This window comes from Streptomyces sp. NPDC044984 (assembly GCF_040646935.1).
GTDB lineage: Bacteria > Actinomycetota > Actinomycetes > Streptomycetales > Streptomycetaceae > Streptomyces.
The window spans coordinates 1-114,060 of record NZ_JBEZBE010000029.1 but is presented as its reverse complement, the minus strand read 5'-3'; the positions used below and the strand labels follow the sequence as shown (position 1 = coordinate 114,060).

Here is a 114,060-nt window from a genome sequence, read left to right as displayed (position 1 = left end):
ACCCGGACTTCGGCGAGGAGATACGCGAGGCCCGCGGGGTCCGGTCCGCCGGCGCCACCCGCACCGCGCCGCTGACCGCGGCCGGGACGACGGACGAGGGCGCCGCCGACTACCTGAGCACCGCCGAGGCCGCGCGGACGCGGGCCGCCTCCGCGCGGACACCCGGCAGCGAGCCGCTCGAGGCCGACCAGTGGGACCTGCGGGCGATAGGCGCCGACCGGGCCGCGAAGATCAACGACGGCAGCCGCGAGGTGACCGTCGCCGTCATCGACACCGGCGTCGACGACACCCACCCGGACCTCGCCCCCAACTTCTCCGCCGCCCAGTCGGCCAACTGCGTCGGCGGCAAGGCGGACACCAGCGAGGGCGCCTGGCGGCCGTACACGGCCGACGACTACCACGGCACCCATGTGGCCGGTGAGATCGCCGCGGCCCGCAACGGAGTCGGCGTCGCCGGTGTCGCGCCCGGCGTGAAGGTGGCCGGCATCAAGGTCAGCGACCCGGACAACGGCCTGTTCTACCCGGAGAACGTCGTCTGCGCCTTCGTGTTCGCCGCCGACCACGGCGTGGAGATCACGAACAATAGCTACTACGTGGACCCGTGGCTGTACAACTGCACGGACGACCCGGACCAGAAGGCGATCGTCGACGCGGTCAACCGGGCCCAGCTGTACGCGCAGAAGAAGGGCACGCTGCACCTCGCCTCGGCCGGCAACTCCAACCACGACCTGGACTCCGACGCGATCGTCGACGACTCCAGCCCCGACGACTCCACGCCGGTGACGCGCACCATCGACCCGCACGAGTGCTTCGACGTGCCGACCCAGCTGCCGGGCGTCGTCACGGTCAGCGCGACGGGCGTGCAGAACCTCAAGTCGTACTACTCCACCTACGGCAAGGGCGTCGTCGACGTCGCCGCGCCGGGCGGCGACCGCCGCTACCAGCTGCCGGACACGCCGTCGAAGGACGGCCGCATCCTGTCGACCATGCCGAACGGCGAGTACGCCTTCCTGCAGGGCACCTCGATGGCCTCGCCGCACGCCGCCGGTGTCGCCGCGCTGCTGAAGTCCGAGCACCCGCGGGCCACGCCCGCCCAGTTGCAGGCGCTGCTGAAGGCCCAGGCGAACAACCCGGGCTGCCCCGACTCCTACGACCAGGACGGCGACGGCGCGCAGGACGCGACCTGTGAGGGCGGCGACCGGGTCAACGGCTTCTACGGCTCCGGCATCGTCGACGCGCTGCGCGCCGTCGAGTGAGCGCCGCCGCCTCCCCCTCCCCGCCCTTCCGAACGCACTCCTGAACGAACTGGAGACTCCATGACCGCGTCTCACCCGCGTCACCGCCGCGCGCTCGTCGTCCCGGCCGGGATGGCCATGGCGACCGCGCTCGCCTTCCTGCCGAACACCGCGGCCACGGCCGCCCCGGCCCCCGAGCAGCCGGCCGCGGCCTCCGAGCGGCCCGCCGCGGCCTCCGCCGACGCGACCCCGCTCAGCTACGTGGTCAACGTCAAGGGCGGGCACGGCACGGCGGCGCACGTGAAGAAGGCGATCGGCGAGGCCGGCGGGACGATCGTGACGTCGTACGACAAGATCGGCGTCATCGTCGTCCACTCGTCGAACGCCGACTTCGCGAAGACCGTCCGCACGGTGCGCGGAGTGCAGTCGGCCGGTGCCACCCGTACCGCGCCGCTGCCGTCGGCGGCCACCACCGACACGGTCACCCCGAAGGTGCTCAGCGACTCCGAGATCGCCCGGGCCGGGTCCGCGGCGGCCGAGGGGCAGGACCCGCTCCAGGGCCTGCAGTGGGACCTGCCCGCCATCAAGGCGGACCGGGCGCACGAGAAGTCGCTGGGCAGCCCGAAGGTGACCGTCGCCGTCATCGACACCGGTGTGGACGACACCCACCCGGACATCGCGCCCAACTTCGACCGGGCCGCGTCGGTCGACTGCGTGTCGGGCAAGCCGGACACGAGCGAGGGCGCCTGGCGTCCCGGCCCGTCGGAGAGCGCGCACGGCACGCACGTCGCCGGTGAGATCGCCGCCGCCAAGAACGGCGTCGGCATGACCGGTGTCGCGCCCGGCGTGAAGGTCTCGGGCATCAAGGTGTCCAACCCGGACGGCTTCTTCTACACCGAGGCCGTGGTCTGCGGCTTCGTGTGGGCGGCCGAGCACGGGGTCGACGTCACCAACAACAGCTATTACACCGACCCCTGGTACTTCAACTGCACCGACGACCCGGACCAGAAGGCGCTCGTCGAGGCCGTCACCCGGGCGTCGAAGTACGCGGAGCGCAAGGGCGCGGTGAACGTGGCCGCGGCCGGCAACGAGAACTACGACCTCGCGGCCGACGAGATCACCGACCCGGTCTCCCCGAACGACTCCACCCCGTCGGACCGGGTGATCGACCCGTCCGAGTGCTACGACATACCGACCCAGCTGCCGGGTGTGGTGACGGTCGCGGCGACCGGTGCGAAGGGCCTGAAGTCGTCGTTCTCCAACTACGGCCGGGGTGTCGTCGACATCGCCGCGCCCGGTGGTGACTCGACGGCGTACCAGACGCCGGAGCCGCCCGCCACCAGCGGTCTGATCCTGGGCACGCTGCCCGGCGGCAAGTGGGGCTACATGGCGGGTACGTCGATGGCGTCCCCGCACGTCGCGGGCGTCGCCGCGCTGATCAGGTCGACGCACCCGCACGCCTCGCCGGCGCTGGTGAAGGCCCTGCTGTACGCGGAGGCCGACGCCACCGCGTGCACGGACCCGTACGACATCGACGGTGACGGCAAGGTCGACGCGGTGTGCGAGGGCCCGAAGAACCGCAACGGCTTCTACGGCTGGGGCACGGCCGACGCACTGGACGCGGTGACGCGGTGACGCGGTGACGCGGTAGTCGCGCGGGAGGTGTGAGCGGCGGGGGCCGGGCGATCGCGCCCGGCCCCTTTCGCGTCGCGGTACGGCATAGTGCGGTCATGACCGATCTCGCGGCCGTGTGGTCCGCCCTGGGCGGCGATCCCGCCCTCCTCGCGCGCGTGTCAACCGTCGAACGGCCCGGTGTGCTCCCCTCCCGGCTGCCGGTACGGGAGTCGGCGCGCGCCTGGGTGGGCGCGTGCGCGCTGGCCGCCGCCGAGCTGGGGGCACGGCGGACGGGCGGCGAGGTGCCGGCGGTGCGGGTGGACGACGGGGCGGTGGCCACGGCGTTCGTCAGCGAGCGGCACCTGCTGGTCGGCGGGCGGGCCCCGGAGACCTTCGCGCCGCTGTCGCGGTTCTGGCGCACGGCCGACGGGTGGGTGCGCACCCACGCCAACTATCCGCACCACCGGGCCCGGCTGCTGTCCGTGCTGGGCGTGCCGGAGGACCCGGAGGCGGTGGCGGCGGCGCTCGCGGAGCGCTCCGCGCGTGAGGTCGAGGAGGCGGTGTGCGCGGCCGGGGGTCTCGCCGTCGCCCTGCGCACGCCCGAGGAGTGGGCGGCGCACGAGCAGGGCGTGGAGGTGGCGAAGCGGCCCCTCGTGGAGCGCGAGCGGCTGGACGCGGCCCCCGCGCGGGTGCTCACTCCGGTGGGCCGGGACCCGCTGCTGCCCGCGGCGGGGCTGCGGGTGCTGGACCTCACCCGGGTGATCGCGGGCCCGGTCGCCACCCGCACGCTCGCCCTGCTCGGCGCGGACGTGTTGCGCGTGGACGCGCCGGGACTGCCCGAACTCGTCGACCAGCACGCCGACACGGGCTTCGGGAAGCGGTCGGCGTTGCTGGACCTCTCGGCCGGCCGGGAGGTGTTCGAGGAACTGCTCGCGACGGCGGACGTGGTGGTGACGGGGTACCGTCCGGGCGCCCTGGACCGCTTCGGGCTGACGCCCGGTGCGCTGGCCGAGCGGCGGCCCGGGGTGGTGGTGGCCCAGTTGTCGGCGTGGGGCGCGTACGGGCCGTGGGGCGGGCGGCGCGGGTTCGACAGCCTGGTGCAGGTGGCCACGGGGATCGCGGCGGTCGAGGGCGGTGCTTCGGCGGGGCGGCCGGGGGCGCTGCCCGCGCAGGCGCTCGATCACGGTACGGGGTACCTGCTGGCGGCGGGGGTGTTGCGGGCGCTCGGTGAGCAGGTGGAGGTGGGTGGGAGCAGGGTGGTGCGGGTGGCGTTGGCACGGACGGCGGGGTGGTTGCTGGAGGGGCGCGCCAGTGGCGGCGGTTCCGGTGACGTGCCCGTCGGGCGGTGGCTCGCGGAGCGGGACAGTGCGCTGGGGAGGCTGCGGTACGCCTTGTCACCGGTGGTGTTCGAGGGCGGACCGCGTGACTGGGGGCGGGCGCCGGGGTGTTGGGGAGCCGATTCGGCCCGGTGGGTCTGAGGGACCGCGCGGGGGTGTCACTTGCCGGCGTCGGCGGGGTGCCTCCCCCACTCTCGGCTGCGCTCGGGCGGGGGACCCCCGTCGCCCTGGGGGCACCTCCCAGGCCTTCAAGGCACTGGGGGAGGCGCGACTGCCCGCAGTTGGGCTCGCGGACTTGCCCGCTTCTGTGGGGCCTTGTGAAGATCCTGGGGTGAGTTTGACGAGGACCAGGGGCAAGGCGGACGGTGTCGACAGGGGTGGGCGGGGGCGGGCCGTCGCCGTGCTCGTGCTGGTGGCGCTCGGGGCGGTGATACCGCTGTTCGGGCCGTCGCCCGCGTTGCACGGCACCGGGGAGGCCGACGCGCCCGGTACCGGTGGCATAGCCCTGCTGCGGGCGGTGCTGTTCGCGGCGCTGTCCATATCCGTGGGCGAGCTGCTCGTGCGGCGGCTGGCACGTTCCGTGCCCGGCGCTCCCCCCGCCGCGCCCCGCGGCTGGTCCACCGCGGCGAACTCCGTCGGCTTCGTGGCCGCCCTCGGACTCGCCTCCGTCGTGGCCACCGGCAACCTGGTGCCCGACAGCCTCGCCGACATCGACGTCGGCGGCCTCTACGGCTCCAGGGACGGCAAACTCGCCCTCCTGGAGGTCAACGCCTTCCTCGCGGCGGCCCTGTGCGCGGCGTCCGGCCGCCCCGGCACCCAGGTGTGGCCGCTGGCCGCGGTGATCGTCGCGGAGGCGCTGCGCGCGCATCCGACGACCGAGTACAGCCCGCTCGTCGGCTCCGGGCTGACCCTGGCGCACCTGGTCTGCGCGTCGCTCTGGGTGGGCGGTCTGCTGCACGTGCTACGCACCCTGCGGCGGTGGCGGCGCGCGGAGGCGGGCGCCGCGCTGCTGGGACGCTACGCGCGCCTGGCGGCCGTGCTGCTCGTCGTCATCACCGCGACGGGCGTGTGCAGTTCGCTGCGCCGGATGCCGCCGGAGACGGTCCTGGAGCAGTTGACGGACACGGCGTACGGGCGTGTCCTGCTCGCCAAGGTGGTCCTGACGGCCGGGGTCGCCGTCCTCGCCCTGTGGGCCCGGATCCGGCTGGCCCGCGCACGGGACCCGCTGACCGCCTGTTCCCCCGCGCGGGCGGAGGTGTACGCGCTCGGCGTGGTGATCGCGGTGTCGGGACTGCTGACCGCGCTGCCGGTGCCGATCCGCTGGTGAACGGGGTTTCACGGCTCGTACGCACATTCCCGGCGCCCGAAGGCGCGGGCCGTGCGCCGGGGGCCTGACGGCCGGCGGTGTCAGTCCGGGCCCGTATCCTCGTGAACCATGCTCGACGACCTCACGACCGCAGCGTCCTCCCCCACCGAGTGGCCGGCCGCGTACCCCCGGGGATACGCGGTCGTCGACGTGGAGACCACGGGGCTGGCCCGGGACGACCGCATCATCTCCGCGGCCGTCTACCGGCTGGACGCGCGCGGCGAGGTCGAGGACCACTGGTACACGGTGATCAATCCGGAGCGGGACCCGGGCCCGGTGTGGATACACGGCCTGACGAGCGACGTGCTCGAGGGCGCGCCCCTCTTCCAGGAGATCGCCGCGGAGTTCGCGACCCGGCTGGAGGGCCGGGTGCTGGTCGCGCACAACGCGGTCTTCGACTGGCAGATGATCGCCCGGGAGTACGCCCGCGCGCGGAGCGAGGCGCCGGTGAAGCAGCGGCTGTGCACCATCGCCCTCTCCAAGGAGCTGAAGCTTCCGCTGCCCAACCACAAGCTGGAGTCGCTCGCCGCGCACTTCGGTGTCGTGCAGCGGCGGGCGCACCACGCGCTGGACGACGCGCGGGTGCTGGCGGAGGCGTTCCGGCCCAGTCTGCGGGCCGCGGCGGCGGGCGGCGTACGGCTGCCGCTGCACGAGTGCCGGCCGCTGACCGAGTGGACGGACGGACCCCGTACCGGGCAGCAGGCGGGCCCCGGCGGCTACCGGCCGGCCGCCTGGCGCCCGTCCCGCAAGCGGCCCGCGTGCCCGTACCCCAACCCGGGGCGGTACGCACCGGGCGGGCGGCTCAAGCAGGGCATGCGGGTGGCGTTCTCCGGGGACACCTCGATCGAGCGGGACCTGCTGGAGGACCGCGCGACCGAGGCCGGGCTGCATGTCGCCGGCAGCCTGTCCCGGCTCACCAGCCTCCTCGTCACCAACGATCCGGACTCGGGCACGTCCAAGGTGGTCAAGGCCCGGCAGTACGGCACCCCGGTCGTCGACGAGGCCGCGTTCGGCCAGCTGCTCGGGAACGTCGAACCCGCGTCGGAGGGCTGACCGGGACGCCGGGCCCGACCGTACGGACGGGTGATTGGCGGGCGACTCGCCCGCCGCCCGCTCGCCCGCGCCGGTCCGACGGCTCACCCTGTGCCCCATGGCGACATGCGAAGTCTGCGGCAACAGTTACGGAATGACCTTCGAGGTGCACGCGCAGGGCGCGATACTACTGTTTGGCTGAATTGGCTACTCGCCTCTATCGTCCCTCGCAGCGAATCTTCACATATCGACCTGATCGCATGAGGGGGACCGATGCAGGCCAAGCCTGTCGGGGGGGGTACTGCCGCATCTCGGACGCGGACCTTGCAGACATACGCCGGGCAGTGAAGGACGGCCTCCTCACAGCCGAGGAGGCCACCGAGGAGGAGCGCAAGGGCGTCCTACGGCAGCGTGAAGACATCGAGACACTGGCCGGCGGTGCCCCGGTCAAGTGGTACGAGGACAACAACCTCAGCGCCTTCAAACGCAATGTGAAGCGTCCCGACTTCGAGCAGATGATCAAGGATCTGAAGGCCGGCCGGATCTGCGGCATCCTCGCCTACGACATCGACCGGGTATATCGGCAGCCCCGGGACCTTGAGAGGGTCATCGACATCTATGAGACCTCGAAGGAACCTCTGATCTTCAAGACCCTCTCAGGACAGAACTTCGACCTCACCACATCGGACGGCCGATTCTCAGCTCGCCTCTTCGTCAACATCGCCAACAAGAGCAGCGAGGACACCAGACGCCGTGTGATCCGGGCGAACGTGGCCAAGGCCAAGAAGGGCCAGTCTCACGCGAGGGGTCTGACCTTCGGGTGGTTGGAGGACGATCCCAGCAAGCTGGACCCTGAGACTGCCCCGATCCGCAAGAAGGCCGTGGAGAAGTACATCGCCGGTGATCGTGTAGCCACGATCATGAAGTGGCTGGCCGAAGAGCACGTGATCAACACTGCCACCGGCAAGCACTTCACTTGGGGTGGGACAAAAGCCATGATCCTTGCTCCGCGGAACTGGGGCATCCGCACATATAACGAAGAGCTGATCTACGACGACGACAATGAGATCGTCATGGGTGACTGGGAACCGATCTTTGGCACGCTCGACACCTGGTATCAGCTTCAGGCGATCAAGGGCAGGGACTCCAAGAACAACCCCGGCGAGTCGAACGTCAGCTGCCTTCTGACCGCCATCGCACGATGCGGCCGGTGCGGGGGGAGCTTGAAGGGCCACCCCAAGTGGAAGAAGGGTGAGCGGACCCCTGGCTACAACTACAACTGCAACAAGCAGCGTCCGGAGCAGTGCGGGGCTCTCGCCATCGACGGCCCCCAACTCGAAAAGATGATCCAGGATCTCGTCTGGGCGCAGGTACTCAGGGCCAGCCGGCAAAAGCAGGTTCCTGAAGCGGCGGAGCCGTGGGCACATGAGGATGAGCTGAAGGGCGTCGAAGAGGAGATTGCGGATCTTCAATCCCTCTGGAGGACCAAGAAGGTGAAGGCCGGCACATACGTCACAACTCTCGACGACCTCAACGCCCGCAAGAACGAACTGCTGGTGGACAAGGCGGACCACATGGTCCCGGCCGGCACTCGTTCCATCACTGAAGAGCTGTTGGCGAACGGTTGGGAGAACCTGTCGATCGAACGTCAGCGGATCATCGTTCGGAAGGTGCTCCGGGCAGTACTCATTCACCCGGCCAAGAGCCGGGGAGGCAGGTTCGATCCCGCGCGGGTGGAGCCGGTGTTCCACACCGCCTGAAACGAGAAGCGTCCCCTTCCGCAAGGAAGGGGACGCTTTCTATGCCGGTGATCCAACCTTGTCGACAATGCCTGCCTTTCCCTCGGCGCGGGCACAGTGGGCGCCGCAGAACCAGTGACCGTCGGCCTCGACGCCCTGGCCGATGATCTGCACCCGGCAGTGCTCGCAGATCGGGGCCATGCGATGGATCGCACAGGCGAACGAATCGAAGACGTGACGAGCACCGTCCTGGGTCTCTACGGTGAACGCTAGCGCGTAGTCATTCCCGCACACTTCGCAACGTGTCATAAGCAGCATGGTCAGCCGCCAGGAAGGCGCTCGCAAGCTGACAGCGCCACGTCAGCGAGATACGACACCTGGTCGGCGTAGGCGTCATTTCAAGTCCATCAGCTCAAGGATCTCTTCCGTCTGATCCTCAGTAAGGACCGGAGCTTCGGAAAGCCATATCTCAAGCCACTCTTCTTTTGTCACACATGCCGCCAAGCTTTGCCAGTCACCGCGTTATGCATCGCGGCCGGCGTCACTCCGAAGTCCTCGGCCAGAGCAGAGGCACCCACCTGAGGATCACCGGGTGAGTAGACGCTTCGACAGAACCGAACGATGCTCTCAGTCAGCTTGGAATTTGAATGATACTCACCGCAGGCATATTCATCCAGGCGGAAAGCAGAAATAGCCTCAGGAGACGCGTACTCCAGATTCGTCAGCCGGTTATCGGCATTGTCCTTTTTCAGATACATCACAAGCGCCTCGTCCTCGGGAGGCTCACCCACAAAGGCCAGCATCACCAGGCGGTGTACGAGCTGGCGCACGCACCTGCCCTTCTGGCGGAGTGAGACATAGCGCATTCCGTTCTTGTGCGCCTGGTCCCGGAGGACCGTAGGCTCTGCGGCACGGTGAGGCCGGCCGCGGACCTTCCAAGACCGGACGCGGCCGGCGTCGGATGCGTCGTACCAACCATCAAAGCCAGGGATAGGATTCCAAAACTCCTCTTCCATCACCGTGCCCCCATTTCCCAGAGAAGGGCACGGCGCTTGCGCCAAGCTTGAGAGCAGGTGTGGCACCGGACAGAAAAACCGTCAGGCTGAACGATGTTCCGGGGGAACTGACTGGTCGACTTCCCCTCTTCACAGTCCTTACAGATCTTCTCGGCAGGCTTCGACTCCAGCTCGTTCACGCCGACACGTCGCCCAAACAGCTCTAAGGGCTGTCCCGTATCTGCTGACCAGCCCCGAGCAGGCTGTGGGCGTCAGAAGCGTGCGGCGCGCAACACATTCGGGCTGGGCGCGTCATCCGTGGCTGGATGCTCTTTGCAGCAGGTGGTCGATGTGGCGTTGAAGGATGGCCAGCGCCATCTCCGGAGAGTGGTGGCCTGCAAGGACGTGGACCGTGAGGCCATCAGCCAAAGCGAGGAGGGTGTGGGCCTCGCGGGTGGGGTCGAGGCGCTGTGGGATTTCCTGGGTGTCCTGGCCATAGCGGATGAGCCACGCGATGAGGTCATGGAGCTTGGCATAAGTGTCGTGCAGGACGGCGCCTAGTTTCTCGCTGGCCGGTGCGTGGGCGACGAAGGCCAGCCAGACGTGCGCCTGCGTCTTCGATTCCTCATCCAGCAAGGCGAGTTCGGCCAGGGTGTGTGACAGCAGAGTGGATGCGGCCTGAGGGGCGGAGGCTGTGGCGATGCGCTGGTTGGCGCGTTCGCTGACGTGTTGGGAGACGTGCTCCAGCGCGAAGAGCAGCATGTCCTCCTTGGTGCGGAAACACCGCTGGACGGCGCCCATGGACACGTCCGCCTGAGCGGCGACGTCGCGCAGGCTGACGGCTTCCATGCCGGAACGCGCGATCAGAGTGCAGACCGCCTCGGCGATCCGGCGGCGTCGGTCCTCGTAGTCGACCTGCCTGGGCACGCTCAGCTCCTCCTGTTTTCCGATGCACTTGCATCATATCCGGCTGCACCGCACGATGTGATGCGATCGCATCGGAACGATGTGCGCACTGCGGAGAGGAAGCCTGTCATGGGGAAGCAGCTCAAGAAGTCGGACAACAGCTCAGGCGAGGGGCTGCTCTGGCTGTTCGGTGCCATCCTGGCCATCCAGGGGTTCGGCTCCGCCATCACGGAGGCCGGATGGGATACAAGCTTCGGTGTCGCCGGCCTTCTGCGGGCAGCCCACGTGCCTGAGTGGGGAACCCTCCTGGTCGGCTTTGCAGGTGCCGCCCTACTGGCGACAGCGGCGCGCCGTCACCATGCGAGGAGGCAGGCGCACCGACGTCCGTGAGCGGTCCAGAGGCCAACCACCGCCGCGTGGGAAGCTTTTGGCGTGACTGGTGTGATCACGGCGTCGGAGTCTTCCTGGACAGCCCCGTTCACCGGGCTGAGCCCACGGCTGTTCCAGAAGCTGGTGACAGGGCTGCGCCGCGAGGGCGCTGATGCGGTACGGCGCGGCCGGCCCTGGAGCCTGCCACTGGAGGACAGGGCCCTGCGCTGTTCGCCGCCTACTGGCGCACCAACCTGACCCTGCGGCAGCTCGCCCCGCTGTTCGGCGTCTCGAAGTCCGCCGCCGACCGGATCATCAACGCCCTCGGCCCGCGCTTGGCGCTGCAGCAGCGCCGCCGCTACCGCAAAGACACCGTGCTGATCGTGGACGGCACCCTGGTCCCCACCCGCGACCACACCGTCGCCGAACAGTCGGAGAACTACCGGTACTCCACCAACCACCAGGTCGTCATCGACGCGGACTCCTGCCTGGTCGTCGCGGTCGGTCGGCCCGTGACGGGCAACCGCAACGACTGCAGGGCATGGGAGGAGTCCGGCGCCAAGGCGGCGGTCGGGAAGACCACCACGATCGCCGACGGCGGCTACCGCGGCACCGGCCTGGTCATTCCCCACCGTCGCACGCGCAAGGACCAGGAACTGGTCGCCTGGAAGGAGGAACACAACCGCTCGCACAAGAGCGTCCGCGCCCGCGTCGAGCATGTCTTCGCCCGCATGAAGACCTGGAAGATCCTCCGCGACTGCCGCTTGAAAGGTGACGGCGTTCGCCACGCCATGCCCGGCATCGCCCGCCTGCACAACCTCGCCCTCGCCGGATAACCCGGCAACCACCAGGCCACCTACCAAAGAAGCACCGTAATCCAAGATCCATTACGGGACAGCCCATAGACGGGGGTAAGCCCTTTTTGTTTCACACCTCAGCGTCGAGGCGGCTTCCTCTTCGCTTGACCCTTGATGACCTTGACCGGAGGGAACTGCACGCTGATAAGGCCGTTACGACGCTTTACGACCTCCACCCGGATCGGACGCTCAGGGAGGACGTTGAAGGTGGCCGCTGCGCGGATGTCTCCACTCTCGTCCCACGCAAAGGAGCGGTCTTCGGCGTTCTTGAACAACTCGATCATGCCCTTGAACGCCAAGTCCATGACCGCGCCCTGCAAAGTCCTGGGCATGCCTTCCGCGCTGATGGGCATCAGCTCTTCCCCCCGAAGATCGGAACCTTGACGACCGTAACGTTCGTGCGGTGCTCGGCCACTAGGAACCGCTTCCTGGTCTCCGCCGCCCTCGCACTGTAGGACACCACGGAGCGGACGCGCTGCCCGTTCGACCCACTCCACCTTGCCAGTCTCTCATCAAGGTGTGACAGGCCCGCCCCGCAGGGACGGACTCCTCGGAGAGCCAGACCGTCCGAGGATGGTTCCGGTAGTAGGTGGCAGGAGAGATCCCCAGGAACTCGCAGACGCGGGCAACTGTCGGCTTCTCGCCGCTCTCCTTGGCCAGCCTCTCGCGGGCTTCCTCGATGTCTTGCCCGGCCACCCGGGTACCGGTGCGCTTCCTCGGAGTCATGTCCGCCTCGATGCGGTCGATGGTCACCGCGGCTTCCTCGGCAGCCTCGCCGGCCTGCAACTCAAGATGCTTGGCCACGCCCAGGAGGGCGACGGTTCGAGAGATGAGAGACCTCCCTTCATGGTCGACCAAGGCGGTGAACAACTGAGTGTTGGTTTCTCTCAGTTCGTCTATCTCCTCCGAAGCGGAGACGGCCTGCGAGGGAGTCTCCGCCATGTGGATCAGGTGACCGATCACGAGAGGCGGGATACAGGAGACAGTCACGGTGAGGAGAGCAGATCCCTCCATGTAGGTCTGCTCGATCAGGTGAGAGATCGACTGCGCCGACATGGCGAGGATGAGCGCCATGAGAGCGCCTATCAGAGCCGTCATCTGGCCAGGCAGCCGCATCTTCCTTCGGTACGTGGCGATGGCGCTGGCCGACAGGGCGTAGACGCTCAGGCAGACCGGCATGGCCGGCGCGTACTTGTCCGACCAGCCCGCCGTCTTGGCGAGGGAGATTTCGCCGGGGATGGACAGGTACAGGGCCGCGAGGCAGGCCGCGGGGAGGGCGATGTGAAGAACGGCCTTGATGTACCAGGGCATGGCTGAAGTAGGCATGGGAGTCCTCTCGATCGAGGGGGAGGGAAGGGGTTCTCAGCTCAGTGGGAGGGCTGAAGCTCGACGCCGAACCGCGCGGTCACACGGCTCATTTCGTCCTTGCAGTTGGCGCAGGTGCCGGACTGTTCGGGGAGACGGAACGGGGCCTCACAGACCTCGCAGACCTCCCGCTGAATGGGGGCGGAGGCAGTCTTCGGGGCGGCCTGGACGGGCCGCTCCGGGGTGAAGTTCTTCAGCCGGTAGGAGATGAGGGCCGGCACGGAGTCGACGTGCTCAGGCAGGGCAGAGGTCAGACACCGAAGGATCTCCTCCGACTGGTAGTCCTCACGCAGCCACGGCACCACCTTCGGGGCCAGGCGCGCAATCTCCTGGTCCGAGAGGGGCAGGCTCAGCCGCTCCAGGGTGCGCCGGGCTTCACGGGCCATCTCGCGGTTGATCTTGGCGAGGAAGGCGGCCTCTTCTCCCTCCCTGCTCTCCTCGTCGCCCTCGGGGGCGAGCAGAACCGCTTCCTCAGCGGTCTGGACGGGGATGGAAGTGGTGTCTTTCTCTTCTTCCGTCTTACTCCCTATGGGAGAGCCGCCGACAGCCTGACCAGTCGCCGTACCGACCGTTGGGAACCGGTCAGTCGGAGAGGTCACGGACTCCGGGGTGTCCGTGACGGTCGTGATGGTGACCCACCGGCCGGTCTTAGGGTCCTGGACCTTGGCGCGCTTGACGTAGCCGGGCTCGATCAGCTCGTTCATGGCCTTGGAGACGGAGCGCCGGCCGTTGGAGACCTGGGCGGTGATCCTCTCGACCGTTGCCCCCGAACCATCGGGGAGGGAGAGAAGACGAACGAGGAGGCCCACGGCCTCAAGGGAGAGGTTCCCGTGCCTCGCTATGGCGTTCGAGACCTGGACGTAGGCACGTTCGTGCCGCGTACGATTGACGCGCATCTGAAGCTGAATCCTTCAGGTGTGTAGGTAGCGCCCGGTGACAGCCGGGCTCTGCTGAGACCCCTCAGGGATGCCAGTCCTTGGGGGTCTGTTTCTTGGGACGGACGACGTAACTGGACAGCCGTCGTCTTCGCCTGTTGTCGTCAAGATGTGCTGGATGTCGGCCAAGTCACCCTCCGGCAGCTTTGGAGCTTGTGACAGCCAGTGGTCAAGCCACTCGCTCACGGTCATAGCCGCAGCTCACTCCCCTCCAATGAGGTATCAATTTCACAGAAGAGGAGAGTGCACGTCTTCGACTGCTTCTCCTGTGCGATCCACCGCATGGCCCCGATCTGCGAGCACTGCCGGGTGCAGATCATCGGCCAGGGCGTCGAGGCCGACGGTCACTGGTACTGCGGCGCCCACTGCGCCCGCGCGGAGGGAAAGGCGGGCATCGTCGACCGGGCCTGAAGGGACGTACCCGCCTCAAAGCACCCCGCGACCGAGTTGTACGGTCGTGGGGTGTACCGCTTTCTCTTGTCCCGCCAATGGGTGACCATCACACTGGTCGCCCTGCTCCTCATCCCCACGATGATCTGGCTGGGCTTCTGGCAGATGGACCGCTACGGGGAGCGCGACGCCCGCAACCGGCTGGTCGCCGACGCGCTGGCCGCCGATCCGGTGCCGGTGGAGCGGCTGGCCGCCCCGGGGGACGCCGTGACGCGCGCCGAGCGGTACCGCACCGTGACCGCCACGGGACGCTTCGACACCGATGACGAGGTCGTCGTCCGCCGCCGTACCAACGCCGACGACCGGGTCGGCTTCCACGTCCTCACCCCCTTCGTCCTCGACGACGGCAAGGTCCTGCTCGTCAACCGGGGCTGGATCCCCTCGGAGGCGGGCCGGACCTCGTTCCCCGAGGTCCCCGCGCCGCCGCGCGGCGAGACCACGATCAAGGGCCGGCTGATGCCCGACGAGACGACCGAGGCGAGCGGCATCAAGGACCTCGAGGGCCTGCCCGACCGGCAGATCATGCTGATCAACAGCGAGCGGGAGGCGGAGCGCCTCGGCGCCCGGGTGCTCGGCGGCTACGTGGCGCAGACGGCGCCCGAGCCCGAGGACGGCACCCCGGAGCGGCTCGGGAACCCCGGCAAGGAGAACGCGGCGCTGAACTACGCGTACGCCGTCCAGTGGTGGCTGTTCGCGGCGGCCGTGCCGGTCGGCTGGTTCGTGCTGGCCCGCCGCGAGGCCCGGGAGCGGGCCCGGGCGGCGGCCGCGGAGACGGACGCCGAGGAGACGGAACCGGCGGCGGTGTAGCACTCCCTCGGGCCCCGGTGTCGTCTTCCCCGGCGGCGGCACGGTGGCGGCCGACGGACCGTCACTCCCCCGGAACCGCCCCTGATTGCCGCCCCCTGCTGCCGGGAACCCGCACCCCGTGCACCGTATCGAGGACTACGCGCTCATCGGCGACGAACAGACCGCTGCCCTGGTGGGCGCGGACGGCTCGGTCGACTGGCTCTGCCTGCCCCGCTTCGACTCGGCGGCCTGCTTCGCGCGGCTGCTCGGGGACGAGGACAACGGGCACTGGCGCATCGCCCCGGCCGGCGCGGACCGGTGCGCCCGCCGCTCCTACCGCGAGGACACCCTGGTCCTGGACACCGAGTGGGAGACCGCCGAGGGGGCGGTGCTGGTCACCGACCTGATGCCGCAGCGCCACCGCGCGCCGGACCTGGTGCGGATCGTGCAGGGCGTACGGGGTGAGGTGACCGTGCGCAGCACCCTGCGGCTGCGCTTCGACTACGGCTCGGTCGTGCCGTGGGTGCGCAAGGAGGACGGCCACCGGGTGGCGGTGGCCGGGCCGGACTCGGCGTGGCTGCGCAGCGTCCCGGAGGTGGAGACCTGGGGCGAGGACCGGTGCACCGTCTCGGAGTTCACGGTGCGGGAGGGCGAGCGGGTCGCGTTCGTGCTCACCTGGCACCCCTCCCACGAGCCGCGGCCCCCGCTGGTCGACCCGTACTCCTCGCTGCGGCACAGCGTGAAGGACTGGCGTGCCTGGGCGTCCCGGTGCCGTTACGACGGCCCGCACCGGGACGCGGTCGTCCGGTCGCTGATCACCCTCAAGGCGCTCACCTACCGCCCCACCGGCGGCATCGTCGCCGCGCCCACCACCTCACTGCCGGAGGAGCCGGGCGGGGTGCGCAACTGGGACTACCGCTTCTGCTGGCTGCGCGACTCCACCCTGACCCTGAACGCGCTGCTGGCCGCCGGGTACCAGGACGAGGCGGAGGCCTGGCGCAACTGGCTGCTCCGCGCGGTCGCGGGCGATCCGGCGGACCTGCAGATCATGTACGGGCTCGCGGGCGAGCGGCGGCTGCCGGAGTTCGAACTGCCGTGGCTGTCCGGTTTCGGCGGCGCCGCGCCCGTACGGGTCGGCAACGACGCCGTGAACCAGCTCCAGCTGGACGTGTACGGCGAGGTCATGGACTCCCTGGCGCTGGCGCGGAGTTCGGGGCTGTCCGCGCAGCCGGACGTGTGGGCGCTGCAGTCGGTGCTGATGGACTTCCTGCGCACGGCGTGGCGGCAGCCGGACGAGGGGCTGTGGGAGGTGCGCGGCGGCCGGCGCCACTTCGTGCACTCCAAGGTGATGGTGTGGGTGGCCGCCGACCGCGCGGTGCGCACGCTGGAGGAGCATCCGGACTTCGACGGGGACCTGGACGGCTGGCGCGCACTGCGCGACGAGGTGCACCGGGAGGTGTGCGAGAAGGGGTACGACCCCGCGCGGAACACGTTCACGCAGTCGTACGGCTCCCGCGAACTCGACGCCGCGCTGCTGCTGATCCCCCGGGCGGGTTTCCTGCCGCCCGACGACCCCCGGGTGCTGGGCACCATCGACGCGGTCCGCGCGGAGCTGGGGCAGAACGGGTTCGTGCACCGCTACACGCCGGACGCGACGGCCGTCGACGGGCTGCCCGGTGGGGAGGGCACGTTCCTGGTGTGTTCGTTCTGGCTCGCGGACGCCCTGCACATGACCGGCAGGACGGAGGAGGCGCGCGAGCTGTTCGAACGGCTGCTGGGGCTCGCCAACGACGTGGGTCTGCTGGCGGAGGAGTACGACCCGGTGGGCGGGCGGCTGCTGGGCAACTTCCCGCAGGCGTTCAGCCACATCGGCCTGGTCAACACCGCCCTCGCCCTGTTCGGGGACGAGGGGGCAGGATAGGGCCATGGATCTTGGACTGAAGGACCGGGTGTACGTCGTCACCGGGGCGACCCGCGGACTGGGCAACGCCTCCGCGCGGGAGCTCGTCGCCGACGGCGCGAAGGTGGTCGTCACGGGGCGGGAGGAGGAGTCCGTCGCCCAGGCGGCGGCCGCGCTGGGGCCGGACGCGGTCGGGGTGGCCGTCGACAACGCCGACCCCGAGGCGCCGGCGCGGCTGATCGCCACCGCGCGGGAGCGGTTCGGGCGCTTCGACGGCATCCTCGTCAGCGTGGGCGGGCCGCCGCCGGGGTTCGTCGCCGACACCACCGACGAGCAGTGGCGGGCGGCGTTCGAGTCGGTGTTCCTGGGTGCGGTGCGGATGGCGCGGGCGGCCGCGGCGGAGCTGGGTGAGGGGGGTGTCATCGGGTTCGTGCTGTCGGGGTCGGTGCACGAGCCGATTCCCGGGCTGACCATCTCCAACGGGCTGCGGCCGGGGCTGGCGGGGTTCGCGAAGTCGCTGGCGGACGAGTTGGGGCCGCGGGGGGTTCGGGTGGTGGGGCTGCTGCCGGGGCGCATCGACACGGACCGGGTGCGGGAGCTGGACTCGTTGTCGGCGGATCCGGAGGCTACGCGGCAGGCGGCGGAGTCCCGGATTCCGTTGCGGCGGTACGGGAGCCCCGCGGAGTTCGGACGTACGGCGGCGTTCTTGCTGTCGCCGGCGGCGTCGTATCTGACGGGTGTGATGCTGCCGGTGGACGGGGGTTTCCGGCACGGGTTCTGACGCCCGGTCGCTTCACGGGTGCCCTGTGCTGGGGTGGGGCGGGGGTGGGTCGCGCGGCCCGGCGCTTGCGGGTGCCTCCCTCATCTTTCGGCTGCGTTCGAGCGGGAGGTGCCCCCACCGCCCACCTGTGCCGCCCCAGCCGCACGACTGCCCGCAGCTGCGGCGATGCGGCTACGGCGGGAGCGGCGGGTCAGGTCACTCGTTCCGGGGGGTGTTTTACGGCTCGCAGGCGGGTCTCCGTGGGGAGGGTGGGGAGGCCCGCGGAGTTCCGGGCGTGGGTGAGGGGGCCCCTCGTCAGGGATCGCAGGGTGGTTCCGGGGTCGACGTGGGGTCGCAGGAGGAGGAGTACGCGGGCCCTCGGGGCACGTCGGCGGCCGGTGAGGAGGACGTGGGCCCGGTCCACACCGTCCAGGTGGCTCGCCTCCTCGGCGAGGGCTTGTTCCAGGGCCCGCCCGCGCAGTGACGCGTCCTCGTCGTCGCCGGTGTCGACGAGTACCTCCGCCGGTCGCCGCCTGCGCAGCACCGCGAGCAGCCACCACAGGGAGAGCAGGACCAGGATGGCGAGAACGGCGATGACGGCCGGCCACCACCAGCCCTCGTCCCGCCACCGGGTCCGCTCGGCCTCGTCCAGCAGTACGTCGTGCCGTCCGTCGTGCAGCCACCAGGAGGGCGCCGGCGCCCCCAGCCCGATCGCCAGCACGGACCCGCCGAGGACGACCAGCACCAGTCCCACGATTCCGAGCAGCACCCGGTTGACGCCCTTGAGCACCGCTACCGCCCCTTCCTGCCGGGCCGCCGTACGCGCAGCGACAGCGAGGGCGGCCGGGCCAGGCCGAGACCTTCCACGGCGTCGTCGAGCACTGCGGTCAAGTCGGCCCGTACGTCGTCCAGTTCACGGAAGTGCGACACGGCGCGGACGTCCGCGCGGGTGCGTTTCACCCTGACCCGCACCGACCGTACGCCCGCCACCTCCAGGGCCCGGTCCCGCAGCACCAGGGCGGCGGCGTCCCGGTACAGCCCCGCGCGGACGTCGGGATCCGTGGGACGCATCGGGAGCAGGGCGCGCAGGCCGGGGGTCAGGGCGAGCAGCAGCAGCCAGAGGCCGAGGGCGGCGGCGACACCGGCGCCGGTCAGCACCCAGATGTCGTCCAGGGGCCGTTCGGCGAGTTGCCGGGCCAGTTCCCGGCGCCAGCCCGACGCGGCGCGGTGGGCCCGCACCGCGACGACGTCGTACAGGAACGCGCCCGTGATCAGCAGGATCAGCAGCGCGGCCAGGCCCGCGGGAACCCGGCGGGCCGACCAGAAGCGCCGGCGCCCGCCAAAGCCGCCGGGCTCCTTCGCGGGCGGGGGGTCCTTCTCCAGGACCGTGCCCTCGGGGTCGCTCATCGTGTCCTCCCCGGGGCCGCTTCCCGCGCGGCCGTCAGGTGCAGCCGTTCGACCAGGACGACGACCTCCGGCACGTGCATCCCCGCCAGGGAGCGCACCCGGACGACCACCTGGCGCCGCACCCGCGCGCACCGGCCGCCGATGTCACCGGGGTAGTCGAGCTCGACGTGCACCCGGATCCGGGCGGTCTCATGGCGCACCACCACCGTGGCGTGCGGCGGAGCGGCGCCCGGCGGCAGGAGGCCGACCGCCTCGCGGGCCGCCTGCGAGGCGATCTTCGCGACCACCCGGTCGGCGATCCTGGTCGCCCCGCGCTCGCCCGGCGCGACGGCGGCCGGGCCCCGGCCGGGCTCGGCGATCGTGCTCACCGCCGTCACCGCCGCCGTTCGTCACGGGGACGGAAGAAGTCGCCGAGTTCCAGGTCCCCCTCGAGGAACCGCCCGACGACGAAGCCGACGGCGCCCAACGCCGCCACCAGCAGGAAGGCCCCGAATCCGCCGAAGTATCCGGCGAATCCCAACGCCATGCCGACGATCAAGCCGACCACGGCCATGCTCATGGTGCGCTCCTCCGCTCACCGAACCTCACTGAAGACGGGGCTCCGGCTCCTCGTCCTCCTCCTCGGGCAGCTTCACGTCGCTCACCGCGATGTTGACCTCGACGACCTCCAGGCCGGTCATCCGCTCGACCGCCGCGATGACGTTCTCCCGTACGGCCCTGGCGACGTCGGCGATGGACACGCCGTAGTCGATGACGATCTCCAGGTCGAGCGCGGTCTGCAACTCGCCGACCTCGGCCTTCACGCCGCGCGTCACCGACTTCGAGCCGCCGGGCACCCGGTCGCGCACGGCGCCGAAGGTCCGTGACAGGCCGCTGCCCATGGCGTGCACGCCGAGCACGTCCCGCGCGGCCAGCCCCGCGATCTTCTCCACGACACCGTCGGCGATGGTGGTACGGCCACGGGTCGCGGGGTCACCGCCGCCGCGCCGTGCTCCCTGGCTCCTGCGGTGGGAGGTCTCCAAGAGGTTCTTCTCCGGGTCGGGGGCCCGTACCGGGCCTCCCTCGGTCATGTCGGTCATCGCCGTATATCCCTTCGATCGTCCTCTTTCGACCACCGTATGCGCGGTTGCCCGAAATTGCGCCGGAGATGCGTCAGGCTGGAGGAATGACGGCGGACCGGTGGACTCGGGCGGTGCGGCACCAGGTGGGGCTGGGCAGGATCCTGCCCCTGGGGGGACCGCGCGACGGCGCGTGGATCACGGAGCGGGCGGCGGAGGCGGTCCTGCGGCGCGCGGTGGTACGGGATGCGCCGGGTGTACGCCTGGACGGTGTGCGGATCGGGCTCGCCGATCCGGGGGCGGCGACGGGCGAGCCGGTCGTGCCGCCTCCGCCGAGCGCGCTGCCGCCGGGGCCGTTGCGGCTGGCCGTCGAGTTCGCGGCCACGGCGGCGCCGGTGCCGGTGACGGCGTCGCGGCTGCGGGCGGTGCTGGCGGAAGCGGCGGTGGAGCGGGTCGGGTTGTCCGTCACGTCGGTGGATCTGCGGGTGACGGAGTTGCTGGATGCGGAGCCGGGGCCGGTTGCCGAGCCGGTTGCGGGGCCGGGGCGGGAGGCGGTGTCCGAGCTGTCGGATCCCGGCTCCGAGGCGGGGCGTGTCGCGGTGGCGGCGCGCGCCGTGCCGGGGGTGAGCCGGTTGGCGGGTGCGCTCGGGCGGTCCGTGCACCTGGCCGAGCATCCGGGTGAGAACGCGCTGTCCCGCCGTCACGTGCGTGTGGAACTCGCGGTCGTGGCGGATGCCCGTCCGCTGGAGGTGGCTCGGGGGGTTCGTTCGGCGGTGGCGTCCGCTCTGCCGGGTGGGCCCACGGTGGCCGTGCTGATCACAGCGGTCGACTGACCGGGGCCCCGGCTGGTGAGGGGGTTTCCCGCTGCGCCGCGCCGGTGCGGGGCGGGGGTGGTCGCGCGGCCCGGCGCTTACGGGGTGCCTCCCCCGCTCTCGGCTGCGCTCGGGCGGGGGACCCCCATCGCCCTGGGGGCACCTCCCAGGCCCTTAAGGCACCGGGGGAGGCACGACTGCCCGCGGGAACGGGACTATTCGCCGAGGCCGGCCAGGTCGCGGAGGCGGCGGGACTGGGATGCCCGTTCGGCGGTGCGTTGTTCGTCGTAGGTGCGGTTCTGGGCGCCGCGGAGCAGGGACTTGGTCTCGATGACGGCGTCCCGGGGGGCGGCCAGCAGCGCCGCGGCGAGGTCCTGGACCGCCGCGTCCAGGTCGGCCGCGGGCACGGCGAGGTTGGCCAGGCCGGTGCTCACGGACTCCTCGGCCGTGACGAAGCGCCCGGTCACGCAGATCTCCAGCGCGCGGGCGTATCCGACGAGGCCGACCAGCGGATGCGTACCGGTCAGGTCGGGGACGAGACCGAGGCTGGTCTCGCGCATGGCGAACTGCACGTCGTCCGCGACGACGCGCAGGTCACAGGCGAGGGCCAGCTGGAACCCGGCCCCGATGGCGTGCCCCTGGACAGCCGCGACGGACACGATGTCGCTGCGCCGCCACCAGGTGAACGCCTCCTGGTACTCGGCGATGGTCGCGTCCAGCGTGGCGTCGTCGCGACGCGCCAGGTCGACGAACGACGGCTCGCCCTCGATACCCTCGGGCGTGAACATCTGCCGGTCGAGCCCGGCGGAGAAGGACTTGCCCTCCCCGCGCAGCACCACGACCCGGACGGAGCCGGGCAGCAGCCGACCCGCCTCGGTCAGCGCCCGCCACAGAGCGGGGCTCTGCGCGTTGCGCTTGGCCGGGTTGGTCAGCGTCACCGTGGCGATCGCGTCGTCGACGGTGAGCCGTACGCCGTCCTTGTCGAGTACGGGACCGAGGTCCTGGGCGGACGAAGCCATGGGGCGCCTCCGATGGGTGCGGTCATCCAAGTGACTGCACAGTAACCACCCGGCCGGTCAGTCGGCCGACCGGGTGGCCACCATCGGGAGAGCGGGGCGCCTGAGGTCAGGCCGTAGGAGCCTTTTTGCCCCGTGTCGCCCCGCCACGCCCTCGCAGCGTGACGCCCGATTCGCTGAGCATGCGGTGCACGAAGCCATACGAGCGGCCGGTCTCCTCGGCCAACGCCCGGATGCTCGCACCGGCGTCGTACTTCTTCTTCAGGTCTGCCGCGAGCTTGTCGCGCGCGGCGCCGGTCACCCGGCTGCCCTTCTTCAGAGTCTCGGCCACCCGTGCCTCCTCATGGGAAGTGCGCTCTGGTCTCCTCATGATCACCCCTCCCGGCCCTCATGGCCACCCATTCGGCAAGGTCCGTGAGACAAGGTTGTGACGACGGGAGCGCATCCCCACATACGGAATCAAGAATTCCGCAGTGTGCCGGTGGTACCTCCGAACGGGTCCTTCCATGAAGTGCCAGGTCAGAAAGGCGCGACGGCCGAGCCCCGGTACGCCGGGAGCTCGGCCGTGAAATCCGTGTAGGACACACCTCGGGATGAGGAGATCTCACACGAATGATGGATCACCGATGGGCCGAATGATCCATACGCAGTGGATCACCTTTTCGATCAACCCCGGCTGACTTCTCTCAGGCGAGGGCGACCAGATCCGCGTAGTCGGCGCCCCACAGGTCCTCGACGCCGTCCGGCAGCAGGATGATCCGCTCCGGCTGGAGCGCCTCGACGGCACCCTCGTCGTGCGTGACGAGGACGACCGCGCCCTTGTACGTGCGCAGCGCGCCGAGGATCTCCTCGCGGCTGGCCGGGTCGAGGTTGTTGGTCGGTTCGTCGAGCAGCAGCACGTTCGCCGAGGAGACCACGAGGGTCGCCAGCGCCAGACGGGTCTTCTCGCCGCCGGAGAGGACACCGGCCGGCTTGTCCACGTCGTCGCCGGAGAACAGGAACGAGCCGAGCACCTTGCGGACCTCGACGAGGTCCATGTCGGGCGCGGCGGAGCGCATGTTCTCCAGGACCGTGCGGTCGGGGTCGAGGGTCTCGTGCTCCTGGGCGTAGTAGCCGAGCTTGAGGCCGTGGCCGGGGACGACGGCGCCGGTGTCCGGCTGTTCGACACCGCCCAGGAGCCGCAGCAGGGTGGTCTTGCCGGCGCCGTTGAGGCCGAGGATGACGACCCGGGATCCCTTGTCGATGGCCAGGTCGACGTCGGTGAAGATCTCCAGGGAGCCGTACGACTTCGACAGGCCCTCGGCCATCAGCGGGGTCTTGCCGCAGGGCGAGGGCTCGGGGAAGCGCAGCTTGGCCACCTTGTCGGACTGGCGGACCTCCTCCAGGCCGGACAGCAGCTTCTCCGCGCGGCGGGCCATGTTCTGCGCGGCGACCGTCTTGGTGGCCTTGGCGCGCATCTTGTCGGCCTGCGCGTTGAGCGCGGCGGCCTTCTTCTCGGCGTTCTGCCGCTCGCGCCGGCGGCGCTTCTCGTCGGCCTCGCGCTGCTGCTGGTAGAGCTTCCAGCCCATGTTGTAGACGTCGATCGTGGCGCGGTTGGCGTCCAGGTAGAACACCTTGTTGACGACCGTCTCGACCAGGTCGACGTCGTGGGAGATCACGATGAAGCCGCCGCGGTAGGTCTTCAGGTAGTCGCGCAGCCAGACGATCGAGTCGGCGTCGAGGTGGTTGGTCGGCTCGTCGAGGAGCAGGGTGTCCGCGTCGGAGAACAGGATGCGGGCGAGCTCGACGCGGCGGCGCTGACCGCCGGAGAGGGTGTGCAGGGGCTGGCCGAGCACGCGGTCGGGCAGGTTGAGCGCGGCGGCGATGGTGGCGGCCTCGGCCTCGGCGGCGTATCCGCCCTTGGTGAGGAACTCGGTCTCCTGGCGCTCGTACTGCTTGAGCGCCTTCTCGCGGGTGGCGCCCTGGCCGTTGGCGATGCGCTGCTCGTTCTCGCGCATCTTGCGGATCAGCACGTCGAGGCCGCGGGCGGAGAGGATGCGGTCGCGGGCGAGGACGTCGAGGTCGCCGGTGCGGGGGTCCTGGGGCAGGTAGCCGACCTCGCCGGAGCGGGTGACGTTGCCGGCGGCGGGGATGCCCTGGCCGGCGAGGACCTTGGTGAGAGTGGTCTTGCCTGCGCCGTTGCGGCCGACGAGGCCGATGCGGTCGCCCTTGGCGACGCGGAAGGTGGCGCTTTCGATGAGGACGCGGGCACCGGCGCGCAGCTCGATGCCGGAGGCGGAGATCACGGACAGACTCCTGGGCGGGTATCGGGGTGGCGGTGGGCGGCTGAGGACGTTCCCGCCGTCTAATGCGCGAGGAGAATGGCCATGCGAGCCATTCTAACGGGGCCGTGCAACCACTTTTTCTGGGTGCGGGTGTGCCCGGCGGTCGTCAGCGGCCGGCGCACGAGGGCGGGGACGGCGCGGTGACGCCGGGCGCGGAGGGGCGCGGCAGGGTGTTCGACGCGACGGTGGAGGGCGCGGGCCCGGCCGGGGTGTGCGCCGTCGTGGACGACGCCGACGCGCACCACCGGCGCACGGTGGGCCGGGGCGCGGGGATCCCGGTGTCCCCGGCGGACCGGGGGCACGGCTCCCTCGAGACGGCGACCCGCGGACCGCGGCCCGCCGTCTCGAGGGCGGTGTCCGGGGCTCCGGCGCCGCGCCCGCGGCGGGGCCCGGAGCCCCGGTTCCGGGGCGGAGCCCGGTCAGCCGCCCCGGTGCACCTGGAAGGCGGCCCGCCGGACCGCCTTGGCCAGGGCCGGGTCGGGGTGGGCGGCGGCCAGGGCGACCAGGACCTGGACGGTGCGCGGGTGGCCGACGGCGCGTACCTCGGTGAGCAGCGCGGGGACGGTCGGCTGGACCGCGGACTCCAGATGGCGGACCAGCAGCGGGGCCTCGCCGTGGTCGGCGACGGCGGCCGCGGTGTCCACCCACAGCCAGGTGGCCTCCTCGCGGGTGAGGACCTCGTGGGCGTCCTCGGGGTCGGCGCCGTCGTGCTCGGCGAGCCACAGCAGGGCGTACGGCCGCAGCGTCGGCTCGTCGAGCACGGTGCGGACCTCGGGCTCGGCGGGGGCGCCGACCACGCGCAGCGCCTCGAAGGCGAGGCCGCGCAGCAGGGCGTCCTCGCCCCGGGCGGCGTCGATCAGCTCCGTGACGGCACTGCCGACCGGCCGGGCGGCGAGCCAGGCTCGGTATTCGGCGCGGGCCGCGTTGGGGCGCAGCTGGGCGCAGCCGCGCAGCATGTCCTCGGCGCCCTGCTCGATGTTCCCGGCGGGGCTCTGCGCGGCGACGCAGATCTGCTCCAGCTTGACCCACACCGCCCAGCTGCCGAGCGGGGTGAGCGTGGCCTGCCCGTCGCCGTAGGTGAGGGCCCCGACGGAGGCGAGGGCGCGCAGCGCCCAGTCGAGCAGCGGCTCGAGCGGGGCGTCGGCGGCGGGCGCGGCGAGCGCGGGCCGGGGCCGCTGGAGCGGCACCCTGGGTCTGGGCTCGGCCCCGGGCCCGGACCGGGCCCCGGCGGCTTGGGACGTGTCCGGTCCCGGCGCGTCGGACGACCGGGAGGCCTCGGGCGGTGGAGCGTAGTCGACCTCGCAGCGTTCCGTGCGGAGTTCGGTGACCCGCTGCTGGAGGAGGTCGAGGAGCTGGGACACGGGGACCGGGCCGGCGGAGAGCTGGAGGAAGGAGAGGACCTGCGGCATGGCCGTGACGACCTCGGCGACGGCGGCGGCCTCGTACTCCTCGGGTTCCGGATGGGCGAGCGACCAGGCGTCGCAGAGGGCGACCCAGCCGCGCAGCACGGCACTGTCGTCGCGGTCCCAGGCGCGCAGCCGCCAGCCCGGGCGGGCGCTGTCGCCGTGCACCTCGATGAGGCCGGCCAGGCGGGCGGTGTCCCAGTCGGCGCGGACCTGAGCGGGGGTCAGGTCCAGGGCGCGGGCCGCCCGTTCGGCGGTCGCGTCGGAGAGGGTGGCCTTGCCGTCGGCGGTGGCGCTGTCCCCGCCGGGGCCGAGGGCGGCGTCGGCCCAGCGGGCGACGCGGGCCGCGGCGGCCAGACCGGAGCGTGCCATTCTGGCCAGCTCCGCCGGTGCCGGCGTGCCCTCCGGGGGGCGTGGCGCGGGGCGGCGCGAGCGCCGCTGGTTCATCGCTCTGGGGGCGGCGGCCAGGGGTCGCGGGCGGACGAGTCGGAGCCTGGAGTCGCGCGGGATACGGGACGTCACGGATGCAGTCTCGCGGTTGACGGTCCGAAAACCCAAACGGAATGTCGACGGGGGTTCCGGGACGGCTCGCGCCTCGGCTCCGGACGGGGTCGCGGGAGGGATTCAGGCCACTGGTACGGCCATAAACGGAATCTCCGGCACCGGCTGTCCGGTGCTCCCTCCGGGCGGTCACATCAGCGGGGTGAGGAAGCGCCGCAGCGCCTCCTCGTAGGCCCCCGGGTCGGCGTTCCACATCGCGCCGTGCGGGGCGCCCCTGACGGTGTGCAGGGTGATGGTGTTCGGGTGGTCGGCGGCGAGGCGGCGGGAGAACCGCCACGGCGCCACCGTGTCGTCGGGGCCGTGGAAGATCTGCGTGGGGACCGCGATCCGGTCCAGGTGGACGGCGCCGGGCCTGCGGTCGCCGTACAGGCCCGTGCGGCCCTGGGCGGCGCGGACCGCGAGCGGCAGCAGCACGCCCGGGGTGTGCCGGGCCGCGGCGAGGGCGCGCAGGGTCGCCTCCCAGTTGAGCACCGGGGAGTCGAGGACGAGACCGGCGACGCGTGCGCGCACCTCGGAGCGGGCGGCGGCGCGCAGCGCCATGGCCGCTCCGGTGGACCAGCCGTACAGGACGACCTGCCGGGCGCCGGAGTCCACGGCGTGGTGGAGCACCGCGTCGAGGTCGCGCCACTCGGTCTCGCCGAGGTGGCTGAGGCCGTCCGGGGAGCGCGGCGCGCCGGGGTCGCCCCGGTGGGCGGGGGCGAGCACCGGGAAGCGGTGGCGGTGCAGGAACTCCATGAGGTTCATGGTGTGTTCCCGGGTGGTGCCGAGGCCGTGGACGGCGACCACCCAGGTGTCCCGGGCACCCGGCACGAACCATGCGGGCAGGGGGCCGAGTTCGCCGGGGACCTCGAGGTCGGTGTGGTCCAGGCCGAGGGCGCCGCCCGGGTCGCCGACGTACAGGTTCGGGGTGAGCCAGGCGCGGTCGCCGGGCTCCAGGGTGCCGTACGTGACGCGTTCGAGGCGGCGCACGACGGTGTCGGCGGAGTCCGGGGTGCCGGGCAGTACGGGTCCGACGACCGCGTGGAAACCGTCTCCGCTGAGGCCGTGGCGTCCGGGCCGCAGGGTGGCGAGGTCCCTGGTGAGGGCGATCTGACCGGCGGCGGTGGCGTGGACGGTGAGTCCGGGTTCGGTGGGCAGGGGGCCGCCCGGGGGCGTCCTGAGCGCGGCGTCGCTGGCGAACCGGCCGGCGGCCACCGCGGCGGCGCCGGCCCCTATCACGGCGGTGACGGCGGCGGCCGTCGCTCTGGCAGTGCGCACGTTCTCCAGTGTCATGGCGGAACGTGTACCCGGCCAGTGGGCACCACACGGCCGGCCGGTCGGCAGGTCCCGTCCGGCCGCGGGAGACGGGCACGCCGGCGGGGGCCGCGGGTGGGGCGTCTCGCCCCCGCCGCCCCTTCCCTCCCCCACTCTCGGCTTCGCTCGAGCGGGAGGCACCCCCGTCGTCCCCGGGGCTGCGCCCCGGACCTCCATCGGCCCCGCGGGCCTCGCCCTCAAGCGCCGGACGGGCTGGTTCGCTGCCCGTAGCCCCGCAGGCGTTCCCCCACCTCCGTCAGCTGCTCCCGGGTCAGCAGGTGCGGGGACAGGCCCGGGACGGAGGACGCGGTCAGCCAGAGGCGGCACATCCACTCCAGCTGGGCCGTGCGGTCGTAGGCCTGGGCGAGGGTCGTGCCGTGGGTGACGGTGCCGTGGTTCTGCAGGAGGCAGCCGGTGCGGCCGTCGAGGGCGCGGAGCATGTTCTCGGCCAATTCGTCCGTGCCGTACGTCGCGTAGCGGGCGACCCGGACGGGTCCGCCGAGTGCCGCGGCCATGTAGTGGATCAGCGGCAGCTCGTCGAGGAGCGTGGAGACGGCCGTCGCGTGCACGGCGTGCGTGTGCACGACGGCGTGCGCGCCGGTGGTCCGGTAGACGGCCAGGTGCATGGGCAGCTCGCTGGTGGGGACGAGCGTGCCGAGGACCTGCCGGCCGGTGAGGTCGACGCCCGTCACGTCGTCCGGCGTCAGCCGGTCGTACGGCACTCCCGACGGTGTGACCAGGACGGTCTCGCCGACCCGCACCGAGACGTTGCCGGAGGTGCCGACGACGAGCCCGTCGGCGACGGTCCGGCGCGCGGTGCCGACGAGGTCCGCCCAGGCGCGCGCCTCCTCCTCGCGCACACGTCTCCCCCGCGTCTCCCCCACGTCCCGGGCGCCGCCTCCGGCGCCCCCCGCTTCCCGCCCGTCCCGCCGCTGCTCAGCCATGCCGCGATCCTGCCAGGCGGCTCCCCGGCCCGGGGCGCCGCAGGCCGGAAGCCGACCCTCCGTAAGGGTGCGTACCGGCACGTACCCCCTCGGTTCCCCTTGGCCGGAGAGCGTCAGCCGTTCGACGATCTCCCAGCGGCGTCCGGGCCTCCCGTGCGCCACGTCGCCGTTCCGGGGGAAACACGGCCCGTGAGCACACACCGCCGCCCCGTCTCCGCGGCCGCCGCCCGCCCACCGCCCGACCGGCTGGATCCGGTCCTTCAGCGACGAGGTCCGGCGGCTCACCGGCCGCCGGCCGGCCGGCGTGGACCTTCCGGCAGTACGACAACGGCGGCGGCACCCTTCCGGGTGACCAGGATCTCCTCGACGGCTCACTCGACCGGACGGAGAGGTTCACCCGGAGCGCCTGAAGGCCCGCGCCGCGGGGCCTCCCGTACGGCACGGCGCGGCTGCGCCATCCGGCGGAGCGCCCGCCCCCTCTTACGGTCACCACGATGCCCATTCCAGTTCATCTTCCGTTCACCCTGGTTACCTACGTTCAACCAGTCAATGACCTCGAACGAATGCCTGGGTAAATGGAAAGCTTCTCGCTGATCCTCGCGATTGTGGTGGTGACCGCACTCGCGTTCGATTTCACGAACGGTTTCCACGACACCGCGAACGCGATGGCGACGACCATTTCGACCGGTGCCCTCAAGCCCAAGGTCGCGGTGGCCATGTCCGCCGTACTGAACCTTGTGGGCGCCTTCCTCTCGGTGGAGGTCGCCAACACGATCTCCAAAGGACTCGTCGACGAGTCCGGCATCCGTCCCGAGGTCATCTTCGCCGCGTTGGTCGGTGCGATCCTCTGGAACCTCCTGACCTGGCTGGTCGGTCTGCCGTCCAGCTCCTCGCACGCCCTCATGGGCGGTCTGATCGGCGCCACCGTCGCCTCCGCCGGCCTCGGCGCGGTGCACGGCGACGTCCTCGTCACCAAGGTCCTGATCCCCGCGATCGCCGCCCCGCTGGTGGCCGGAGTCGCCGCGCTGTTCGCCACCCGGCTGACCTACCGTCTGGGCCGGAAGGCCGAGGCCAACGCCTCCGCGAAGGGCTACCGCGCCGGACAGATCGCCTCCGCGGGCCTGGTCTCCCTGGCCCACGGCACCAACGACGCCCAGAAGACGATGGGCATCATCACCCTCGCCCTGGTCGCCGGCGGCACCCTCGCCCCCGACTCCGACCCGCCCCTGTGGGTCATCCTCTCCGCGGGCGTCGCCATCGCGCTCGGCACCTACCTCGGCGGCTGGCGCATCATCCGCACCATGGGCAAGGGCCTGACCGACCTCCAGCCGCAGCAGGGCTTCGCCGCCCAGACCAGCGCCGCGACGGTCATCCTGGCCTCCTCGCACCTCGGCTTCTCCCTCTCCACCACGCATTCCGTTTCCGGTTCCGTGATGGGCGCGGGCCTGGGCCGCAAGGGCGGTGTCGTCCGCTGGTCGACGGCCACCCGGATGTTCGTCGCCTGGGGCCTGACGCTGCCGGCCGCGGCCCTGGTCGCGGCGCTCGCCGAGTGGGTCTGCGGCTTCGGCGACTGGGGCACCGCCCTCGTGGCCGTCTTCCTGATCACCTCCAGCGCCGCGATCTGGAAGATCTCCCGGCGCGAGGTCGTCGACCACACCAACGTCAACGACCACGACGGCGCCGACGGGGAGCCGGCCGGTGTGGTGACCACGGCCATGGCCGCCGTCACCCCGCCCCCGGCGGGCACCGTGGCCGAGGACCTCTCGGCCACCATCCCGGCCCCGGCCCCCATCGACCCGGCGGCCCCGTCGGCCAAGACGACCGTCTGACCGCGTCCCGGTACGAAGGAAGAAGAACACCATGAAGATCGACTGGGCGGCCCTCGGTTCCGTCTTCGGCGTCAGCCTCGTGGTCACCGTGGCCCTGGTGGGTCTGTTCACCCTCGGCATCAACGGCCTGTCCCGCCGCGAGCGGGCCGCCGCGCAGGGCGAGTCCGCGGCCCTGGCGGTCAGCGCCGCCTACGCCTGCTTCGCGGCGTGCGCGGCGGCGGTGGGGTACGGGATCTACCTGATCATGGCCTGATCACGGATCGTCTCCGTCCGGCGGGCGGTGCGGGTGCCTCGGCATCCGCACCGCCCGCTCGCGTGTGTGCGCCCCCGCCCGCGCACCCCCCGCCTGCGGTTCACCCACCGGAGCCCCTCTGTGGGCCTCAGCACACTTCAGCCTCGCAGGTCAACGGCAAGTTGACGGCCCTTCCGGGGCCGTGGTGGACTGCCTCAGCCACTACGGCGGCAGGAGAGGAAGCCGGTGCGATTCCGGCGCGGTCCCGCCACTGTCACCGGGGTAGACACCCCGGGAGCCAGGAACTCTCACCGCCGGTCTCGTCGAACCAGGGCGTGGACACCCTGAGTGAGGACATAACGCCATGCGCGGCTGCCTGCCGAGGTCGATCAGCGACGCTCCGCCCCTTCCCGGGGCCCTCCCCTCCGGTTCCTCGGCCGGCTGACCCATGGGTGCCGATCGCGTGTTCGCGTACGGCGCCGCCGCCGGCCTCCTCGGCGACCTGCTGCTCGGCGACCCCCGCCGGGGGCATCCGGTCGCCGCTTTCGGGCGGGCCGCGGCTGCCGTGGAACGGGTGCTGTGGCGGGACGACCGGGGCCGGGGCGCGCTGCACACCGCCGTGTGCGTCGGCGGAACGGTCGCGCTGGGCGGCCTCGCCGCACGCCTCGTACGCTCCTCCCCCGCCGCCTCCGCCGCCCTGACCGGTGTCGCCACCTGGGCCGTCGTCGGCGGGACCTCACTGGCCCGGGAGGCCCGCACCATCGGGCGGGCGCTGGAGGCCGGGGACGTCGAGGCGGCGCGGGCGCGGCTGCCGCACCTGTGCGGCCGGGACCCGCAGGCGCTGGACGCCGACGGGATCGCCCGCGCGGTGGTCGAGTCCGTCGCCGAGAACACCTCCGACGCCGTGGTGGGCGCGCTGGTGTGGGGTGCCGTCGCCGGGGTGCCGGGCCTCCTCGGGTTCCGGGCCGTCAACACGCTGGACGCGATGGTCGGCCACAAGTCCCCCCGTCACCGCCGCTACGGCTGGGCCTCCGCCCGCCTCGACGACGTCGCCGGGTGGCCCGGGGCGCGGCTGACCGCCGTACTCGCCGCGCTCGCGGGACCGGACCCGCGCGGGGCCGTGCGGGCGTGGCGCGCGGACGCGGCGAAGCATCCCAGCCCCAACGCCGGGCCCGTCGAGGCGTCCTTCGCGGGCGCGCTCGGCGTACGGCTCGGCGGGACCCTCTCCTACGGCGGGCGGGTCGAGCACCGGCCCGTGCTGGGCGGCGGCGGGCGTGCCGTCGCCGTGTCCGACATCGACCGGGCGGTACGGCTCTCGCGGCGGGTCGCCTGGCTCGCGCTCGGGGCCTGCGTCCTCGCGCGGAGCGTCATGAAGGGACGTGCATCGTGAGCGGTGGGGGTCTGCTGGTCGCCGGGACCACCTCGGACGCCGGCAAGAGCGTCGTGACCGCCGGGATCTGCCGGTGGCTGGTGCGGCAGGGCGTCAAGGTCGCGCCGTTCAAGGCGCAGAACATGTCGCTGAACTCGTTCGTGACCCGGGAGGGCGCCGAGATCGGGCGGGCACAGGCCATGCAGGCCCAGGCCTGCCGGGTCGAGCCGACCGCGCTGATGAACCCGGTGCTGCTCAAGCCGGGCGGCGAGCAGTCCAGCCAGGTGGTGCTGCTGGGCAGGCCGGTCGGGGAGATGAGCGCACGCGGGTACCACGGCGGGCGGCAGCAGCGGCTCCTCGGCACCGTGCTGGACTGTCTGGAGCAGTTGCGGGGCACGTATGACGCGGTGATCTGCGAGGGGGCCGGCAGCCCGGCCGAGATCAATCTGCGGCGCACCGACATCGTGAACATGGGGATCGCCCGGGGTGCCGGACTGCCGGTCCTGGTGGTCGGCGACATCGACCGGGGCGGCGTCTTCGCGTCCTTCTTCGGCACCGTCGCCCTGCTCTCCCCCGAGGACCAGGAGCTCGTCGCCGGGTTCCTGGTGAACAAGTTCCGGGGCGACGTGTCGCTGCTGGAACCGGGCCTGGAGATGCTGCGCGGGCTGACCGGACGGCGCGCGTACGGCGTGCTGCCCTTCCGGCACGGCCTCGGCATCGACGAGGAGGACGGACTCAGGGTGTCGCTGCGCGGCGCCGTACGGGAGTCCGTGGTCGCCGCGCCGGTCGGCGAGGACGTGCTGCGGGTCGCCGTCTGCGCGGTGCCGCTGATGTCCAACTTCACCGACGTGGACGCGCTCGCCGCCGAACCGGGCGTCGTGGTGCGGTTCGTGGACCGCCCCGAGGAGCTGGTCGACGCCGACCTCGTGGTCGTACCGGGCACCCGCGGGACCGTACGGGCCCTGGAGTGGCTGCGGGAGCGCGGGCTGGCGGAGGCGCTGGAGCGGCGGGCGGCCGAGGGGCGGCCCGTGCTCGGGATCTGCGGGGGCTTCCAGGTCCTCGGCGAGCACATCGAGGACGACGTGGAGAGCCGCCGGGGCCACGTGGACGGCCTCGGGGTGCTGCCCGTGCGGGTGCGGTTCGCGCGGGAGAAGACCCTCACGCGTCCCTCGGGCGAAGCCCTCGGGGAGCCCGTCGAGGGGTACGAGATCCATCACGGCGTCGCCGACGTCACAGGGGGTGAACCCTTCCTGGACGGCTGCCGGGTCGGACAGACCTGGGGCACGCACTGGCACGGCTCACTGGAGTCGGACGGTTTCCGGCGGGCCTTCCTGCGCGAGGTGGCCGCCGCCGCGGGCCGCCGCTTCGTGCCGGCCCCCGACACCTCGTTCGCCGCGCTGCGCGAGGAGCAGCTCGACCGGCTCGGCGATCTGATCGAACAGCACGCGGACACGGACGCGCTGTGGCGGCTCATCGAGTCCGGCGCGCCGCAAGGACTGCCCTTCATCCCACCGGGAGCGCCCGCATGAGCACTGTGTTGTTGTTGTCGACCGCCGACACGGACCTGCTGGCGGCCCGTGCCTCCGGCGCCCCCTACCGGATCGGCAACCCGACCCGCGTGGACGTCGCGGACGAGCTGCCCGCGCTGCTCGACGGGGCGGACCTCGCCGTCGTACGGCTGCTGGGCGGCAAGCGCGCCTGGGAGGACGGGCTCGCGGCGCTGAAGGCGTCCGGCGTCCCGGCGGTGCTGCTGGGCGGGGAGTCCGTGCCGGACGCGGAACTCATGGCCGAGTCGACGGTGCCGGCCGGTGTGGTCGCGGAGGCGCTGCGGTACCTCGTCGAGGGCGGCCCGGAGAACCTGACCGAACTGGCCCGCTTCCTGTCGGACACCGTGCTGCTGACCGGCGAGGGGTTCGAACAGCCGCGCAAGATGCCGGAGTACGGGCTGCACGGGGAGCGGACCGCGGTCGAGGGCCGTCCCACCGTCGGCGTGCTCTTCTACCGCGCCCACGAACTGAGCGGCAACACCGCCTTCGTGGACACGCTGTGCGACGCGATCGAGGCGCGGGGCGCCAACGCCCTCCCCGTCTACTGCGGTTCGCTGCGCGGCGCCGACCCGGAGCTGTACGAGCTGCTGGCGAAGGCCGACACCCTGGTCGCCACCGTGCTGGCGGCCGGCGGCACGCACGCCTCGCAGGCGTCGGCGGGCGGCGACGAGGAGGCCTGGGACATCGGGGCGCTGGCCGATCTGAACGTGCCGGTGCTGCAAGGGCTGTGCCTGACGTCCTCGCGCGCCGCGTGGGAGGAGTCCGACGCCGCCCTGTCCCCCATGGACGCGGCGATGCAGGTCGCCATCCCGGAGTTCGACGGCCGGCTGATCACGGTCCCGTTCTCCTTCAAGGAGCAGGGCCCGGACGACGTCCCGGTGTACGTCGCCGACCCGGAGCGGGCCGCGCGGGTGGCCGGGATCGCCGTACGGCACGCCCGGCTGGGGCACAAGCCGAACGCGGAGAAGAAGCTCGCGCTGGTCTTCACCGCGTACCCGACGAAGCACTCGCGCGTCGGCAACGCGGTGGGGCTCGACACCCCGGCCTCGGCGGTGCGGGTGCTGGACGCGCTGCGGGAGGCGGGCTATGCCCTGACCGAATACCCCGACAACGGCGACGAGTTGATCCACCGGCTGATCGAGGCCGGCGGGCACGACGTCGAGTGGCTGACCGAGGAGCAGCTGGCCGCCGCGCCCGCGCGGGTGCCGCTGGCGGACTACCGGGCCTGGTTCGAGAAGCTGGATCCCGAGCTGCGGGACGGGATGCGTCAGGCGTGGGGCGAGCCGCCGGGGTCGCTGTACGTCGACGGGGACGACATCGTCCTCGCGTCGCTCCGGTTCGGGAACGTCGTGGTGATGATCCAGCCGCCGCGCGGTTTCGGGGAGAACCCGATCGCGATCTACCACGACCCCGACATGCCGCCGTCGCACCACTACATGGCCGCGTACCGCTGGCTGGAGAACAGTTTCGGCGCCGACGCGATCGTGCACATGGGCAAGCACGGCACGATGGAGTGGCTGCCGGGCAAGGGGCTGGGGCTGAGCGCCGGGTGCGCGCCGGACGCGGTGCTCGGCGAACTGCCGCTGATCTACCCGTTCATCGTGAACGACCCCGGCGAGGGCACCCAGGCCAAGCGGCGCGGGCACGCGACGGTGGTCGACCACCTGGTGCCGCCGATGGCACGGGCCGACACCTACGGCGATCTCGCGAAGCTGGAGCAGCTCCTCGACGAGTACGCGCTGGTCTCCGACCTGGACCCGGCGAAGGCACCGGCGGTGCGCGCGCAGATCTGGACGCTGGTGAAGGCCGCCGAGCTCCACCACGACCTGCATGTGGACGACCAGCCGGACGACGACGACTTCGACGAGTTCGTCATGCACATCGACGGCTATCTGTGCGAGATCAAGGACGTGCAGATCAGGGACGGCCTGCACGTCCTCGGCGGCGGACCGGTCGGCGAGCCGCGCGTGAACCTCGTCCTGGCGGTGCTGCGCGCCTCGCAGGTGTGGGGCGGGCAGGCGAACGCGCTGCCGGGTCTGCGGGCGGCGCTGGCCGCGCACTTCGGGCTGGTGGAGAAGGAGCTGCTGGCCGAGCCGGGGGCGCCGGTGAAGGTGCCGGTGGAGCTGACGGACCTGGTGGACGGCCCGGCGCGCACCGGCGCCGACGCGATCGACCTGCTGGAGCGGCTGTGCCGGCGGATCGCGGAGGGCATGGAGGAACGCGGCTGGGCGGCCGACGCGGTCCCCGCGCTGGTGCGGGAGGCGCTGGGCACGGAACTCCCCGACGCGGTGGCCGTGGTGCGGTTCGCGTGCGAGGAGGTCGTGCCCCGGCTGGCCCGGACGACGGACGAGATCGGGCACATCCTGCGGGCGCTGGACGGCGGTTACGTCCCGGCGGGGCCGTCGGGCTCGCCCACGCGCGGGCTGGTCAACGTCCTGCCGACCGGGCGGAACTTCTACTCCGTCGACCCCAAGGCGATCCCGTCCAGGCTGAGTTGGGAGGTCGGGCAGTCGCTCGCGGACTCGCTGGTGCAGCGGTACCTGCAGGACACGGGCGAGTACCCGAAGTCCGTGGGCCTGACGGTGTGGGGCACGTCGGCGATGCGCACCCAGGGCGACGACATCGCCGAGATCCTCGCGCTGCTGGGGTGCCGTCCGGTGTGGGACGACGCGTCGCGGCGGGTGACCGGGTTCGAGGTGGTCGGCCTGGAGGAGCTGGGCCGGCCGCGCATCGACGTCACGGTCCGCATCTCCGGGTTCTTCCGGGACGCGTTCCCGCACGTGGTGGGGCTGATCGACGACGCGGTGCGGGCGGTGGCGGAGCTGGACGAGCCCGCCGACCGGAACTTCGTTCGCGCCCACGCCGACCAGGACACCGCCGAGCACGGCGACCGGCGGCGGGCCACGGCCCGCATCTTCGGCTCGAAGCCGGGGGCGTACGGGGCGGGCCTGCTGCCGCTGATCGACGCGCGGAACTGGCGGTCGGACGCGGACCTCGCCGAGGTGTACGCGGTCTGGGGCGGCTACGCCTACGGGCGCGGGCTCGACGGGCGTGCGGCGCGCGGGGACATGGAGACGGCGTTCCGGCGGATCGCGGTGGCGGCGAAGAACGTCGACACGCGCGAACACGACCTCGTCGACGCGGACGACTACTTCCAGTACCACGGCGGCATGGTCGCCATGGTGCGGCACCTGACGGGGTCGAGTCCGGAGGCGTACGTCGGTGACTCGGCCACCCCGGACCAGGTGAAGACCCGGACGCTGGGCGAGGAGACGCACCGGGTCTTCCGGGCCCGCGTGGTCAACCCGCGGTGGATGGCGGCGATGCGGCGCCACGGCTACAAGGGTGCCTTCGAGATGGCGGCGACCGTCGACTACCTCTTCGGCTACGACGCCACGGCCGGGGTCGTGGACGACTGGATGTACGAGAAGCTCAGCGCCGAGTACGTCTTCGACGCGGAGAACCGGGACTTCATGAAGAAGTCCAACCCCTGGGCGCTGCGCGGCATCACCGAGCGGCTGCTGGAGGCCGCCGACCGCGGACTGTGGGCGGAGCCGGACGCGGACACGCTGGAGCGGCTGCGCGCCACCTACCTGGAACTCGAAGGCGATCTGGAGGGCGACGACCAGTGACCACCCCCTTTCCGTTCACGGCCGTCGTCGGCCAGGACGACCTGCGGCTCGCGCTGCTGCTGAACGCCGTGTCCCCGGCGGTCGGCGGGGTGCTGGTGCGCGGCGAGAAGGGCACGGCGAAGTCGACGGCGGTCCGCGCGCTCTCGGCGCTGCTGCCGGAGGTCGCCGTGGTGCCCGGCTGCCGCTTCTCCTGTGATCCCTCGGCTCCGGACCCGGCCTGTCCCGACGGTCCGCACGAAACCGGCGGCGGTGCCGCGCGGCCCGCCCGCATGGTCGAACTGCCCGTCGGCGCCTCCGAGGACCGGCTGGTCGGCGCGCTCGACATCGAGCGGGCGCTGGCGGAGGGCGTGAAGGCGTTCGAGCCCGGCCTGCTGGCCGACGCGCACCGGGGGATCCTGTACGTCGACGAGGTCAATCTTCTTCATGACCATCTGGTCGACCTGCTGCTGGACGCGGCGGCGATGGGTGCCTCGTACGTCGAGCGCGAGGGTGTCTCCGTACGGCACGCGGCGCGGTTCCTGCTGGTCGGGACCATGAATCCCGAGGAGGGCGAGCTGCGGCCGCAGCTCCTCGACCGGTTCGGGCTGACCGTCGAGGTGGCCGCCTCGCGCGAACCCGACCAGCGGGTGGAGGTCGTACGGCGGCGGCTCGCGTACGACGACGACCCGGCGGCCTTCGCCGCTCGGTGGGCCGACGAGGAGGCCGCCGTACGGGCGCGGATCGTGGCGGCGCGGGAGCTGCTGCCGTCGGTGCGGCTGGGCGACGGGGCGCTGCGGCAGATCGCGGCGACCTGCGCGGCGTTCGAGGTGGACGGCATGCGGGCCGACATCGTGATGGCGCGTACGGCGACCGCGCTGGCCGCCTGGGCCGGGCGGACGGACGTGCTCGCCGAGGACGTGCGGCAGGCGGCGCTGCTGGCGCTGCCGCACCGGCGGCGGCGGAACCCCTTCGACGCGCCCGGTCTGGACGAGGACAAGCTCGACGAGACGCTGGAGGAGTTCGGGGGCGACGACGATCCCGACACCGACCCGGACGGGCCCGACGGGGGTGGCGGGCAGCCTCCCGCGGAGGGTCCGGAGGGTCCGGAGAGTCCGGAGGGCGGTGGTGACGCGGAGGCTCCGGCCGAGGCCGGGGAAGCCGGGGAGGCCGAGCAGCCCGCGGGTGCCGGCTCCGGTGAGCGGTCCCCGGTGGGTGCCGGCGAGCCGTTCCGTACCAAGGTGCTGAGCGTGCCCGGCATCGGTGAGGGTGCCGCCGGGCGGCGGTCGCGGGCGCGGACCGAGCACGGGCGGACGACGGGGGCGCGGCGGCCCGGCGGTGCGCTGACCAAGCTGCACCTGGCCGCCACTGTCCGGGCCGCGGCGCCGCACCAGCGGGCGCGGGGACGGTCCGGGCCGGGTCTTGTGGTGCGCCGGGACGATCTGCGGCAGGCCACGCGCGAGGGGCGTGAGTCGAACCTCGTGCTGTTCGTCGTGGACGCCTCCGGGTCCATGGCCGCGCGGCAGCGGATGAGTGCCGTGAAGGGTGCCGTGGTGTCGCTGCTGCTCGACGCCTACCAGCGGCGGGACAAGGTGGGTCTGGTGACCTTCCGGGGGTCGGCGGCCGATGTGGCGCTGCCGCCCACGTCGTCGGTGGACGCCGCGGCGGCCCGGCTGGAGTCGCTGCCGACCGGTGGGCGGACCCCGCTGGCGGCGGGGCTGCTCAAGGCGCACGACGTGCTGCGGGTGGAGCGGCTGCGGGACCCGGCACGGCGGGCGCTGGTCGTGGTGGTGACCGACGGGCGGGCGACCGGTGGTCCGGAGCCGGTCGCGCTGGCCTCGCGGGCGGCGCGGCTGTTCGCGGCCGAGGGGGTCGCCTCCGTGGTCGTGGACTGCGAGTCGGGGCCGGTGCGGCTGGGGCTCGCCGGGCGGCTCGCCGGTGAGCTGGGCGGCAGTGCCGTGACGCTGGACGAGTTGCGGGCCGACTCGATCGCCGGGCTGGTCAGGGATGTGCAGGGGACGTCGAGGAGGGCCGCGTAATGCCGAAGGGACAGCCGAGTGTCGTACCCGATGACGGGCTGACGACGCGGCAGCGGCGCAACCGGCCGCTGGTCGTCGTGCACACGGGCATCGGGAAGGGGAAGTCGACCGCTGCTTTCGGGCTCGCCCTGCGGGCCTGGAACCAGGGCTGGCCGATCGGGGTGTTCCAGTTCGTCAAGTCGGCGAAGTGGAAGGTCGGCGAGGAGAACGCGCTGCGCGTGCTGGGTGCCAGCGGTGAGGGCGGGACCGTCGACTGGCACAAGATGGGCGAGGGCTGGTCCTGGGTCCAGCGCGACGCGCAGATGGACAACGAGGAGAAGGCCCGCGAGGGCTGGGAGCAGGTCAAGCGGGACCTCGCCGCCGAGACGTACCGGCTGTACGTGCTCGACGAGTTCGCCTACCCGATGCACTGGGGGTGGGTGGACACCGACGAGGTGGTGTCCGTGCTGCGGGAGCGGCCGGGGACGCAGCACGTGGTGATCACGGGGCGGAACGCGCCGGAGAAGCTGGTCGGGTTCGCCGACCTCGTGACCGACATGTCCAAGGTGAAGCACCCCATGGATGCCGGGCAGAAGGGGCAGAGGGGCATCGAGTGGTGAGCTCTGTTCCCCGGTTGGTGATCGCCGCGCCCTCGTCGGGGAGCGGCAAGACCACCGTCGCCACGGGGTTGATGGCCGCGCTGTCCGCGCGGGGGTTCGCCGTGTCTCCGCACAAGGTGGGGCCCGACTACATCGATCCCGGGTATCACTCGCTGGCCACCGGCCGGGTGGGGCGGAACCTCGACGCGTATCTGTGCGGGCCGGAGCTGGTGGCTCCGCTGTTCGCGCACGGTGCGGACGGGTGTGACATCGCCGTCGTCGAGGGTGTGATGGGGCTGTACGACGGGGCCGCGGGGGAAGGGGAGCTGGCGTCGACCGCGCAGGTGGCGAAGCTGCTCCGGGCGCCGGTCGTGCTGGTCGTCGACGCGTCGTCGCAGTCGCGGTCGGTGGCGGCGTTGGTGCACGGGTTCGTGAGCTGGGATCCGGAGGTGCGGGTCGGGGGCGTGATCCTGAACAAGGTCGCCTCGGACCGGCACGAGGGGTTGTTGCGGGAGGCGTTGGACTCCGTCGGGGTTCCTGTGCTGGGAGTTCTGCGGCGGGCCGCGCGGGTGGAGACGCCGTCGCGGCATCTGGGACTGGTGCCGGTCGCCGAGCGGGGCTCCCTGGCTGTCGAGGCCGTTTCGGCGATGGCCGCGCAGGTGGCCGCCGGGTGTGATCTGTCGGCGTTGGTCGCGCTGGCGCGGAGTGCGGGGGCGTTGCCCTGTGCGGCTTGGGATGCGGGTGAGGCTCTGGTTTCCTCGCCCCCGCCGCCCCTTCCCTTCCCGACCCCGGGGGCTCTGCCCCCGGACCCCCGTTCGGCCCTGGACGGGCCTCGTCCTCGAACGCCGGACGGGCTGGATGGTGCCGGACGGGCTGTGAGGGTTGCCGTCGCAGGTGGGAGCGCCTTCACGTTCTCGTATGCCGAGCATGCCGAGTTGCTGACCGCCGCCGGGGCCGAGGTCGTCACCTTCGATCCCCTGCGGGACGAGGAGTTGCCCGAGGGGACCGCCGGGCTGGTCGTCGGGGGCGGGTTTCCCGAGGTGTACGCCTCCGAGCTGTCCGCCAACGAGTCGTTGCGCAAGGCCGTTGCCGAGCTGGCTCTGAGCGGGGCTCCCGTCGCGGCCGAGTGTGCCGGGCTGCTGTATCTGTGCCGGGAGCTGGACGGGCTGCCCATGTGCGGGGTGCTGGACGCCTCCGCGCGGATGTCGGAGCGGCTGACCCTGGGTTACCGGGACGCCGTGGCCGTGAGCGACAGCGCGCTGGCCGCCGCCGGGACGCGGATGCGGGGGCACGAGTTCCACCGGACCGTCGTCGAGCCCGGCGCCGGGGCGCGGCCCGCCTGGGGGATGCGGGCGCCCGAGCGGCGCGTCGAGGGATTCGTGGAGCGCGGTGTGCACGCGAGCTATCTGCACACGCACTGGGCGTCCGAGCCCGGTGTCGCCCGTCGGTTCGTGGAGAGGTGCCGGACATCATGAGCAGCAGGCTGATCGGGGTGGGGGTCGGGCCCGGGGATCCGGAGCTGGTGACCGTCAAGGGGGTCAACGCGCTGCGGGCCGCGGACGTCGTCGTCGTGCCGGTGATGGACAGCGGCGAGCGGGGGCGGGCCGAGGCGACCGTGCTGCACTACGCGCCCGCGGAGAAGGTCGTCCGGGTGGTGTTCGCGCTGAACGAGCGGACCGACCGGGCGCGGCGCGAGGCGGCCTGGGACGCCGCCGGTGAGCGGGTCGCCGGGCTGCTGCGGGAGCACGGGTCCGTCGCCTTCGCGACCATCGGGGACCCCAACGTGTACTCGACGTTCACGTACCTCGCCCAGACCATCGTGGAGCTGGTGCCGGACACCGTCGTCGAGACCGTTCCGGGGATCACCGCCATGCAGGAGCTCGCGGCGCGTTCCGGGGCCGTGCTGACCGAGGGGACCGAGCCGCTCACGCTGGTTCCGGTGACCGCGGGGGCCGCCGTGCTGAAGGACGCGCTGGCCGGGCCCGGGACCGTCGTCGCGTACAAGTTCGGGCGGCAGGCCGGTGAGGTCGCCGAGGCGCTGCGGGAGACCGGGCGGATCGGCGACGCGGTGTGGGGGTCGGCGCTCGGGCTGCCGGAGGAGTCGGTCCGGCCGGCCGCCGAGCTGGACGGGGCGCCGCTGCCGTATCTGTCGACGCTCATCGCGCCGCCGCGGCGGGACGGCGGGCGGGGCGGCAAGCTGTGAGCGGGGGCAGGCGGTGCTCAGTGCGCGGCGCCCACCACCAGCCAGACGAACAGCGCGCCCGCGATCGTGCACAGCAGGGTGGAGCGGGCCGGGTGTGCGTGGTGGGCCTCGGGCAGGATCTCGGCCGCCGCGAGGTAGAGCAGGGCCCCGCCGAACAGGCCGAGGTAGCCGCCGAGCAGCGGTTCCGGGAGGGTGAAGAACAGCGTCGACGCCGCGCCGGCGACCGGTGCCGCCGCGTCCGCGAACAGCATCGTCAGCGCGCGGCGGCGGGCGTTGCCGTAGACGCGCGTGAGCGTGTACGTGTTGAAGCCGTCCGCGAAGTCGTGGGCGACCACGGCCACCGCGACGGCGGCGCCCATGCCGCCGCCGACCTGGAAGGCCGCGCCGATCGCCACGCCGTCCATGGCGCTGTGGCCGACCATCGCGGCGGCGGCGGTGAGGCCCACCTCGGGCGTGCGGCCGTTCCGCTCCTCGGCGCCGTGCGCGGCCTGCCGGTGGGCCAGCAGGCGTTCCACCAGATGGGCCAGCAGGAAACCGGCGACGAAGAACAGCAGGGCCGCGGGGACGCCGTACACCTCGGTGCCGGCCGCCTCCAGGGACTCCGGGAGGAGTTCGAGGCCGACGACGCCGAGCATCAGGCCGCCGGCCAGGCCCAGCACCAGGTGGCGGCGGTCGGTCACGCGGTGCGCCGCCCAGCCGCCGGCCAGCGTCATCAGGAACGCGCCGAGCGCGACGAGGACCGCCATGGGTTCTTCGTATCCGATCGGCGGCCGGTCGCGCACGCGTGACAGCCGCTCACCGCCCACCGACTTTGACCACCCACAGGAGAGGACCCATTCCCATGGCCGACGCCCCCACCGGCAAGGTGACCTTCGTCGGGGCCGGGCCCGGCGCCGCCGATCTGCTGACGTTCCGCGCCGCCCGCGCCATCGCCGAGGCCGATGTCGTGATCTGGGCCGCCAGCCTGGTGCAGGAGGAGGTCCTCCAGCACGCTCGGGAGGGCGCGGAGATCCTCGACTCGGCGACGATGTCCCTGGAGGACGTCGTGGCCGTCTACGAGCGGGCCCGCGCGGAGGGGCTGAGGGTCGCGCGGATCCATTCGGGCGACCCCGCGCTGTGGGGCGGGACGCAGGAGCAGGTCGACCGGTGCGCGGAGCTCGGCATCGCGACGGAGATCGTGCCCGGGGTGTCGTCCTTCTCGGCCGTCGCGGCGCTCGCGCAGCGCGAGCTGACCATTCCCGAGGTGGCGCAGTCGGTCGTGCTGACCCGGCTCGGCGGCGGCAAGACGCCGATGCCGCCGGGTGAGGAGGTCCGTGAGTTCGCGCGGCACGGCACCACCATGGCTGTCTTCCTGTCGGCCGCCCGCAGCGGGCAGCTGGTGCGGGAGCTGCTGGAGGGCGGCTATCCGACGTCCACGCCGGTCGTCGTCGCGTACCAGGCGACCTGGCCGGAGGAGCTGGTCGTGAAGTGCACGATCGGCACGCTGGAGGAGACGGTCAAGGAGCACAAGCTGTGGAAGCACACGCTGTTCCTGGTCGGTCCGGCCCTCGGCGCGCACGGCACCCGCTCGCACCTGTACCACCCGGGTCACTTCCACGGTTTCCGCAAGGCCGATCCCGAGGCGCGCCGGGCGTTGCGTTCGCGGGGTGCGAGCACGTGATCACCGTCGTCGGGATGGGGGCCGGGGCGCCGGTCGGCGACGAGGTGACGGCGGGGGCGGAACTGGTCGTCGGCGGGCGGCGGCACCTGGACGCCGTACGGCTGCCGGCGGGGGCCGAGCGGGTCGTGCTCGGGCCGCTGGCGCCCGCGCTCGACACCGTGGGGAAGTACGTCGCCGAGGAGCGGCCGGTGGTGGTGCTGGCCTCCGGGGACCCCGGGTTCTTCGGGATCGTGCGGGCGCTGGCCGAGCGGTTCGGGCCGGAGCGGCTCGACGTGCGGCCCGGGGTCTCCTCCGTGTCCGCCGCGTTCGCGCGGACCGGACTGACGTGGGACGACGCCGTGGTGGTCAGCGCGCACGGGCGGGATCCGCGTACGGCGGTGAACCTGTGCCGGGCGCATCCGAAGGTCGCCGTGCTGACGGGTCCCGGGGCGGGTCCGGCCGAGCTGGGGGCGGCGCTGCGGGACACCGGGCGCGTGCTGGTCGTCGCCTCCGCGCTCGGTTCCGCGGAGGAGCGGGTGGAGCGGGTGACGCCCGCCGAGGCCGCCGCGCGGGACTGGGGTGCGGCGGTGAACGTGGTGCTGTGCCTGGACGAGGCGCGGGCGCTCGGGCCCGTGCGGACCGTCGCGGGCGGCGTGGGGCGGCCCGCCGGCTGGGCGCTGGACGAGGCGGAGTTCGACCACCGCGACTCCATGATCACCAAGTTCGAGGTGCGGGCCCTGGCCCTGGCCCGGCTCGGGCCGCGCCCCGGTGAGCTGGTGTGGGACGTCGGCGCGGGGTCGGGGTCCGTGGCCGTGGAGTGCGCGCGGCTGGGGGCCGCCGTCACCGCCGTCGAGAAGGCGGCGGACGGGGTGGAGCGGGTCCGCGCCAACGCCGCCGCGCACGGGGTCGACGTGCGCGTGGTGCACGGGGCGGCGCCGGACGTGCTGGCCGGTCTCGACGAGGAACCCGACGCGGTGTTCGTCGGCGGGGGCGGGCGGGAGCTGCCGGCCGTCGTCACGGCGTGCGCGCGGCGGGCCCGGCGGACCGTGGTGGTCGCCATGGCGGCCCTCGACCGGGTGCCGGCGGCCCGTGCGGCGCTGACGGACGCCGGTTTCTCCTGCGACGGCGTGCTGGTGCAGTCGTCGCGGCTCGCGCCGCTGCCCGGGGACGTGACCCGGCTGGCGGCGACCAATCCCGTTTTCCTGCTGTGGGGCGTCAGGCTCCCGGCGCACAAAGAAGGAGTCGACGAGTGATCGGCCTCATCTCCGCCACCGCCGCCGGAGCGGCCGCGCGGGACCGGCTGGCCGCCGTGTGGCCGGACCGCACGCGTGTGTACGAGGGTCCCGTGCCGGACGCCGTACGGGCCGCGTTCGCCGAGTGCGAGCAGCTCGTGTGCTTCCTCGCCACGGGGGCCGTGGTGCGGCTGGTGGCACCGCTGCTGGACGACAAGGCGAGCGACCCGGGTGTGGTCTGCGTCGACGAGGGCGGACGGTTCGCGGTGTCGCTGGTCGGCGGGCACGGCGGCGGGGCGAACGAGCTGGCCCGCGCGGTCGGCGAGGTGCTGGGCGCCGAGCCGGTGGTGACGACGGCGACCGACGCGGCCGGTCTGCCGGGTCTGGACACCCTCGGTCTGCCGGTGGAGGGGAACGTCGCCGCCGTGTCGCGGGCCCTGCTGGACGGCGAGGCGGTGGCGCTGCGCGCCGAGGTGGCCTGGCCGCTGCCGCCGTTGCCGGTCGCGGACGCGGGGGCGTACACGATCCGGGTCACGGACCGGCTGGTCGAGCCGGGCGAGCGGGAGGCGGTGCTGCGGCCGCCCACGCTCGTCGTCGGCGTCGGCGCCTCGAAGGGCGCCCCCGCGGACGAGGTGCTCGGTCTGGTCGAGGACGCCCTGCGCGAGGCGGGACTGTCGGCGGCGTCGGTCGCCGGGCTGGCCACCGTGGACGCCAAGGCCGACGAGCCCGGCATCGTGGCGGCGGCCCGGCGGCTCGGGGTGCCGCTGGTGACGTACGCGGCCGAGGAGCTGGCGCGGGTCGAGGTGCCCAACCCGTCGGACGCGCCGCTGGCCGCCGTCGGCACCCCGTCGGTCGCGGAGGCCGCCGCGCTGGTGGGCGGCGGCGAACTGCTCGTGCCCAAGCGGAAGTCGGCGGCGCGGCCCGCGATGGCGACCTGTGCCGTCGTACGGCGGCCGGGGCGCGGGCGGCTCGCGGTGGTGGGGCTGGGGCCGGGTGCCCGGGACCTGCTCACCCCGCGGGCGAAGGCCGAACTGCGGCGCGCCTCCGTGCTGGTGGGGCTCGACCAGTACGTCGACCAGATCCGCGATCTGCTGCGGCCGGGCACACGGGTGCTGGAGTCGGGGCTCGGGGCGGAGGAGGAGCGGGCCCGCACGGCCGTCGCCGAGGCCCGGCGCGGGCAGGCGGTCGCGCTGATCGGCAGCGGGGACGCCGGGGTGTACGCCATGGCGTCCCCGGCGCTCGCGGAGGCGTCCGACGACATCGACGTGGTCGGGGTGCCCGGGGTGACGGCGGCGCTGGCGGCCGGGGCGGTCCTGGGGGCGCCGCTGGGCCACGACCACGTGTCGATCAGCCTGTCCGACCTGCACACGCCGTGGGAGGTCATCGAGCGGCGGGTGCGGGCGGCGGCCGAGGCGGACCTCGTGGTGACGTTCTACAACCCGCGCAGCCGGGGCCGTGACTGGCAGCTGCCGAAGGCGCTCGCGATCCTCGCGGAGCACCGGGCGCCGGCGACGCCGGTCGGGGTGGTGCGCAACGCGTCCCGCGCCGACGAGTCGAGCCGGCTGACCACGCTGGCCGCGCTGGACCCGGCGACGGTCGACATGATGACGGTCGTGACCGTGGGCAACACGGCGACCCGTGAGATCGCGGGGCGCATGGTCACCCCGCGTGGCTACCGCTGGCAGGAGGAGGCGCGGTGAACCGCGTGGTGCACCCCATCGAGCAGGAGTCCTTCCGGCGGCTGCGGGCCCGTCTGGACACCTCGCACTTCCCGCCGCTGACCCGGGCGGTCGTGGAGCGGGTCATCCACTCCGCGGCCGACCTGGAGTACGCCTCCGACCTCGTCATGGACGAGGGCGAGTTGGCCAAGGCGCACGCCGCGCTGCACGCCGGGGCGCCGGTCGTGGCGGACGTGGAGATGGTCGCGGCCGGGATCACCCGGCGGGAGACCGTGTGCCGGCTGAGGGACGCGAAGTCCGGGCCGGGGCTGACGCGTTCGGCGCACGCCGTGCGGCTGGCGTACGAGGAGGTCGGGCCCGGCGCCCTGTGGGTGATCGGCTGCGCGCCGACCGCCCTGGAGGAACTGCTGACCCTGGACGCATCCCCCGCGCTCGTCATCGGGCTGCCCGTCGGTTTCGTCGGGGCGGCCGAGTCCAAGGCCGCGTTGCGGGAGAGCGGGCTGCCCGCCGTGAGCAACGTGTCCGAGAAGGGCGGGTCGGCGGTCGCCGCCGCCGCGCTCAACGCCCTGCTGTACCACCCCCTTTCGACCGAGGAGAACCTGTGACCACCCCGCCCGCCCTGCTCATCGCCGGCCACGGCACCCGGGACGACGCCGGAGCGGAGGCGTTCCGTGACTTCGTGCGGGAGCTGGGGCGCCGCCACCCCGGGCTGCCCGTCGCGGGCGGCTTCATCGAGCTGTCCCCGCCGCCGCTGGGCGAGGCCGTCGCCGAGCTGGTGGAGCGGGGGGCGCGGCGGTTCGCCGCCGTGCCGCTGATGCTGGTGTCCGCCGGGCACGCCAAGGGGGACATCCCGGCCGCGCTGGCCCGCGAGAAGGAACGGCACCCCGGGATCTCGTACACCTACGGCCGTCCGCTGGGCCCGCACCCCGTGCTGCTGAGCGTGCTGGAGCGGCGGCTGGCGGAGGCGGTCGACCCCTCCTGGGACCCCGCCGAGGTGACCGTGCTCCTGGTGGGGCGCGGGTCGACGGACCCGGACGCCAACGCCGAGGTGTTCAAGGCGGCGCGGCTGCTGTGGGAGGGGCGCGGGTACGCGGGCGTGGAGACGGCGTTCGTGTCGCTGGCGGCGCCGGACGTGCCGGGCGGCCTGGACCGCTGCGCGCGGCTGGGGGCGCGCAGGGTCGTGGTCCTGCCGTACTTCCTGTTCACCGGGATCCTGCCGGACCGGGTGCGGCAGCAGACCGAGGAGTGGGCGGCGGCGCACCCGGGGACGGAGGTGCGCTCCGCGGACGTCATCGGGCCCGAGCCGGAGCTGCTGGATCTGGTGTGGGAGCGGTACGAGGAGGCGGTGAAGGGTGATCTGCGGATGAACTGCGACTCGTGCGTGTACCGGATCGCGCTGCCCGGCTTCGAGGACAAGGTGGGGCAGCCGCAGCAGCCGCACTTCCACCCGGACGACGACGGCCACCACCATCACGGGCACGGCCACGGCCACGCGCACTCCCATGCGCACTGAGCCGGCGGACGGCGGGCACGATCTGCGCCACCACGGGGACGCCGAGGTCCGCGACGACGGCTCCGCGCTGGTCGACCTCGCGGTGAACGTCCGCGCGGACACGCCTCCGGGGTGGCTGCGGGAGCACATCGCCGGGTCGCTGTCGGGGCTCGCCGCCTACCCGGACGGGCGGGCCGCGCGGGCGGCGGTGGCGGCGCGGCACGGGCTGCCGGTGGAGCGGGTGCTGCTGACGGCCGGGGCGGCGGAGGCGTTCGTGCTGCTGGCGCGGGCGCTGAAGGTGCGGCGGCCGGTGGTGGTGCATCCGCAGTTCACCGAGCCGGAGGCGGCGCTGCGGGACGCCGGGCACACGGTGGACCGGGTGCTGCTGCGGGAGGCGGACGGCTTCCGGCTGGACCCGGCGGCGGTGCCGGAGGACGCGGACCTGGTGGTGATCGGCAACCCGACGAACCCGACGTCGGTGCTGCACCCGGCCGCCGCCGTCGCCGGGCTGGCCCGCCCCGGGCGGACACTGGTGGTGGACGAGGCGTTCATGGACGCGGTGCCGGGCGAGCGCGAGGCGCTGGCCGGGCGGACGGACGTCCCCGGTCTCGTCGTCCTGCGCAGCCTCACCAAGACGTGGGGCCTCGCGGGGCTGCGCGTCGGCTACGTCCTGGCGGCCCCGGAGACCGTCGCGGACCTGGAGCGGGCGCAGCCGCTGTGGCCGGTGTCCACGCCGGCGCTGGCGGCGGCGGAGGCGTGCGTGGGGGCGGCGGCACTCGCGGAGGCGGCCGGCGCGGCCCGCCTCGTCGCGGCGGACCGCGCGCATCTGGTGGCGGGGCTGCGGGAGTTCGCCGGCCACGGGCTGCGGGTCGTGGAGCCCGCCGAGGGGCCCTTCGTCCTGGTCCGGCTGCCGCACGCGGCGGCGGTACGGCGACGGTTGCGCGTTCTCGGCTACGCGGTGCGCCGCGGGGACACGTTCCCGGGGCTGGGCGAGGAGTGGCTGCGGCTGGCGGTGCGGGACCGGGGGACGGTGGACGGGTTCCTGGGCGCGCTGGGGCAGGTGCTGGGAGCAGCCTGATCCGCCCCCGCCGCCCCTTCCCGTCCCGAACCCGGGGCTCCGCCCCGGACCCCGCCCCTCGGACGCTGGAGGGGCTGGTTTCAGCGCCCGGCGTCCGAGGGGCGGGGACGAGCGATCGTGCGCCCACCACGGTTCCGGTTCCGGGGCACGGCGCCCGCCCTATCCGACCACGCGCCCGTTGAGCACCACCCGGCGCGGATCCGTCAGCACGCGGACGTCCGCGCGCGGGTCGGAGTCGTAGACCACCAGGTCCGCCGGGGCGCCCTCCTCCAGGCCGGGGCGGCCCAGCCAGGCGCGGGCCGCCCAGGTCCCGGCGGCCAGCGCCTCGACCGGCGGAATGCCGGCCTTGGCCAGTTCCGCGACCTCCTCGGCCGCCAGGCCGTGCGGGAGGGTGCCGCCGGCGTCCGTGCCGACGAACACCGGGACGCCGGCGTCGTAGGCGGAGCGCACGGTGTCGTAGCGGCGTGCGTGGAGCCGGCGCATATGGGCCGACCAGCGGGGGAACCTGGACTCGCCGCCGTCGGCGAGTGCCGGGAAGGTGGCGATGTTGACGAGGGTGGGGACGATCGCGACGCCCCGTTCGGCGAAGAGGGGGATGGTGTCGTCGGTGAGGCCCGTGGCGTGCTCGACGCAGTCGATGCCGGCCTCGACCAGGTCCCGCAGGGAGTCCTCGGCGAAGCAGTGCGCGGTGACGCGGGCGCCCAGCCGGTGCGCCTCGGCGATGGCCGCCTCGACGGCGCCGCGCGGCCAGCAGGCGGACAGGTCGCCCAGGTCGCGGTCGATCCAGTCGCCGACCAGCTTCACCCAGCCGTCGCCGCGCCGGGCCTCCTGGGCGACGTACGCGGCGAGGTCGTCGGGTTCGACCTCCCAGGCGTAGTTCCGGATGTAGCGGCGGGTGCGGGCGATGTGCCGGCCGGCCCGGATGATCTTCGGGAGGTCGTCGCGGCCGTCGATCCAGCGGGTGTCGGAGGGCGAGCCCGCGTCGCGCAGCAGCAGGGCGCCGGCGTCGCGGTCGGTGAGCGCCTGCTTCTCGGCGACGTCCGCGGGGACCGCGCCGTGCCGGTCGAGGCCCACGTGGCAGTGGGCGTCGACCAGGCCGGGCAGTGCCCAGCCGGTGACGGCGCGGATGTCGCGGGCGCCGGCGGGACGGTCGTAGGAGATCCGCCCGTCGACGACCCACAGTTCGTCGCGGACCTCGTCCGGGCCGACGAGGATCCGCCCCTTCACGTGCAGCACCGCTCGTTCGCTCATATCCGGCACCCTAGTGAGACGCTACCCGGGCCCGCCCACCTGGTCCGAGGTCTCCTCCTCCACGTCCGCCATGGCGGGGTCGAGGAGGCGGGAAAGGAAGTGGCGGGTGCGTTCGTGCCGGGGGCGGCCGATGACCTGCTCGGGGGTGCCGTCCTCGACGATCACTCCGCCGTCCATGAAGACGACCCGGTCGGCGACCTCGCGGGCGAAGGTCATCTCGTGGGTGACGACCATCATCGTCATGCCCTCGTCCGCGAGCATCCGCATGACGGCGAGGACGTCGCCGACCAGCTCGGGGTCGAGGGCCGAGGTCGGCTCGTCGAACAGCATCACCTCGGGGCCCATGGCCAGCGCGCGGGCGATGGCGACGCGCTGCTGCTGGCCGCCGGAGAGGGAGGACGGGTAGGCGTCGGCCTTCTCGGCCAGCCCGACCCGCCGGAGGTTCTCGGCGGCCACCTTCGCCGCCTGCGCCTTGTCCCGTCCCAGCACCCTGCGCTGCGGCAGCGTGAGGTTCTCGGTCACCGTGAGGTGCGGGAAGAGGTTGAACTGCTGGAAGACCATGCCGATGCGGCGGCGTACGGCGTCGATGTCGACGTCCGGGTCGGTGAGTTCGGTGCCGCCGACGAAGACCTGGCCCTCGGTGGGCTCCTCCAGGAGGTTCACGCACCGCAGCAGGGTCGACTTGCCCGACCCGGACGGGCCGATCACGCAGACGACCTCGCCCTGGCCGATCTCCAGGTCGATGCCGCGCAGCACCTGGTTGTCGCCGAAGGACTTGTGCAGACCGCTGACGCGGATCTCCGGCCGGCTCGGGGTCATTTGACGGCCTCCTGGGCCTTGGCCTCCATGCGGCGCACGACGAAGCCGAGCGGGATGGTGATCAGCAGGTAGCACAGCCCGGCCACCAGGATGGGGGTGGAGTTGGCGGTCTGGCTGGCGAGGTCGCGACCGTACTTGGAGAGTTCGCGTTCCTCGAGGGTGACGCCGAGGAACAGCACCAGCGAGGAGTCCTTGAAGAGCAGGACGAGTTCGTTGGTGAGCGGCGGGAGGATGATCCGGAAGGCCTGCGGGATGATGATGGAGACCATGGCCCGGGCGGGCGAGAAGCCCAGCGAACGGGCCGCCTCCAGCTGTCCCTTGGGCACGGCCTGGATGCCGGCCCGGATCGTCTCCGCCATGTACGCGGCGGCCACCAGGCCGAGCGCGAGGGCGACCTTGCCGTAGGTGCCGCCGATGATCTCCGTGCCGGGGAAGGCGAGCGGTACGGCGACGCCGATGAAGATGAAGATCAGCAGGGCGGGCAGGCCGCGGAAGATCTCGATGTAGATGCCGGCCAGCCAGCGGTAGGGCCCGACGGACGACAGCCGCATCAGCGCGATCACCATGCCGAGGGCGAGTCCGACGGCGAAGCCGGTGACCGTGTAGAGCACGGTGTTCTTCAGCGCCAGGGTGATGACCTCGGGGAACATCCGCTCGGCGATGTCGGCCTGCGCGAACTGGTTCTGCAGCCGGTCCCAGTCGGCCGCGACCGCGAAGGCGATCACGGCCGCGACGAAGACGGCGTACTGGATGCCGCGCGACAGGCTGCGCTTCTGGCGCCGGGTCAGGCCCTTCTTCTTCGGCTGGAGTCGCTGCTTCTCCGTGTCGGTCATGGGATCAGGACGCGGCCGGCGAGGCGGCGGACTCGTCGTACGGGCCGATCCACTGCTCGTAGAGCTTCTTGTAGGTGCCGTCGGCCTTGGCGTCGGCGAGCGCCTTGTCGACGGCCTCGCGCAGTGCCGTGTTGCCCTTCTTCACCGTGAAGCCGTACTGCTCGCCGGTGTCGATCTGCTCGGCGACCTCGAAGGCGTCGGCGTTGGCCTTGTCCTTCAGCCAGCCCTGGACGACCGGGTAGTCGATGACGACGGCCTTGACCTGGCCGGTGCGCAGGCCGTTGAGGACGGCGTCGGAGGACTCGAAGGAGACCGGGTCGAAGCCCTGCCCCTTGACGTAGTCCTCGCCGGTGGTCTGCGCCTGGGCGCCCAGCTTGACGTTCTTCGACTTCACGTCGGCGAGGGAGGTGACGCCGCTCTTCTTGTCGACGAGGACGGCCTGGGTGGCGTTGAAGTACGGGTCGGAGAAGTCGACGTTCTTCTTCCGCTCCTCGGTGATGGTCATGCCGGCCGCGGCCAGGTCGCACTCGCCGGAGTTGAGGAAGGCGCCGGTCTTGAAGTTCTCGAAGGGCGTGTCGAGGATCTCCTGCCGCACGCCCAGGTCGTCGGCGACCAGGTCGATCAGCGCGACGTCGAAGCCCTGCACCTTGCCGTCGATCTCCGACTGGAAGGGCGGGTACGGGAGGTGGGTGCAGGTGGTGAGCTGCCCTCCCTTGACGAGTTCGACCCCGCCGGCGGCGGTCTTCGAGCCGCTGCCTCCGTCGTCGCTGGAGGTGCAGGCGGACAGGAGGACCAGCCCGGCCGTCGCGGTGGTGGCGGCCAGCACACGGGTCCGGCGGCCGAGGAGCGTCTTCACGGGAGCCTCCTGTCAGGGAACTGTGAGTTCCGATTATAAGGAGAGGTTTGAGTGCCTCAAACCAAACCGATGGTCGCGGGGCCGTGCGGCCTGGGAACCCTGCGGTCGGGCCGCACCCCGGGCGAAGGTTTACCCTCGACTTCGTCGTACGTACCCGCGCAGTCGCGAAGTAAAGAGAGCACCGCCGTGACCCACCTCCTCCTCGATCTGCCCCCGCTGGGCGCCGCGCGCTTCGCCTCGATCGAGGACCGGGTGGCACGGCTGCTGGGCACCGGGCAGGACGTCGTGATCATGCAGGGTGAGGCCCTGCTGCCGCTGGAGGGCGCGATCCGCGCGACGGCCGGTCCCGGCACGACCGCGCTGAACGTCATCACCGGCCCCTACGGGCAGACCTTCGGCGACTGGCTGCGGGACTGCGGCGCCACCGTGATCGATCTGGCGGTGCCGTTCCACACGGCGGTGACGGCCGAGCAGGTCCGGGCCGCCTTCGCGGAGCACCCGGAGATCGACTTCGTGTCCCTGGTGCACGCGGAGGCGGCGACCGGGAACACCAACCCGGTCGCGGAGATCGGCGAGGTGGTGCGGGCGCACGGGGCGCTGTTCTACCTGGACGCGGTGGCGTCGATCGGGGCGGAGCCGGTGCTGCCGGACGCGTGGGGCGTGGACCTGTGCGTGATCGGGGCGCAGAAGGCGATGGGCGGTCCGGCCGGGGTCTCGGCGGTGTCGGTGAGCGAGCGGGCGTGGGAGCGGATGGCGGCGAACCCGCGGGCGCCGCGCCGCTCGTACCTGTCGCTGCTGGACTGGAAGGAACGCTGGATCGACGGCGGCCGCAAGGCGCTGCTGCACGCTCCTGCGCAGCTGGAGATGCTGGCACTCGAGGCGTGCGTGGAGCGGATCGAGGCGGCGGGGTTGGACGCCGTGATGGCCCGGCACGCGGCTGCCGCGGCGGCCACCCGCGCGGGTGCGCTCGCGCTGGGCGGGGGGCTGGAACCGTACGTCCGTGACGCGGCGGAGGCGGCGCCCGTCGCCACGACCCTGCGGGCCCCGTCCGGCACGGTGGCCGCGGACCTGGTCGCCCGCGCCCTGGCCGCCGACCCGGCCCTTCCGCTGGCCGCGGGCGGGGGCGCGCTCGCCCAGGAGATGATCCGGGTCAACCACTACGGCCCCGAGGCGACGCCGGGGGCGGTGCGGGCGTGTCTGACGGGGCTGGGGACCGCTCTGGTGGAGGCGGGTGCGGCCGTGGACCTGCCGGCGGCGTTGAGCGCGGCCGGGAAGGCCTGGCGCTGAGCCCTGGGCGGGGGTGCGGTTCCCCGCCCCCGCCGCTCCTTCGCCTTCCCGTCCCCGGGGGCCGCGCCCCCGGATTCCCGCCGGCCCTTCGGGCCTCGCCCCCGAATGCCGGACGGACTGACGGAGAACACTGATTCCGGAATTGTTCAGCGGCATTCTTTCGCTTATTTTTCGATTATTCCACGGAGTAGCTTCCCGTCTTCTTCTGCCCGCTTTCCTCGACCCTAAACGCCACGATTTCGTGAACGGGAAGTAAGGCGTTTCGGGAGTTACGCAGTTGTGACCGGTTCCACAGTGCGCACGATTTGCGCCTTATCCACCAGGACAAACGGTGCATCTCGTCGAGTTCTCGCGCGGACCCGCCTGCCCGCGCGATAACACAGACCAAGCCGGCACGTAACCCCGGCAGACGATGCAATTTTGAATTTACCTGGGTAAGTTCAATTCGCATGACTGCCGCACAAACAGACCTGCAAATCGACCGCCCCACCGTGGCGGACGGAGCCGTGCTGTGGCGGATAGCCAGGGACTCGAAGGTCCTCGACCTGAACTCGTCGTACAGCTATCTGCTGTGGTGCCGTGACTTCGCCGCCACCTCGGCCGTCGCTCGCGACGAGCGCGGAGAGCCGATCGGCTTCGTCAGCGGATACCTGCGGCCGGACAGCCCGCGCACCCTGCTCGTCTGGCAGGTCGCGGTCGACGCGTCCTACCGAGGCCGCGGCCTCGCCGCGGCGATGCTCGACGGACTGGCCGCCCGGACCGCCGAGGAGCACGCGGTGGACACCGTGGAGACCACCATCGCCCCGGGGAACACCGCGTCCGAGCGCCTGTTCACCGCGTTCGCGGAGCGTCACGGCGCCCTGCTGGAGCGCGAGGTGCTGTTCGACGCCGGCCGGTTCCCCGACGGACCGCACGACCCCGAGGTGCTGTACCGCATCGGGCCGCTCACCCGCTGACCGCGCGGCCCGCACCCCTGATCTTCCGACTTCTTCCGACTCCCTCTGACCTCCCACGCCACCGAGGAGCGATTCGTCGTGACCATCACCCAGCCCGACCTCAGTGTCTTCGAGACCCTCGAGTCCGAGGTGCGCAGCTACTGCCGCGGCTGGCCCACCGTCTTCGACCGTGCGCACGGCAGCCGCATGTACGACGAGGACGGCCACGAGTACCTCGACTTCTTCGCCGGAGCCGGCTCGCTCAACTACGGGCACAACAACCCCGTGCTGAAACGGGCCCTGATCGACTACCTGGAGCGCGACGGCGTCACCCACGGCCTCGACATGTCGACGACGGCCAAACGCGCGTTCCTGGAGTCCTTCCAGAACTACGTCCTGCGCCCGCGCGACCTGCCGTACAAGGTCATGTTCCCGGGCCCGACGGGCACCAACGCCGTGGAGTCCGCGCTGAAGCTGGCCCGGAAGGTGAAGGGGCGCGAGGCGATCGTGTCGTTCACCAACGCCTTCCACGGCATGTCGCTGGGCTCGCTCGCCGTGACCGGCAACGCCTTCAAGCGGGCCGGCGCCGGCATCCCGCTGGTGCACGGCACGCCGATGCCCTTCGACAACTACTTCGACGGCAAGGTCGAGGACTTCCTGTGGTTCGAGCGGCTGCTCGAGGACCAGGGCTCCGGACTCAACAAGCCCGCCGCCGTGATCGTCGAGACCGTGCAGGGCGAGGGCGGCATCAACGTCGCCCGGCCCGAGTGGCTGCGCGCCCTGGCCGACCTGTGCGAGCGCCAGGACATGCTGCTGATCGTCGACGACATCCAGATGGGCTGCGGCCGCACCGGTGCCTTCTTCTCCTTCGAGGAGGCCGGCATCACGCCCGACATCGTCACCGTCTCCAAGTCGATCAGCGGCTACGGGCTGCCGATGGCGCTCACCCTGTTCAAGCCCGAACTGGACGTCTGGGAGCCGGGCGAGCACAACGGCACCTTCCGCGGCAACAACCCCGCCTTCGTCACGGCCACCGCCGCCCTGGAGGCGTACTGGGCCGACGGCTCCGCGATGGAGAAGCAGACCCGTACGCGCGGCGAGCAGGTCGAGCGGGCGCTGGTCGCCATCACCGAGGAGAACCCCGCCGACGTCAAGGAGTACCGCGGCCGCGGCCTGGTGTGGGGCCTGGAGTTCCACGACAAGGAGCGCGCTGGCCGCATCGCCAAACGCGCCTTCGAGCTGGGGCTGCTCATCGAGACGTCCGGCCCCGAGAGCGAGGTCGTCAAGCTGCTGCCGTCCCTGACCATCACCCCGGACGAACTGGACGAGGGTCTCACCACCCTCGCCCGCGCCGTCCGGGAAACCGCCTGAAGCACACATCCGAGCCGAGGAGGCATCGCAACACCGTGATCGTCCGTTCGTTCAAGGAGCTCGAAGGCACCGACCGGCACGTGAAATCGGCGTCCGGCACCTGGGAGAGCAAGCGCATCGTCCTCGCCAAGGAGAAGGTCGGCTTCTCCCTGCACGAGACGATCCTGTACGCGGGCACGGAGACGTCGATGTGGTACGCGAACCACATCGAGGCCGTCGTCTGCACCCGGGGCGAGGCCGAACTGACCGACCGCGAGACCGGGCGGACGTACACCATCACGCCCGGCACCATGTACCTCCTGGACGGCCACGAGCGGCACACGCTCAAGGTCAAGGAGGACTTCCACTGCATCTGTGTCTTCAACCCGCCCGTCACCGGACGGGAGGACCACGACGAGAACGGCGTCTACCCTCCCCCAGAGCCTGAAGCCTGGGGGGACCCCCAGCTCACCGAGGAGGTGTGAGTCACCGTGACCACCACGACCACGAACGTCACCGACCTCTACCCCACCCGCGGCGCCACCGAGGTGGCGACGCCCCGGCAGGACCCGGTGGTGTGGGGCGGCCCGGACACGCCCGGTCCCGTCTCGGCCGGTGACCTGGAGGCCCTGGAGCGTGACGGCTTCCTCGCCGTCGACCAGCTCATCGGACCGGACGAGGTCGGCGTCTACCAGCGGGAGCTGGAGCGGCTCATCACCGACCCGGCGATCCGCGAGGACGAGCGCTCGATCGTGGAGCCGCGGTCCAAGGAGATCCGGTCCGTCTTCGAGGTGCACCGGATCAGCGAGGTCTTCGCGAACCTGGTGCGCGACGAGCGGGTGGTCGGGCGGGCCCGGCAGATCCTCGGCTCGGACGTCTACGTCCACCAGTCGCGGATCAACGTCAAGCCGGGCTTCGGGGCCAGCGGCTTCTACTGGCACTCCGACTTCGAGACCTGGCACGCCGAGGACGGCCTGCCGAACATGCGCACCATCTCGGTCTCGATCGCGCTCACCGAGAACCACGACACCAACGGCGGTCTCATGATCATGCCGGGGTCGCACAAGACGTTCCTCGGGTGCGCGGGGGCCACGCCGAAGGACAACTACAAGAAGTCCCTGCAGATGCAGGACGCGGGGACGCCGTCCGACGAGGCGCTGACGAGGATGGCGTCGGAGTACGGCATCAAGCTGTTCACCGGCAAGGCCGGCTCGGCGACCTGGTTCGACTGCAACTGCATGCACGGCTCGGGCGACAACATCACGCCGTTCCCGCGCAGCAACGTGTTCATCGTCTTCAACAGCGTGGAGAACACGGCGGTCGAGCCGTTCGCGGCACCGATCCGGCGGCCGGAGTTCATTGGAGCGCGGGACTTCACCCCGGTGAAGTAGGCGCACCGCAGGACTGCGGGCCGGGCCTCCTCGTGTGGGACAGGGAGGCACCGGCCCGCTGCCGTGTGCCCGTGTGCCCGTGTGTCCGCCCGGGGTCAGCCGGACAGCGCGTCCAGCAGCCGGTCCACGTCGGCGGCCGTGTTGTAGAGGTGGAAGGACGCCCGCAGATTGCCCGCGCGGTTCGACACCTGGACGCCCGCCTCGGCCAGCTCCGGCTGCAGACGGCCCAGTCCGGGCACGGACACGATCGGCGAGCCGGGTGCGGGCACGGGCGTGTGGCCCAGGCCGGCGAGCCCCGCGCGGAAGCGGTCGGCGAGGGCCAGATCGTGGGCGCGGATGACGTCCACGCCGATCTCCTCGACGAGTCCGAGGGAGGCCCGCAGCCCCGCGTAGTCCAGCAGGGCGGGGCTGGTGTCGAACCGCCGGGCGGAGTGGGCGAGTTCGGTGACGGGTCCGTAGCAGCTGTCCCACGGGCTCTCCCCCGCGACCCAGCCCGCCTGCACCGGCGTCAGATCACCGAAGTCCTCGGGGACGACGAGGAAGGCCGCGCCGTGCGGGCCGAGCAGCCACTTGAAGGTGATGGAGACGCTGTAGTCGTACGCGTCGGCCGCCACCGGAAGCCAGCCGGCCGCCTGGGAGAAGTCGACGTAGGTGCGCGCCCCGTGGTCCCGGGCCGCCTCACGCAGCGCCGCGAGGTCGGCGATCCGGCCGTCGGCGGACTGCACGGCGCTGACCGCGACCAGCCCGGTGCCGGGCCGGACGGATTCGGCGAGCCGCTCCAACGGCACGGCCCGCACCTTGAGGTCGCCGCGCGTGTGGAAGGGGTTCAGTACGGAGGTGAAGTCACCCTCCACAGTGAGGACTTCGGCGCCCGGCGGCAGCGAGGCCGCGACCAGTGAGGAGTGCAGGGCGACCGTGGCCCCGGCCGCCACCCGCTCGGCCGGGACGCCGGCCAGCCGGGCGTACGCGGCCCGGCACGCCTCGACGTCGGCGAACAGCGGATCCAGCGCACGGCCCTCGGCGCGCAGCCGCGCGGCGTCCTGGAGCGCGGCCACGGTACGGGCGGGCAGGAGGGCGCTGCTCGCGGTGTTCAGGTAGGTGTTCTTCGGGGTGAACTCGGCGCGGACGAGGTTCTCGAAGGTCTCCATGGAACCACTCTGCGGCCCGAGGACCTCCCCGTCCATTGCCGAGTTCTGTGCGATATCACAAAGGAAGGCTTATGCGTACGCGCTGACCTGCGCGTTCTACTGCTGCGGCACCGCGCATCCGTCCGGGCCGCACGCCTCCGCGTCGCCGTCGATCAGCCGCAGCGGCGAGCGCTCGCCCCAGGCCTGCGTCAGCGCCCGGGTGAACACCTCGGCCGGCTGGGCGCCGGAGACACCGTACGTGCGGTCCAGCACGAAGAACGGCACACCGTTCGCACCGAGCTGGGCGGCCTCGCGCTCGTCGGCGCGCACCTCGTCGGCGTACGCCTCCGGGTCGGCGAGCACCTCGCGCACCGCGTCGGCGTCGAGACCGGCCGCCCCGGCGAGCTCGACGAGCCGTTCGTCGTCGCCGAAGACGGACCGCTCCTCGGCGAAGTTCGCCCGGTACAGCAGGTCGAGCAGCTCGACCTGGCGGCCCTGCTCGCGGGCGAAGTGCAGCAGGCGGTGCATGTCGAAGGTGCTGCCGTGGTCGCGGCCCCGGGTGCGGTAGGGCAGGCCCTCGGCGGCGGCCTGGGTGCCCAGGTTGTCCTCGCCTGCCTCGGCCTGCGCCTCGCTCATGCCGTACTTCCTGGTGAGCATCGAGATGACCGGCTGGACGTCGTCCTTGGCGCGACCCGGGTCCAGCTCGAAGGAACGGTGCACGACCTCGACCTGCTCACGGTGCGGGAAGGCGGCCAGCGCCTTCTCGAAACGGGCCTTTCCGACATAGCACCAGGGGCAGGCGATATCGGACCAGATTTCGACGCGCATCGTGATCGGCACTCCAGCTCGTACGGGTACGGAGACTCCCTCCGGCGACTACGTGAACATTCAACGAGCCGCCCTCATTCCCTTCCCTCAGCTGCCGTCCCGCAGATCACGCGGCCAGTGGGGCCGGTACTCGAGGTGGTCGTACGTCACCACACAGCCCTCTCCCATCGGCGACTGGGTCATGAAGCCGACCAGCGCGGCCCCGGTCTCCTTCTCGTCGCCGAGGGTGAAGAGGCGGACGAAGGTCCAGCGCTCGCCGTCCCGGGAGGCGTGGAAGGCGAAGGCACGACCGGTGCGGCTCACCCGGAGCCAGACGGAACTGCCGTCGACGGTGAAGGAGTTGACGTCGTCGGAGTGCCCCCGGGTGACCACCGTGCAGACGGTGGGCACGGCCGGCGAGTACTCCAGGCAGAGCTTGGCCCACGCCCGCTCGCCCACGTGGACGTAGAGGACGCCGGCGTCGAAGGATGCGGCGAAGCCGACCGTGACGCGGGCGATCAGCTGGAAGTCGCCCTCGGGCGCGCCCAGCAGGCGCGGTGCGTCGGAGGCGGGGTCCAGGGCCTCGTCGGTGGGCGGCACGAAACGGTCCTGCCGGGGTCCGGCCCATCCGGTGAGGACGCCGTCCTCGTGGGACCAGTGGCCGTCGGGGCCGTAGGTGCGCAGGGGGAAGGGCAGTTCGGGTATGACCAGGTCCATGGCGGGAGTCTTCCAGGCCGGGCCCGGTGCCGGGGGCCCGGGGGGTGGTCCCGGTCAGCGATCCTGGAACGTGTCCAGGGCGACGGCCTGGGCGATGGCGAGGCGCGGGTCCAGACCGGGCGCGATCACGTCCACCACATAGCGGTCGCGCAGCCCGAACTTCTTGTCGACCTTCATCACCGGCTTGCCGTCCGTCTCGAAGTCGAAGTGGTACGGCCAGAGGAACGGCACCAGGTCCAGCGGCAGGAAGTCCCAGACGCGGCGGAGCACGGCCACGAACCGGTTGCGCTCCCGTCCGACCGCCGCGGGTGAGCCCGGCTGGTCCAGAACCCACGTCGAGCGCAGCAGGGAGGCGAGGGCCTTCTCCTCGAACGCGCCGATGGGGTTGCCTTCCGCGTCCCGCACGTCGTAGCCGTCGTCGATGTCGGAGAGGCTGCGCTCCTTGACGGTGAAGGAGACCCGCGTCCTGGACTCGTCGGCGTAGAAGGTCACCTCCTCCTTGAGCGAGAACCGCTTCAGCTCGGCGAAGGCGAGGATCCCGCCGTCGGAACCGTCCGGCAGCGACTCCCTCACGGTGTACCGCTCGGTCGTGAGGGCGGTCTCCTGCCGGACGGTGAAACGTCCGCCGGTCCACTGCTTCGCACTGTCCACTGTTCCGCTCCCCGAGTCGTCGGTCCCGCGCCGTCGCCCGTGTGCGTCCGGCGGAGCCATCGTCGCCGTGTGCCCCGCCCCGGAGCAGTCTCCGTAAGTCGTCACCGGCAACGACCAAAGAGGACAGGCCCCTTGGCAACCGGGAGTCCACTTTCGTCGTCCGAGGCCGCGCCGAAGGGGGGATGCGGGCGTCCGGGGGCGGCCCTCTATCGTCTGCGCGTGGACGTAGCAGAAACACCCCGCGCCGGCCTGCCGCTCCGTTCCCGGCTCGCCGCCGCCTCCCCCTGGCCCCGCAAGCGGATCGCCGGGGAGGCCGTACTCGCCGTGACGCTCTCCGGGATCGCGGGCCTCCTCTACACGACGGAGACCGGATCCGTGGCGCGGGGCGGCGCCCTGGCCCTGCTCATCGCCGTACTGTCCCTGGCCCGCCGCGCCCTGCCGGCGACGGTGCTGATGGTCTCGTCGGCCCTGGCCGGAGCGGTCGTCGGTACGTTCGCGCTGCTGATCTGCGCCAGCTGGTCGGCGGGCAGCCGCATCGAGCGCCCGGCGCGCGCGCTGGCCGCGTACGCGGCCGGGCTCGCGCTCCACCTCGTCCTCGCCGTCACCACCGCGGGCGACGACGCGCTCGGGATGTCGCTGCTGATGACGGCCGTGCTGGGCGGGAGCCCGTTCCTGGTGCTGGCGGTCGTGCCGGGGCTCGCCTCCCGGTACCGCGCCCAGCGCCACGCCCTGCTCGACGCCCTGCAACGGCACAACGCCCAACTGGTGCGCGAACAGGCGATGGTGGCGCGACAGGCCCGGCTGCTGGAACGGCAGCGCATCGCCCAGGACATGCACGACAGCCTCGGCCACCAGCTCGCCCTGATCGCCGTGCACACCGGGGCGCTGGAGGTGGACCCGGAGCTGAACGGCCGCCAGCGGGAAGGGGTGGGCATCCTCCGGGAGGCCTCCAGGTCGGCGATGCGGGAGCTGCGCGAGGCGGTGGGCATCCTGCGGGACGACGGGGAGGCGTCCGTGCCCGGCCCGGAGGAGGCCGGGCCTTCGGCGGACCGCACGGCGGCCTCCGTCGACAAGCTGGTCGCGTCGTCGCGGGCCACGGGCGCGACGGTGGAACTGCACCGGTCCGGCACCGAGCGGGCCCTCGCACCCGCCGCCGACCGCGCGGCGTACCGCATCGCCCAGGAGGGCCTGACCAACGCGCACAAGCACGCGCCGGGCGCCCCGATCACCGTGGCGCTGCGCTACGAACCGGACAGCCTGGTGGTCGAGGTGGCCAACGGGCCGGTGCCGGCCGGGGCGCCGGCCGGGCCGCCCGCGATCAGCGGCGGCCAGGGGCTCACGGGTCTGCGGGAGCGGGCCCGGCTGGTCGGCGGCATGGTGCACACCGGCCCCACCCCCGACGGGGGTTTCCGGCTCGCCGGTGTGCTGCCGTACGGCGACGGCGAGCGGCGGTCCCGTCCGGACGGCGCGACTTCGGTCGCGGCGGACGACGACTTCCGGGGGCAGATCGACGAGGGCTCCGCGGGGGACGGTGGTGACGTCATCGAACGCACCGATCCGCAGAAGGAGTTCACCACCATCATGAGCAGGAAGAAGAACGCCGCCCTGGGATGCGCCCTCATCTCCGTGGTCCTCGTCGTGGGCGCCGGCGTCCTCCTGGTGTGGGGGGTGTCGAAACTGATCGACGAGGTGGAGAAGGGCGTCATCTCGGCGAGCGTGTACGAGTCGGCCCGGGTCGGCGACGACGAGGCGGACCTCCGGAAGAAGTTCCCGGAAGGCGGCTCCCTGCTCACCGACGGCGTGGAGAAGGACGGCCCGCCGCTGCCCGCGGACGCCGACTGCGAGCACTTCGTGGACGACGAGAAGGACATCGTCTACCGGTTCTGCTTCCGCGATGGGAAGCTGTCCTCCAAGGAGTCCTACACGTACGAGGCCTGACGCGGTCCGTGGCCGCGACCGCGACCGGATCGGGCATGATGGGCGGGCTCCACCATCCGCCTGTCACACCGACACCGCGCAGGAGGCCGCGTGATCCGGGTCCTCGTCGCCGACGACGAGCCACTCATCAGGGCCGGCATCAGGATGATCCTCACCTCGGCCGACGACATCGACGTCGTGGCCGAGGCCCGGGACGGCCGGGAGGCGGTGGAGACCGCCCGCAGCACCGCGGTCGACGTGGCCCTGCTGGACATCCAGATGCCCGTGATGGACGGGCTGACCGCCCTGGCCGAGCTGGGCCGCGCCGCGCCGGGGGTGCGCGTGCTGATCCTGACCACGTTCGGGGAGCGCGACAACGTCCTGCGGGCGCTCGGCCACGGCAGCGCGGGCTTCCTGCTGAAGGACTCCGCGCCGCAGGAGCTGATCCACGCGGTCCGCGCGGCGGCGGCCGGCAACGCCTACCTGTCCCCGGCCGCCACCCGGCACGTGGTGGACTCCCTCGCCTCCCCCGCCGCCACCGTGCGCGGCGAGGAGGCGCGGCGCCGCCTGGCCGGGCTGACGGCACGCGAACGCGAGGTGCTGGCCCTGCTCGGCGAGGGCCTGTCCAACGCGGACGCCGGCGCCCGCCTGCACATGAGCGAGGCCACGGTGAAGACGTACGTCAGCCGCATCCTGACCAAGCTCGACTGCGACAACAGGGTGCAGGCGGCGCTCCTGGCCCGCGACGCGGGCCTGGAGCCGAGCGCGGGGTGAAGCTCAGCGCTCCAGCCTGCCGTTGAACCTCCGGGGCAGCCCCAGCGGGTTGTCGTCCCTGAGTTCCGCGGGCAGCAGGGCCTCGGGCGTCCCCTGGTAGACGACCGGCCGCAGCCACCGCTCGATGGCCGTGCCGCCCACCGACGTGGACGTCGACGTGGTCGCCGGGTACGGCCCTCCGTGGTGCTGGGCCGGGGCGACCGCGACACCCGTCGGCCAGCCGTTGACCAGGACCCGTCCGGCCAGCGGCGTCAGCTCCTGCACCAGCTCCGCCCCGCGGCCCTCCCCCGCCGCCTCCTCGGCGGACAGCTGCACGGTCGCCGTGAGGTTGCCCGGCAGCCGCGACAGCACACCCCGCACCTCGGCGTCGTCCTCGTAGCGGGCCACGACGGTGACCGGCCCGAAGCACTCCTCGAGCAGCAGGTCGTGCTCGCCCTCCTGGGCCAGCCGGCTCGCCGGGACGGTGAGGAAGCCCGCGCTGACCGTGTGCTCGCCGCCCGCGCCCGGGGTCACCGGGGACTCCACGTCGGGCAGCTGGGCGCGCTCGGCGACCCCGGCGACGAAGTTGTCGCGCATGCGGTGGTCGAGCAGGACGCCGGCGTCGGTGTCGCTGACGGCGTCCGTCAGCGACTTGACCAGCGCGTCACCGGCCGCGCCGGCCGGCGCGAGGACGAGGCCCGGCTTCACGCAGAACTGGCCGACGCCCAGCGTCATCGAACCGGCGAGCCCGGCGCCGATGGCCTCGCCGCGCTCGGCGGCGGCGGCCTCGGTGACGACGACCGGGTTCAGGGAGCCCAGCTCACCGTGGAACGGGATCGGGACGGGCCGGGCGGCGGCCGCGTCGAAGAGGGCGCGGCCCCCGCGGATCGATCCGGTGAAACCGGCCGCCGAGACCAGCGGGTGCTCGATGAGTTCGATGCCGGCCTCGAAGCCGTGCACCAGGCCGAGCACGCCCTCGGGGACGTCGTGCCGGGCGGCGGCCCGGCGCAGCACCGCGGCGACCAGCTCGGACAGCCCGGGGTGGTCCGGGTGGGCCTTGACGACGACCGGGCAGCCGGCCGCGAGCGCGCTCGCGGTGTCGCCGCCCGCCACGGAGAAGGCGAAGGGGAAGTTGGACGCCGAGTAGACGGCGACGACGCCCAGCGGGATCTTGTAGCGGCGCAGGTCCGGGACGGGCGGGGTCGCGGTGTCGTCGGGGTGGTTGATGACGACGTCGAGGAAGGCGCCCTCCTCGACGATGTCGGCGAAGGCCCGCAGCTGGTAGCAGGTGCGGGCGAGTTCTCCGGTGAGCCGGACCGGGCCGAGCGCGGTCTCCGCGTCGGCGGCCTCGACGAGCTGCTCCCTGGCCGCTTCGAGCTCGTCGGCGGCCGTGCGCAGGAAGGCCGCGCGGACGGTGCGGTCCGTCAGCGCGCCGCGCGCGTCGTGCGCGGCGCGGACGGCGGCGTCGACCTCCTGGCCCGTGGCCTCCACCGCAACCTGTTCACGCTGCTTCCCGGTTCGGGGGTCGACACTCCAGACTGGTGCTGCTGCCACCGCGGGTCCCTCCACTTGATTGCCGCATGCAATGCCGCAGGATGTACGTCATCCACCAGGGTTGTTCGATATACTGAACGCTGTCTCTGTCGGTGAATGTGCTTCGGAGACTATTTCCAGGCGAACGAAGGGGTCAAGGGCGATGTCGGCTGGCGAGACGGGCGGCGGGGCACAGGTCAAGTCCGCGGTGCGGACCGTTGAACTGCTCGAATACTTCGCCGGGCGCCCCGGTATGCACTCCCTGGCGGCGGTCCAGGAGGCCGTCGGCTACCCCAAGTCGAGCCTCTACATGCTGCTGCGCACCCTGGTGGACCTCGGCTGGGTGGAGACGGACGCGACGGGCACGCGGTACGGCATCGGCGTGCGGGCGCTGCTGGTGGGCACGTCGTACATCGACGGCGACGAGGTCGTCGCGGCGGCCCGCCCCACCCTGGACCGGCTCTCCGACGACACCACGGAGACCATCCACCTCGCCCGGCTCGACGGCACCAACGTGGTCTACCTCGCCACCCGCCAGTCGCAGCACTACCTGCGCCCGTTCACCCGGGTCGGCCGCCGGCTGCCCGCGCACTCGACGTCGCTGGGCAAGGCGCTGCTGAGCACGTACCCGGACGAGCAGGTGCGCAAGATGCTCCCGGAGACGCTGCCCGCGCTGACCGAGCACACCATCACGGACCGGGAGAAGCTCATCGAGGAGCTGCACCTGGTGCGGGAGCAGGGCTTCGCCGTGGACCGCGAGGAGAACACGCTGGGGCTGCGCTGCTTCGGTGTGGCGATCCCGTACCGCACCCCCGCGCGGGACGCGATCAGCTGCTCGGTGCCGGTGGCGCGACTCACGCCCGCGCACGAGCAGATGGTCAAGGACGCCCTGTTCGACGCCCGCGACCGGCTGACCCTGGCCACCCGGAGGCTCTGACCCGTGGACATCGCCCTGCGGCCGGTGCACGACAGCGACCTGCCGGTCTTCTACCGGCAGCTGAACGACCCGGAGGCGCTGCGCATGGCGGCCTTCACCCCCGAGGACCCCGCCGACCGGACCGGCTTCGACGCCCACTGGGCGCGCGTCCGCAGCTCGCCGGGGACCGTGGTGCGCACGGTCCTGGGCGACGGCGACGTGGTGGGGCACGCGGCGGTGTACGGGGAGCCGGGCGAGCGCGAGGTGACGTACTGGGTCGACCGCGCCCACTGGGGCGAGGGCATCGCCACCGCCGCGCTGCGCGGGCTGCTGACGGAGGTGGGCGAACGCCCGCTGTACGCGCGCGTGGCCGCCGACAACGCCGGGTCGCGGCGGGTGCTGGAGCGGTGCGGCTTCGAGGTCCGCGCGCGGGCCACGGCGTACGCGCCCGCGCGGGGTGCGGAGATCGAGGAGCTCGTGCTCACGCTGGGAGGCTGACGCGGCCCTCCCCCGCGTGGCGGAGGCGGATCGTCGCCGCGCGGGAGGTGGCGTCGGGCGGCCGCGCGCGAGGCCGAGGACGCGTCGCGGACACCCGCCCCGGCCGCCGCGCCACCGCCGGTCCGCTCTTTCCGCTCCCGCAGGCCGCCGCGCGGCGTGTGCCCCCGTGCCCGGCGCGGGACCGGCTTTCTGAACACCCGATGAGAAACCGGGCGGTAGGGAACGATCCGGCGCCTGCCGTTCGTCTGTCCGAGCGGAATGAACAGGACGATCAGGCGTGCCTCCGTCTTCATCCTGCTCCTGGTGTTCGCCCTGCTGGTCAGGGCGACCTGGGTGCAGTTCTACGAGGGCCGGGCGCTCGCGGACAGCAGTGACAACCGGCGCAACGCGATCGAGACGTACGCGGAGCCGCTCGGGAACATCGTCGTGGCCGGTGAGTCGATCACCGGCTCGGCGCGGACGGAAGGGGGCGACCTCGCGTACAAGCGCACGTACGAGAACGGCCCGCTGTACGCGGCGGTGACGGGCTACGCCTCGCAGGCGTACGCGCCGACGCAGCTGGAGGGCATCTACCAGGATCTGCTCAACGGCACGGATCCCCGGCTGAAGACGGTGACGGACACCGTCACCGGCCGGCGCGCCGAGCCGGGCAACGTGGTGACGACCATCGATCCGGCGGTGCAGAAGGCGGCGTACGAGGCGCTCGGCGACGAGAAGGGCGCGGCGGTCGCGATCGACCCGAAGACCGGCCGGATCCTCGCGGTGGTGTCGACCCCGTCGTACGACCCGGCGTCGCTGACCGACGCCAACACCGCGGGCGAGGCGTGGAAGGAGCTCACCGCGGACCCGGACAAGCCGCTCACCAACCGGGCGCTGCGCCAGCCGCTGCCGCCGGGCTCGACGTTCAAGCTGGTCGTCGCGGCAGCCGCGCTGGAGGACGGGCTGTACGCGTCGGTGGACGAGGAGACCGACAGCCCCGACCCGTACACGCTGCCGGGCACGGTCACCGACCTCACCAACGAGAACCCGGACGCGCCCTGTGAGGACGCCTCGATCCGGGTCGCGCTGCAGTACTCCTGCAACAACGTCTTCGCGAAGACGGCCGTCACCCTGGGGCAGGACAAGGTGCGGGCGATGGCCGAGAGGTTCGGCTTCAACGACGGGACGCAGGACGTGCCGGTGCGCGCCCACACCAGCGTGTACCCCTCGGACATGGTGCCGTCGCAGACCGCGCTCACCGGGATCGGCCAGTTCGACGTGACCGCGACGCCGCTGCAGATGGCGATGGTGTCGGCGGCGATGGCCAACGGCGGGGAGCTGGTGTCGCCGCACATGGTCAGCCGCGTCACCGACAGCGGCGGGGACGTGCTGAAGGACTACGAGGACGAGGCCGGGACGGAACGGATCGTCAGCGCCTCGACCGCCGAGCAGCTCCGGTCGGCGATGGAGACGGTCGTCGAGGAGGGCACGGGGTCGAACGCGCGGATCTCCGGCGCCACCGTGGGCGGCAAGACGGGCACCGCGCAGCACGGCGAGAACAACAGCGAGACGCCGTACGCCTGGTTCACCTCGTACGCGAAGTCGGACTCCTCGGGCGAGGAGGTCGCCGTGGCGGTCGTGGTGGAGCAGTCCGACGCGGCCCGCTCGGAGGTCAGCGGCAACGGCCTGGCGGCCCCGGTCGCCAAGGCGGCGATGGAGGCGGCGCTGCGGGACTGAACCCTCCCGGCCGGAAGGCCGTCCGTACGGACGACGGGCCGCCCCCTCCCCCGGGGGCGGCCCGTCGTCCCGCCCGCGCGGCTACCCGGCGCCGAGGAGCTGCTCGATCGGGTCGATCGCGAAGTACACCAGGAACAGCGCCGAGGCCCCCCACAGCAGCCAGTGGACCTCCTTCGCCCGGCCGAGCACCGCCATGATGACGACGTGGGCGACGAAGCCGGCGCCGATGCCGTTGGTGATGGAGTACGTGAACGGCATCACGGCGATGGTCAGGAACGCCGGGACGGCGATCTCGTAGCGGTCCCACTCGATGTGCTTGACCTGGGTCATCATCAGGAAGCCGACGGCGACCAGCGCGGGGGCCGCCGCCTGGAGCGGGACGACGGTCAGCAGCGGGGTCAGGAAGAGCGCCAGCGCGAACAGTCCGCCGGTGACCAGGTTGGCGAAGCCGGTGCGGGCGCCTTCGCCGACACCGGCCGCCGACTCGATGTACGAGGTCGCCGACGAGGCGGAGGAGGCGCCGCCCGCGACGGCCGCGGCACCGTCGATGAGCAGCACCCGGCCGAGTTCCGGCACCTTGCCCCGCTCGTCCAGCAGCCCGGCCTCGGCGCTGACACCGACGACCGTGCCCATGGTGTCGAAGAAGTCGGACAGCACCAGCGTGAACACCAGCAGGACGACGGTGACCACGCTCACCTGCCCGAACGCGCCGAGCGGGCTGAACTCGCCGATGAGGCCGAAGTCGGGGGTGGCGACCAGCCGGTCGGGCCACTCGGGTGTGGTGAGTCCCCAGGTGCGGACGTCGGCGACCGCGTTGACGACGATCGCCACCAGGGTCATGGTGACGATGCCGATGAGGATGGCGCCGCGCACCTTGCGGGCGAGCAGTGCGACGGTGAGCAGCACGCCCAGGCAGAACACCAGCATCGGCCAGCCGGTGAGGGTGCCGGTGCCGCCGAGCTGGACCGGCACGGTGGTGTTCGCCGCGTCCGGGACGCGGCTGACGAACCCGGCGTCCACGAAGCCGATGAAGGCGATGAAAAGGCCGATGCCCACGCTGATCGCCTGCTTGAGCGGCTGCGGGATGGCGTGCATGACGGCCTCGCGCAGCCCGGTCACCACCAGCACGCAGATGAGCAGACCCTCCAGGACGATCAGGCCCATCGCGTCGTCCCAGCTCATCAACGGGGCGATCTGGAAGGCGACCACGGCGTTCAGGCCGAGTCCGGCGGCGAGCGCGAGCGGCAGATTGCCGCCGACGCCCATGAGGACGGTCATCACGGCGGCCACCAGGGCGGTGGCGGTGGTGAGTTGGACGGGGTCGAGCTGCTCGCCGTACTTGTCCTTCGCGCTGCCCAGGACGAGGGGGTTGAGGACGAGGATGTACGCCATGGTGAAGAACGTGGCGAAGCCGCCGCGTATCTCCCGGCCGAACGTGGAACGCCGTTCGGAGATACGGAAGAACCGGTCGAGGCCGTTCACCGCGGAGGGCCCGGCTCCCTGACGGTCTGCCGCCTTTTGCGCCTCGGACATGACAACCACTCCTCGATGCCTGGAGATCGATCCTGCGGATACTGGCTGGATCGTGCCCGCGGTGAACCTCGTTCAGGTGTGGCGCGTGTTACGGATTCGTACACCGGCCGACCAGACAGCGTTCGACCCTCCGCACGAGCCCGTACATGATCACTGCTACGCTCCGGAACTCACGCCGGTCACTCCGGATTTTCACGTGTCATCTACATGACACACACTGTCACCGGTGCCCGTCGGGCGCCCGACGCCACTGCGAGGGGAGGTCGCCCGTGGGCACCGTCGTCGACGACGCCGCCGCCGTGGAGTTCCACGCGTTCTTCGAACGCCACTACGCCGAACTGTCCCGGCTGGCCCATCTGCTGACGGGTGAGGCGGACGCCGCCGACGATCTGGCGGCGGACGCGCTGCTGGCGCTGTGGCACCGCTGGGACCGGGTGCGCGCCGCCGACCATCCGGCGGCGTACGCCCGGGGCGTGGTGGCCAATCTGGCCCGTACCCGGATCCGCAGCGCGGTGCGCGAACGGCGGCGGATCGCGCTGTTCTGGTCGCCGCGCGAGGAACGGATCGAGAACCCCGACGTGCCGGGAGTGGTGGACGTGCAGGAGGCGCTGCGCCGGCTGCCGTTCCGCAAGCGGGCGTGTGTGGTGCTGCGACACGCCTTCGACCTGTCGGAGAAGGACACCGCGCTGGCTCTGGGCGTCTCGGTGGGTACGGTGAAGAGTCAGACCTCGAAGGGGATGGCCGAACTGCAGCGGCTGCTGGGCACGCGGGAGGTACCGCGTCAGGTGCACGCGGCGGTGGCGGCCACCGCGGGCGGGGAAGCGGTCGGGAACGCGCGGAAACGCCCCAACGGGGCCAGGGGAAGGAACCGATGACGATGCGGCGGGACGTGCACGAGGAGCTGCGCGCCCGGCTGCACGAGGCGGCCGGGGCGCACGAGCCCGACCGGGAGCGCATGCTGGCCCGGGTGGAGCGGGGCATGGCCGGACCGGCCCGCCCCGAGCACCGGGCCGCGCGCCGGCCGGTGTTCGGCTGGTTCCGGGTGGCGGGCGCGACGGCCGCGGTGGCCGGAGTGCTGGCGGTGGGCGGCTACGCGGTCGCGTCGTCGGTGCAGGACGAGAAGCCGCCGCAGCGGCAGGTGGCCGTCTCGCCGACGCCCACGCGGTCCCCGGAGGCGACGAGCAGGCCGCCCGAGCCGTCGGCGGACCCCACGCCGGACGCCCCGGAGCAGTCCCGGAACACGGCCGCCCCGCCCGCGGGGAAGCAGAGTCCGTCCGACCGCCCCGCCCGGACGCCGGCCGGGGTCGAGGACGGGCCGCTGTGGTCGGACGGCTCGGTGGACCCGCACAGCAACGAGTTCTGGGCGCAGAGCAACGTCACCCTGAAGACCACCGAGCGGCTGACCTCGCTCACCGTGGAGCTGCGGATCGCGCAGACCGGCGGGGTGACCTCCACGGGCGCCTGGCGCTCGCTGCCCGAGGACGACTTCGAGCTCTCGGTGGAGGAGCGGGACGGCTTCCTCGTCTACGTCTGGACGCTCAAGGACGGCCTGACGATCGAGCCCGGCGAGTGGCTCTTCGCGGGGCAGTACGACCACGAGCGCGGCGGCCGGGACGCCGGGGAGGACACCTACACGGCGTGGGCCGGCACCGGCTCCGAAGAGCGCGCGGTCGGCGGCGACTTCGCGGCGCAGGACGACCGGGACGACGAGGACGCGGCGGACGACGAGGACGAGTGAAAAAAGATCGTCCGGGACGGCAACCCTTTCCGGGGCGGCGGCGACCAGGAGACGCAAAGACCCTCTCCACACAAGGACATCGCGCATGACTGCACGACCCGAACAGCCCGTCTCCCACCGCCGCCGGACCACCAGGCGGCGGGCCGTGATCGCCGGAGTCTCCGCGCTCGGCATCACGGGGGCGGCGATCGTCACCACGACGATGCTGTCCACCGCGGGCGCCGCCTCGTCCTGGCCCTCGGACACCGGCAGCAAGCCGGTGTCGAAGACCGTTCCGGTCTCCGGCGTCTACGACGGCGGCATGAAGAAGTTCTACGGCACCGGCGCCCTCGGCGGCGACGGCCAGGACGAGGGCCAGGACCCGGTCTTCGAGCTGGCCGACGGCGCCACGCTGAAGAACGTGATCATCGGCACCCCGGCCGCCGACGGCGTGCACTGCAAGGGCAGCTGCACGCTGCAGAACGTGTGGTGGCTGGACGTCGGCGAGGACGCCGCCAGCTTCAAGGGCACGTCCTCGTCGGCCCAGTACAAGGTGATCGGCGGCGGCGCGAAGAAGGCCGACGACAAGGTGCTGCAGTTCAACGGCGCCGGCACGCTGACCGTGAGCGGCTTCCGGGTCGAGGACTTCGGCAAGCTGGTGCGCTCCTGCGGCAACTGCAAGACGCAGTACAAGCGCACGATCGTGCTGAAGGACATCGACGTCGTCGCGCCCGGCAAGTCCCTCGTCGGCATCAACACCAACTACGGCGACACCGCCACGCTGTCGCAGATCCGCATCCAGGGCGACAGCAAGAAGAAGATCAAGACCTGCATCCGCTACCAGGGCAACAACACCGGCAAGGAGCCGAAGGAGCTCGGCACCGGCGCCGACGGGAAGTACTGCAAGTTCTCCTCCTCGGACATCACCTACAAGTGATCCCTCCGGGCCCATGACCCCGGGCCGCCGTCTCGACGTCCGACGGCCCGGTGACCGGTACCGTCCGATCCCCCCTCGGACGGCCGGTTCCCCCGGCGGTCCGGACCCCCATCCGGACCGCCACCAGGACGCCCCGCCGGTTCACCCCGGCGGGGCGTCCGTCGTTCGTCCGAGGCTCCGAACGGCGAAAACACCCGAAAACTTTCGGTGCTCCCCGTCCCACCCGCATCGGTTGACGCCCTGCACTCCCCTGGTGACACTCCGGGAAACAACAGAATCCCTCAGACTCCGACAGGAAGTGTCATGCGCCGCCACACCGCCCGTCGCACGCTTCTCGTCCCGTTCCTCGCCCTCCTCCTCGCCCTGCTCGCCGCCCCGCCGGGCACCGCACACCCCGGAGCACCACCCGTGAAGAAGCCCACGTACGCCGGTTACCTCTTCGCCTACTTCACCGGCGAGGGCACCGCCGACGGCGAGCAGATCCGCTACGCCCTCAGCCGCGGCAACGACGCCCTGCACTGGCGCGAACTGAACGCGGGGAAGCCGGTGCTGACCTCCACCATCGGCGAGAAGGGGCTGCGCGACCCGTTCGTGATCCGCTCCCCCGAGGGCGACCGGTTCTACATGATCGCCACCGACCTGCGGATGTACCGGAGCAGCAGCGGCAGCTGGGACGAGGTCCAGCGGCACGGCAGCAAGTCGATCATGGTGTGGGAGTCCACCGACCTGGTCCACTGGACCGACCAGCGCCTGGTGAGGGTGTCCCCGGACAACGCGGGCAACACCTGGGCGCCGGAGGCCTACTGGGACGACGAGCTCGACGCGTACGTCGTCTTCTGGGCGTCCAAGCTGTACGCCGACGACGACCCGGACCACACCGGTTCGACGTACAACAAGATGCTGTACGCGACCACGAAGGACTTCCGCACCTTCAGCGAGCCGAAGGTCTGGAACGACCCGGGCTACTCGGTCATCGACTCGACCGTCGTCGAGCACGAGGGCACGTACTACCGCTACACCAAGGACGAGCGCGACCCGTCCTCCGGCTCCCCGTGCTCGAAGTTCATCACCGGCGAGAAGTCGGCGTCGCTGACCGACACCTCGTACGACTTCGTCTCCGACTGCATCGGCAGCGGCGCGATGAGCCGGGGCGAGGGGCCGACGGTGTTCAAGTCGAACACCGAGGAGAAGTGGTACCTGTTCATCGACGAGTACGGCGGCCGGGGCTACCTCCCCTTCGAGACCACCGACCTCGACTCGGGCGAGTGGACCCCGTCGACGGACTACCAGCTGCCCGCGAGCCCGCGGCACGGCACCGTCATCCCGGTGACGCGGGCGGAGTACGACCGGCTGCTGGCCGCGTACCCGGAGAGCCCCGCGTCGGTCGTGGACGCCACGGCACGCGGGCAGAAGGGCTGGGCCGTCGTCAGCGAGGAGTCGAACAAGGTCGTCCTGCCGATGGAACCCCGCGCCGACCTGCGCGGCCTCGCGCCCGAGCTGTACGTCGGCGAGGGCGCGACGGTCAGCCCCAGGTCCGGTACGCGCCGCGACTTCCGCAGACCGCAGACGTACACGGTGACGGCCGCCGACGGCACGAAGCGCACCTGGACGGTGGAGGCGGTGCCCACCCGCAGCCCGGTCCTGCCCGGCCTGTACGCGGACCCCGACGTGCGCCACATGGACGGCCGGTACTGGATCTACCCGACCACGGACGGCTTCCCCGGCTGGGGCGGCACGCGGTTCAAGGCGTTCTCGTCGAAGGACCTGGTCCACTGGACGGACCACGGCGTGATCCTGGACCTCGGGCCCGACGTGTCCTGGGCCGACAAGAACGCCTGGGCGCCCGCGATCGCGGAACGCGACGGGAAGTACTACTTCTACTTCTGCGCCGAGCAGCAGATCGGCGTCGCGGTGGCCGACTCCCCGGCCGGCCCGTTCACGGACGCGCTCGGCAAGCCGCTGATCGGGAAGACGCAGTTCAGCGGTCAGATGATCGACCCCGCCGTGTTCACGGACGACGACGGGCAGTCGTACCTGTACTGGGGCAACGGGCACGGCTACGTGGTCCCGCTCGACGACGACATGGTGTCCTTCGACGCTTCCCGGGTGAAGGACATCACCCCGGAGAACTTCCGCGAGGGCTCCTTCGTGGTGAAGCGCGACGGCACGTACTACTTCATGTGGTCCGAGGACGACACCCGCAGCGAGAACTACCACGTGGCCTACGCGACCGGCCCGTCCCCGCTCGGCCCGTGGACGAAGCGCGGCACGATCCTGTCCAAGCGCCCCGAGTACGGCATCCTCGGCACCGGTCACCACTCCGTGGTCAACACCCCGGGCACCGACGACTGGTACATCGTCTACCACCGGTTCGCGCTGAACGGCCCCGGGAGGTCCGGCGGGGACGGCACGCACCGGGAGACCACGGTCGACCGCCTGGAGTTCGCCGCCGACGGCACCATCGAACCGGTCGTGCCGACCCTGGAGTCGGTCAGGCCGGTGCGCCGCTGACCGACTCCAGCCAGGCGAAGACCTCGTCCTGCATCACGGCGTCGAAGACGTGGCCGCGCCCCGGCCACGTCTTCAGCCGCAGCCGCTCCCCGGCACCGCGCGAGCGCCACACGGTCCGCAGCCTGTCGTACGCGGCCCGTACCCCGTCGGCGGGGAACAGGGCGTCGAGTCCGCCGTGGAAGAACAGCATCGGCTTCGGCGCGGCGATGCCCGCCACGTCGGGGATGTCGAGGTGCCGGGCGAGCCCCGGGTGGAGCAGGTGGAACGCCGACTGCCCACGCAGGGTGTTGTTGCCGGGCACCATCATCTCCTTGAGCCCCGTCATCCAGCACACGCTCGCCGCGGCGGCGATGTCGTCGCTGAGCGCTGCGGCCTGCCAGGCGCGGTAGCCGCCCATGGAGAAGCCGACGGCGGCGACCCGGCGGGCGTCCACCCGGTCCAGGCCGGCCAGGAAGGCCGCGGCCCGCTGGTCCTCGCGGGCGTGGAGTCCGGCGAGCGAGGAGCCGAGGTGGTAGAGGTTGCTCGCCAGGGCCTGCTGCCGCTCGTACCCCAGAGGGCCGCGGTCGCCCCAGCCGAGCGCGTCCAGGCAGAGCACCACATGGCCGCGCCGGGCGAGTTCGTCGCCGACGAAGCGCCCGTCGAAGTACCGGTCCGCCCACTCCTCGGCGGAGGCGAGGCGGGTCTCGTCGTACCAGGGCCGGACGCCCTTCTCCTTGCCGATGTCGAACCGGGACCCGTGGTCGTGCAGCAGCAGGACCGCCGGGAACGGGCCGGCGCCCCGCGGGGTGAGCAGGGCGCCGCGGACCCGTCCGTAGCGGGTGAGGGAGAGGGTGACCAGCTCCCGTGTGTACCCGTCGCCGTCCGCGCGGGCGGTGAACTCGGGGTCGTACGGCGTCCCGTCCTGCCGGTCGACGAGGAGGTGCTCCTCGACCACCGCGCGGGCCGTGCGCCGCCACGCGTCGAAGTCCCGGACCGGCGAGGTGCCCCAGGCGAGCGGGAAGGTCAGCTCGTCCTTGAGCACCGTGTGGAAGCCGGGCAGGTCACCGGTGGCGGTCATACGGCCGCCAGTCGCCGAGGTACGCCTCCCGGGTGTGCGAGGCGGCCTCCGCGCGGGTGAGCTGGGGCCGGTTCCCGGGCACGGTGATCACCGCGCCGGGGCCGGTGTTGCGGTACTCGGCGAACCGCTGGTCCTGCCAGGGGTGGGCGTCCCGCATGTTGGCGTAGGGCGCGACCGCGTCGATGCCCGCGCCGAGGCGGGTCTCGCGCACGGTGAGCATGGGGCGGGCGGTGGTGTCGGAGCTGGGCACCCAGGGGCGGGCCAGCTTGTAGTGGCCGTCGGGGGCCTCGCTGCTGATCCGGCTCCGGGTGACCAGGTAGCCGCGCGGGTTGGCGCCGGCGGTGGAGGGCGCGAAGACGAAGCCGTACGGCGCCGCCGTGAGGTCGGGGCGGACCAGGGTGCGGAAGTGGCAGTGCTCGAAGACGGCGGTGGCCCGGCCGAAGACGAAGTCGACGTCGCCCTCGGCGTAGCAGTGGGAGAAGTACTGGCGGGCGAAGGTGTCCAGGGAGAGGGAGTCGGCGTACAGGGTGTCCTGGTGGCCGAGGAACCGGCAGTGGGTGAAGGCGCTGCGGTCGCCCTGCACCTTGAGGGCGACCGCCTGGGTGCCGCTGGTGCCGGGGAGGTCGGTGCGCAGCCAGTCGTTGGCGAAGGTGATCCAGCGGGCGGTGAAGCCGTCGGGGCGCACGGTGGTGGTGGCCGAGCCGGAGGTGCCGTGGGTGCCGGAGCCGTCCGGCTTGGGGGTGCCGGCCGCGTTGTCGTAGACGATCACCACGTCGCGGGGGTCCTCGGAGGCGCCGAGCCAGGTCATGCCGGTGCGGTCGGCGTCGACGGAGACCGTCTCGCGGTAGGTGCCCGGGGCGATGACGAGGGTGCGTCCGGTGCCGGTGGCGGCGGTGACGGCGGCCTGGACGGTGGTGAAGTCACCGGCGCCGCCCGGGTGGACGTACAGGGTCTGGGGGGTGAGGCGGGCGGACGGTGAGCCGTACCGGCCGAACGGGCCGCGGGGCCGGTGGGCTGCCCGGGCAGGGACGGCGGCCAGGGCGAGCGCGGTACCGGCCGTGGCGCCGGTGAGCAGGAAGTTCCTTCTGGACAGGGGCGAGGGCATGCGGAAACTCCTTCGGCGACGGGTGCCGGGCCGGGGCGGACCGCCCCGGCCCGTGCGCGCGGGTGTCAGCGGATGCGGCCGGCGCCCGCGCCGCGCTCGACCAGGAACGGGACGGCACGGGCCGGGTGGACGGCGGCGCGCAGGGTGGGGGTCCAGCCGGCTCCGGACCGCAGGGTCTCGGCCGGGATCTCCGCGTTGTGCACGGCGATCAGGTCGACCCGCTCGCCGTTGACCAGGTTGTGCGCGGCGGTGACCGGCGAGTCGTTCCACCGCTTGAGGATCTTCGCCGGGCTGATGCCCTTCGCCAGGGTGAACGCGTTGTGCTCGGCGACGAGCTGGGACTCCTTGCCGATGCCGAAGCTGTAGGAGTAGCCCTCGGTGGCCACGAAGTGGTTGTTGTAGACGTCGACCTGTCCGAAGCGGACGCGGGGCGCGCGCTCGACCAGGCCCGAGAACAGGTTGTGGTGGAAGGTCGCCTTCAGCTTGCCCCGGTCGCCGACGGCGGTGGACTCGCCGTCGCTGTTGCCGATGAGGATCGTCTTGTCGTGCTCGGTGAAGACGTTCCAGGAGGCGGTGACGTAGTCGGCGCCCCGGACGATGTCCAGCTCGCCGTCGTGCTGCTGGTACAGCATGCCGAAGTGGGTCGGGGCCTCGCTGTCGGGGTGCTCGCCGTCGGTGAACGTGTTGTGGTCCAGCCAGACGTGGGTGGAGCCGTACACCACGGCGGTGTCGTACTCGGAGTTCCAGTTGCCCCGGCTGCCGTCGGTCGGGTCCCACTGCGGGAAGCAGTCGATCGGGCTCTCGAGGACGAGGTTGCGGACGATGACGTTGTCCACGCCCTTGATCTGGAGGCTGGCGCCCTTGATGCCGGCGTTCCGGCCGACGCCGATGATCGTGGTGTTGGAGGGGACGTTCACCTTGATCGCCGCGTCCTGGGCGGCGGCGGACGCCCTGCGCAGCCCCTCCGGGCTGTCGTCGGGCTCGGCGCTCAGGTCCTGCTCCAGGCCCCAGGTCTCCGGCGCGTACGTCTGGAGGTAGGCGTCGAAGTCGTAGCCGGGCGCGGCGAACGCCTCGCAGCCCTCGGCGACCGCGTCGATGGTCCCCTTCACCTTGATGATCTTCGGGGCGTCCCCGCCGTCCGCCAGGGCCGCCTTGAACTCGGCCCAGGTGCGCACGGTGTGGACGTGCTCGCGGTCGGCGGCGGCGCCTCCGGTGGTGCCGGTGCCGTGGGAGGCCCAGCCGTCACCCGCGCCCAGCGTCTGCCGGGCGGGGTCGTGGCGGTGGTGCGACGGGGAGTGGGCCTGGGCGCCGGTGCCGGTCAGGGCCAGCACGAGGGCGGTGCAGCCGGCCAGCGAGGCGACTCTCACTGTGGCATGCCCATGCCATCCGAATGTGCTCATGGTGCGGCTCTCCTTTGAGTGGTCCAGGGGTGTTACGCGACGGCCTCCGGCCAGGTGATCCACGACTGAGGGATCTCGTCGTCCAGCCGGCGCACGTCGCGCGGCGCGAGCACCCGGGTGCGCAGCAGCTCCCGGGCGACCAGCCGTGCCACGGCGATCGCGCCCGGCGGATTGAAGTGCGTGTTGTCCTGCTCGACCGCCGTCCAGTTGAAGTACTTCTTGGTCTCCTCGGCCCCGAGCTCCTGCCACAGCGCCAGCGACAGCGCCTGCACGTCGAGCAGCGCGACCCCCTCCTCGGCGGCCAGCGCCCGCATCGCCGCCGGGTACTCCCCGTGGCTCGGCACGGCTCGCCCGTCCGCGTCGAACCGCCGCCGCTCCACGGCGGTGGCCAGCACGGGCCGCGCCCCGCGGGCCCGGGCTCCGTCGACGTACATCCGCAGGTACTCCTGGTACGTCGACCAGGGCTCGGTGTAGCGGGTGGGATCGGCGGTCTTCTCGTCGTTGTGCGCGAACTGGACGAGGAGGAAGTCACCGGGCCGGATCGAGGAGAGGACCGCCTCGAGCCGCCCCTCGTCGACGAAGCTCTTGGAACTCCGCCCGTTCACGGCGTGGTTGGCGACCGTGAGATGCCGGTGGAGCAGGAAGGGCAGCGCCATCCCCCACCCGGTCTCGGGCGCGGCGTCGGCGTACTTCTGGGCGGCGGTGGAATCACCGGCGATATGAAGGGTGCGGTGGTGCCTTGGACTGGCCTGCGCGGTCCCGGTCATGGCAAGTGCGAGAGGCGCGCCAAGCCCGGCGATACCGACCTGTCTACGCGTGAGTGACACAAGCTGTGCCTTTCAACAGGGGGTGGCGGAAGCACCCCGAAGAGGCGCGGGACCGTATCGATGTGCGGCTCCGCCGCGTGGGCGTGAACGACCGGGGACGGCCCGCAGCCGAAACGAAACGGGCCGCCCCCGGCGAGACCGCCGACTAACCCATCTGCTCCTGCCACTCGGCCTGCGCCTCGTTCAGCTGCTCGGCCATCGTGTCCAGGAAGTCCTTCGCGCTCATGTCCCCGAGCAGGACCTTCTGGAAGTTCGGCTCGTTGTCCGCCTTGGAGATGGTGTTCCAGTCCGGCAGGTAGTACGGCAGCTGGACGATGGTCGTGGACCCGTCGCTCAGCGCGTCCGCGGCCAGCTTCGTGGGCTCCGCCTTGCTGATCCACTCGTCCTTCGCGGCGTCCGCGTGCGCCGGCACCTGACCGGCCGACTCGTTGAACTTCGAGTTCGCCTGCGCCGACGTGGCGAACTCGATGAACTTCCAGGCGGCCTCCTTGTTCTTGGAGCTCTTGAACAGGCCGACGCCGTCGACCGGGTTGGAGACCTGGACCCGCTTGCCGCCGGGCCCGGTCGGCTGCGGGATGCCGCGGAACTTATCGGTGGTGAGCGCCTTGACGTGGTCCTGGTACGAACCGAGGTTGTGGTTCAGCATGCCGATGGTGCCGGAGTCCCACTGCGCGACCATCTTGGTGAAGTCGTTGTTCAGGTCGGCCGCGGGGGTGGCCTTCTTGAACAGGCCCGCGTACTTCTCCAGGGCCGCGACGTTCTTCGGGTCGTTGACCGTGGTCTTCTTGCCGGAGGAGTCCCAGAACGAGGTGATGCCGGACTGCCCGTACATCGCGTCCAGGGCCTGGGCGATGGAGCCGGCGCCACCGCGGATGGTGTAGCCGAACTCGTTCTTGCCCTTGTCCGTCAGCTTCTCGGCGGCCTCGTAGAACCGGTCCCAGGTGGTCGGCTCCTCCAGGCCCGCCTTCTCGAACAGGTCGGTGCGGTAGTACAGGACGCCGTTGTTCGCCGAGGTCGGGATCGAGTACAGCTTGTCGTCACCGCCGCCGGCGGCCCGCATCGACTCGATCATGTCCTTGTTGAGCTTGCCGTTCAACGGGGACTTGGCCAGGCGGAAGTCCAGCGTGTCGAGCGCGCCCTGGGCGGCGAAGCCCGCGAGCATCGAGGCGCTGATGCCGCCGACGTCCGGCAGGCCGCCGCCCTGGATGGCGGTGTCGACCTTGGACTGGTACTCGGTGGAGGCGATACCGACGTACTGGACGTCGATGTCCGGGTTCGCCTTCTCGAAGTCGGCGATGACCTGCTTCCAGATGTCGGTGCGGACACCGCCGTTGTTGTCCCAGAAGACGATCTTGCCCTTGCCGCTGCCCTCGGCGCCCTCGTCGCCGCCGGCGCCGCTGCCGTCGTCGCCGCAGCCGGTGGCGGTCAGGGCGAGCACGGCGCTCAGGGCGACGGCGGCCGACGTGCGGCGTCCGCCTTTGCTGTTTCTGAGAATGCTGATCTTCATTGGTCGGCTCTCTTCTTCTGGATCCAACGGACTATGAAGTTGTGGGGGGTCTGTCAGGACCGTCCGGCGGTGTTCAGCCGTGCGCCGGGGCGTTGATCCTGAACTGTGTGAACGTGGCGGTGCCGGCGTGTCCCTGGCCGGTGGGTGCCACGGCGACCAGGCCGAGCAGGGCTCCGACCCAGCGCCAGGGGGTGGCGGCGAAGACCTGGCCGGAGGGGCGGAAGCCGTCCCCGGTGTCGCAGGAGAAGCGGCAGCGGGCCCCGGCGCCGATCTCGACCCGGAGGCGGGCCCGGCCGCCGGGAGCGGGCCGCGGGTGGTCGGCGTCGCGTTCCTTCCCCCACTGCCCTGAAGGCGTGGGAGGTGCCCCCATGGCGACCGTCTCGGCGAACCGGTGCACCAGGTGGACCGTGCCGTCCGCGCCGCGCTGGAGCCCGATCCAGCGGTAGGCGTCCCCGAGGACGGCGAGCCCGGCGCGTGCCCCGGGTTCCTCGCTGTCGAGCCGCAGCTCCACCTCGACGGTGCACGGGTCGCCGGGCAGCCGCTGGGTCAGGACGTGGGGCAGCCTGCGCAGGTCGTGCGCGTCGGCGGAGCGGACGCAGGTCAGCCGCAGCCCGTCGGCGGAGTGCTGGGTGGCCCAGCCCTCCTTCGGGTTGGCGGTCCACTGCCACTGGCGGCCGAACCGTCCGCCGGGGAAGTCGTCGTCGGTGGCCGGCGCGGCGGGCGGCTGCGGCGGCAGGTCCGGGCGGCGGTGTTCCGCGACGGGGGCGCCGTCGTCCCCGAGCACCGGCCAGCCTTCCGCCCCCCAGGTCATCGGCTGGAGGTGCACGACACGGCCGTACGGCCCGCGCTGCTGGAAGTGCAGGAACCAGTCCTCGCCGGACGGGGTGCGCACCCAGCCGCCCTGGTGGGGGCCGTTGACGTCGGTGTCCTTCTGCTCCAGGACGACCTTCTCCTCGTACGGCCCGAAGAACGCGCGGGAGCGGAAGGCGCCCTGCCAGCCGGTCTCCACTCCCCCGGCGGGGGCGAGGATCCAGAACCAGCCGTCGTGCTTGTAGAGCTTGGGGCCCTCCAGGGTGAACCAGCCGGGGATGCGGTCGGCGTCGACGATCACCTTGCCCTCGTCGAGGAGTTCGGTGCCGTGGGGGTGCATCCGGTGGCCGGTGAGGCGGTTCTTGACGCCGGAGCGGGACTTGGCCCAGGCGTGCACGAGGTAGGCCTCGCCGGTCTCCTCGTCCCACAGGGGGCACGGGTCGATCAGGCCCTTGCCGGCCTTCACCAGCAGCGGCCGGGTCCAGGGGCCGCGGATCTCGGGGGCGTTGACCTGGAAGATGCCTTGGTCGGGGTCGCCCCAGAAGATCCAGAACCGGTCGTCGTGGTGGCGCAGGGACGGGGCCCAGACCCCGCAGTCGTGCCGGGGCGTCGTGAACTCGGCTTCCGGTTCCAGGCGTTCGAGGGCGTGGCCGACGAGGGTCCAGTTGACCAGGTCGCGGGAGTGCAGCAGGGGCAGTCCGGGGGCGCGGCCGAAGCTGGAGGCGGTCAGGTAGAAGTCGTCGCCGACCCGGATCACGTCCGGGTCGGACCAGTCGGCGTTCAGGACCGGGTTGCGGTAGGCGGTGTCCGTCTGCTCGGCGGTCACGGGCTCACCGCCTTGCGGACCAGGGCGGCGGCCGCGCTCCGGTCGAGGCGTCCGTCGGCGACGACGGTGACGATCCGGCGGACCACGGTCTCCCCGGGCGGGAGCGGCAGCCGTGCGGTGTGGGCGAGGGAGGAGCCGACGCCCGGGTACTCGGCGGTGCGCACGAACCAGGGGTCCCGCCGGGTCCGTTCGGTGGCCCCCGCGAGGACGAGCGTCCAGGTGGATCCGGCGAGCGCGACCCAGTCGGCCGGCCGGCCGTGCACCTCGCCCTCGCCCTCGGCGGAGGCGGTGAAGACGTCCGGGGCCGTCTCCTCCTTGCGGGCCCGCCAGAAGAAGCCGCCGTACGCGGCTCCGGGGCGGCCGTTGGTGGCGGGGCTGCCGACGGAGAGCGGTGCGCTTGTGACGTTGGTGAGGGAGAAGGTGAAGTCCAGCGCCCAGGCGGCGCCGGTGAGTTCGGTGGCGGCGACCGTGCGGCGCTCGCGCAGCAGCTCGCCCGGCGCGGCCATCCAGCGCAGCTCCTCGACGAACCCGTCGGGGTCGCGCAGCTGGTAGGCGGTGTGCCGCTGGGAGCCGTGGTTGTCGAGCTCGGTCGGCCCCTGATCGCGGACGTAGGTGCGTCCGCCCCAGAAGTTGAACCCCTCGACGTCGGGAACGGCGACACCGACGCCGAGGTGGTGTGCGTGGTCGGCGGGGCTCAGCTCGGTGACCGCCGTGCCGGCCAGGGTGGTGACGGGGTGCAGGTACGGCCGCGGGGAGAGCCGGGCCGGCAGTTCGGGCCGGGTGACGTACCGGCCGACGGGCCGGCCCGCGACGCGCAGCACCACGGAGTCGTTGCCGGTCATCGGGTGCTCACCTCTTTCGGCAGGTGGTGGGCGGGCAGCGCCCAGGGGGCGCCCAGCTCGGAGTAGAGGGACAGGGTGTCGGCGGCGGCCGCGACGAGGCCGTCGACGCCGGGCACGACCCGTCGGTTCTCACCGGGGACGTGCCGCCAGGCTCCGTCGGGCAATGGGGCCGGGTCGGGGGCCTTGCGGATCGCCTCGACGACCTGCATGAAGGCGCCCGTCCCGTCCGGGGTGACCAGCAGGGGGGTGCCGTCGGTGAGGTGGGCGACGAGGTTCTCCAGCAGGTCGGTCCGGTCGAACCGCATCTCCTCCGGGCCGTGGTCCGCGCGCTGGAGCAGGACGCGGTCCTGCTTGTACCAGAAGGTGATCCGGCCGGTGGTGCCGTGCACCAGGACGTACGGCTCGTCGGCCCGCTCGGCGCACAGGGTCGCGGCGACGGTGACCGAACCGCCCCGCGTGGTGGTGATCCGTACGCAGGAGGTGTCGTCGGACTCGATGTCGTTGGCGCGCAGCAGCTCGGTCTCGATGCCGGCGACGTCCTCGGCTCGGGTGCTGTCGGCGAGCGCGAGGGCGGTGGCGACGGCGTGGGCGAGCGGGTTGGTCAGCGCGCCGTCGACCACGTCGACGCCGTTCAGCCGGCGCCGGCCCGCCCAGGGCGCCCGCCGGAAGTACTCCTCGGGCCGCACCCAGGCACCGGCTCCGCCGATCCCCACCACCCGGCCGACGGCGCCCTCGGCGACCAGCCCGCGGATCGCGGGCACGGCGTGCGAGCCCAGCGACTGGAAGCCGATCTGGCAGGCCACCCCGGCCGCGGCGACCCCGTCGGCCATCCGGCGGTACTCGGCGTACGACGGCGCCGGTGGCTTCTCCAGCAGGATGTGCACGCCCCGCTCGGCCGCCGCGAGGGCGAGGTCGGTGTGGGTCGGGATCGGGGTGCAGATCACCGCGATCCGGGCTCCGGTGGAGTCCAGCAGCGCGCCGAAGTCGGCTGACTGCTCGGGGAGTTCACCGCCGAACTCGTCCTCGGTGAGCGGGGTGAGTTCGCAGATCCCGGCGAGCCGTACGAGCCCCTCCGCCTCGAGGCGGCGGATGTTCGCCACGTGCCAGCGGCCGTGGCCGCGGGCGCCGGCGAGGACGACGGGCAGCGGGGTGCCGGGCGCGGTCCGGGGTGCGGTCCGGGGTGCGGTCCGGGGCGCGGTCCGAGGTGCGGTCATCCCTTCACCGCCCCCGCGCTGAACCCGGTGATCAGCCACTTCTGGATGAAGGCGAAGACGAGCACGACGGGGACGGCCGCGATGATGCCGCCCGCGGCGAGCGCGCCGAGGTCGACGCTGTCCGCGCTCATCAGGGTGTTGAGGCCGACCGGGATGGTCTGCTTCTCCTGGTTGTTGAGGAACATCAGGGCGAACAGGAAGTGGTTCCAGGAGTGGACGAAGGCGAAGGAGCCGACGGCGATCAGACCGGGCCGCAGCAGCGGCAGGACGACCACCCGGAAGGCCTTGAATCGGTTGCAGCCGTCGACCCAGGCGGCCTCCTCCAGGGAGTACGGCACGTTCTTGATGAAGTTGCTGATCAGGATGATCGACAGCGGCAGCTGGAAGACCGTCTCGGCGATGATGACGCTGCCGAGCGAGTTGATCATCTGCAGTTCGGCGAAGATCTCGAACAGCGGGACCAGGAGGAGCGCGCCGGGCACGAACTGGGAGCAGAGCAGGGCGAGCATGAAGCCCCGCTTGATCTTGAAGTCGAACCGGGCGAGGGCGTAGCCGCCGGCCAGGGCGACCAGCGTCGTCATGATCAGGGTGGCGACGCCGACCAGCACGCTGTTGTAGAAGAAGGTGCCGAAGCTGCGGTCCGTCCAGACCTTCTCGAAGTGGACGAAGGTCATCGGCCAGGGCACCAGCGAGGTGGAGCCGGCCGGGCGGAGCGCGAAGAGCAGGATCCAGTAGAAGGGGATGAGGGTGAAGACGAGGTAGATGCCCAGCGGCAGGTAGATCTGCCAGCGGGGGGCCTCGTCCCAGGCCCGGCGCCTCTTGTTCGGCCGCGGCGGCTCGGGGGCGGTGCGCGCGGGGGCGGGGGCGGCCACGGTGGCCTCTTTGGTGATCACTTCTCGCCTCCGAACTTGCTCAGCCGCAGGTAGACCATCGAGCAGAAGAGCAGGATGAGGAACGCGACCGTGGTCAGGGCCGACGCGTAGCCGAAGTTGTGGGCGTCCACCGAGGTGTTGGCGATGTACAGCGGCAGTGTCGTGGTCTCGCCCGCGGGTCCGCCGCCGGTCAGCGTGTAGAGCAGGTCGACGTTGTTGAACTCCCACACCGCGCGCAGCAGCGTGGACAGGATGATGGCGTCCTTCAGGTGCGGCAGCGTGATGTGCCAGAACTGCTTGATGCGGCTGGCTCCGTCGACCTCGGCGGCCTCGTAGAGGTCCTTCGAGACGGACTGGAGGTCGGCGAGGATGAGGATCGCGAAGAAGGGGACACCGCGCCACAGGTCGGCGACGACCACCGCCGGGAAGACGGTGGAGGTGTCCGACAGCCAGCTGACGCCGTAGTCGCCGATGCCCATGTCCGCGAGGTAACGGGTGATACCCGTCTGGGAGTTGTAGAGCAGCACCCAGATCGCGGAGGTCAGCACGCCGGAGACGGCCCACGGCGAGAAGACCATGGCGCGGCCCAGTGCGCGGCCGACGAAGGTCTGGTTGACGATGAGGGCGAGGGCCAGGCCGAACAGCAGCTGCAGTCCGACCTCGACGAAGACCCACTTGGCGCTGAAGACGAGGGTGTCCCAGAACAGCGGGTCCTCGGTGAAGATGTGGGTGAAGTTGTCGAAGCCCGCGTAGCCGTTCCGCCAGGGCTTGGTGGGGTTGTAGTTCTGCAGGCTGTAGTAGAAGACGCTGATGACCGGGTAGGCGATGAAACCCAGCATGAGCAGGGCGGCCGGCGCGATCAGCAGGTACGGGAGCCTGCGGGGCGTGGCGGAGGCACGGCGCCGCCGGGGTGGCCTGGGCGGTTTCGCCACGGCTGCGGCATGGGCCATGACTGTTCTCCGTTTCTCGGTACGTCGTGCTGTGTGGTGCGTGAGCGGGTGAAGCGCTTTCTTCGTAGGTGTGCGGGGGCCGGGAGGAGCGGCCGGTCAGCCGGCGTACGGGTCCTGGACCGTGCCCGGGCGGGCGAGGAACTCGAAGTCGCAGCCGGTGTCGGCCTGCGTGATCTGCTCGTGGTAGAGCGCGCCGTAGCCGCGCTCGTAGCGCACGGGCGGCGGCGTCCACCGCTCCCGGCGGCGCTGAAGCTCCTCGTCGTCGACGTCGAGTCGGAGGAGGCGGTTCTCGACGTCGAGGGTGATCGAGTCCCCGGTGCGCACCAGGGCGAGCGGTCCGCCGACGTACGACTCGGGGGCGATGTGCAGGACGCACGCGCCGTAACTCGTCCCGCTCATGCGGGCGTCGGAGATCCGCACCATGTCCCGCACCCCCTGCTTGAGCAGGTGGTCGGGCAGGGGCAGCATCCCGTACTCGGGCATGCCCGGGCCGCCCTTGGGACCGGCGTTGCGCAGGACCAGCACGCTGTCGGCGGTGATGTTCAGCGCCGGGTCGTTGATGGTCCGCTGCATCTGCTTGTAGTCGTCGAAGACGACGGCGCGGCCGGTGTGCTTCAGCAGGTGCGGTTCGGCGGCGATGTGCTTGATGACGGCGCCGTCCGGGCAGAGGTTGCCGCGCAGTACGGCGACCCCGCCCTCGTCCGCGACCGGGTTGTCGCGGGGCCGGATGACGTCGTCATTGTGCACCTGCGCGCCGGCGATCTGCTCGCGCATCGTGTCGTGGCAGACGGTGGGACGGTCCAGGTGGAGCAGGTCCGGGATCCGGGAGAGGAACCCGGGCAGTCCGCCCGCGAAGTGGAAGTCCTCCATCAGGTACGTCTGTCCGCCGGGCCGCACGTTGGCCAGCACCGGGACGGTGCGGGCGATGCGGTCGAAGTCGTCGAGGGTGAGCTTGACGCCCGCGCGTCCGGCCATGGCGATCAGGTGGATGACGGCGTTGGTGGAGCCGCCGAGTCCGAGGACGGTCGTCACCGCGTCCTCGAAGGCCTCCGCGGTGAGGACGTCGCTCAGTTTCCGGTCCTTGTGGACCAGGTCGACGACGGCCAGGCCCGCCTTGGCGGCCATCCGGTCGTGCCCGGAGTCGACGGCCGGGATGCTGGACGCGCCCGGGACGGTGACGCCGAGGGCCTCGGCGGCGGCGGTCAGCGTGGACGCCGTGCCCATGGTCATGCAGTGGCCGGGCGAGCGGGCCAGGCCGCTCTCCAGCTCCTGCATCTCGCAGTCGCCGATCAGGCCGGCCCGCTTGTCGTCCCAGTACTTCCACATGTCGGTGCCGGAACCGAGGGTCTCGCCGCGCCAGTGACCGGGGAGCATCGGCCCGGCGGGCACGAACACGGCCGGCAGGTCGGCGCTGGCGGCGCCCATCAGCAGGGCGGGCGTGGACTTGTCGCAGCCGCCCATCAGCACGGCGCCGTCGACCGGGTAGGAGCGCAGCAGTTCCTCGGTCTCCATGGCGAGGAGGTTGCGGTAGAGCATGGGGGTCGGCTTCTGGAAGGTCTCGCTCAGGGTGGAGACCGGGAACTCGAGGGGGAAGCCGCCCGCCTGCCAGACGCCCCGCTTGACGGCCTGCGCGCGGTCACGCAGGTGGACGTGGCAGGGGTTGATGTCGGACCAGGTGTTGAGGATCGCGATGACCGGCTTGCCCAGGTGCTCCTCGGGCAGGTAGCCGAGCTGGCGGGTGCGGGCGCGGTGGCTGAAGGAGCGCAGTCCGTCGGTGCCGTACCACTGGTGGCTGCGGAGCTGCTCGGGGGACTTCCCGGCGCTCATATCGACCACCCCGCGGCGATGGCGGCGACCTCGGCGCGCTCGCTCTCCGGCAGCGGCCTGCTCGGCGGGCGGACCTCGCGGCGGCACAGGCCGAGGGAGGCGAGGGCCTCCTTGACGACGGTGACGTTGTTGGCGGAGCCGTTGGCGGCGCGCAGTTCCTCGAAGCGGCGGATCTGCTCCCACACCTTCATGGCGGTCGGGTAGTCGCCGGAGCGCAGCGCCTCGATCATGTTCAGCGAGACGGACGGGGCGACGTTGACCAGGCCCGAGGTGAAGCCGGTGGCGCCGGCCGAGAAGTAGGAGGGGGCGTACGGCTCGGCGAGCCCCGCGACCCACACGAACCGCTCCAGTCCCGCGTCGCGGGCGAAGGCGGCGAACTTCGCCGCGTCCGGCACGGCGTACTTCACGCCGATCACGTTGGGGCAGGCGTCGGCGAGTTCGGCGAGCCGGGCGCCGGTGAGCTGGGCGTTGCGGATGTAGGGGACGACGCCCAGTTCGGGCACGGCCTCGGCGATCGCGCGGTGGTAGTCGACCCAGCCGCTCTGCGAGACGTAGGGGTGGACGGGCTGGTGCACCATCACCATCTGCGCGCCGAGTTCCCGGGCGTGCCGCGCGGAGGCGACGGCGGTGGGCACGTCGTGGCCCACGCCGACCAGGATCACCGAGCGGTCGCCGGCCTCCTCGACGGTCAGCTCGGTGACCAGCCGGCGCTCGTCGGGGGTCAGGGCGTAGAACTCGCCGGTGTTGCCGTTGGGGGTGAGGGTCGTGATGCCACCGTCGAGGAGACGACGCAGCAGGGCCCGGTAGGTGCCTGGGTCGACGGAGCCGTCCTCGGCGAACGGGGTCACCGGGATCGCCACCACGTCGGCCAGGGCCGCCCGTTGGGTCTCGAACGTCGTTGTCATGCCTGACCGTCCTCTTTCTGGGCTTCCGGGGCCGCCTCGAAGTCCCCTTCGACCTCGGGGAAGGCCCGTCGCACGAACGACGCGATGTGCGAGTGCAGGGCGCGGGCCGCGCCGTCCGCGTCACCGTCGAGCGCGAGCCGCAGGATCTCGCGGTGCTCGCTCGCCTCCCGTTCCCAGGAGGGGTCGGCTGCCCAGGCGACGGCCGAGACGAGGGCGGCCTGGTCGCGGACCTCGTCCAGCATCCGGCTGAGCAGCGGGTTGCCGCAGGGCACGTAGAGGGCGCGGTGGAACGCGCGGTTGGCGAGCGACCGTTCGGCCGTGTCACCGGCCTCGTCGGCGCGGGTCAGCGCGTCGCGTGCGGCGTCCAGGGAGGCGCCGCGGCGCACGGCGCGCTTGAGCGCCTCGGGCTCCAGGAGCAGCCGCACGTCGTAGACCTCGCGTGCCATGTCCGCGTCGACCATGCGCACCGTGACGCCCTTGTACTGGCTCATCACGACCAGACCGGTGCCGGCCAGGGTCTTGAGCGCCTCGCGCACCGGGGTCTTGGACACCCCGAACTGTGCGGCGAGGTCGGTCTCGACCAGGGCCTGGCCCGGTGTGAACCGGCCGGTGAGTATGCGGCGTTTGATCTCCTCCCGCACGTACTGCGTGCGGGAGGGGATCGGCGTGGGCACAGAGGTCATGCGCGCCTCTCGGATTTCGCGTCGGATCTCGCGTATCGGATCTCGCGTATCGCGTCTCATATATGACGTACGAAGTACGACGCGATGACCGTAGGAGTGGCCCGAAGTTTCGTCAATGCTTCTGACACAGAAAGTTTCTGTTGCCTCACACGGCGTACGTGCGGCCCTCCCGGGCGGCGGCGGTGGGTCCGCCGAAGGCGGAGGCGGCCCGGCCGGCCGCCGCCTCGGGGGTGAGCGCGGGGCCGACGTGGGTGACGAGGAGTTCGCGCACGCCCGCCCGCCGGGCGGTGTCACCGGCGTCCTCGGGCGTCAGGTGCACCTGTTCGCTTTCGCGATGCTCGTCGATGTCCGCCTCGCAGAGGAACAGGTCGGCGTCGCGGGCGAGTCCGGTGAGGGCGTCACACGGTCCGCTGTCCCCGGAGTAGGCGAGCACCCGCCCCGCGCACTCGGCGCGCAGCCCGTAGGCCTCGACGTCGTGGACGACCGCGGTGGAGGTGAGGGCCAGGCCGCCGTGCCGGACGGTCTGCCCGTCGCGCAGGGGCCTGAAGTCGAACACGCCGCCGAGGAAACCGGTGTCGGGGCGCCCGAGGAACCCGGCGAGCCGCTGGGCGCAGTCGGCCGGCGCGTGGACGGGGATCGGCGCGGGCGGGGTGAGCCCGCCGTACGCGAGGCCGTACACGGCGGCGAGCAGATCGGCGCTGTGGTCGGCGTGCAGATGGGAGATCCATACGGCGTCGATGCGCGCCGGATCCGTGTGCCGCCGCAACTCCGCGAACGTCCCGAACCCCGCGTCCACCCACACCTCGGCGCCACCACCACGCAGGAGGTACCCGGAGCTGGGGCGGTCGGGGCCGGGGTGCGGGGAGGCGGTGCCGAGGACGGTGAGCGTGAGATCGGAAGTCATGCGGGGAGGCTATGAGGCGCCCTCGGCCCGCGCGCCTGCTTTACGCGGGCTTCGCCTTTTACCGGGCCTCGTCCTTCACGCGGGCCTCGTCCTTTACGCGGGCCTCGTCCTTTACGCGGGCCTCGTCCTTTACGCGGCCTTGTCCTTTACGCGGCCTCGTCCTTTACGCGGACCTCGTCCAGCCCGGGTCCCGGCCGCTGAGGCCGACCGTCCGGTCCAGGAGCGGGGCGTCGGGCGGGACGGGGACGACGGGGCCGAAAATGCCGCCGGCCCGGTCGGGATCCTCGGCGGCGGCGGCCAGGAGGAAGGTGTGCGTGGCCTCCAGCGCGGCGGGGTCGGGCGCGTAGGCCTGTCCGGTCGCGCGGGCCAGGTCCCAGCCGTGGACCACCAGTTCGTCGGTGGCGACGGCGCCGGCGACCTCGCCGGGCAGGTCCACGCCGCCGGCGCGGGTCATGCCGGTCCAGGCCGCCGGGTCCCGCCAGACCTCGGCGAGTTCGTCGAGCGCCTTGGGCAGCTCCTCGCGCCAGCCGGGCCCGATGTCGGGCACGGCGGCCTCCGGGCTGGTGTCCGTGGTGGCGCCCAGGTCCTTGCGGCCCGCGTCCCGGAAGGCCACGGCCAGCCCGAGGAGGTGGCCCAGCACGTTCCGTACCGCGTACCGCGGGCAGGGGGTCCCGTCCGCCAGCTGTTCGTCGGTGACGCCCTCGGCGAGGCGCGCCACGACCCGGGCCTGCGGTCCGAGGTCGAGGGGGATGTCGGTCATCGGGTTGCTCCTCATGGACGGTGCTCCTCATGGACGGTGCTCCTGGGAGACAGACCGGCCGGCCCCGCGGAACTCATCGCTCGGCGGCCCTCCTTCCAAGGCACCTGCCCGATCCCCACGCAGGGTCCTTAGGCCCACGATGAGCAGGCATGACGACGACCTGGACGGTGGCCCGCGTGGTACGGGACCGCAATGCGGGCCTCTGCCTCACCGGGGTGGTGGTCTCCGGTTTCGGCACCTCGGCGCTGTGGCTGGCCTCGGGTGTGTGGGTGAAGGACCTCACCGGCTCGGACGGTCTCGCGGCCCTGTGCCTGCTGGCGATGTGGGCCCCCACCCTGGCCGGCCCGCTGCTGGGCACCCTGGCCGACCGGTTCCGCCGCAGGCCGCTGCTGATCGCCGCGAGCCTGCTCATGGCGGGGCTCCTGCTCACCCTCTGCGCCGTCGGCTCACCGCGCGGGCTGTGGCTGCTGTACGCGGTGCTGTTCGTGTACGGCGCGGCGGGTGTCGTCCACGACGCGGCCGAGTCGGCGCTGCTCGCCACCGCCGTGGACCGCTCCCTGCTCGGCGACTTCAACGGCCTGCGGATGACCGCGAACGAGGGCATGAAACTGCTGGCCCCGCTGGCGGGCGCGGGCCTCTACGCGGCGTACGGCGGGGCGGCCGTCGCCGTCCTGGACTCGGTCACCTTCCTGCTGGCCGCGGTGGTGTACGCGTTCCTGCGGGTACGGGAGGACCGGCCGGCGCCCCCGAAGGGCAGCCGCCGGAAGCAGACGGCCGAGGGTGCCCGCCATCTGTGGGCGCATCCGGTGCTCCGCCCGCTGGTGCTGGCGGGCGGCGCCACGATGCTGTGCGCGGGCCTGAGCGGGGCGCTGGTCCACGCCGTGGTCGACGCCCTCGGCCACTCCCCCGCGTACGCCGGTGTGCTGTACGCCGTCCAGGGCGCGGGGTCGGTGGCGGTCGGCCTGCTCTCCGGTCCGGCCCTGCGCCGCCTCGGCGCCCGGCGCTTCGCGGCGTACGGCATCGCCCTGCTGGCCGTGGCGGTGGCGCTGCGCGCGGTGCCGGACGACCCGCTGGCGTGGGGGTGCAGCGCGGCGATCGGCGCGGGGCTGCCCGCCGTACTGATCGCCACGCTCACCGCCGTGCAGCACGAGACCCCGGGCCCGCTGTTGGGGCGGGTCACCGCCACCGCCAACACCCTGGTGTACACGCCGAACGTGCTCGGCCTGGCGGCGGGCGCGGCCCTGGTCGAACTCCTCGACCACCGCCTGCTCCTGGCCGCCCTCGGCTGCGCCCTGACGGCAACGGCGGCAACACTCCTCGCCCACCGGCCGAACCCCACCCCGGCATGACACAACTGCGACCGACCGCGCCGCCGCAGCTGCGGGCGATCGTGCCTCCCCCAGTGCCTTAAAAGTCCTGGGAGGTGCCCCCAGGGCGATGGGGGTCCCCCCGCCCGAGCGCAGCCGAGGGTGGGGGAGGGTGGGCGGTGGGGGTACCTCCTGCTCGAGCGCGGCCGAGGGTGGGGGAGGCACCCCGCAAACGCCGGGCTGCGCAACACACCCCCCGGCCCGACCCCCGCACCGTCACGCCCCCGGCGCCTCAGAGCCCGGCCAGCGCCGCCCGCACCGCCTCCAGGTCCCCGTCCGACGCCAGCCCCGCGTGATACAGGCGCAGCTCCGTCGCACCCAGACGGCGGGCTTCGGCGGCGTCGGCCGCGAGGGTGCCGGGGCTGCCGCCCATCCCGGAGACGACGGTGAAGTTGGCGGCCAGGACGGTGTCCGCGCGGGCCTCCCCCGCGAACGGCGTCAGCAGGCCGGCGCCCCCCGTGCAGGGCACGACCACGCCGTCGGCGACGGAGAGGATGTGCGCCGGGTCGACGCCGGCGTTGGCGCCGCAGTGGTAGGACACCGGGTCCGCGTGCAGGAGGACCTGGAAGCCCTCGGGCGCGGCCTCCCGTACGGCCCGGACCGCCGCCTCCTGGAGTGTGCGGGCCGTCGCGTCGCGCCACGCACGCGTGGCGTTCGCCGGTGTCTCGCCGAGGAGCTTCCCGACGCCCGCCCAGCCCCCGTCGGAGGGCGCCCCCCGCCACACCGGTTCCAGCGCGGCGCGTACGGCGGCGGCGAGCTCGTCGGCGTCCAGGCCGTGCGCCCCGTAGCCCTCCCGGCAGGAGGGGCAGAAGCACAGGGACATCAGGTACTGCCCGGCGTCCCCGAGCCCGACCCCGGCGGTCTTGTCGTGGGCGTGCAGATGGGCCAGTCCGTACCAGCCGAGGGACTCCAGCTCGGTGCCGCGCGCTCCGGGCCGTACCGCCGCCTCGGCGGCCAGGTCGGTCAGGTACGCGCGGGTGGCGGGCTGGGCGACGCACGGCGCCCAGGGGTAGCGGTCGCCGTAGGCGTTGACCACCGAGGTGTCCGGATGCTCCACGCCGAGGCGGGAGTTGTGCGCCAGCACCACCCAGGTGTGCACCTCGAGGCCCGCGTCCGCGAGCGCGGCGGCGGCCTCGCCGAAGGCGTCGCCGGGCGCCCAGTCCCCGGCCGGGTACGGGCGCGGGACGCGGCCGGACCAGCGGTCGCCCGCCGGGTAGAGCACGGCCGCGTGTTCCGCGGTGACGACGCGGTGGCGCGGGTGGCGCGGGGTCAGCGCGCGGGTGGAGTGGTAGGCGGAGGCGAGCGTCACCTGCGCCGTGCCGAGCGCGGCGATCCGCGCGGGTGCCTCCGGGTCCCCGTTGACGTCCCAGGGGTAGACGAACGCCGACGCCTTCACTGGCCCTCCTCGAGCAGCGCGTGTCCCCGCTCGATCAGCCGAGCGAGCTGCTTGACATGATCCCCGGCCGGTTCGTGCAGCGGCGGCCGCACCTCCCCCACGTCGAGGCCGCGCAGGCGCACGCCGGCCTTGACGAGGGAGACGGCGTAACCGCTGCCCCGGTCGCGCAGTTCGACGAACGGCCGGTAGAAGCCGTCGATCAGGCGGTGCGCGGTGTCCGTGTCGCCGGTGCGGAAGGCCGTGTGGCAGGCGAGGGCGATCTCGGGAGCGAAGCAGAACACCGCGGACGAGTAGAGGGTGACACCGATGCCTCCGTAGGCGGGCTGGGTCAGTTCGGCGGTCGGCAGCCCGTTGAAGTACAGGAAGTCACCGGGGCCCTCGGCGCGTACGGCGCTGACGATCCGCTGCATCAGGTCGAGGTCGCCGAGGCCGTCCTTGAAGCCGACGATCCCCTCCGTGCGGGCCAGTTCGACGACGCTCCCGGGGGTGAGGACGGCGTTGTCGCGCTGGTAGACGATGACCGGCAGGGAGGTCGCGGCGGCCACCTGCCGGTAGTGCCGCAGCAGTCCCTCCTGCGCGGCCCTGACCAGGTACGGCGGCATCGCGAGCAGCCCGTCCGCTCCGGCGCGCTCGGCGAGGCGGGCGTAGCGGACCGCGAGCGCGGTGCCGTACCCGGCGCCCGCGACCACCGGGACGCGCCCCCCGGCGGCCTCCACGGCCGCCGTCACGCACAGCTCGAACTCCTCCGGCGTCAGCGCGTGGAACTCACCGGTGCCGCAGCAGGCGAACACGGCGGCGGCCCCGGCCTCCACCCCGCGCCGCACATGGAGCCGGTAGGTGTCGAGGTCGACGGAGCCGTCCGGTCCGTAGGCGGTGACCGGGAAGAACAACGGCCCGCCGGGGACACCGAGTCGGGCGGCGAGAGGGGCTGACGTCACAAGCTCTCCCAGGTCCACATTCCTGATTCACGTCCATATCTCTGAACATGTCCACGCTAAGATGCCCCGGGGACCCCGGTCAAGCGCTGCAACCCGCCACACACCAGCGAATTCTTCCGTTCCGCAGGAAGTCGCGGAATACTTGACGCGCCGCGCCCTGCCTCCTTAGCGTGTCCAAGAATATGAACATCGTGCGCCCATGTGTAAGGGTGACGCGGTCGACGAGGCAAGGAGACCCGAGGATGCCCGCTCCCCGCACCGTTCTGCTCACCGGCGCCGCCGGCGGCCTCGGCACGCTGATGCGGGGCCTGCTCCCGGACCACGGTTACGACCTGCGCCTGCTCGACCTGCGCCCGATCGACGGCGAGCCGGACGCGATCGTCGCGGACCTCGCCGACCGGGACGCCGTGCGCGAGGCGGTCCGCGGCGTCGACGCGATCATCCACCTCGCGGGCATCTCCCTGGAAGCCTCGTTCGAGAAGATCCTGAAGGCCAACATCGAGGGCACGTACAACCTGTACGAGGCCGCCCGCGAGGAGGGCGTCGGCCGCATCGTCTTCGCCTCCTCCAATCACGCCGTCGGCTACACCCCGCGCCCGCAGGGCGACGACCCCCTCATCCCGGTCGACACCCCGCGCCGCCCCGACACCTTCTACGGCCTGTCCAAGTGCTTCGGCGAGGACCTCGCCCAGCTCTACTGGGACAAGCACGGCGTCGAGACCGTCTCCGTGCGCATCGGCTCCTGCTTCCCCGAGCCGACCAGCGTGCGGATGCTCTCGGTGTGGATGAGCCCCGCCGACGGCGCCCGTCTCTTCCACGCCGCCCTGACCGCCGAGAACGTCGGCCACACCGTCGTCCACGGCTCCTCCGCCAACACCCGGCTGTGGTGGGACCTCACCTCCGCGCGGGCGCTCGGCTACGACCCGCAGGACGACTCCGAGCCGTACGCCGAGAAGCTGATCGCCGAGCAGGGCGAGCTGGACCCGGACAACCCGGCGCACGCCCGCCTGGGCGGCCACTTCGTCACCGACCCGCCCGTCTGGCCGTACTGACGGCGGAACTCGGGCGGAAAATCGACGCAACCCACGGCGGGCGGGCACCGAACGGGCCCGCCCGCCGCCGTATCCGGGCATCCGCGCTGCCCGCTCCCACCCGTTCCCCCGCGCCCTCCCAGGTCCGAGCCTGGCGCGAGGCGAGCCGAACGGGCACAACCGGGCAGGAACGGGCCCGTAACAGACCTGGTCAGCGCCGGAAGCCCCCTGTACAACTTCCTGCATGGGTCCCACCGGGCCCGAACGGGCAGCGAGATCAGGAAGCGGGAGTCCGGCCATGAGCAACAGGACGGCCGAAGAGCGCCAGCGGGAGATCGTACGGGTGGCGCGCACCACCGGTTCGGTCGACGTCAGCGCGCTCGCCGCCGACCTGGGCGTGGCGAAGGAGACCGTACGGCGGGATCTGCGCGCCCTGGAGGACCACGGTCTGGTGCGCCGCACCCACGGCGGCGCCTATCCCGTGGAGAGCGCCGGCTTCGAGACGACGCTCGCCTTCCGCGCCACCAGCCACGTCCCCGAGAAGCGCAGGGTCGCGGCCGCCGCGGCCGAGCTGCTCGGGGACGCCGAGACGGTCTTCGTCGACGAGGGCTTCACCCCCCAGCTCATCGCCGAGGCCCTGCCCACCGACCGGCCGCTCACCGTGGTCACCGCCTCCCTGCCGGTCGCGGGCGCGCTCGCGGGGACCGGCACCACGTCCGTCCTGCTGCTCGGCGGCCGGGTCCGCTCCGGAACCCTCGCCACCGTCGACCACTGGACGACGAGGATGCTCTCCGGTTTCGTCATCGACCTGGCGTTCATCGGCGCCAACGGGATCTCCCGCGAACACGGACTGACCACGCCCGACCCGGCGGTCAGCGAGGTCAAGGCGCAGGCGGTCCGGGCCTCCCGCCGGGTGGTGTTCGCCGGCGTCCACACCAAGTTCGGGGCGGTCAGCTTCTGCCGGTTCGCCGAGGTCGGCGCGCTGGAGGCGATCGTCACGAGCACCCTGCTCCCGGCGGCCGAGGCCCATCGCTACTCCCTGCTCGGACCGCAGGTCATCCGGGTCTGAACCACATCAGCACACCGTTTCACGTCCCCCTCGGGCCGACCCGCACCACGTCGTGCCCGTTACCTCCCTACACGTCCAGGAGCGATCCATGCGAACCCAGAGCCGACGGAGGCCACCGCGAGCCACACTCGCCGCGGTCGCCGCAGGGACGCTGCTCGCCCCGCTGCTCTCCGGCTGCTGGGTCGGAGCGGGCGGGGCCGGATCCGGCGGTGACTCCATCAACGTCCTGATGGTCAACAACCCGCAGATGGTCGAGCTGCAGAAGCTGACCGCGGACCACTTCACCGAGGACACCGGCATCAAGGTCAACTTCACCGTGCTGCCGGAGAACGACGTCCGCGACAAGATCAGCCAGGACTTCGCCAACCAGGCCGGCCAGTACGACGTGGCCACCCTGTCCAACTACGAGATCCCCATCTACGCCCGCAACGGCTGGCTGCGCGAGATGGACCCGTATGTCGCGAAGGACGGCGCCTACGACGAGCAGGACGTGCTGGGGCCGATGCGCCAGTCCCTCACCGGCGACGACGGCAAGCTCTACGGCCAGCCCTTCTACGGCGAGTCGTCCTTCCTGATGTACCGCAAGGACGTCTTCGAGAAGGAGGGCCTGACCATGCCCGCCGAGCCCACCTGGCGGCAGGTGGCCGGCCTCGCCGCCGAACTCGACGGCGCCGAGCCCGGCATGAAGGGCATCTGCCTGCGGGGACTGCCCGGCTGGGGCGAGGTCATGGCACCGCTGACCACCGTGGTCAACACCTTCGGCGGCACCTGGTTCGACAAGGACTGGAAGGCCCGGCTCGACTCCCCCGAGTGGAAGGAGGCCGTGGAGTTCTACGTCGGCCTGGTGCGCGAGCACGGCGAGTCCGGCGCACCCCAGGCCGGCTTCGCCGAGTGCCTGAACAACATGACCCAGGGCAAGGTCGCCATGTGGTACGACGCCACCTCCGCGGCCGGCTCCCTGGAGGCCGCCGGGTCCCCCGTCAAGGGCAAGGTCGGCTACGCCCCCGCGCCCGTCGAGAAGACCGAGTCCTCCGGCTGGCTCTACACCTGGGCCTGGGGCATCCAGCACGCCTCCCGCAACCCCGACAACGCCTGGAAGTTCGTCTCCTGGGCCTCCAGCAAGGAGTACGAGCAGCTGGTCGGCGACGAGATCGGCTGGTCGAACGTCCCGGCCGGAAAGCGCGCCTCCACCTACGCCAACCCCGCCTACCGCGCGGAGGCCGCCGCCTTCCAGGAGATGACCAAGAAGGCCATCGAGCAGGCCCGGCCCGACGACCCCGGCGTCCAGCCCCGCCCGGCGCCCGGCATCCAGTTCGTCGGCATCCCCGAGTTCACCGACCTCGGCACCAAGGTCTCCCAGGAGATCAGCGCGGCCATCGCCGGACGCCAGTCCGTCGAGTCGGCCCTGAAGAAGTCCCAGCAGCTCGCCGAAGAGATCTCCGAGGAGTACGAGGGCCGATGACCGCCACGACGACGGCCCCCGTGGCCGCACCGGAGACACGCTCCGTCCCCCGCCCACCCTCCGCCCGGCTGCGCGCCTGGGCCACCCGGGCCCCGCTGCTGCCCGCCCTGATCTTCATGATCGCGGTGACCCAGCTGCCCTTCGTGGCGACGCTGGTGATCTCCTTCTTCGACTGGAACTCCCTCTATCCCGACGCCCGGCACTTCGCCGGCTTCGAGAACTACCAGGAGGTCCTCACCGACGCGGCGCTGCGCAAGTCCGTCTGGACGACGATCCTGCTGACCGTCGCGGTGGTGCTCGCCAGCCTGGTCCTCGGACTGCTCCTCGCCCTGCTGCTGGACCGCAAGTTCCGCGGCCGGGGCATCGTCCGCACGCTGCTCATCGCCCCGTTCCTGGTGGTCCCGGTGGCGGCGGCCCTGCTGTGGAAGCACGTCCTCTACAACCCGGAGTACGGCCTCCTCAACGGTCTGCTGCACTACGTCGGCGGCCCCCAGCCCGACTGGATCAGCAACACACCGCTGCTCGCCGTCGAGGCCTCGCTGGTGTGGCAGTGGACCCCGTTCATGATGCTCATCCTGCTCGCCGGACTGCAGAGCCGGGACCAGCAGCAGCTCGAGGCCGCCCGGGTCGACGGCGCGAGCGACTGGCAGATCTTCGTCCATCTGACCCTGCCCCACCTGCGCCGCTACCTCGAACTGGGCGCCCTGCTCGGCTCGATCTACATCGTGCAGAACTTCGACGCGGTCTTCACGATCACGTCCGGCGGTCTGGGCACCGCCAACCTGCCCTACACCGTCTACCAGACCTTCTACCAGGCCCACGAGAACGGCCTCGCCTCGGCGGCCGGCGTCCTGGTCGTCATCGGCTCGATCATCATCGCGACCTTCGCCCTGCGCGTGGTGTCGTCCCTGTTCCGCGAGGAGGTGTCCCGCGCATGAGCAGCATCGCCGTACGCACCCGCGGCCGGTTCCGCAACGGAGCGGGTCTTGGTCTGGTCGCCTGGCTGGCCGGAATCGTGTTCTTCCTGCCCATCGCCTGGATGGCCCTGACGTCCTTCCACTCCGAGGCGGACGCGGCCACCAACCCGCCGTCCTTCACCGCCGCCCTCACCCTCGACGGCTACCGCGAGTTCTTCGGCGCGGGCGGCGGCGCGAGCCCCTGGCCGGCCCTGATCAACTCCACGGTCGCGTCCGTCGCCTCGACGCTCCTGGTCCTGCTGCTGGCCCTCCCCGCGGCCTACGCGCTGTCCATCCGCCCGGTGAAGAAGTGGACGGACGTCCTCTTCTTCTTCCTCTCCACCAAGATGCTGCCCGTCGTGGCCGGCCTGCTGCCGATCTACCTGTTCGCCAAGAACACGGACATGCTCGACAACATCTGGCTGCTGGTCCTCCTCTACACCTCCATGAACCTGCCGATCGCGGTGTGGATGATGCAGTCCTTCCTCGCCGAGGTGCCGGTCGCGATCATCGAGGCCGCGCGGGTGGACGGCGCGAAGCTGCCGACGATCCTGGCCCGGGTGGTCGCGCCCATCGCGCTCCCCGGCATCGCGGCGACCTCCCTCATCTGCTTCATCTTCAGCTGGAACGAGCTGCTGTTCGCCCGGGTCCTGACGGGCGTGGTCGCCGAGACCGCCCCCGTCTTCCTGACCGGCTTCATCACCAGCCAGGGCCTGTTCCTGGCCAAGGTGTGCGCCGCGTCGCTCGTCATCTCCCTGCCGGTGCTCGCCGCGGGGTTCGCCGCCCAGGACAAACTCGTCCAGGGCCTGTCGTTGGGAGCAGTGAAATGAAGGCCGCCGTCATCGAGTCCGTGGGCAAGGCCGTCGTCACCGAGGTCCCCGACCCGACGCCGGGGCCGCGTGACGTCGTCGTCGAGGTCGCGGCCTGCGGTCTGTGCGGCACGGACCTGCACATCCTCCAGGGCGAGTTCGCCCCGAAGCTCCCGATCGTGCCGGGGCACGAGTTCGCCGGCGAGGTGGTCGCCGTCGGCGCCCAGGTCACGGAGGTGGCGGTCGGTGACCAGGTCGCGGTGGACCCCTCCCTCTACTGCTACGAGTGCCGCCAGTGCCGCAACGGCCACAACAACCTCTGCGAACGCTGGGCGGCGATCGGTGTCACCACGGCCGGCGGCGCGGCCCGGTACGCGAAGGCCCCGGTGGCGAACTGCGTCAAGCTCCCCGAGCACGTCCGCACCCAGGACGCGGCCCTGATCGAGCCCCTCTCCTGCGCGGTGCGCGGCTACGACGTGCTCCAGTCCCGCCTCGGCGCCCATGTGCTGATCTACGGCTCCGGGACCATGGGGCTGATGATGCTGGAGCTGGCCAAGCGCACCGGCGCGGCGAGCGTGGACATGGTGGACCTCAACCCGACCCGTCTGGAGACCGCCCGGAAGCTGGGCGTCTCGGCGTCGGCCGCCACCCCGGACGAGCTGGACCGCCCCCAGGGCTGGGACCTCGTCATCGACGCGACCGGCAACGCGGCGGCGATCCAGGACGGCCTGGAGCGGGTGGCCAAGGCCGGCACGTTCCTCCAGTTCGGTGTCGCCGACTATGCGACGCGGGTGCAGATCGACCCGTACCGGATCTACAACCAGGAGATCACCATCACGGGTTCGATGGCCGTGCTGCACAGCTACGAGCGGGCGGCGGAGCTGTTCGCGAACGGCGTGCTGGACCCGGACGTCTTCATCAGCGACCGCGTCCCGCTGGACCGGTACCCGCAGGCGCTGGAGCAGTTCGCGGCAGGGGTGGGGCGGAAGATCGTGGTGGTTCCGTAGGGTTTTCGCCCCCGCCGCCCCTTCCCGTCCCGACCTGGGGCTCCGCCCAGACCTCGCTCTTCAGACGCCGGAGGGGCTGAACGTCAGCCCCTCCGGCGTCTGAGGAGCGGGGGTCCGGGGGCAGCGCCCCCGGGACGGGAACGGGAAGGGGCGGCGGGGGCGAGGAAAACCCACTGGTCCGATCGGGCCGAGGTAAGGGAACGGTAAAACGCCCTCGCTCGTTCACTCAGGCATGACAGCTATGACCCCCGGCTCGAACATCCCTCTCTCCACCGTCCGCGTGACGGTGGACGTCGCCGCCCCCGTGCGGCTCGACGTATCGGGCCTGCTGCTCACCGCCGACGGCAAGGTGCGCTCCGACGACGACTTCATCTTCTACAACCAGCCCGCCGGCCCCGGCGTGACCTACCGGTCCGGCGGCGGCACCGCCCCCGACGCCATCACGGTCGACACCACGGCCGTACCCCCCGGCATCGAGAAGATCGTCGTCACCGCCAGCCCCGACGCCGCCGGCCAGACCTTCCAGGGCATCGAACCGACCGCCACCCTCCGCAACGCGGACGACAACACGGTCCTCGCCACCTTCACGCCCCCGGCCCTCGGCACCGAGACGGCGCTGGTGGTCGTCGAGATCTACCTGCGCAACGGCGCCTGGAAGGCCCGCGCCGTCGGCCAGGGCTACGCCAACGGCCTGGCCGGCATCGCCACCGACTTCGGCGTCACGGTCGAGGAACCCGCCGCCCCCGCCGTCCCCGCCGCCCAGCCGGCACCCCCGCAGGCACCCCCCGTGCCGGCCGCGGCCCCCGCCGCCCAGCCCGCACCCCCGGCCCCGCCCGCCGCCGCCCCCGGCACCGGGAAGATCAACCTGGACAAGGGCCGGGTCAGCCTCCAGAAGAACCAGACCGTCTCCCTGATGAAGGGCGGCCGCCCGCTGCTCTCCCAGGTCAAGATGGGCCTCGGCTGGGAACCGGCCTACCGCGGCAAGGACATCGACCTCGACGCCTCGGTCATCGCCTACGGCCCGCAGCGCAACCACATCGACAGCTGCTACTTCGGCAAGCTGCAGATCGTGAACGGCGCGATCCGGCACTCCGGTGACAACCTCACCGGCGAGGGCGGCGGCGACGACGAGGTGATCACCGTGGACCTCGGACGCCTCCCCCAGGAGGTCTCCGGCCTGGTCTTCACGGTCAACTCCTTCTCCGGCCAGAAGTTCACCGAGGTCGCCAAGGCGTACTGCCGTCTCATGGACGCCACCACCGGCGAGGAACTGGTCCGCTTCGACCTCACCGGCGCCGAACCGCAGACGGGCGTGATGATGGCGAAGCTGATCCGGCAGTACTCCGGCGAGTGGGAGATGACCGCGATGGGCGACTTCGTGAAGTCCCGCACGGTACGGGGGATGGTGAAGCCGGCCGGCCAGGCGCTGTAACCACGCGGGCGAGCCGTCGGGCGCCCCCGCCCAGGGGGCGCCCGGACAGGCCCTACGCCCGCAGCCCCTCCATCAGCAACCCCAGGTAGCGGCGGATCTGCGTGCCCTCCCCGCCCGCCAGCTCCGAGGCCGTCGCCACTCCGTGGGCCAGCCGCAGCACATCGACGGGCTCGACGTCGCGCCGCAGCGCGCCCGCCTCCCGCGCCGCCCCGACCAGCCGGTCCACCGCGCCCTTCAGCGGATCGCAGCACTCCGTGCCGCCGTCCCCGACGGCGGCGCCCAGCAGCGCCCGCAGCCCCCGGATCCGGAGCATCCCGGCGCCGAGTTCGTTCAGCCACTCCACCAGCGCCTCGCCCGGCGGCAGCCGCCCGGCCAGTTCGGCGGCGCGGGCCGCGATCGACTCGATGCGGTCGACGTACGCGGCCTCCAGCAGCGCCTGACGGGTCGGGAAGTGCCGGTAGAGCGTGCCGGAACCGACGCCCGCCCGCTTGGCGATGTCGTCGAGCGAGGCGCCCTCACCGTGCGCGGCGAACGCTTCCACCGCGGCCTGGAGCAGCAGCTCGCGATTGCGGCGGGCGTCCGCGCGCATGGACCTGACCTGCGCCATCACCCACTCCTCACCCCCGGGAACCCTCCCCGTACCCTACCGATGACGGCACGGGAAGGACTCCGTACAAGCACGGCCCTATCGCTTACAGCCAGCCACCTCTGCTCAAGCTGGGCGGGCCGACGTCTACGCTGCGCCGATCACAAGGCCGTTCACCACAAAGAGCCCGGACCTGTTCACCTTGACGCTGTAGAGACGCCTGCTACCGGCCGGCAGGACACTTTTCACCCTGTCCAAAGACACGGATTCGTCGTATCCATGCATTTCACTGCGAGCCGGTTTTACGTGACCAACAACTTGTGCCACCTTTTCCAGTTTTCTCGCCTTGTACCCGATGCGAAGTCGCAGAGTACCAGCCAGACGCACGAGCGCAACGGCACGCGTAACTTCGACGAAGTGTATCGGCCTTCGAGACGAAACGGCGTATCCGTTGATGTAGCGGTCACCACTCTGCTGTCTGTACACAGCCCGAACACGATTAGCGACACCGAATCGCAAAAGTAAGTCGGACATATCCTTTGCCATTTCGAGCGAAACTGTCGCATACTCAACAGAACCATGCAGCGTGCCTCGCTGGTTAATCCGCTCACGCACACAACCGTCAGTGTCGATAAGCCCTGAAAGACATCCGACCCAGAAATCTCGGCCATGCGCATCATGCGGCAACGCCTTCCGCTCACACCGCTGACCCCATACTCCGTAACTACGGAGGCACTCGGTCATTGGATTACGGCGTCCAGCCATGAACGGGAACCGCAAACGCACGATCTTTCCCTGCGGGATCTCCCGTACCTCACACCCGCGCGCGGCGGCAAATCCTTTCATGAACGCGACAGCACCGTCATGCGGGTCACCGTGGAATTCAGGAGTGCACGACGTCATGCCACCATCGCCGAGCATCGCGCCCACGAAGTAGCCTTCGCACTCACTTCCTCCCACCTCGAACTGTGCTGCGGTCAGTGGAAACGGAACCCGATCGCCAGCCGTGAGAGAGGAAGTCTGCTTCCATTCCCACGCCTGACGACCCTTCCTCCGCTGAGTCACCCATCGCTGGTCAGGCCCGGCGACGAGTACACGCCCCGACACGAAGGAAACGCTGTGAGCTTCCCCCACGAGAGCAGGACACCAAACAGATGGAACCGCAGAAATGAGTTCACCGACCGTATGATCCCTCGAACCCTGATTGGCTCCATACCGGACCGGCCTGGTATCCCACTCCTTGTCGTACGAAAGTACAGAAAGGCGATTCCCGACAACTTCTTCGATCTTCCTCGTCGATCCATCAGGAAGCCATACGCGAGACCCTTCTGCCACTCCTGGAAGAAATCGCTCCTCCAGCGTCCCCTCCCGCCAAAGTTCCGCAATCAGTGTGACATGCGAACGCTATGACGAAACGAGAGATACCGATGGGTGATGCCGACCAGGCCACTCGTTCGAGCGACAGGAGCTACCGCTTCTTCTGTCGCTTCCACGGACCCGTGATGGCGAGCATGATGCCGGGTTCCTGGATGTTGGCGTACAGGGTCTTCCCGTCGGGCGAGAAGGTGACGCCGGTGAATTCGCTGAACTCCGGCTCCTCCTCGGTGCCGATGTTGAGTTCGTTGCGGGCGATGGGGTAGGTGCGTCCGCTGTCGGTGGCGCCGAACAGGTGCTGCACGCCCTCGCCGTCCTCGGCGATGATCAGGCCGCCGTACGGCGAGACGGTGATGTTGTCCGGGCCGTCGAAGGAGCCGTCCTTGGCCGGGTCCCGGTTGACGCCGAGCAGGACCTTCAGGGTCAGCGTGCGGCGCCTGGGGTCGTAGAACCAGACCTGCCCGTCGTGCTGGACGGGGCTCTCCTCACGGGCGTACGAGGAGACGATGTACGCCCCGCCGTCGCCCCACCACATGCCCTCCAGCTTGCGGGCGCGGGTGACCTCGCCCTCCCCGAACTGCTCGCGCACGTCGACGGTCCGCGCGTCGCGGTCGGGCACGTCCACCCAGTCGACGCCGTACACCGTGCCGGTCCTCGTGGCGCGGGAGAGGTCGTCGACGTACCGGCCGCCGGAGTCGTAGCACTTGGGCGCCTGGAGGACGCCGGCGTCGTCGGCCAGGGTGCGGAGGGTGCCGGGGCCGTAGCGGAAGCCCTCCGGCGGGGTCCAGCGGTAGAAGAGGCCGTTGGGCTCGTCGGCGTCCTCGGTGAGGTAGGCGTGGCCGCGCTTGGTGTCGATGACGACGGCCTCGTGGTCGTAACGGCCGAAGAACTTCAGCGGCTTGGGGTCGCGGTTGGCGCGCCGGTCGGCGGGGTCGACCTCGAAGACGTAGCCGTGGTCCTTGGTCATGCCGTTCTCGCCGGCCCGGTCGGAGTTCTCCTCGCAGGTGAGCCAGGTGCCCCAGGGGGTGCTGCCGCCGGCGCAGTTGTTGGCGGTGCCGGCGATGCCGACCCACTCGGCGACGCCGCCGTCGGGGCGGACCTCGACGACGGTGCAGCCGCCGGGCGCGGCCGGGTCGTAGACGAGGCCCTCGGTGAGCGGGACGGGGAACTCGACCTCGTCGCGCGGGCCGTCCATCTCGTGGTTGTTGACCAGGAGGGTGCTGCCGCGCGGGCCGGGGAAGGCGGCCGTGCCGTCGTGCTCGGCGGGCGTGAACTCGCCCGACTCCAGCCGGGTCCTGCCGGTGTGGGTGAGGACGCGGTAGGTGAACCCGGCGGGCAGGGCAAGGAGTCCGTCCGGGTCCGCGACGAGCGGCCCGTACCCGACCCCGCCGTGCCGCTCCGCCGCTTCCCCGGCGTCTTCGTCCGCGCTCTCGGTGTCGGCGGTCGCGAGGGCGTGGGGCGCGGAGGCGAGGGCGGCCACACTGCCTGTCAGCGCGACACCGGCGCCGGCGATCGCGGACGTTCTGGCGAAGTCCCTGCGGGTGAGCGACATGCTGTCTCCTGTGACGTGGCTGGGCCGTGGAGGGTGGCGAACCTCGTGCGCCCGCCACGCTCCCGCCCATGCCTGAACGCCGGCTGAACGCCGGAGGTCACGGAGGTTCTCCCTTCCGTGAACCGCACGGGTCCCGCCGCGGAGCTCAGTTCCCGTGCTGCGAGCGCGCCTTGAACGCCGCCTTCCGTGCTTCCTTCGCGATCCTCTTGTCGGGGTGCAGCCGCCCCATGGCCTCCAGCACGTCCGCGGTGGCCGGGTGCTCCACCCGCCAGGCCGTGTCGAAGAAGCCGCTGTGCTGCCGCGCCAGACCCTCCACCAGGGAGCGCAGTTCCTCGGAGTTGCCCTCGGCGGCGAGCTGGGCGGCGACCGTGTCGACGGTCAGCCAGAAGATCAGGGCCTCGGACGGCGGCGGTACGTCGGCCGCCCCGTGCTCGGCCAGCCACACCCGGGCCAGGCCGCCGAGTTCGGGGTCGTCCAGCACCTCCCGCAGCGCGGGCTCCGCCGAGGCGCCGACCAGGGACAGCGCCTGCTGGCACCGCAGCCGCCGCAGCGGCGCGCCTTCGTCCGCTCCCCGTGCCGCCGCCAGCAACTCGCGTGCGGAGGCGAGCGGTTCGCGCCGGGCCAGCCACTGCTCGGTCTCCGCGTGGGCGGCGGCCGGCGGGAAGACGGCCGTGCCGTCGAGCAGCGCGTCCGCGCCCTTGTCCACGAGGTCGCCCACCGCGGGCGCCTCGAACCCGGCCTCCAGCAGCCGGGCGCGCAGCCCGTACAGCCCGAGCGGGGTCAGCCGGACCATGCCGTACCGGGAGACGTCGGTGTCGTCGACCGGCGCGGCGGCGGGCTCCTCGTCGGTGTCGGCCATCAGCGCCTCGTCCACCGGCCGGTACTCCACCAGCCCGACCGGCTCCAGCATCCGGAACTGGTCGTCCAGCCGCATCATCGCGTCGGACACCTGTTCCAGGACGTCGTTGGTGGGCTCGGCCATGTCATCGGGCACGATCACCGACGCGGCCAGCCCGGGCAACGGCACCATCGCGCCCTCGACGCCCTCCCCGCCCACGGTCAGCAGGTAGAGGTTGCCGAGCACCCCGTCCAGGAACTCCGCCTCGGCCTCCGGGTTCCAGTCCAGCGCGTCGAGATCGAGCTCTCCGGACCCCTCCCCCTCGGCGATGGCGTCGACCAGTCCGCCCAGGTCCGGAACGCTCGCGTCACCGAGCACCGTCTCCAGGGCCGTGAGCCACACCCCGAGCACGTCCTGCGGCGAACCGCCGGTGAGCAGCGCCAGTGCGGCCCCCGCGGCGACGGTCCCCTCCTCCTCGTCGGCCACCTCGACGAGCCCGGCGTCCACGGCGACGCGCCAGGCCTCACCGGCGTCGGCCGCGGCGTCCTCCCCGGTCAGCCCCAGCTCGGCGGCGGCCGCCGGCACCTGTTCGTCGACGAGCCCGCCGCCGGCGTCGACCCTGGTGTCCGGCCCGGCCCAGCGGGCGAGCCTGGCGGCCCGGGAGAGCACCGGGGTGGACAGGGCGTCGCGCGCCAGCTCCGCTTCGGGACGCAGCCGCGCGGGCGGCAGGATGGAGCTGTCTGACATCGGCTTTTTCTCCTAGGCCCGTTAACGACTCAGCCGCTCAGCCTAGACGGATTTCCACCCATGCCGCCCGCTTCATCTCCCCTTCAGCCGCCGGACATGGCCGAAACCTTGACAAGTGACCCGGCCTGGCTGGAGATTGACGCGCGTAGAAATGGGCGGGTCACACGTTCCCGGAGGGAATCCCTTGCCGAGCAAGTCGTCCGCGCGCCTCGCCGCGCTCACCGTCGCCGCCGTGTGTTCCGCGGCATCCACCGTCGTCCTCACGTCGCCCGCGCACGCCGACACCGTGCGCATCCACGACGTCCAGGGCGACACCCGTACCTCGCCGCTGGCGGGCGAGCAGGTCACCGACGTGACCGGCGTCGTCACCGGCGTCCGCACCTACGGCTCGTCCCGCGGCTTCTGGATCCAGGACCCCGCCCCGGACGCCGATCCGGCCACCAGCGAGGGCGTCTTCGTCTTCACCGGCTCCACCCCGAAGGGTGTGGCGGTCGGCGACGCCGTCACCGTCTCCGGCACGGTCTCGGAGTACGTCCCCGGCGGCACGTCCTCGGGCAACCAGTCCCTGACGCAGATCACCCGCCCCACGTTCACGGTCACCTCCAGCGGCAACCCGCTCCCGGCCGCCACCACCGTCGACGCCCGCTCCGTCCCCGCCGCCTACACCCCCGCGGGCGACCCCGCCGCAGGCGGCTCGATCAACGCGCTCCCCCTGCGCCCCGCCCGGTACGCCCTGGACTTCTACGAGTCCCTGGAGGGCATGAACGTCCAGGTCTCCGACGCCCGTGTGGTGGGCGCCACCGACCCGTACACCGAGCTCTGGGTCACGGTGAAGCCCCACGAGCACCGCAACCACCGGGGCGGCACGGTCTACGGCTCCTACGACGCCCAGAACACCGGCCGTCTCCAGATCCAGTCGCTGGGCAAGGCGTCCGACTTCCCCGACGCGAACGTCGGCGACACCCTCACCGGCACCACCGAGGGCCCCCTGGACTACAACCAGTACGGCGGCTACACCCTTGTGGCCGGCAAGCTGGGCACGCTCGAGAGCGCGGATCTCCAGCGCGAGACGACCCGCGCGCAGCGCGGCACCGAACTGGCCGTCGCCACCTACAACGTCGAGAACCTCGACCCCTCCGACGACACCTTCGCCGCCCACGCCGCCGCGATCGTGGACAACCTCAAGTCGCCCGACATCGTGTCCCTGGAGGAGATCCAGGACAACAACGGCGCCACCGACGACGGCACGGTCGCCGCCGATCTGACGATGACCAGGCTGATCGAGGCCATCGAGGCGGCGGGCGGCCCCCGCTACGACTGGCGCTCCGTCGACCCCGCCGACAAGCAGGACGGCGGCGAACCGGGCGGCAACATCCGCCAGGCCTTCCTCTTCAACCCCGCCCGGGTCTCGTTCACCGACCGCGCGGGCGGCGACGCCACCACGGCCACCGACGTCACGAAGGTCCGCGGCAAGGCGGCCCTGACCCTCTCCCCGGGCCGGATCGACCCGGCCTCCGAGGCCTTCGACAACAGCCGCAAGCCCCTCGCCGGCGAGTTCGCCTTCCGGGGCCGCACGGTCATCGTCATAGCCAACCACTTCGCGTCGAAGGGCGGCGACCAGGGCCTGACCGCCCAGTACCAGCCCCCGTCCCGCAGCTCGGAGACCCAGCGCCACCTCCAGGCGAAGGCGGTCCACGACTTCACCGCGAAGATCCTCGAGACCCAGAAGAACGCCGACGTGGTGGCCCTGGGCGACATCAACGACTTCGAGTTCTCACGGACCACCGAGCTCCTCGAAGGCCGGGGCACCCTCTGGTCGGCGATCAAGTCCCTCCCCCGGAGCGAGCGCTACTCGTACGTCTACCAGGGCAACAGCCAGGCCCTGGACCAGATCCTGATCAGCCCGTCGATCCGCCGCGGCACCTTCGCGTACGACAGCGTGCACATCAACGCGGAGTTCCACGACCAGATCAGCGACCACGACCCGCAGGTGCTCCGCTTCCGGCCGTAGCACACGCGTGGCCGCCCACGACGGTGAGGGGACGGCACCCCGTCCCCTCACCGCCCCGCCCACCGGTCGGGGGCGCCGCGCGCCCCTCGGCCGAACGCCGCGCCGCGGGCAGCGCCGCCTCAACAACGATGGCGCCGCACCATCACCGCACCCACGGCGACCGCGACCACCGCACCGCCGATCACCACCGGCTTGCGGTACCGCATGCCGGCCTGCCCGGCGTGCGCCGCACTGCTCCGCATCTGCACGGTCATCGCCCCGGCCCGGTCCCGGAGATCCTCCGCCCGCGCCCGCGCCCTCCCCTTGATGTCCATCTTCCCGGCCAGCTCCTCGACGGTGTCGCCGAGTTCGTGCCGGGTCCGCTCGATCTGCCGCCGCAGCTCGTCCGGCCCCTTGGCCCCCCGCCCCGTCGCCGCGGCCTCCGCTTTCGCGTCCACATGGGTCCCCGGCCGGGCCCCCGCGCGCCTCACCTCGTGCGTCATCGGTGCGCCCTTCCCTTGATCTCCTCGACATCGGCCTTCACGCTGCCCATGGTCCGCTCGGGTTTGGGCGGCGTGGCCCGGCGCAACTGCCCGCGACCGGCGAGAGCGAGCACACCGGCGATGGCGAACAGCAGCCCCGTGACGATGAGCGCCGCCGCCCACAGCGGCAGCACCAGGTCCAGCGCGGCGACACCCGTGCCGGCCAGCGCGAGCAGCCCCGCGTAGCCGAAGGCTCCCGCCGCACCCAGCATCCCGCCGCCGCGCCCCGCACGGCGCCCCTTCTCCGCCAGTTCCTCCTTGGCGAGGGCCACTTCCTGCCGTGCGAGCCGGGAGATCTGCTCGGTGGCCTGCCCGACGAGTTCACCCACGCTGTGCTCGTCACGAACCGGCCGTCGCTCCATGGTTCCGGTCACGATGCGCCTCCTCTCGGGTCGGGACCCCGAGTACCCCCACCGCCCCGGCGCTATCCATAAAGCAACGCTTACCCATACCCGACACCACGTTTAAGTGGACCTTCACAAACGACCGGTGGACACTACCCCCATGACCTCCAGGACCCCGCCCCTCGGCCGCACCCTGTGCGCGATGATCACCCCGTTCACCCCCACCGGCGCACTCGACCCGGACGGCGCCCAGCACCTGGCCGACCACCTGGTCGCCCACGGCTGCGACGGCCTGGTCCTCTCCGGCACCACGGGCGAGTCCCCCACCACCACCGACGCGGAGAAGTCGGCCCTCATCAGGGCGGTGCGCCAAGCCGTCGGCACCCGGGCGACGATCGTCGCGGGGGTCGGCACCCCCGACACCCTCCACACCGCACGACTGGCCCGCGAGGCGGAGCAGGCCGGCGCGGACGCCCTCCTGGTGCCGGCCCCGTACTACAGCAGGCCCCCGCAGGACGCGATCGAGGCCCACTTCCTCGACGTCGCGAAGGCCACGGCCCTCCCCCTCGTCCTGTACGACATCCCGTCCCGCACCGGCGTCCGCATCGAACCGGACACCCTCCTCCGTCTGGCGGAGCACCCCCGCGTCCAGGCGGTCAAGGACTGCTCCTACGACTTCCTGGCCGCCCAGAAGGTCATGTCCCGCACCGGCCTCGCGTACTACGCGGGCTGCGACGAACACAACCTGGCCCTCTACGCCGTCGGCGGCGCCGGCTGTGTCAGCACGGTCGCCAACGTCGTCCCCGGGCATCCACGCGCCGTGCTGGACGCCTTCGACGCCGGCGAGACGGCCCGCGCGGCGCGCCTCCAGCAGCGGATGACCCCCCTCATCGAGGCCGTGCTGGCGAACGGCCTCCCCGGCACGGTCACCGCGAAGGCCCTCCTCACCGCCCTGGGCCTCCCCGCGGGCCCGCCCCGCCCACCGCTGAGGCCCGCCGACCGGGAGACGGCCGACGGGCTCAGAGCGGTGTACGACGGTCTGACGGCCGCCTGACTCACCTCACCGCCGTGCGAACACCGGCTCCCACCGCCCCTTCGTGTCGTCCTTCGGCGACCGGAACCCGCTCAGCGGAACCGTCCTGTCGCTGCCCACGGTGACCAGCACCAGCCGCTGGTGGAACTCGTCGCCGTCGGCACCGATGTCCCAGGCGACGAGCGAGTCGTCGTCGGCCCAGGCCAGCAGCTGCTGCCCGCGGATCTCGGCGACCTGCTCCCCGGTGCGGGGATCGAGGATCCAGGAGGACGTCTTCCGTGACTTCCCCGCGAAGTCACCGGCGAGCCTGCGCCCGTCCGGCGACAGGCCGGCGTCGACGTGCCAGACCCGGTGCGCCTCGCGGGGCGGGGGCGCGACGGCGTCGCCGTCGAGGTCGAAGTAGTCCAGGGGGATCTCCACGGAGATCCGCCCCGCCCAGACGAAGCGGCCGTCGGCGCTGAAGGCGAAGTCCTGGCGGGAGTTGATGAGGCCCGCCGGGCTCATCGGGTCGTCGTTGGTCCCGACCTCGGTCCAGGACCCCGTCCCCGAGGCCACGTCGATGACCTGGAACCCGTTCCGGGACGAGATCTCCCGCATCTGCCATCCGCCGACCGTCCCGTCGGGGTTCTCGGTCCGGTACTGCACATCGGGATTCTCGCCGTACGTCGTCGCCACGAGCTTGCGGCCGTCCGGGGAGAAGGCCAGGCCCGCGACCTCGTGCTCGACCGGGATCCACCGCTCGACCTCGCCGCTGGCGAGGTCGAGCAGCCCGATGCGCCCGGCGGGCAGCTCCCGCTCCAGCACGGCCGCGGTCCGCAGCCCGGGGGCCACGGCGACGAACGACCACCGGTCGTCCTTCTCGTACTTCCCGGTCCCCGGGTCGAGCAGCCAGTAGGTGCGCTCGGAGGTCCTGCGGTCCTCGGCCAGGCGCACCTTCTCGGTGGTGAAGTACGCGGCCATCGCCACCTCCCCGGCGGCCAGCAGGTCCCGCGGCGGCGACTGACCGGCCCGGGCGGTGATCCCGCCCTGCTCCACCCCGCCGCCCGAGGGCCGCGCCCCCTCCCCGCCGGAGTACAGCGCGGGCACTCCCACCGAGACCGCGATCACGGCCGCCGTCGCGGCGGCCACGGCGGCGAGCCCGCGCACGCGGCGCCGCCGCCGTGCCGCCAGCACCCGATCGGCGAACCCCGGTCCGGGCGCCGTCAGTTCCGCCGCCTGTTCACGCAACGCGTCACGCACGAGTTCGTCGACGTTCACGACCGCACCTCCACGGGCGAGTAGTCACCGGACGGCCGTCCCCCGGCCCCGGACGGGCCGAGGGAGCGCAGTTCGGGCGCGAGGGCGCGCAGCCGGGCCAGGGAACGGTGGGTGGTGGACCGTACGGTGCCCACCGAGCAGCCGAGGATGCGGGCCACCTCGGCCTCGGGCAGGTCCTCGAAGTAGCGCAGCACCAGCACGGCCCGCTGGCGCGCGGTCAGCCGGGCCAGCGCGCCCCGCATCAGCAGACGCAGCTCCGCGTCGGCCGAGGCGGCGTTCCCGTCCGCGCCGGGTTCCGGCGGCTCGGCCACGCTGAGTTCCCGCCCGCGCCGTTTCAGCCGCCACCGGCTGATCTGCTGCCGGTAGAGGACCTGCCGTACGTACGCCTCGGGTTCGTCGACGCGGTGCCAGCGGCCCGCCGCCTTGATCAGCGCGTTCTGCAGCAGGTCCTCGCCCGCGTGCCGGTCGCCGCCGCTCAGCAGGACCGCGGTCTTCAGCAGCGCGGGCGACCGGTTCGCCACGAACTCCCGGAAACTCTCCTGCGCCTGGGCATCCATCGTCACCTTCTCTTCCCCCGGGGGCGGGCCCTGTGTCCGCTCCCCGCTCCCCTAGGGACGCGCGCGGGTGCCTCCCGCTATGCCACCGCACAGCGGAAACACAAAAAAGAGGCGGTCCGGACCGCGGCACGTTCTCACGCGCCGCGGTCCCCGATCGCACACAGGGCAGGGCCGGCGGGTCCGCAGTCTGCCAGGACCCCGGTAGTACGCCAGAATCGGTCGAGCCCCCCGACACCGGCG

General features: G+C 72.1%; 104 protein-coding genes, 2 pseudogenes and 1 riboswitch (1 of these 107 only partly in view). Of the genes and pseudogenes, 52 read left to right on the top strand and 54 right to left on the bottom strand.

Annotation, left to right across the window (positions count from 1 at the left end):
* The 6 genes from AB0A94_RS28230 to AB0A94_RS28205 form a co-directional block, all read left to right on the top strand.
* Positions 1–1,256 carry the 3' portion of a S8 family serine peptidase gene (locus AB0A94_RS28230; protein WP_361748710.1) on the top strand. 274 nt of this gene lie to the left of the window's left edge, so only the last 1,256 of its 1,530 coding nucleotides appear in the window; its start codon lies beyond the left edge, outside the window; the stop codon is at positions 1,254–1,256.
* Between the two features lie 60 nt (positions 1,257–1,316).
* Positions 1,317–2,870, top strand: coding sequence for a S8 family serine peptidase (locus tag AB0A94_RS28225; protein WP_361748709.1), 1,554 nt, complete (start codon positions 1,317–1,319; stop codon positions 2,868–2,870).
* 95 nt (positions 2,871–2,965) lie between these two features.
* Positions 2,966–4,327: a CoA transferase gene (locus AB0A94_RS28220; protein WP_361748707.1), complete on the top strand. Its 1,362-nt coding sequence runs from the start codon at positions 2,966–2,968 to the stop codon at positions 4,325–4,327.
* Positions 4,328–4,517: 190 nt separating this feature from the next.
* The gene (locus AB0A94_RS28215) at positions 4,518–5,513 is read left to right on the top strand and encodes a CopD family protein (protein ID WP_361748706.1); all 996 of its coding nucleotides are present in this window, start codon (positions 4,518–4,520) and stop codon (positions 5,511–5,513) included.
* 108 nt (positions 5,514–5,621) lie between these two features.
* On the top strand, positions 5,622–6,605 hold the full coding sequence (locus tag AB0A94_RS28210; protein ID WP_361748705.1) for a DEDDh family exonuclease: 984 nt from the start codon (positions 5,622–5,624) through the stop codon (positions 6,603–6,605).
* Positions 6,606–6,928: 323 nt separating this feature from the next.
* Complete coding sequence (locus AB0A94_RS28205) at positions 6,929–8,344, top strand: recombinase family protein (RefSeq protein ID WP_361748704.1); 1,416 nt, start codon at positions 6,929–6,931, stop codon at positions 8,342–8,344.
* 39 nt (positions 8,345–8,383) lie between these two features.
* Here AB0A94_RS28205 and AB0A94_RS28200 read toward each other — a convergent pair whose 3' ends face one another.
* The 4 genes and pseudogenes from AB0A94_RS28200 to AB0A94_RS28185 all read right to left on the bottom strand — a co-directional run bounded on the left by AB0A94_RS28200 (position 8,384) and on the right by AB0A94_RS28185 (position 10,245).
* Positions 8,384–8,632 (bottom strand): hypothetical protein, encoded by a 249-nt coding sequence (locus AB0A94_RS28200; protein ID WP_361748703.1) that lies wholly within the window; start codon positions 8,630–8,632, stop codon positions 8,384–8,386.
* Positions 8,633–8,811: 179 nt separating this feature from the next.
* Positions 8,812–9,153: a hypothetical protein gene (locus AB0A94_RS28195; protein ID WP_361748719.1), complete on the bottom strand. Its 342-nt coding sequence runs from the start codon at positions 9,151–9,153 to the stop codon at positions 8,812–8,814.
* Between the two features lie 27 nt (positions 9,154–9,180).
* Positions 9,181–9,339, bottom strand: a pseudogene (locus tag AB0A94_RS28190) (NUMOD4 domain-containing protein); the annotation flags it as partial.
* Positions 9,340–9,630: 291 nt separating this feature from the next.
* On the bottom strand, positions 9,631–10,245 hold the full coding sequence (locus tag AB0A94_RS28185; RefSeq protein WP_361748702.1) for a TetR family transcriptional regulator C-terminal domain-containing protein: 615 nt from the start codon (positions 10,243–10,245) through the stop codon (positions 9,631–9,633).
* Positions 10,246–10,353: 108 nt separating this feature from the next.
* Between AB0A94_RS28185 and AB0A94_RS28180 the strand changes: the two genes are divergently transcribed.
* Together AB0A94_RS28180 and AB0A94_RS28175 are read left to right on the top strand one after the other, a co-directional pair.
* Positions 10,354–10,614, top strand: a complete 261-nt coding sequence (locus AB0A94_RS28180) for a hypothetical protein (RefSeq protein ID WP_361748701.1) — start codon at positions 10,354–10,356, stop codon at positions 10,612–10,614.
* A 42-nt stretch (positions 10,615–10,656) separates the two neighbouring features.
* Positions 10,657–11,429 (top strand): annotated as a pseudogene (locus AB0A94_RS28175) (transposase).
* A gap of 98 nt (positions 11,430–11,527) precedes the next feature.
* Here AB0A94_RS28175 and AB0A94_RS28170 read toward each other — a convergent pair.
* From AB0A94_RS28170 to AB0A94_RS28160, 3 genes are all read right to left on the bottom strand, one after another.
* Entirely contained in the window at positions 11,528–11,803 is a 276-nt protein-coding gene (locus tag AB0A94_RS28170; RefSeq protein WP_361748700.1) for a hypothetical protein, read from the bottom strand.
* A gap of 61 nt (positions 11,804–11,864) precedes the next feature.
* Positions 11,865–12,761: a hypothetical protein gene (locus tag AB0A94_RS28165; protein ID WP_361748699.1), complete on the bottom strand. Its 897-nt coding sequence runs from the start codon at positions 12,759–12,761 to the stop codon at positions 11,865–11,867.
* Between the two features lie 56 nt (positions 12,762–12,817).
* Positions 12,818–13,711: a hypothetical protein gene (locus tag AB0A94_RS28160; RefSeq protein ID WP_361748698.1), complete on the bottom strand. Its 894-nt coding sequence runs from the start codon at positions 13,709–13,711 to the stop codon at positions 12,818–12,820.
* 264 nt (positions 13,712–13,975) lie between these two features.
* On the opposite strand from AB0A94_RS28160, the gene AB0A94_RS28155 reads away from it, so the two are divergent.
* The 4 genes from AB0A94_RS28155 (at position 13,976) to AB0A94_RS28140 (ending at position 17,667) form a co-directional block, all read left to right on the top strand.
* Positions 13,976–14,161, top strand: a complete 186-nt coding sequence (locus tag AB0A94_RS28155; RefSeq protein WP_361748718.1) for a hypothetical protein — start codon at positions 13,976–13,978, stop codon at positions 14,159–14,161.
* Between the two features lie 51 nt (positions 14,162–14,212).
* Complete coding sequence (locus AB0A94_RS28150) at positions 14,213–15,007, top strand: SURF1 family protein (RefSeq protein WP_361748697.1); 795 nt, start codon at positions 14,213–14,215, stop codon at positions 15,005–15,007.
* Between the two features lie 118 nt (positions 15,008–15,125).
* Entirely contained in the window at positions 15,126–16,907 is a 1,782-nt protein-coding gene (locus tag AB0A94_RS28145; protein ID WP_361748696.1) for a glycoside hydrolase family 15 protein, read from the top strand.
* Positions 16,908–16,911: 4 nt separating this feature from the next.
* Complete coding sequence (locus tag AB0A94_RS28140) at positions 16,912–17,667, top strand: SDR family oxidoreductase (protein WP_361748695.1); 756 nt, start codon at positions 16,912–16,914, stop codon at positions 17,665–17,667.
* A gap of 190 nt (positions 17,668–17,857) precedes the next feature.
* Here the strand turns inward: AB0A94_RS28140 and amaP are convergent, their stop codons facing one another.
* From amaP to AB0A94_RS28115, 5 genes are read right to left on the bottom strand one after another with little or no spacing between them, the layout of a single operon-like run.
* Positions 17,858–18,436 carry an alkaline shock response membrane anchor protein AmaP gene (gene amaP / locus AB0A94_RS28135; RefSeq protein WP_361748694.1) on the bottom strand — a complete coding sequence of 193 codons (579 nt, stop codon included), beginning with the start codon at positions 18,434–18,436 and terminating at the stop codon, positions 17,858–17,860.
* A 2-nt stretch (positions 18,437–18,438) separates the two neighbouring features.
* Positions 18,439–19,053, bottom strand: a complete 615-nt coding sequence (locus AB0A94_RS28130) for a DUF6286 domain-containing protein (RefSeq protein WP_361748693.1) — start codon at positions 19,051–19,053, stop codon at positions 18,439–18,441.
* The gene (locus tag AB0A94_RS28125; RefSeq protein WP_361748692.1) at positions 19,050–19,430 is read right to left on the bottom strand and encodes a hypothetical protein; all 381 of its coding nucleotides are present in this window, start codon (positions 19,428–19,430) and stop codon (positions 19,050–19,052) included. The genes AB0A94_RS28130 and AB0A94_RS28125 overlap by 4 nt, the downstream gene beginning before the upstream one ends.
* Complete coding sequence (locus AB0A94_RS28120; protein WP_361748691.1) at positions 19,427–19,612, bottom strand: hypothetical protein; 186 nt, start codon at positions 19,610–19,612, stop codon at positions 19,427–19,429. Before AB0A94_RS28120 ends, AB0A94_RS28125 begins: the two co-directional genes overlap by 4 nt.
* Positions 19,613–19,637: 25 nt before the next feature.
* Entirely contained in the window at positions 19,638–20,132 is a 495-nt protein-coding gene (locus tag AB0A94_RS28115) for an Asp23/Gls24 family envelope stress response protein (RefSeq protein WP_361748690.1), read from the bottom strand.
* A gap of 86 nt (positions 20,133–20,218) precedes the next feature.
* Here AB0A94_RS28115 and AB0A94_RS28110 point away from each other — a divergent pair, with 86 nt between their 5' ends.
* Entirely contained in the window at positions 20,219–20,944 is a 726-nt protein-coding gene (locus AB0A94_RS28110; protein ID WP_361748689.1) for a nucleopolyhedrovirus P10 family protein, read from the top strand.
* Positions 20,945–21,138: 194 nt separating this feature from the next.
* On the opposite strand, the gene AB0A94_RS28105 is transcribed toward AB0A94_RS28110, so the two are convergent.
* The 6 genes from AB0A94_RS28105 to AB0A94_RS28080 form a co-directional block, all read right to left on the bottom strand.
* Positions 21,139–21,942, bottom strand: coding sequence for an enoyl-CoA hydratase/isomerase family protein (locus AB0A94_RS28105; protein ID WP_361748688.1), 804 nt, complete (start codon positions 21,940–21,942; stop codon positions 21,139–21,141).
* A 106-nt stretch (positions 21,943–22,048) separates the two neighbouring features.
* Positions 22,049–22,270 (bottom strand): helix-turn-helix domain-containing protein, encoded by a 222-nt coding sequence (locus AB0A94_RS28100; RefSeq protein ID WP_016826854.1) that lies wholly within the window; start codon positions 22,268–22,270, stop codon positions 22,049–22,051.
* Positions 22,271–22,625: 355 nt separating this feature from the next.
* Entirely contained in the window at positions 22,626–24,224 is a 1,599-nt protein-coding gene (locus tag AB0A94_RS28095) for an ABC-F family ATP-binding cassette domain-containing protein (protein ID WP_217136087.1), read from the bottom strand.
* 458 nt (positions 24,225–24,682) lie between these two features.
* Positions 24,683–26,113: a hypothetical protein gene (locus tag AB0A94_RS28090; RefSeq protein ID WP_361748717.1), complete on the bottom strand. Its 1,431-nt coding sequence runs from the start codon at positions 26,111–26,113 to the stop codon at positions 24,683–24,685.
* 243 nt (positions 26,114–26,356) lie between these two features.
* Positions 26,357–27,484, bottom strand: a complete 1,128-nt coding sequence (locus AB0A94_RS28085) for an alpha/beta fold hydrolase (RefSeq protein WP_361748687.1) — start codon at positions 27,482–27,484, stop codon at positions 26,357–26,359.
* Between the two features lie 233 nt (positions 27,485–27,717).
* Positions 27,718–28,464 carry a class II aldolase/adducin family protein gene (locus AB0A94_RS28080; RefSeq protein ID WP_361748686.1) on the bottom strand — a complete coding sequence of 249 codons (747 nt, stop codon included), beginning with the start codon at positions 28,462–28,464 and terminating at the stop codon, positions 27,718–27,720.
* 575 nt (positions 28,465–29,039) lie between these two features.
* Here AB0A94_RS28080 and AB0A94_RS28075 point away from each other — a divergent pair.
* The 9 genes from AB0A94_RS28075 to cobI all read left to right on the top strand — a co-directional run bounded on the left by AB0A94_RS28075 (position 29,040) and on the right by cobI (position 41,869).
* Complete coding sequence (locus AB0A94_RS28075; RefSeq protein ID WP_361748685.1) at positions 29,040–30,293, top strand: inorganic phosphate transporter; 1,254 nt, start codon at positions 29,040–29,042, stop codon at positions 30,291–30,293.
* A 31-nt stretch (positions 30,294–30,324) separates the two neighbouring features.
* Positions 30,325–30,546, top strand: coding sequence for a hypothetical protein (locus AB0A94_RS28070; RefSeq protein ID WP_217136093.1), 222 nt, complete (start codon positions 30,325–30,327; stop codon positions 30,544–30,546).
* 168 nt (positions 30,547–30,714) lie between these two features.
* Positions 30,715–30,853, top strand: a riboswitch (cobalamin riboswitch).
* A gap of 120 nt (positions 30,854–30,973) precedes the next feature.
* Positions 30,974–31,915 carry a cobalamin biosynthesis protein gene (locus AB0A94_RS28065; protein WP_361748684.1) on the top strand — a complete coding sequence of 314 codons (942 nt, stop codon included), beginning with the start codon at positions 30,974–30,976 and terminating at the stop codon, positions 31,913–31,915.
* Positions 31,912–33,423: a cobyric acid synthase gene (locus AB0A94_RS28060; protein WP_361748683.1), complete on the top strand. Its 1,512-nt coding sequence runs from the start codon at positions 31,912–31,914 to the stop codon at positions 33,421–33,423. The genes AB0A94_RS28065 and AB0A94_RS28060 overlap by 4 nt, the downstream gene beginning before the upstream one ends.
* Positions 33,420–37,073: a cobaltochelatase subunit CobN gene (gene cobN / locus AB0A94_RS28055; RefSeq protein WP_361748682.1), complete on the top strand. Its 3,654-nt coding sequence runs from the start codon at positions 33,420–33,422 to the stop codon at positions 37,071–37,073. Before AB0A94_RS28060 ends, cobN begins: the two co-directional genes overlap by 4 nt.
* Positions 37,070–39,088: a putative cobaltochelatase gene (locus tag AB0A94_RS28050; RefSeq protein WP_361748681.1), complete on the top strand. Its 2,019-nt coding sequence runs from the start codon at positions 37,070–37,072 to the stop codon at positions 39,086–39,088. The genes cobN and AB0A94_RS28050 overlap by 4 nt, the downstream gene beginning before the upstream one ends.
* A complete protein-coding gene (gene cobO / locus AB0A94_RS28045; RefSeq protein ID WP_361748679.1) occupies positions 39,088–39,687 on the top strand; it encodes a cob(I)yrinic acid a,c-diamide adenosyltransferase in 600 nt (199 codons plus the stop codon). The genes AB0A94_RS28050 and cobO overlap by 1 nt, the downstream gene beginning before the upstream one ends.
* Complete coding sequence (locus AB0A94_RS28040; protein WP_361748678.1) at positions 39,681–41,141, top strand: cobyrinate a,c-diamide synthase; 1,461 nt, start codon at positions 39,681–39,683, stop codon at positions 41,139–41,141. Before cobO ends, AB0A94_RS28040 begins: the two co-directional genes overlap by 7 nt.
* Positions 41,138–41,869, top strand: a complete 732-nt coding sequence (gene cobI / locus AB0A94_RS28035) for a precorrin-2 C(20)-methyltransferase (RefSeq protein WP_217136106.1) — start codon at positions 41,138–41,140, stop codon at positions 41,867–41,869. The genes AB0A94_RS28040 and cobI overlap by 4 nt, the downstream gene beginning before the upstream one ends.
* A 17-nt stretch (positions 41,870–41,886) precedes the next feature.
* Here the strand turns inward: cobI and AB0A94_RS28030 are convergent, their stop codons facing one another.
* A complete protein-coding gene (locus AB0A94_RS28030) occupies positions 41,887–42,615 on the bottom strand; it encodes a ZIP family metal transporter (RefSeq protein ID WP_361748677.1) in 729 nt (242 codons plus the stop codon).
* A gap of 95 nt (positions 42,616–42,710) precedes the next feature.
* On the opposite strand from AB0A94_RS28030, the gene cobM reads away from it, so the two are divergent.
* From cobM to cobC, 6 genes are read left to right on the top strand one after another with little or no spacing between them, the layout of a single operon-like run.
* Positions 42,711–43,529, top strand: coding sequence for a precorrin-4 C(11)-methyltransferase (gene cobM, locus AB0A94_RS28025; protein ID WP_361748676.1), 819 nt, complete (start codon positions 42,711–42,713; stop codon positions 43,527–43,529).
* Positions 43,526–44,761, top strand: coding sequence for a precorrin-6y C5,15-methyltransferase (decarboxylating) subunit CbiE (gene cbiE / locus AB0A94_RS28020; protein WP_361748675.1), 1,236 nt, complete (start codon positions 43,526–43,528; stop codon positions 44,759–44,761). Before cobM ends, cbiE begins: the two co-directional genes overlap by 4 nt.
* Positions 44,758–46,440, top strand: a complete 1,683-nt coding sequence (gene cobJ / locus AB0A94_RS28015; RefSeq protein ID WP_361748674.1) for a precorrin-3B C(17)-methyltransferase — start codon at positions 44,758–44,760, stop codon at positions 46,438–46,440. Before cbiE ends, cobJ begins: the two co-directional genes overlap by 4 nt.
* A complete protein-coding gene (locus tag AB0A94_RS28010) occupies positions 46,437–47,024 on the top strand; it encodes a precorrin-8X methylmutase (RefSeq protein WP_361748673.1) in 588 nt (195 codons plus the stop codon). Before cobJ ends, AB0A94_RS28010 begins: the two co-directional genes overlap by 4 nt.
* Positions 47,021–47,932 (top strand): sirohydrochlorin chelatase, encoded by a 912-nt coding sequence (locus tag AB0A94_RS28005; protein ID WP_361748671.1) that lies wholly within the window; start codon positions 47,021–47,023, stop codon positions 47,930–47,932. Before AB0A94_RS28010 ends, AB0A94_RS28005 begins: the two co-directional genes overlap by 4 nt.
* Positions 47,922–48,989, top strand: a complete 1,068-nt coding sequence (gene cobC / locus AB0A94_RS28000) for an Rv2231c family pyridoxal phosphate-dependent protein CobC (protein ID WP_361748670.1) — start codon at positions 47,922–47,924, stop codon at positions 48,987–48,989. Before AB0A94_RS28005 ends, cobC begins: the two co-directional genes overlap by 11 nt.
* Before the next feature lie 159 nt (positions 48,990–49,148).
* Here the strand turns inward: cobC and AB0A94_RS27995 are convergent, their stop codons facing one another.
* The 4 genes from AB0A94_RS27995 to AB0A94_RS27980 are packed head-to-tail and all read right to left on the bottom strand — an operon-like array spanning position 49,149 to position 52,748.
* Positions 49,149–50,240 carry an amidohydrolase family protein gene (locus tag AB0A94_RS27995; protein ID WP_361748669.1) on the bottom strand — a complete coding sequence of 364 codons (1,092 nt, stop codon included), beginning with the start codon at positions 50,238–50,240 and terminating at the stop codon, positions 49,149–49,151.
* A 21-nt stretch (positions 50,241–50,261) separates the two neighbouring features.
* Positions 50,262–51,059 (bottom strand): amino acid ABC transporter ATP-binding protein, encoded by a 798-nt coding sequence (locus AB0A94_RS27990; RefSeq protein WP_361748668.1) that lies wholly within the window; start codon positions 51,057–51,059, stop codon positions 50,262–50,264.
* Positions 51,056–51,892, bottom strand: a complete 837-nt coding sequence (locus AB0A94_RS27985; protein WP_361748666.1) for an amino acid ABC transporter permease — start codon at positions 51,890–51,892, stop codon at positions 51,056–51,058. The genes AB0A94_RS27990 and AB0A94_RS27985 overlap by 4 nt, the downstream gene beginning before the upstream one ends.
* A 4-nt stretch (positions 51,893–51,896) precedes the next feature.
* Complete coding sequence (locus AB0A94_RS27980; RefSeq protein ID WP_361748665.1) at positions 51,897–52,748, bottom strand: ABC transporter substrate-binding protein; 852 nt, start codon at positions 52,746–52,748, stop codon at positions 51,897–51,899.
* A 186-nt stretch (positions 52,749–52,934) separates the two neighbouring features.
* Here AB0A94_RS27980 and AB0A94_RS27975 point away from each other — a divergent pair, with 186 nt between their 5' ends.
* From AB0A94_RS27975 to thpD, 5 genes are all read left to right on the top strand, one after another.
* A complete protein-coding gene (locus AB0A94_RS27975; protein ID WP_361748663.1) occupies positions 52,935–54,035 on the top strand; it encodes an aminotransferase class V-fold PLP-dependent enzyme in 1,101 nt (366 codons plus the stop codon).
* A 449-nt stretch (positions 54,036–54,484) separates the two neighbouring features.
* The gene (gene ectA / locus AB0A94_RS27970; protein ID WP_361748662.1) at positions 54,485–54,991 is read left to right on the top strand and encodes a diaminobutyrate acetyltransferase; all 507 of its coding nucleotides are present in this window, start codon (positions 54,485–54,487) and stop codon (positions 54,989–54,991) included.
* Positions 54,992–55,069: 78 nt separating this feature from the next.
* Entirely contained in the window at positions 55,070–56,341 is a 1,272-nt protein-coding gene (gene ectB, locus AB0A94_RS27965; RefSeq protein ID WP_361748660.1) for a diaminobutyrate--2-oxoglutarate transaminase, read from the top strand.
* A gap of 35 nt (positions 56,342–56,376) precedes the next feature.
* Entirely contained in the window at positions 56,377–56,805 is a 429-nt protein-coding gene (locus AB0A94_RS27960; protein ID WP_361748659.1) for an ectoine synthase, read from the top strand.
* Between the two features lie 6 nt (positions 56,806–56,811).
* Positions 56,812–57,711: an ectoine hydroxylase gene (gene thpD / locus AB0A94_RS27955; protein WP_361748658.1), complete on the top strand. Its 900-nt coding sequence runs from the start codon at positions 56,812–56,814 to the stop codon at positions 57,709–57,711.
* Positions 57,712–57,806: 95 nt separating this feature from the next.
* On the opposite strand, the gene AB0A94_RS27950 is transcribed toward thpD, so the two are convergent.
* From AB0A94_RS27950 to AB0A94_RS27935, 4 genes are all read right to left on the bottom strand, one after another.
* Positions 57,807–58,859: an aminotransferase class V-fold PLP-dependent enzyme gene (locus tag AB0A94_RS27950; protein WP_361748657.1), complete on the bottom strand. Its 1,053-nt coding sequence runs from the start codon at positions 58,857–58,859 to the stop codon at positions 57,807–57,809.
* A 96-nt stretch (positions 58,860–58,955) separates the two neighbouring features.
* Positions 58,956–59,666: a DsbA family oxidoreductase gene (locus AB0A94_RS27945; RefSeq protein ID WP_361748655.1), complete on the bottom strand. Its 711-nt coding sequence runs from the start codon at positions 59,664–59,666 to the stop codon at positions 58,956–58,958.
* Positions 59,667–59,753: 87 nt separating this feature from the next.
* Positions 59,754–60,362 (bottom strand): DUF1349 domain-containing protein, encoded by a 609-nt coding sequence (locus AB0A94_RS27940; protein WP_361748654.1) that lies wholly within the window; start codon positions 60,360–60,362, stop codon positions 59,754–59,756.
* 54 nt (positions 60,363–60,416) lie between these two features.
* Entirely contained in the window at positions 60,417–61,013 is a 597-nt protein-coding gene (locus tag AB0A94_RS27935) for a hypothetical protein (protein ID WP_361748653.1), read from the bottom strand.
* Positions 61,014–61,232: 219 nt separating this feature from the next.
* Between AB0A94_RS27935 and AB0A94_RS27930 the strand changes: the two genes are divergently transcribed.
* On the top strand, positions 61,233–62,951 hold the full coding sequence (locus tag AB0A94_RS27930; protein ID WP_361748652.1) for a histidine kinase: 1,719 nt from the start codon (positions 61,233–61,235) through the stop codon (positions 62,949–62,951).
* 90 nt (positions 62,952–63,041) lie between these two features.
* The gene (locus AB0A94_RS27925) at positions 63,042–63,704 is read left to right on the top strand and encodes a response regulator transcription factor (RefSeq protein ID WP_361748651.1); all 663 of its coding nucleotides are present in this window, start codon (positions 63,042–63,044) and stop codon (positions 63,702–63,704) included.
* Between the two features lie 3 nt (positions 63,705–63,707).
* Here AB0A94_RS27925 and AB0A94_RS27920 read toward each other — a convergent pair whose 3' ends face one another.
* The gene (locus AB0A94_RS27920; RefSeq protein ID WP_361748650.1) at positions 63,708–65,237 is read right to left on the bottom strand and encodes an aldehyde dehydrogenase (NADP(+)); all 1,530 of its coding nucleotides are present in this window, start codon (positions 65,235–65,237) and stop codon (positions 63,708–63,710) included.
* A 142-nt stretch (positions 65,238–65,379) separates the two neighbouring features.
* Between AB0A94_RS27920 and AB0A94_RS27915 the strand changes: the two genes are divergently transcribed.
* The 3 genes from AB0A94_RS27915 (at position 65,380) to AB0A94_RS27905 (ending at position 68,346) form a co-directional block, all read left to right on the top strand.
* Positions 65,380–66,153, top strand: coding sequence for an IclR family transcriptional regulator (locus AB0A94_RS27915; RefSeq protein ID WP_030224445.1), 774 nt, complete (start codon positions 65,380–65,382; stop codon positions 66,151–66,153).
* A 3-nt stretch (positions 66,154–66,156) separates the two neighbouring features.
* Positions 66,157–66,630: a GNAT family N-acetyltransferase gene (locus AB0A94_RS27910; protein WP_361748649.1), complete on the top strand. Its 474-nt coding sequence runs from the start codon at positions 66,157–66,159 to the stop codon at positions 66,628–66,630.
* Positions 66,631–66,888: 258 nt separating this feature from the next.
* A complete protein-coding gene (locus AB0A94_RS27905; RefSeq protein ID WP_361748648.1) occupies positions 66,889–68,346 on the top strand; it encodes a penicillin-binding transpeptidase domain-containing protein in 1,458 nt (485 codons plus the stop codon).
* A gap of 81 nt (positions 68,347–68,427) precedes the next feature.
* Here AB0A94_RS27905 and AB0A94_RS27900 read toward each other — a convergent pair whose 3' ends face one another.
* On the bottom strand, positions 68,428–69,879 hold the full coding sequence (locus tag AB0A94_RS27900) for an NCS2 family permease (RefSeq protein WP_361748647.1): 1,452 nt from the start codon (positions 69,877–69,879) through the stop codon (positions 68,428–68,430).
* A 269-nt stretch (positions 69,880–70,148) separates the two neighbouring features.
* On the opposite strand from AB0A94_RS27900, the gene AB0A94_RS27895 reads away from it, so the two are divergent.
* The 4 genes from AB0A94_RS27895 to AB0A94_RS27880 all read left to right on the top strand — a co-directional run bounded on the left by AB0A94_RS27895 (position 70,149) and on the right by AB0A94_RS27880 (position 75,044).
* Positions 70,149–70,754: a SigE family RNA polymerase sigma factor gene (locus AB0A94_RS27895; protein ID WP_361748646.1), complete on the top strand. Its 606-nt coding sequence runs from the start codon at positions 70,149–70,151 to the stop codon at positions 70,752–70,754.
* Positions 70,751–71,617, top strand: coding sequence for a hypothetical protein (locus tag AB0A94_RS27890; protein ID WP_361748645.1), 867 nt, complete (start codon positions 70,751–70,753; stop codon positions 71,615–71,617). Before AB0A94_RS27895 ends, AB0A94_RS27890 begins: the two co-directional genes overlap by 4 nt.
* 85 nt (positions 71,618–71,702) lie before the next feature.
* Positions 71,703–72,533, top strand: a complete 831-nt coding sequence (locus tag AB0A94_RS27885) for a pectate lyase (protein ID WP_361748644.1) — start codon at positions 71,703–71,705, stop codon at positions 72,531–72,533.
* 303 nt (positions 72,534–72,836) lie between these two features.
* Complete coding sequence (locus tag AB0A94_RS27880) at positions 72,837–75,044, top strand: family 43 glycosylhydrolase (RefSeq protein WP_361748643.1); 2,208 nt, start codon at positions 72,837–72,839, stop codon at positions 75,042–75,044.
* Here the strand turns inward: AB0A94_RS27880 and AB0A94_RS27875 are convergent.
* From AB0A94_RS27875 to AB0A94_RS27805, 15 genes are all read right to left on the bottom strand, one after another.
* Positions 75,025–76,101 (bottom strand): dienelactone hydrolase family protein, encoded by a 1,077-nt coding sequence (locus AB0A94_RS27875; RefSeq protein WP_361748642.1) that lies wholly within the window; start codon positions 76,099–76,101, stop codon positions 75,025–75,027. The genes AB0A94_RS27880 and AB0A94_RS27875 overlap by 20 nt on opposite strands.
* A complete protein-coding gene (locus AB0A94_RS27870; RefSeq protein ID WP_361748640.1) occupies positions 76,085–77,206 on the bottom strand; it encodes a pectinesterase family protein in 1,122 nt (373 codons plus the stop codon). Before AB0A94_RS27870 ends, AB0A94_RS27875 begins: the two co-directional genes overlap by 17 nt.
* A 65-nt stretch (positions 77,207–77,271) precedes the next feature.
* Positions 77,272–78,606: a pectate lyase gene (locus AB0A94_RS27865; protein WP_361748639.1), complete on the bottom strand. Its 1,335-nt coding sequence runs from the start codon at positions 78,604–78,606 to the stop codon at positions 77,272–77,274.
* A gap of 32 nt (positions 78,607–78,638) precedes the next feature.
* On the bottom strand, positions 78,639–79,433 hold the full coding sequence (locus AB0A94_RS27860; RefSeq protein WP_361748638.1) for a rhamnogalacturonan acetylesterase: 795 nt from the start codon (positions 79,431–79,433) through the stop codon (positions 78,639–78,641).
* A 145-nt stretch (positions 79,434–79,578) separates the two neighbouring features.
* Complete coding sequence (locus AB0A94_RS27855) at positions 79,579–80,940, bottom strand: sugar ABC transporter substrate-binding protein (RefSeq protein ID WP_361748637.1); 1,362 nt, start codon at positions 80,938–80,940, stop codon at positions 79,579–79,581.
* Positions 80,941–81,013: 73 nt separating this feature from the next.
* Positions 81,014–82,576 (bottom strand): family 43 glycosylhydrolase, encoded by a 1,563-nt coding sequence (locus tag AB0A94_RS27850; RefSeq protein WP_361748636.1) that lies wholly within the window; start codon positions 82,574–82,576, stop codon positions 81,014–81,016.
* Complete coding sequence (locus AB0A94_RS27845; RefSeq protein WP_361748635.1) at positions 82,573–83,418, bottom strand: PmoA family protein; 846 nt, start codon at positions 83,416–83,418, stop codon at positions 82,573–82,575. The genes AB0A94_RS27850 and AB0A94_RS27845 overlap by 4 nt, the downstream gene beginning before the upstream one ends.
* Complete coding sequence (locus AB0A94_RS27840) at positions 83,415–84,632, bottom strand: Gfo/Idh/MocA family oxidoreductase (RefSeq protein WP_361748634.1); 1,218 nt, start codon at positions 84,630–84,632, stop codon at positions 83,415–83,417. The genes AB0A94_RS27845 and AB0A94_RS27840 overlap by 4 nt, the downstream gene beginning before the upstream one ends.
* Entirely contained in the window at positions 84,629–85,525 is an 897-nt protein-coding gene (locus tag AB0A94_RS27835; RefSeq protein ID WP_361748633.1) for a carbohydrate ABC transporter permease, read from the bottom strand. Before AB0A94_RS27835 ends, AB0A94_RS27840 begins: the two co-directional genes overlap by 4 nt.
* The gene (locus AB0A94_RS27830; protein ID WP_217136187.1) at positions 85,522–86,454 is read right to left on the bottom strand and encodes a sugar ABC transporter permease; all 933 of its coding nucleotides are present in this window, start codon (positions 86,452–86,454) and stop codon (positions 85,522–85,524) included. Before AB0A94_RS27830 ends, AB0A94_RS27835 begins: the two co-directional genes overlap by 4 nt.
* A gap of 96 nt (positions 86,455–86,550) precedes the next feature.
* Positions 86,551–88,281 carry an L-arabinonate dehydratase gene (gene araD / locus AB0A94_RS27825; RefSeq protein WP_361748632.1) on the bottom strand — a complete coding sequence of 577 codons (1,731 nt, stop codon included), beginning with the start codon at positions 88,279–88,281 and terminating at the stop codon, positions 86,551–86,553.
* Positions 88,278–89,186, bottom strand: a complete 909-nt coding sequence (locus AB0A94_RS27820) for a dihydrodipicolinate synthase family protein (RefSeq protein WP_361748631.1) — start codon at positions 89,184–89,186, stop codon at positions 88,278–88,280. Before AB0A94_RS27820 ends, araD begins: the two co-directional genes overlap by 4 nt.
* The gene (locus tag AB0A94_RS27815; protein ID WP_361748630.1) at positions 89,183–89,869 is read right to left on the bottom strand and encodes a GntR family transcriptional regulator; all 687 of its coding nucleotides are present in this window, start codon (positions 89,867–89,869) and stop codon (positions 89,183–89,185) included. Before AB0A94_RS27815 ends, AB0A94_RS27820 begins: the two co-directional genes overlap by 4 nt.
* Before the next feature lie 145 nt (positions 89,870–90,014).
* Positions 90,015–90,773, bottom strand: a complete 759-nt coding sequence (locus tag AB0A94_RS27810) for an MBL fold metallo-hydrolase (protein WP_361748629.1) — start codon at positions 90,771–90,773, stop codon at positions 90,015–90,017.
* A gap of 163 nt (positions 90,774–90,936) precedes the next feature.
* Positions 90,937–91,533: a TIGR03086 family metal-binding protein gene (locus AB0A94_RS27805; protein ID WP_361748716.1), complete on the bottom strand. Its 597-nt coding sequence runs from the start codon at positions 91,531–91,533 to the stop codon at positions 90,937–90,939.
* A 149-nt stretch (positions 91,534–91,682) separates the two neighbouring features.
* Here AB0A94_RS27805 and AB0A94_RS27800 point away from each other — a divergent pair, with 149 nt between their 5' ends.
* A complete protein-coding gene (locus AB0A94_RS27800) occupies positions 91,683–92,882 on the top strand; it encodes an MFS transporter (protein ID WP_361748628.1) in 1,200 nt (399 codons plus the stop codon).
* A 250-nt stretch (positions 92,883–93,132) separates the two neighbouring features.
* Here the strand turns inward: AB0A94_RS27800 and AB0A94_RS27795 are convergent, their stop codons facing one another.
* Both AB0A94_RS27795 and AB0A94_RS27790 read right to left on the bottom strand, forming a co-directional pair.
* Positions 93,133–94,296, bottom strand: a complete 1,164-nt coding sequence (locus tag AB0A94_RS27795; RefSeq protein ID WP_361748627.1) for a hypothetical protein — start codon at positions 94,294–94,296, stop codon at positions 93,133–93,135.
* Positions 94,293–95,234, bottom strand: coding sequence for a 5-dehydro-4-deoxyglucarate dehydratase (locus AB0A94_RS27790; RefSeq protein WP_361748626.1), 942 nt, complete (start codon positions 95,232–95,234; stop codon positions 94,293–94,295). Before AB0A94_RS27790 ends, AB0A94_RS27795 begins: the two co-directional genes overlap by 4 nt.
* Positions 95,235–95,476: 242 nt before the next feature.
* On the opposite strand from AB0A94_RS27790, the gene AB0A94_RS27785 reads away from it, so the two are divergent.
* From AB0A94_RS27785 to AB0A94_RS27755, 7 genes are all read left to right on the top strand, one after another.
* Complete coding sequence (locus AB0A94_RS27785) at positions 95,477–96,286, top strand: NAD(P)-dependent oxidoreductase (RefSeq protein ID WP_361748625.1); 810 nt, start codon at positions 95,477–95,479, stop codon at positions 96,284–96,286.
* A 277-nt stretch (positions 96,287–96,563) separates the two neighbouring features.
* A complete protein-coding gene (locus tag AB0A94_RS27780; RefSeq protein WP_361748624.1) occupies positions 96,564–97,334 on the top strand; it encodes a DeoR/GlpR family DNA-binding transcription regulator in 771 nt (256 codons plus the stop codon).
* Positions 97,335–97,422: 88 nt separating this feature from the next.
* The gene (locus AB0A94_RS27775; RefSeq protein ID WP_361748623.1) at positions 97,423–98,796 is read left to right on the top strand and encodes a sugar ABC transporter substrate-binding protein; all 1,374 of its coding nucleotides are present in this window, start codon (positions 97,423–97,425) and stop codon (positions 98,794–98,796) included.
* Positions 98,793–99,734: a sugar ABC transporter permease gene (locus AB0A94_RS27770; protein WP_361748622.1), complete on the top strand. Its 942-nt coding sequence runs from the start codon at positions 98,793–98,795 to the stop codon at positions 99,732–99,734. Before AB0A94_RS27775 ends, AB0A94_RS27770 begins: the two co-directional genes overlap by 4 nt.
* Entirely contained in the window at positions 99,731–100,582 is an 852-nt protein-coding gene (locus tag AB0A94_RS27765) for a carbohydrate ABC transporter permease (protein ID WP_361748621.1), read from the top strand. Before AB0A94_RS27770 ends, AB0A94_RS27765 begins: the two co-directional genes overlap by 4 nt.
* Positions 100,579–101,568 (top strand): zinc-dependent alcohol dehydrogenase family protein, encoded by a 990-nt coding sequence (locus AB0A94_RS27760; RefSeq protein ID WP_361748620.1) that lies wholly within the window; start codon positions 100,579–100,581, stop codon positions 101,566–101,568. Before AB0A94_RS27765 ends, AB0A94_RS27760 begins: the two co-directional genes overlap by 4 nt.
* A gap of 241 nt (positions 101,569–101,809) precedes the next feature.
* A complete protein-coding gene (locus AB0A94_RS27755) occupies positions 101,810–103,000 on the top strand; it encodes a TerD family protein (protein ID WP_361748715.1) in 1,191 nt (396 codons plus the stop codon).
* A 52-nt stretch (positions 103,001–103,052) separates the two neighbouring features.
* On the opposite strand, the gene AB0A94_RS27750 is transcribed toward AB0A94_RS27755, so the two are convergent.
* From AB0A94_RS27750 to AB0A94_RS27735, 4 genes are all read right to left on the bottom strand, one after another.
* Entirely contained in the window at positions 103,053–103,607 is a 555-nt protein-coding gene (locus AB0A94_RS27750) for a helix-turn-helix domain-containing protein (protein WP_361748619.1), read from the bottom strand.
* A 126-nt stretch (positions 103,608–103,733) separates the two neighbouring features.
* Positions 103,734–104,507 carry an LAGLIDADG family homing endonuclease gene (locus AB0A94_RS27745; protein ID WP_361748714.1) on the bottom strand — a complete coding sequence of 258 codons (774 nt, stop codon included), beginning with the start codon at positions 104,505–104,507 and terminating at the stop codon, positions 103,734–103,736.
* A 547-nt stretch (positions 104,508–105,054) separates the two neighbouring features.
* The gene (locus AB0A94_RS27740; RefSeq protein ID WP_361748618.1) at positions 105,055–106,512 is read right to left on the bottom strand and encodes an alkaline phosphatase PhoX; all 1,458 of its coding nucleotides are present in this window, start codon (positions 106,510–106,512) and stop codon (positions 105,055–105,057) included.
* A 145-nt stretch (positions 106,513–106,657) separates the two neighbouring features.
* Entirely contained in the window at positions 106,658–108,097 is a 1,440-nt protein-coding gene (locus tag AB0A94_RS27735) for a hypothetical protein (RefSeq protein WP_361748617.1), read from the bottom strand.
* Between the two features lie 184 nt (positions 108,098–108,281).
* Between AB0A94_RS27735 and AB0A94_RS27730 the strand changes: the two genes are divergently transcribed.
* On the top strand, positions 108,282–110,108 hold the full coding sequence (locus AB0A94_RS27730; protein WP_361748616.1) for an endonuclease/exonuclease/phosphatase family protein: 1,827 nt from the start codon (positions 108,282–108,284) through the stop codon (positions 110,106–110,108).
* 119 nt (positions 110,109–110,227) lie between these two features.
* Here the strand turns inward: AB0A94_RS27730 and AB0A94_RS27725 are convergent, their stop codons facing one another.
* Both AB0A94_RS27725 and AB0A94_RS27720 read right to left on the bottom strand, forming a co-directional pair.
* Positions 110,228–110,590 (bottom strand): DUF3618 domain-containing protein, encoded by a 363-nt coding sequence (locus AB0A94_RS27725; RefSeq protein WP_361748615.1) that lies wholly within the window; start codon positions 110,588–110,590, stop codon positions 110,228–110,230.
* Positions 110,587–111,003, bottom strand: coding sequence for a phage holin family protein (locus AB0A94_RS27720; RefSeq protein WP_217136232.1), 417 nt, complete (start codon positions 111,001–111,003; stop codon positions 110,587–110,589). The genes AB0A94_RS27725 and AB0A94_RS27720 overlap by 4 nt, the downstream gene beginning before the upstream one ends.
* A gap of 130 nt (positions 111,004–111,133) precedes the next feature.
* On the opposite strand from AB0A94_RS27720, the gene dapA reads away from it, so the two are divergent.
* Complete coding sequence (gene dapA, locus AB0A94_RS27715) at positions 111,134–112,027, top strand: 4-hydroxy-tetrahydrodipicolinate synthase (protein WP_361748614.1); 894 nt, start codon at positions 111,134–111,136, stop codon at positions 112,025–112,027.
* 6 nt (positions 112,028–112,033) lie between these two features.
* On the opposite strand, the gene AB0A94_RS27710 is transcribed toward dapA, so the two are convergent.
* Both AB0A94_RS27710 and AB0A94_RS27705 read right to left on the bottom strand, forming a co-directional pair.
* Complete coding sequence (locus AB0A94_RS27710) at positions 112,034–113,263, bottom strand: WD40 repeat domain-containing protein (protein ID WP_361748613.1); 1,230 nt, start codon at positions 113,261–113,263, stop codon at positions 112,034–112,036.
* Complete coding sequence (locus AB0A94_RS27705; RefSeq protein WP_361748713.1) at positions 113,260–113,820, bottom strand: SigE family RNA polymerase sigma factor; 561 nt, start codon at positions 113,818–113,820, stop codon at positions 113,260–113,262. The genes AB0A94_RS27710 and AB0A94_RS27705 overlap by 4 nt, the downstream gene beginning before the upstream one ends.
* Positions 113,821–114,060: the final 240 nt, after the last annotated feature.

Excerpts from the sequence above, each read along its gene's own strand:
- AB0A94_RS28225 (WP_361748709.1), top strand. The coding sequence starts at position 1,317 with ATGACCGCGTCTCACCCGCGTCACCGCCGCGCGCTCGTCGTCCCGGCC.
- AB0A94_RS28220 (WP_361748707.1), top strand. The coding sequence starts at position 2,966 with ATGACCGATCTCGCGGCCGTGTGGTCCGCCCTGGGCGGCGATCCCGCC.
- AB0A94_RS28210 (WP_361748705.1), top strand. The coding sequence starts at position 5,622 with ATGCTCGACGACCTCACGACCGCAGCGTCCTCCCCCACCGAGTGGCCG.
- AB0A94_RS28200 (WP_361748703.1), bottom strand. The coding sequence starts at position 8,632 with ATGACACGTTGCGAAGTGTGCGGGAATGACTACGCGCTAGCGTTCACC.
- AB0A94_RS28180 (WP_361748701.1), top strand. The coding sequence starts at position 10,354 with ATGGGGAAGCAGCTCAAGAAGTCGGACAACAGCTCAGGCGAGGGGCTG.
- AB0A94_RS28170 (WP_361748700.1), bottom strand. The coding sequence starts at position 11,803 with ATGCCCATCAGCGCGGAAGGCATGCCCAGGACTTTGCAGGGCGCGGTC.
- AB0A94_RS28165 (WP_361748699.1), bottom strand. The coding sequence starts at position 12,761 with ATGCCCTGGTACATCAAGGCCGTTCTTCACATCGCCCTCCCCGCGGCC.
- AB0A94_RS28160 (WP_361748698.1), bottom strand. The coding sequence starts at position 13,711 with ATGCGCGTCAATCGTACGCGGCACGAACGTGCCTACGTCCAGGTCTCG.
- AB0A94_RS28140 (WP_361748695.1), top strand. The coding sequence starts at position 16,912 with ATGGATCTTGGACTGAAGGACCGGGTGTACGTCGTCACCGGGGCGACC.
- AB0A94_RS28130 (WP_361748693.1), bottom strand. The coding sequence starts at position 19,053 with ATGAGCGACCCCGAGGGCACGGTCCTGGAGAAGGACCCCCCGCCCGCG.
- AB0A94_RS28120 (WP_361748691.1), bottom strand. The coding sequence starts at position 19,612 with ATGAGCATGGCCGTGGTCGGCTTGATCGTCGGCATGGCGTTGGGATTC.
- AB0A94_RS28115 (WP_361748690.1), bottom strand. The coding sequence starts at position 20,132 with ATGACCGACATGACCGAGGGAGGCCCGGTACGGGCCCCCGACCCGGAG.
- AB0A94_RS28110 (WP_361748689.1), top strand. The coding sequence starts at position 20,219 with ATGACGGCGGACCGGTGGACTCGGGCGGTGCGGCACCAGGTGGGGCTG.
- AB0A94_RS28105 (WP_361748688.1), bottom strand. The coding sequence starts at position 21,942 with ATGGCTTCGTCCGCCCAGGACCTCGGTCCCGTACTCGACAAGGACGGC.
- AB0A94_RS28090 (WP_361748717.1), bottom strand. The coding sequence starts at position 26,113 with ATGAACCAGCGGCGCTCGCGCCGCCCCGCGCCACGCCCCCCGGAGGGC.
- AB0A94_RS28080 (WP_361748686.1), bottom strand. The coding sequence starts at position 28,464 with ATGGCTGAGCAGCGGCGGGACGGGCGGGAAGCGGGGGGCGCCGGAGGC.
- AB0A94_RS28075 (WP_361748685.1), top strand. The coding sequence starts at position 29,040 with ATGGAAAGCTTCTCGCTGATCCTCGCGATTGTGGTGGTGACCGCACTC.
- AB0A94_RS28070 (WP_217136093.1), top strand. The coding sequence starts at position 30,325 with ATGAAGATCGACTGGGCGGCCCTCGGTTCCGTCTTCGGCGTCAGCCTC.
- AB0A94_RS28065 (WP_361748684.1), top strand. The coding sequence starts at position 30,974 with ATGGGTGCCGATCGCGTGTTCGCGTACGGCGCCGCCGCCGGCCTCCTC.
- cobN (WP_361748682.1), top strand. The coding sequence starts at position 33,420 with ATGAGCACTGTGTTGTTGTTGTCGACCGCCGACACGGACCTGCTGGCG.
- cobO (WP_361748679.1), top strand. The coding sequence starts at position 39,088 with ATGCCGAAGGGACAGCCGAGTGTCGTACCCGATGACGGGCTGACGACG.
- cobI (WP_217136106.1), top strand. The coding sequence starts at position 41,138 with ATGAGCAGCAGGCTGATCGGGGTGGGGGTCGGGCCCGGGGATCCGGAG.
- AB0A94_RS28030 (WP_361748677.1), bottom strand. The coding sequence starts at position 42,615 with ATGGCGGTCCTCGTCGCGCTCGGCGCGTTCCTGATGACGCTGGCCGGC.
- cobM (WP_361748676.1), top strand. The coding sequence starts at position 42,711 with ATGGCCGACGCCCCCACCGGCAAGGTGACCTTCGTCGGGGCCGGGCCC.
- cobC (WP_361748670.1), top strand. The coding sequence starts at position 47,922 with ATGCGCACTGAGCCGGCGGACGGCGGGCACGATCTGCGCCACCACGGG.
- AB0A94_RS27995 (WP_361748669.1), bottom strand. The coding sequence starts at position 50,240 with ATGAGCGAACGAGCGGTGCTGCACGTGAAGGGGCGGATCCTCGTCGGC.
- AB0A94_RS27990 (WP_361748668.1), bottom strand. The coding sequence starts at position 51,059 with ATGACCCCGAGCCGGCCGGAGATCCGCGTCAGCGGTCTGCACAAGTCC.
- AB0A94_RS27985 (WP_361748666.1), bottom strand. The coding sequence starts at position 51,892 with ATGACCGACACGGAGAAGCAGCGACTCCAGCCGAAGAAGAAGGGCCTG.
- ectA (WP_361748662.1), top strand. The coding sequence starts at position 54,485 with ATGACTGCCGCACAAACAGACCTGCAAATCGACCGCCCCACCGTGGCG.
- AB0A94_RS27950 (WP_361748657.1), bottom strand. The coding sequence starts at position 58,859 with ATGGAGACCTTCGAGAACCTCGTCCGCGCCGAGTTCACCCCGAAGAAC.
- AB0A94_RS27945 (WP_361748655.1), bottom strand. The coding sequence starts at position 59,666 with ATGCGCGTCGAAATCTGGTCCGATATCGCCTGCCCCTGGTGCTATGTC.
- AB0A94_RS27940 (WP_361748654.1), bottom strand. The coding sequence starts at position 60,362 with ATGGACCTGGTCATACCCGAACTGCCCTTCCCCCTGCGCACCTACGGC.
- AB0A94_RS27915 (WP_030224445.1), top strand. The coding sequence starts at position 65,380 with ATGTCGGCTGGCGAGACGGGCGGCGGGGCACAGGTCAAGTCCGCGGTG.
- AB0A94_RS27905 (WP_361748648.1), top strand. The coding sequence starts at position 66,889 with ATGAACAGGACGATCAGGCGTGCCTCCGTCTTCATCCTGCTCCTGGTG.
- AB0A94_RS27900 (WP_361748647.1), bottom strand. The coding sequence starts at position 69,879 with ATGTCCGAGGCGCAAAAGGCGGCAGACCGTCAGGGAGCCGGGCCCTCC.
- AB0A94_RS27890 (WP_361748645.1), top strand. The coding sequence starts at position 70,751 with ATGACGATGCGGCGGGACGTGCACGAGGAGCTGCGCGCCCGGCTGCAC.
- AB0A94_RS27885 (WP_361748644.1), top strand. The coding sequence starts at position 71,703 with ATGACTGCACGACCCGAACAGCCCGTCTCCCACCGCCGCCGGACCACC.
- AB0A94_RS27880 (WP_361748643.1), top strand. The coding sequence starts at position 72,837 with ATGCGCCGCCACACCGCCCGTCGCACGCTTCTCGTCCCGTTCCTCGCC.
- AB0A94_RS27875 (WP_361748642.1), bottom strand. The coding sequence starts at position 76,101 with ATGACCGCCACCGGTGACCTGCCCGGCTTCCACACGGTGCTCAAGGAC.
- AB0A94_RS27870 (WP_361748640.1), bottom strand. The coding sequence starts at position 77,206 with ATGCCCTCGCCCCTGTCCAGAAGGAACTTCCTGCTCACCGGCGCCACG.
- AB0A94_RS27865 (WP_361748639.1), bottom strand. The coding sequence starts at position 78,606 with ATGAGCACATTCGGATGGCATGGGCATGCCACAGTGAGAGTCGCCTCG.
- AB0A94_RS27855 (WP_361748637.1), bottom strand. The coding sequence starts at position 80,940 with ATGAAGATCAGCATTCTCAGAAACAGCAAAGGCGGACGCCGCACGTCG.
- AB0A94_RS27845 (WP_361748635.1), bottom strand. The coding sequence starts at position 83,418 with ATGACCGGCAACGACTCCGTGGTGCTGCGCGTCGCGGGCCGGCCCGTC.
- AB0A94_RS27840 (WP_361748634.1), bottom strand. The coding sequence starts at position 84,632 with ATGACCGCACCTCGGACCGCGCCCCGGACCGCACCCCGGACCGCACCC.
- AB0A94_RS27830 (WP_217136187.1), bottom strand. The coding sequence starts at position 86,454 with ATGGCCCATGCCGCAGCCGTGGCGAAACCGCCCAGGCCACCCCGGCGG.
- araD (WP_361748632.1), bottom strand. The coding sequence starts at position 88,281 with ATGAGCGCCGGGAAGTCCCCCGAGCAGCTCCGCAGCCACCAGTGGTAC.
- AB0A94_RS27820 (WP_361748631.1), bottom strand. The coding sequence starts at position 89,186 with ATGACAACGACGTTCGAGACCCAACGGGCGGCCCTGGCCGACGTGGTG.
- AB0A94_RS27815 (WP_361748630.1), bottom strand. The coding sequence starts at position 89,869 with ATGACCTCTGTGCCCACGCCGATCCCCTCCCGCACGCAGTACGTGCGG.
- AB0A94_RS27810 (WP_361748629.1), bottom strand. The coding sequence starts at position 90,773 with ATGACTTCCGATCTCACGCTCACCGTCCTCGGCACCGCCTCCCCGCAC.
- AB0A94_RS27805 (WP_361748716.1), bottom strand. The coding sequence starts at position 91,533 with ATGACCGACATCCCCCTCGACCTCGGACCGCAGGCCCGGGTCGTGGCG.
- AB0A94_RS27800 (WP_361748628.1), top strand. The coding sequence starts at position 91,683 with ATGACGACGACCTGGACGGTGGCCCGCGTGGTACGGGACCGCAATGCG.
- AB0A94_RS27785 (WP_361748625.1), top strand. The coding sequence starts at position 95,477 with ATGCCCGCTCCCCGCACCGTTCTGCTCACCGGCGCCGCCGGCGGCCTC.
- AB0A94_RS27780 (WP_361748624.1), top strand. The coding sequence starts at position 96,564 with ATGAGCAACAGGACGGCCGAAGAGCGCCAGCGGGAGATCGTACGGGTG.
- AB0A94_RS27775 (WP_361748623.1), top strand. The coding sequence starts at position 97,423 with ATGCGAACCCAGAGCCGACGGAGGCCACCGCGAGCCACACTCGCCGCG.
- AB0A94_RS27770 (WP_361748622.1), top strand. The coding sequence starts at position 98,793 with ATGACCGCCACGACGACGGCCCCCGTGGCCGCACCGGAGACACGCTCC.
- AB0A94_RS27765 (WP_361748621.1), top strand. The coding sequence starts at position 99,731 with ATGAGCAGCATCGCCGTACGCACCCGCGGCCGGTTCCGCAACGGAGCG.
- AB0A94_RS27760 (WP_361748620.1), top strand. The coding sequence starts at position 100,579 with ATGAAGGCCGCCGTCATCGAGTCCGTGGGCAAGGCCGTCGTCACCGAG.
- AB0A94_RS27755 (WP_361748715.1), top strand. The coding sequence starts at position 101,810 with ATGACCCCCGGCTCGAACATCCCTCTCTCCACCGTCCGCGTGACGGTG.
- AB0A94_RS27750 (WP_361748619.1), bottom strand. The coding sequence starts at position 103,607 with ATGGCGCAGGTCAGGTCCATGCGCGCGGACGCCCGCCGCAATCGCGAG.
- AB0A94_RS27745 (WP_361748714.1), bottom strand. The coding sequence starts at position 104,507 with ATGCTCGGCGATGGTGGCATGACGTCGTGCACTCCTGAATTCCACGGT.
- AB0A94_RS27740 (WP_361748618.1), bottom strand. The coding sequence starts at position 106,512 with ATGTCGCTCACCCGCAGGGACTTCGCCAGAACGTCCGCGATCGCCGGC.
- AB0A94_RS27735 (WP_361748617.1), bottom strand. The coding sequence starts at position 108,097 with ATGTCAGACAGCTCCATCCTGCCGCCCGCGCGGCTGCGTCCCGAAGCG.
- AB0A94_RS27725 (WP_361748615.1), bottom strand. The coding sequence starts at position 110,590 with ATGACGCACGAGGTGAGGCGCGCGGGGGCCCGGCCGGGGACCCATGTG.
- dapA (WP_361748614.1), top strand. The coding sequence starts at position 111,134 with ATGACCTCCAGGACCCCGCCCCTCGGCCGCACCCTGTGCGCGATGATC.
- AB0A94_RS27705 (WP_361748713.1), bottom strand. The coding sequence starts at position 113,820 with ATGGATGCCCAGGCGCAGGAGAGTTTCCGGGAGTTCGTGGCGAACCGG.